The sequence below is a fragment of the Streptomyces sp. NPDC056128 genome, assembly GCF_042263835.1.
In the GTDB taxonomy this organism is placed as follows: domain Bacteria; phylum Actinomycetota; class Actinomycetes; order Streptomycetales; family Streptomycetaceae; genus Streptomyces.
In genome coordinates this window covers 56244-170648 of sequence record NZ_JBHJVQ010000006.1, presented here as the reverse complement: position 1 = coordinate 170648, position 114405 = coordinate 56244, and the positions used below count along the sequence as shown (strand labels likewise).

95 protein-coding genes and 4 pseudogenes (2 of these 99 running past the window's edge) are annotated in these 114405 nt (G+C 72.6%); 47 read left to right on the top strand and 52 right to left on the bottom strand.

The window, feature by feature from the left end:
- Positions 1–660: the 3' portion of an alpha/beta fold hydrolase gene (locus ACFC1X_RS15490; RefSeq protein WP_376353418.1), read on the top strand. Its footprint begins 126 nt before the window's first position; 660 of the gene's 786 nt are visible here — the last part of the coding sequence; its start codon lies beyond the left edge, outside the window; its stop codon occupies positions 658–660.
- Positions 661–667: 7 nt separating this feature from the next.
- Here ACFC1X_RS15490 and ACFC1X_RS15485 read toward each other — a convergent pair whose 3' ends face one another.
- Genes ACFC1X_RS15485 through ACFC1X_RS15470 form a run of 4 tightly spaced genes read right to left on the bottom strand, consistent with a single transcriptional unit; the run spans position 668 to position 4057 of the window.
- Positions 668–1681, bottom strand: a complete 1014-nt coding sequence (locus ACFC1X_RS15485; RefSeq protein WP_376353416.1) for a DUF2891 domain-containing protein — start codon at positions 1679–1681, stop codon at positions 668–670.
- Entirely contained in the window at positions 1681–2331 is a 651-nt protein-coding gene (pcp, locus tag ACFC1X_RS15480) for a pyroglutamyl-peptidase I (RefSeq protein ID WP_376353413.1), read from the bottom strand. The genes ACFC1X_RS15485 and pcp overlap by 1 nt, the downstream gene beginning before the upstream one ends.
- 35 nt (positions 2332–2366) lie before the next feature.
- The gene (locus ACFC1X_RS15475; protein ID WP_355829995.1) at positions 2367–3341 is read right to left on the bottom strand and encodes a DUF979 domain-containing protein; all 975 of its coding nucleotides are present in this window, start codon (positions 3339–3341) and stop codon (positions 2367–2369) included.
- Complete coding sequence (locus ACFC1X_RS15470) at positions 3338–4057, bottom strand: DUF969 domain-containing protein (protein ID WP_376353410.1); 720 nt, start codon at positions 4055–4057, stop codon at positions 3338–3340. The genes ACFC1X_RS15475 and ACFC1X_RS15470 overlap by 4 nt, the downstream gene beginning before the upstream one ends.
- 220 nt (positions 4058–4277) lie before the next feature.
- On the opposite strand from ACFC1X_RS15470, the gene ACFC1X_RS15465 reads away from it, so the two are divergent.
- The 5 genes from ACFC1X_RS15465 (at position 4278) to ACFC1X_RS15445 (ending at position 8263) form a co-directional block, all read left to right on the top strand.
- Positions 4278–5030, top strand: a complete 753-nt coding sequence (locus tag ACFC1X_RS15465; protein ID WP_376353407.1) for a LamB/YcsF family protein — start codon at positions 4278–4280, stop codon at positions 5028–5030.
- On the top strand, positions 5027–5689 hold the full coding sequence (locus tag ACFC1X_RS15460) for an allophanate hydrolase subunit 1 (protein ID WP_376353405.1): 663 nt from the start codon (positions 5027–5029) through the stop codon (positions 5687–5689). The genes ACFC1X_RS15465 and ACFC1X_RS15460 overlap by 4 nt, the downstream gene beginning before the upstream one ends.
- Positions 5686–6543: a biotin-dependent carboxyltransferase family protein gene (locus ACFC1X_RS15455; protein ID WP_376353403.1), complete on the top strand. Its 858-nt coding sequence runs from the start codon at positions 5686–5688 to the stop codon at positions 6541–6543. The genes ACFC1X_RS15460 and ACFC1X_RS15455 overlap by 4 nt, the downstream gene beginning before the upstream one ends.
- A gap of 117 nt (positions 6544–6660) precedes the next feature.
- Positions 6661–7173, top strand: coding sequence for a hypothetical protein (locus tag ACFC1X_RS15450; protein WP_376353400.1), 513 nt, complete (start codon positions 6661–6663; stop codon positions 7171–7173).
- Between the two features lie 31 nt (positions 7174–7204).
- A complete protein-coding gene (locus ACFC1X_RS15445; RefSeq protein ID WP_376353398.1) occupies positions 7205–8263 on the top strand; it encodes an ArsR/SmtB family transcription factor in 1059 nt (352 codons plus the stop codon).
- On the opposite strand, the gene ACFC1X_RS15440 is transcribed toward ACFC1X_RS15445, so the two are convergent.
- The 5 genes from ACFC1X_RS15440 to ACFC1X_RS15420 all read right to left on the bottom strand — a co-directional run bounded on the left by ACFC1X_RS15440 (position 8200) and on the right by ACFC1X_RS15420 (position 14167).
- Positions 8200–9480 (bottom strand): hypothetical protein, encoded by a 1281-nt coding sequence (locus ACFC1X_RS15440; protein WP_376353396.1) that lies wholly within the window; start codon positions 9478–9480, stop codon positions 8200–8202. The two genes, ACFC1X_RS15445 and ACFC1X_RS15440, sit on opposite strands and share 64 nt — an antisense overlap.
- Entirely contained in the window at positions 9474–10856 is a 1383-nt protein-coding gene (locus ACFC1X_RS15435; RefSeq protein WP_376353393.1) for an N-acetylmuramoyl-L-alanine amidase, read from the bottom strand. The genes ACFC1X_RS15440 and ACFC1X_RS15435 overlap by 7 nt, the downstream gene beginning before the upstream one ends.
- Before the next feature lie 256 nt (positions 10857–11112).
- Complete coding sequence (locus ACFC1X_RS15430) at positions 11113–11628, bottom strand: copper chaperone PCu(A)C (RefSeq protein WP_376353390.1); 516 nt, start codon at positions 11626–11628, stop codon at positions 11113–11115.
- On the bottom strand, positions 11625–13919 hold the full coding sequence (locus tag ACFC1X_RS15425; protein ID WP_376353387.1) for a heavy metal translocating P-type ATPase: 2295 nt from the start codon (positions 13917–13919) through the stop codon (positions 11625–11627). The genes ACFC1X_RS15430 and ACFC1X_RS15425 overlap by 4 nt, the downstream gene beginning before the upstream one ends.
- Positions 13919–14167, bottom strand: a complete 249-nt coding sequence (locus ACFC1X_RS15420; RefSeq protein ID WP_376353384.1) for a hypothetical protein — start codon at positions 14165–14167, stop codon at positions 13919–13921. The genes ACFC1X_RS15425 and ACFC1X_RS15420 overlap by 1 nt, the downstream gene beginning before the upstream one ends.
- 173 nt (positions 14168–14340) lie before the next feature.
- On the opposite strand from ACFC1X_RS15420, the gene ACFC1X_RS15415 reads away from it, so the two are divergent.
- A complete protein-coding gene (locus ACFC1X_RS15415) occupies positions 14341–15444 on the top strand; it encodes an ABC transporter substrate-binding protein (RefSeq protein ID WP_376353382.1) in 1104 nt (367 codons plus the stop codon).
- A 97-nt stretch (positions 15445–15541) separates the two neighbouring features.
- Here ACFC1X_RS15415 and ACFC1X_RS15410 read toward each other — a convergent pair whose 3' ends face one another.
- The 17 genes and pseudogenes from ACFC1X_RS15410 to ACFC1X_RS15330 form a co-directional block, all read right to left on the bottom strand.
- On the bottom strand, positions 15542–16138 hold the full coding sequence (locus ACFC1X_RS15410) for a sigma-70 family RNA polymerase sigma factor (RefSeq protein WP_376353379.1): 597 nt from the start codon (positions 16136–16138) through the stop codon (positions 15542–15544).
- Between the two features lie 149 nt (positions 16139–16287).
- On the bottom strand, positions 16288–17091 hold the full coding sequence (locus ACFC1X_RS15405; RefSeq protein ID WP_376353376.1) for a hypothetical protein: 804 nt from the start codon (positions 17089–17091) through the stop codon (positions 16288–16290).
- 72 nt (positions 17092–17163) lie between these two features.
- Positions 17164–17976: an ABC transporter ATP-binding protein gene (locus tag ACFC1X_RS15400; RefSeq protein WP_376353373.1), complete on the bottom strand. Its 813-nt coding sequence runs from the start codon at positions 17974–17976 to the stop codon at positions 17164–17166.
- Between the two features lie 28 nt (positions 17977–18004).
- Positions 18005–18970, bottom strand: a complete 966-nt coding sequence (locus tag ACFC1X_RS15395; protein WP_376353371.1) for a FecCD family ABC transporter permease — start codon at positions 18968–18970, stop codon at positions 18005–18007.
- A 56-nt stretch (positions 18971–19026) separates the two neighbouring features.
- Positions 19027–20064, bottom strand: a complete 1038-nt coding sequence (locus tag ACFC1X_RS15390) for an ABC transporter substrate-binding protein (protein ID WP_376353369.1) — start codon at positions 20062–20064, stop codon at positions 19027–19029.
- 98 nt (positions 20065–20162) lie between these two features.
- Positions 20163–24518 (bottom strand): amino acid adenylation domain-containing protein, encoded by a 4356-nt coding sequence (locus tag ACFC1X_RS15385; RefSeq protein WP_376353367.1) that lies wholly within the window; start codon positions 24516–24518, stop codon positions 20163–20165.
- Positions 24505–24762, bottom strand: coding sequence for a phosphopantetheine-binding protein (locus ACFC1X_RS15380; protein ID WP_376353364.1), 258 nt, complete (start codon positions 24760–24762; stop codon positions 24505–24507). Before ACFC1X_RS15380 ends, ACFC1X_RS15385 begins: the two co-directional genes overlap by 14 nt.
- A 31-nt stretch (positions 24763–24793) precedes the next feature.
- Entirely contained in the window at positions 24794–26353 is a 1560-nt protein-coding gene (locus ACFC1X_RS15375) for a long-chain-fatty-acid--CoA ligase (RefSeq protein ID WP_376353788.1), read from the bottom strand.
- A 5-nt stretch (positions 26354–26358) separates the two neighbouring features.
- Positions 26359–26928, bottom strand: coding sequence for an FcoT family thioesterase (locus ACFC1X_RS15370; protein ID WP_376353361.1), 570 nt, complete (start codon positions 26926–26928; stop codon positions 26359–26361).
- On the bottom strand, positions 26925–27815 hold the full coding sequence (locus ACFC1X_RS15365; RefSeq protein ID WP_376353358.1) for a TauD/TfdA dioxygenase family protein: 891 nt from the start codon (positions 27813–27815) through the stop codon (positions 26925–26927). The genes ACFC1X_RS15370 and ACFC1X_RS15365 overlap by 4 nt, the downstream gene beginning before the upstream one ends.
- Before the next feature lie 55 nt (positions 27816–27870).
- Positions 27871–28122 carry an acyl carrier protein gene (locus ACFC1X_RS15360; RefSeq protein WP_376353355.1) on the bottom strand — a complete coding sequence of 84 codons (252 nt, stop codon included), beginning with the start codon at positions 28120–28122 and terminating at the stop codon, positions 27871–27873.
- Positions 28119–29174: a beta-ketoacyl-ACP synthase III gene (locus tag ACFC1X_RS15355; protein WP_376353352.1), complete on the bottom strand. Its 1056-nt coding sequence runs from the start codon at positions 29172–29174 to the stop codon at positions 28119–28121. The genes ACFC1X_RS15360 and ACFC1X_RS15355 overlap by 4 nt, the downstream gene beginning before the upstream one ends.
- 75 nt (positions 29175–29249) lie before the next feature.
- Positions 29250–30620 (bottom strand): MFS transporter, encoded by a 1371-nt coding sequence (locus tag ACFC1X_RS15350; protein ID WP_376353349.1) that lies wholly within the window; start codon positions 30618–30620, stop codon positions 29250–29252.
- Between the two features lie 20 nt (positions 30621–30640).
- On the bottom strand, positions 30641–31165 hold the full coding sequence (locus ACFC1X_RS15345) for an aspartyl/asparaginyl beta-hydroxylase domain-containing protein (RefSeq protein WP_376353346.1): 525 nt from the start codon (positions 31163–31165) through the stop codon (positions 30641–30643).
- Positions 31166–31560: 395 nt separating this feature from the next.
- A pseudogene (locus tag ACFC1X_RS15340) lies at positions 31561–32184 on the bottom strand (sigma-70 family RNA polymerase sigma factor); the annotation flags it as partial.
- Positions 32185–32265: 81 nt separating this feature from the next.
- Positions 32266–33009 carry a hypothetical protein gene (locus tag ACFC1X_RS15335; RefSeq protein WP_376353343.1) on the bottom strand — a complete coding sequence of 248 codons (744 nt, stop codon included), beginning with the start codon at positions 33007–33009 and terminating at the stop codon, positions 32266–32268.
- 116 nt (positions 33010–33125) lie between these two features.
- Complete coding sequence (locus ACFC1X_RS15330; protein WP_376353341.1) at positions 33126–33689, bottom strand: TetR/AcrR family transcriptional regulator; 564 nt, start codon at positions 33687–33689, stop codon at positions 33126–33128.
- 106 nt (positions 33690–33795) lie between these two features.
- On the opposite strand from ACFC1X_RS15330, the gene ACFC1X_RS15325 reads away from it, so the two are divergent.
- The 3 genes from ACFC1X_RS15325 (at position 33796) to ACFC1X_RS15315 (ending at position 36654) form a co-directional block, all read left to right on the top strand.
- On the top strand, positions 33796–34704 hold the full coding sequence (locus ACFC1X_RS15325) for an NmrA/HSCARG family protein (RefSeq protein WP_376353339.1): 909 nt from the start codon (positions 33796–33798) through the stop codon (positions 34702–34704).
- 92 nt (positions 34705–34796) lie between these two features.
- Entirely contained in the window at positions 34797–35243 is a 447-nt protein-coding gene (locus tag ACFC1X_RS15320) for a MarR family winged helix-turn-helix transcriptional regulator (protein ID WP_376353336.1), read from the top strand.
- Positions 35244–35307: 64 nt separating this feature from the next.
- Complete coding sequence (locus ACFC1X_RS15315; RefSeq protein WP_376353785.1) at positions 35308–36654, top strand: MFS transporter; 1347 nt, start codon at positions 35308–35310, stop codon at positions 36652–36654.
- Positions 36655–36677: 23 nt separating this feature from the next.
- Here ACFC1X_RS15315 and ACFC1X_RS15310 read toward each other — a convergent pair whose 3' ends face one another.
- The 4 genes from ACFC1X_RS15310 to ACFC1X_RS15295 all read right to left on the bottom strand — a co-directional run bounded on the left by ACFC1X_RS15310 (position 36678) and on the right by ACFC1X_RS15295 (position 39192).
- Entirely contained in the window at positions 36678–36989 is a 312-nt protein-coding gene (locus ACFC1X_RS15310) for a hypothetical protein (protein WP_376353334.1), read from the bottom strand.
- Entirely contained in the window at positions 36986–37171 is a 186-nt protein-coding gene (locus ACFC1X_RS15305) for a hypothetical protein (RefSeq protein ID WP_376353331.1), read from the bottom strand. The genes ACFC1X_RS15310 and ACFC1X_RS15305 overlap by 4 nt, the downstream gene beginning before the upstream one ends.
- Positions 37172–37322: 151 nt before the next feature.
- On the bottom strand, positions 37323–38303 hold the full coding sequence (locus ACFC1X_RS15300; RefSeq protein WP_376353330.1) for an MASE1 domain-containing protein: 981 nt from the start codon (positions 38301–38303) through the stop codon (positions 37323–37325).
- A gap of 58 nt (positions 38304–38361) precedes the next feature.
- Complete coding sequence (locus tag ACFC1X_RS15295; RefSeq protein ID WP_376353327.1) at positions 38362–39192, bottom strand: PP2C family protein-serine/threonine phosphatase; 831 nt, start codon at positions 39190–39192, stop codon at positions 38362–38364.
- A 247-nt stretch (positions 39193–39439) separates the two neighbouring features.
- Here ACFC1X_RS15295 and ACFC1X_RS15290 point away from each other — a divergent pair, with 247 nt between their 5' ends.
- The 8 genes from ACFC1X_RS15290 to ACFC1X_RS15255 all read left to right on the top strand — a co-directional run bounded on the left by ACFC1X_RS15290 (position 39440) and on the right by ACFC1X_RS15255 (position 49778).
- The gene (locus ACFC1X_RS15290; protein WP_376353325.1) at positions 39440–40339 is read left to right on the top strand and encodes an NAD-dependent protein deacetylase; all 900 of its coding nucleotides are present in this window, start codon (positions 39440–39442) and stop codon (positions 40337–40339) included.
- Between the two features lie 124 nt (positions 40340–40463).
- Positions 40464–41753 (top strand): ABC transporter substrate-binding protein, encoded by a 1290-nt coding sequence (locus tag ACFC1X_RS15285; protein ID WP_376353322.1) that lies wholly within the window; start codon positions 40464–40466, stop codon positions 41751–41753.
- Between the two features lie 49 nt (positions 41754–41802).
- A complete protein-coding gene (locus ACFC1X_RS15280; RefSeq protein WP_376353319.1) occupies positions 41803–42747 on the top strand; it encodes a carbohydrate ABC transporter permease in 945 nt (314 codons plus the stop codon).
- A 14-nt stretch (positions 42748–42761) separates the two neighbouring features.
- Positions 42762–43589 carry a carbohydrate ABC transporter permease gene (locus ACFC1X_RS15275; RefSeq protein WP_376353318.1) on the top strand — a complete coding sequence of 276 codons (828 nt, stop codon included), beginning with the start codon at positions 42762–42764 and terminating at the stop codon, positions 43587–43589.
- Positions 43586–44659, top strand: a complete 1074-nt coding sequence (locus ACFC1X_RS15270; protein ID WP_376353316.1) for a LacI family DNA-binding transcriptional regulator — start codon at positions 43586–43588, stop codon at positions 44657–44659. Before ACFC1X_RS15275 ends, ACFC1X_RS15270 begins: the two co-directional genes overlap by 4 nt.
- 62 nt (positions 44660–44721) lie before the next feature.
- Positions 44722–46656, top strand: coding sequence for a cellulase family glycosylhydrolase (locus ACFC1X_RS15265; protein ID WP_376353313.1), 1935 nt, complete (start codon positions 44722–44724; stop codon positions 46654–46656).
- Entirely contained in the window at positions 46653–48941 is a 2289-nt protein-coding gene (locus tag ACFC1X_RS15260; protein ID WP_376353311.1) for a glycoside hydrolase family 3 N-terminal domain-containing protein, read from the top strand. Before ACFC1X_RS15265 ends, ACFC1X_RS15260 begins: the two co-directional genes overlap by 4 nt.
- A gap of 15 nt (positions 48942–48956) precedes the next feature.
- Positions 48957–49778: a siderophore-interacting protein gene (locus ACFC1X_RS15255; RefSeq protein WP_376353308.1), complete on the top strand. Its 822-nt coding sequence runs from the start codon at positions 48957–48959 to the stop codon at positions 49776–49778.
- A 6-nt stretch (positions 49779–49784) separates the two neighbouring features.
- Here ACFC1X_RS15255 and ACFC1X_RS15250 read toward each other — a convergent pair whose 3' ends face one another.
- Positions 49785–50294 carry a CGNR zinc finger domain-containing protein gene (locus ACFC1X_RS15250; protein ID WP_376353305.1) on the bottom strand — a complete coding sequence of 170 codons (510 nt, stop codon included), beginning with the start codon at positions 50292–50294 and terminating at the stop codon, positions 49785–49787.
- Positions 50295–50433: 139 nt separating this feature from the next.
- On the opposite strand from ACFC1X_RS15250, the gene ACFC1X_RS15245 reads away from it, so the two are divergent.
- Complete coding sequence (locus ACFC1X_RS15245) at positions 50434–51312, top strand: alpha/beta fold hydrolase (RefSeq protein WP_376353302.1); 879 nt, start codon at positions 50434–50436, stop codon at positions 51310–51312.
- Positions 51313–51335: 23 nt separating this feature from the next.
- On the opposite strand, the gene ACFC1X_RS15240 is transcribed toward ACFC1X_RS15245, so the two are convergent.
- A complete protein-coding gene (locus ACFC1X_RS15240) occupies positions 51336–52268 on the bottom strand; it encodes a ketopantoate reductase family protein (RefSeq protein WP_376353299.1) in 933 nt (310 codons plus the stop codon).
- Between the two features lie 50 nt (positions 52269–52318).
- Here ACFC1X_RS15240 and ACFC1X_RS15235 point away from each other — a divergent pair, with 50 nt between their 5' ends.
- The gene (locus ACFC1X_RS15235; RefSeq protein WP_376353296.1) at positions 52319–52936 is read left to right on the top strand and encodes a CGNR zinc finger domain-containing protein; all 618 of its coding nucleotides are present in this window, start codon (positions 52319–52321) and stop codon (positions 52934–52936) included.
- A 19-nt stretch (positions 52937–52955) separates the two neighbouring features.
- Here ACFC1X_RS15235 and ACFC1X_RS15230 read toward each other — a convergent pair whose 3' ends face one another.
- Positions 52956–53786, bottom strand: a complete 831-nt coding sequence (locus ACFC1X_RS15230) for an alpha/beta fold hydrolase (protein ID WP_376353293.1) — start codon at positions 53784–53786, stop codon at positions 52956–52958.
- Positions 53787–53966: 180 nt separating this feature from the next.
- On the opposite strand from ACFC1X_RS15230, the gene ACFC1X_RS15225 reads away from it, so the two are divergent.
- Positions 53967–54797: an alpha/beta fold hydrolase gene (locus ACFC1X_RS15225; RefSeq protein ID WP_376353290.1), complete on the top strand. Its 831-nt coding sequence runs from the start codon at positions 53967–53969 to the stop codon at positions 54795–54797.
- A gap of 19 nt (positions 54798–54816) precedes the next feature.
- Positions 54817–55686: a helix-turn-helix domain-containing protein gene (locus tag ACFC1X_RS15220; protein WP_376353782.1), complete on the top strand. Its 870-nt coding sequence runs from the start codon at positions 54817–54819 to the stop codon at positions 55684–55686.
- On the opposite strand, the gene ACFC1X_RS15215 is transcribed toward ACFC1X_RS15220, so the two are convergent.
- The gene (locus ACFC1X_RS15215) at positions 55673–56926 is read right to left on the bottom strand and encodes a sulfite oxidase (protein ID WP_376353288.1); all 1254 of its coding nucleotides are present in this window, start codon (positions 56924–56926) and stop codon (positions 55673–55675) included. The two genes, ACFC1X_RS15220 and ACFC1X_RS15215, sit on opposite strands and share 14 nt — an antisense overlap.
- Positions 56927–57261: 335 nt before the next feature.
- Between ACFC1X_RS15215 and ACFC1X_RS15210 the strand changes: the two genes are divergently transcribed.
- Genes ACFC1X_RS15210 through ACFC1X_RS15200 form a run of 3 tightly spaced genes read left to right on the top strand, consistent with a single transcriptional unit; the run spans position 57262 to position 59047 of the window.
- The gene (locus tag ACFC1X_RS15210) at positions 57262–58338 is read left to right on the top strand and encodes a P1 family peptidase (protein ID WP_376353285.1); all 1077 of its coding nucleotides are present in this window, start codon (positions 57262–57264) and stop codon (positions 58336–58338) included.
- Between the two features lie 32 nt (positions 58339–58370).
- Positions 58371–58664 (top strand): ArsR/SmtB family transcription factor, encoded by a 294-nt coding sequence (locus ACFC1X_RS15205; RefSeq protein WP_376353282.1) that lies wholly within the window; start codon positions 58371–58373, stop codon positions 58662–58664.
- A complete protein-coding gene (locus ACFC1X_RS15200) occupies positions 58661–59047 on the top strand; it encodes a VOC family protein (RefSeq protein WP_376353780.1) in 387 nt (128 codons plus the stop codon). Before ACFC1X_RS15205 ends, ACFC1X_RS15200 begins: the two co-directional genes overlap by 4 nt.
- A 9-nt stretch (positions 59048–59056) precedes the next feature.
- On the opposite strand, the gene ACFC1X_RS15195 is transcribed toward ACFC1X_RS15200, so the two are convergent.
- Complete coding sequence (locus tag ACFC1X_RS15195) at positions 59057–60145, bottom strand: ferritin-like protein (RefSeq protein ID WP_376353279.1); 1089 nt, start codon at positions 60143–60145, stop codon at positions 59057–59059.
- A gap of 244 nt (positions 60146–60389) precedes the next feature.
- Positions 60390–61058 (bottom strand): annotated as a pseudogene (locus ACFC1X_RS15190) (MFS transporter); the annotation flags it as partial.
- 5 nt (positions 61059–61063) lie between these two features.
- Here ACFC1X_RS15190 and ACFC1X_RS15185 point away from each other — a divergent pair.
- The 3 genes and pseudogenes from ACFC1X_RS15185 to ACFC1X_RS15175 form a co-directional block, all read left to right on the top strand.
- Positions 61064–61177, top strand: a pseudogene (locus tag ACFC1X_RS15185) (transcriptional regulator); the annotation flags it as partial.
- Between the two features lie 248 nt (positions 61178–61425).
- Entirely contained in the window at positions 61426–61944 is a 519-nt protein-coding gene (locus tag ACFC1X_RS15180; RefSeq protein ID WP_376353276.1) for a lytic polysaccharide monooxygenase auxiliary activity family 9 protein, read from the top strand.
- Positions 61945–62054: 110 nt separating this feature from the next.
- Entirely contained in the window at positions 62055–62801 is a 747-nt protein-coding gene (locus tag ACFC1X_RS15175; RefSeq protein WP_376353273.1) for a chitinase, read from the top strand.
- A gap of 114 nt (positions 62802–62915) precedes the next feature.
- Here ACFC1X_RS15175 and ACFC1X_RS15170 read toward each other — a convergent pair whose 3' ends face one another.
- Positions 62916–64139 (bottom strand): FAD-dependent monooxygenase, encoded by a 1224-nt coding sequence (locus ACFC1X_RS15170; protein ID WP_376353271.1) that lies wholly within the window; start codon positions 64137–64139, stop codon positions 62916–62918.
- 171 nt (positions 64140–64310) lie between these two features.
- On the opposite strand from ACFC1X_RS15170, the gene ACFC1X_RS15165 reads away from it, so the two are divergent.
- Positions 64311–64829 carry a MarR family winged helix-turn-helix transcriptional regulator gene (locus tag ACFC1X_RS15165; RefSeq protein ID WP_376353268.1) on the top strand — a complete coding sequence of 173 codons (519 nt, stop codon included), beginning with the start codon at positions 64311–64313 and terminating at the stop codon, positions 64827–64829.
- Positions 64830–64854: 25 nt separating this feature from the next.
- Here the strand turns inward: ACFC1X_RS15165 and ACFC1X_RS15160 are convergent, their stop codons facing one another.
- Positions 64855–65574 carry a DinB family protein gene (locus tag ACFC1X_RS15160; protein ID WP_376353266.1) on the bottom strand — a complete coding sequence of 240 codons (720 nt, stop codon included), beginning with the start codon at positions 65572–65574 and terminating at the stop codon, positions 64855–64857.
- Positions 65575–65813: 239 nt separating this feature from the next.
- On the opposite strand from ACFC1X_RS15160, the gene ACFC1X_RS15155 reads away from it, so the two are divergent.
- The gene (locus tag ACFC1X_RS15155; protein ID WP_376353264.1) at positions 65814–69101 is read left to right on the top strand and encodes a family 78 glycoside hydrolase catalytic domain; all 3288 of its coding nucleotides are present in this window, start codon (positions 65814–65816) and stop codon (positions 69099–69101) included.
- Here ACFC1X_RS15155 and ACFC1X_RS15150 read toward each other — a convergent pair.
- Positions 69085–70671, bottom strand: a complete 1587-nt coding sequence (locus tag ACFC1X_RS15150; RefSeq protein ID WP_376353261.1) for an amidohydrolase — start codon at positions 70669–70671, stop codon at positions 69085–69087. The two genes, ACFC1X_RS15155 and ACFC1X_RS15150, sit on opposite strands and share 17 nt — an antisense overlap.
- A gap of 92 nt (positions 70672–70763) precedes the next feature.
- Between ACFC1X_RS15150 and ACFC1X_RS15145 the strand changes: the two genes are divergently transcribed.
- On the top strand, positions 70764–71855 hold the full coding sequence (locus ACFC1X_RS15145; protein WP_376353258.1) for an alpha/beta hydrolase-fold protein: 1092 nt from the start codon (positions 70764–70766) through the stop codon (positions 71853–71855).
- Here the strand turns inward: ACFC1X_RS15145 and ACFC1X_RS15140 are convergent.
- Positions 71852–73090 carry a glucuronyl hydrolase gene (locus tag ACFC1X_RS15140; RefSeq protein WP_376353256.1) on the bottom strand — a complete coding sequence of 413 codons (1239 nt, stop codon included), beginning with the start codon at positions 73088–73090 and terminating at the stop codon, positions 71852–71854. The two genes, ACFC1X_RS15145 and ACFC1X_RS15140, sit on opposite strands and share 4 nt — an antisense overlap.
- 230 nt (positions 73091–73320) lie before the next feature.
- Between ACFC1X_RS15140 and ACFC1X_RS15135 the strand changes: the two genes are divergently transcribed.
- Entirely contained in the window at positions 73321–75027 is a 1707-nt protein-coding gene (locus ACFC1X_RS15135; RefSeq protein ID WP_376353253.1) for a glycosyl hydrolase family 28-related protein, read from the top strand.
- A 60-nt stretch (positions 75028–75087) separates the two neighbouring features.
- Here the strand turns inward: ACFC1X_RS15135 and ACFC1X_RS15130 are convergent, their stop codons facing one another.
- From ACFC1X_RS15130 to ACFC1X_RS15090, 9 genes are all read right to left on the bottom strand, one after another.
- Entirely contained in the window at positions 75088–75165 is a 78-nt protein-coding gene (locus tag ACFC1X_RS15130) for a 50S ribosomal protein bL37 (RefSeq protein WP_370443954.1), read from the bottom strand.
- Positions 75166–75321: 156 nt separating this feature from the next.
- Positions 75322–77022 carry an ABC transporter ATP-binding protein gene (locus tag ACFC1X_RS15125; protein WP_376353250.1) on the bottom strand — a complete coding sequence of 567 codons (1701 nt, stop codon included), beginning with the start codon at positions 77020–77022 and terminating at the stop codon, positions 75322–75324.
- On the bottom strand, positions 77009–87958 hold the full coding sequence (locus tag ACFC1X_RS15120; protein WP_376353247.1) for an amino acid adenylation domain-containing protein: 10950 nt from the start codon (positions 87956–87958) through the stop codon (positions 77009–77011). The genes ACFC1X_RS15125 and ACFC1X_RS15120 overlap by 14 nt, the downstream gene beginning before the upstream one ends.
- A 70-nt stretch (positions 87959–88028) precedes the next feature.
- Positions 88029–89816 carry an ABC transporter ATP-binding protein gene (locus tag ACFC1X_RS15115; RefSeq protein ID WP_376353244.1) on the bottom strand — a complete coding sequence of 596 codons (1788 nt, stop codon included), beginning with the start codon at positions 89814–89816 and terminating at the stop codon, positions 88029–88031.
- 2 nt (positions 89817–89818) lie between these two features.
- The gene (locus tag ACFC1X_RS15110; RefSeq protein ID WP_376353241.1) at positions 89819–90874 is read right to left on the bottom strand and encodes an iron-siderophore ABC transporter substrate-binding protein; all 1056 of its coding nucleotides are present in this window, start codon (positions 90872–90874) and stop codon (positions 89819–89821) included.
- An 87-nt stretch (positions 90875–90961) separates the two neighbouring features.
- A complete protein-coding gene (locus tag ACFC1X_RS15105) occupies positions 90962–91825 on the bottom strand; it encodes an ABC transporter ATP-binding protein (protein ID WP_376353238.1) in 864 nt (287 codons plus the stop codon).
- Positions 91826–91864: 39 nt separating this feature from the next.
- Positions 91865–92953 carry a FecCD family ABC transporter permease gene (locus ACFC1X_RS15100; protein ID WP_376353235.1) on the bottom strand — a complete coding sequence of 363 codons (1089 nt, stop codon included), beginning with the start codon at positions 92951–92953 and terminating at the stop codon, positions 91865–91867.
- An 11-nt stretch (positions 92954–92964) separates the two neighbouring features.
- Entirely contained in the window at positions 92965–94023 is a 1059-nt protein-coding gene (locus ACFC1X_RS15095) for a FecCD family ABC transporter permease (RefSeq protein WP_376353233.1), read from the bottom strand.
- 11 nt (positions 94024–94034) lie between these two features.
- Positions 94035–95390, bottom strand: a complete 1356-nt coding sequence (locus tag ACFC1X_RS15090; protein WP_376353230.1) for a lysine N(6)-hydroxylase/L-ornithine N(5)-oxygenase family protein — start codon at positions 95388–95390, stop codon at positions 94035–94037.
- A gap of 181 nt (positions 95391–95571) precedes the next feature.
- On the opposite strand from ACFC1X_RS15090, the gene ACFC1X_RS15085 reads away from it, so the two are divergent.
- Entirely contained in the window at positions 95572–96519 is a 948-nt protein-coding gene (locus ACFC1X_RS15085; protein WP_376353227.1) for a methionyl-tRNA formyltransferase, read from the top strand.
- Between the two features lie 74 nt (positions 96520–96593).
- Here ACFC1X_RS15085 and ACFC1X_RS15080 read toward each other — a convergent pair whose 3' ends face one another.
- Positions 96594–96833, bottom strand: a complete 240-nt coding sequence (locus ACFC1X_RS15080; RefSeq protein ID WP_125492057.1) for a DUF5302 domain-containing protein — start codon at positions 96831–96833, stop codon at positions 96594–96596.
- A 39-nt stretch (positions 96834–96872) separates the two neighbouring features.
- Complete coding sequence (locus tag ACFC1X_RS15075; protein ID WP_376353225.1) at positions 96873–98738, bottom strand: CocE/NonD family hydrolase; 1866 nt, start codon at positions 98736–98738, stop codon at positions 96873–96875.
- Positions 98739–98906: 168 nt separating this feature from the next.
- Here ACFC1X_RS15075 and ACFC1X_RS15070 point away from each other — a divergent pair, with 168 nt between their 5' ends.
- From ACFC1X_RS15070 to nadE, 5 genes are all read left to right on the top strand, one after another.
- Positions 98907–99641: an N-acyl homoserine lactonase family protein gene (locus tag ACFC1X_RS15070; protein ID WP_376353222.1), complete on the top strand. Its 735-nt coding sequence runs from the start codon at positions 98907–98909 to the stop codon at positions 99639–99641.
- A gap of 62 nt (positions 99642–99703) precedes the next feature.
- Positions 99704–100138: a PGPGW domain-containing protein gene (locus tag ACFC1X_RS15065; protein WP_376353776.1), complete on the top strand. Its 435-nt coding sequence runs from the start codon at positions 99704–99706 to the stop codon at positions 100136–100138.
- A gap of 72 nt (positions 100139–100210) precedes the next feature.
- Positions 100211–101146, top strand: coding sequence for an alpha/beta hydrolase family protein (locus ACFC1X_RS15060; protein WP_376353219.1), 936 nt, complete (start codon positions 100211–100213; stop codon positions 101144–101146).
- A 177-nt stretch (positions 101147–101323) separates the two neighbouring features.
- Positions 101324–104332: a family 16 glycoside hydrolase gene (locus tag ACFC1X_RS15055; protein WP_376353216.1), complete on the top strand. Its 3009-nt coding sequence runs from the start codon at positions 101324–101326 to the stop codon at positions 104330–104332.
- 115 nt (positions 104333–104447) lie between these two features.
- Complete coding sequence (nadE, locus tag ACFC1X_RS15050) at positions 104448–105278, top strand: ammonia-dependent NAD(+) synthetase (protein WP_376353213.1); 831 nt, start codon at positions 104448–104450, stop codon at positions 105276–105278.
- A gap of 10 nt (positions 105279–105288) precedes the next feature.
- On the opposite strand, the pseudogene ACFC1X_RS15045 reads toward nadE, so the two are convergent.
- Positions 105289–105745 (bottom strand): annotated as a pseudogene (locus tag ACFC1X_RS15045) (short-chain dehydrogenase); the annotation flags it as partial.
- Between the two features lie 71 nt (positions 105746–105816).
- On the opposite strand from ACFC1X_RS15045, the gene ACFC1X_RS15040 reads away from it, so the two are divergent.
- The 9 genes from ACFC1X_RS15040 to ACFC1X_RS15000 form a co-directional block, all read left to right on the top strand.
- Positions 105817–106434: a TetR family transcriptional regulator gene (locus ACFC1X_RS15040; protein ID WP_376353210.1), complete on the top strand. Its 618-nt coding sequence runs from the start codon at positions 105817–105819 to the stop codon at positions 106432–106434.
- A 143-nt stretch (positions 106435–106577) separates the two neighbouring features.
- The gene (locus ACFC1X_RS15035; RefSeq protein ID WP_376353207.1) at positions 106578–107423 is read left to right on the top strand and encodes an MIP/aquaporin family protein; all 846 of its coding nucleotides are present in this window, start codon (positions 106578–106580) and stop codon (positions 107421–107423) included.
- Between the two features lie 25 nt (positions 107424–107448).
- Positions 107449–108972 (top strand): glycerol kinase GlpK, encoded by a 1524-nt coding sequence (gene glpK, locus ACFC1X_RS15030; RefSeq protein WP_234957867.1) that lies wholly within the window; start codon positions 107449–107451, stop codon positions 108970–108972.
- 69 nt (positions 108973–109041) lie between these two features.
- On the top strand, positions 109042–110148 hold the full coding sequence (locus ACFC1X_RS15025; RefSeq protein WP_376353203.1) for an AI-2E family transporter: 1107 nt from the start codon (positions 109042–109044) through the stop codon (positions 110146–110148).
- 84 nt (positions 110149–110232) lie between these two features.
- Positions 110233–110886 carry a maleylpyruvate isomerase N-terminal domain-containing protein gene (locus ACFC1X_RS15020; RefSeq protein ID WP_376353200.1) on the top strand — a complete coding sequence of 218 codons (654 nt, stop codon included), beginning with the start codon at positions 110233–110235 and terminating at the stop codon, positions 110884–110886.
- 165 nt (positions 110887–111051) lie between these two features.
- Entirely contained in the window at positions 111052–111702 is a 651-nt protein-coding gene (locus ACFC1X_RS15015; protein WP_376353197.1) for an ankyrin repeat domain-containing protein, read from the top strand.
- A complete protein-coding gene (locus ACFC1X_RS15010; RefSeq protein WP_376353194.1) occupies positions 111699–112874 on the top strand; it encodes a YncE family protein in 1176 nt (391 codons plus the stop codon). Before ACFC1X_RS15015 ends, ACFC1X_RS15010 begins: the two co-directional genes overlap by 4 nt.
- 150 nt (positions 112875–113024) lie before the next feature.
- Entirely contained in the window at positions 113025–114290 is a 1266-nt protein-coding gene (locus ACFC1X_RS15005; protein WP_376353191.1) for a hypothetical protein, read from the top strand.
- Positions 114291–114300: 10 nt separating this feature from the next.
- Positions 114301–114405, top strand: the 5' portion of a protein-coding gene (locus tag ACFC1X_RS15000) for a TetR/AcrR family transcriptional regulator (protein WP_376353188.1). It continues 471 nt past the right edge of the window; only the first 105 of its 576 coding nucleotides appear in the window; the start codon lies at positions 114301–114303; its stop codon lies beyond the right edge, outside the window.

Here is a 114405-nt window from a genome sequence, read left to right as displayed (position 1 = left end):
CTCGCCGCCGCGTACCGTGCCCTGCTGCCCGAGCGGCGCGCGCACGGGCACACCCCCGACGTCGACGGGCCGCTGACGTACCAGGACATGGCCGACGACACGGTGGCGTTCCTGGAGACGGTGGTGGATGCGCCCGCGCACCTGGTCGGCTGGAGCGACGGGGCCGTCGTCGAGCTGCTCGTCGCCCTCGCCCGGCCGGACCTGGTGCGCCGGGTCGTGCTGATCGGGGCCAACTTCCGGCCCGCCGGAGAGTGCTTCGTCGAGCCGGGCATGCTCGACGCGATGACGCCCGACAGCCCGGACATGGCGTTCTTCCGCGAGATGTACGAGGCCGTGTCGCCGGACGGTGCGGACCACTGGCCGGTGGTGGCGCTGAAGGTGATCGACATGTGGCGCACCCAGCCGACCCTCACCACACGTGAGCTGGGCCGGGTCACCGCGCCCACCCTGGTCGTGGCCGGCGACGACGACCTGATGACGCTGGAGCACACGACCGCCCTGTACCGCGCGCTGCCCGACGCGCGGCTGGCCGTGCTGCCCGGCGCCTCCCACCTGGTGCCGCTGGAGAAACCGGCCCTGGTCAACGGGCTGGTCCTGGACCACCTCGGGCAGGAGGCGGCGGTCGAGACGATGATGCCGATCCGCCGCCGGAGCGGGTGACCCGCCGTCAGAACCGGGCGACCGGATCGAGGGCCAGGGCGGCGAACGTGGCCAGCCAGTGGTCGGTGGTGAAGTCGCCGCGCTCCACCGCCGGCATGCCCGCCGCGAGGTGTGCCTCCGCCGCCGCGTCCAGGCGGGCGCGGACCGGGCCGTCGGGCAGGGCGTCCGCGAGGGCGCGCAGCGCGGCCGCGCGGCTGAGCGTCAGTCCGAGCAGGTGGCCGATCTGCGGGTCGGCGTGGTCGGAGACCACCGGCACCTCCAGCGGCGGGCAGGGCGCACCGGAGGCGAGCGCGGGCAGGAGGCGGTCCAGCCATGCCGCGAACCGGTCCGGCGGGAGCACCCTGCGCATCGCGTCGGCCTCGGTCAGCGCCGGGGACAGGAAGTCCTGCCCGGACGGTTCCCATTGCGCGGGCGCGTCGTGGTCGTCGGCGAACCAGGTGAGCAGACGTTCCCGGACGGCCCGGTCGGTCTCGGCGGACAGTTCCCCCGAGTCGAGCGCGAGGCTCAGGGCGAACGCGCTGTTGGGGTGGTTGCCGTGGCGTACGGGATAGGTGGCCTTGGGCAGCCAGCCGGCCAGCAGCTCGTCGACCGCGGTGACGGCGGGGGCCAGTGCCTCGGCCCAGCGGGTGCCCGCCGCTCCGCCGTGGGCGCGGCACTCGGCGGCCAGGGCGAGCAGCCACGCCCAGCCGTAGGGCCGCTCGAAGGAGGGGTGGTCGCGGAGATAGGTCGCCTCGACGGCCAGGTTGTCCGGAGTGAGGTGGCGGTCCAGGGCGTCGAGGGCCGGTGCGGTGTCCGGCAGTTCGGGGGTGCCGCCGTGGCGGCGGAGCAGTCGGACGAGCAGCCAGTGCATGTGTACCGACGAGTGCCAGTCGTAGGCGCCGTAGAAGGCGGGGTGCAGGGAGCTGGGCGCGGGGTTCTCCCGCGCGGAAGTGATCAGGTGGGCCGGGAAGTTGGGGTACTCGCGGGTGATGTTGGCCAGGGCGATCCTGGCGAACGGGGCCGCGTGGGCGCCGAGCGGCATCAGTGGGTGGCTCCTTCGGTGACTTTCAGGTCGTGCTCGGCCGGGGTGCGGGCGGCGGTGGCCAGCAGGGCGCGCAGACCGTGGGCGACGGTGGCGGGCGGCAGGGAGGGGGCGGTGCCGTCGGCGACCTGTTCCGGCGCCCAGGGCACGTGCGCGAATCCGCCCCTTACGTGCGGGAACTCGGTGGCTATGAGGTGGCCGAGGCCGTAGGCCACGTGGTTGCAGACGAAGGTGCCGGCCGTGTTGGAGACGGCGGCCGGGACGCCCTCCTCGCGCATCGCGGCGACGCACGCCTTGACGGGAAGGGTGGAGAAGTAGGCGGCGGGGCCGTCCGGGACCACCGGTTCGTCGATGGGCTGTGCGCCGGCGTTGTCGGGGATGCGGGCGTCGTCGACGTTGATGCCGACGCGTTCGACGGTGACGCCGGGGCGGCCGCCCGCCTGGCCCAGGCAGAGCACCAGGTCGGGGCCTGCCGCCCGGACGGCGTCGCGCAGGGCGTCGAGGGACTCGCCGAAGACGCAGGGCAGTTCGGCGGCGGTGACGGTGAGCCCGGCGGGCGGTTCGGCGGCCACCAGGGACGCCGCCTGCCAGGACGGGTTCACGCGTGCGCCGCCGAAGGGGGCGAAGCCGGTGATGAGGACGCGGGTCATGGGCGTTCCTTGCCGTACGGGTCGGATGGCCGGGATCAGAAGGCGAAGAGCGCCATGATGACGGTGCAGCAGCCGAGCAGGGCGATGCCCGTCGGCAGCTGTGCCTTGATCGGGCCGTACTGGTCTTTCAGTTCGAGCAGTGTGGCCGGGACGATGTTGAAGTTCGCGGCCATCGGGGTGCACAGGGTGCCGGCGAACCCGGCCAGCATGCCGATGGCGAGGACGGCCGGCTCGTTGCCGTGCATCTGCTGGATCAGTACGGGCCAGCCGATCGCCGCCGTCATGACGGGGAACGCGGCGAACGCGTTGCCCATGATGACGGTGAACAGGAACATGCCCACGCAGTAGGCGATGACGGCGAGGTACTTGGAGTCCTCCGGAAGGACCTTGTTCATGATGTCGCCGACCTGATCGCCGACCCCGGCGACGGCGAAGATCGAGCCCAGCACGGCCAGCAGCTGGGGCAGCAGCAGGGCGGAGCCCATCGCCTCCAGCATGGAGCGGCCGGAGTGGACCGGGACGGACAGCTTCTTCTCGCCGGTGACCAGCATGCCGACGACGAGCGCGACGACGCAGCCGAGGCCGAGTCCCAGGAGGGTGGCCTTGCCGGTCTCGAACAGGCCGGACTCGTCCAGCACGGAGGCGCAGACGATGGCGACGAGCGGGATGGTCAGCGCCGGGACGAAGATCTTGTTGCCGAGCCGGGCGGCGGAGGCCTCGCGCTGCTCACCGGTGGTGGTGACCGGGACGCCCTTGCCGAGGAAGTTGAAGCCGGCGAGCACGATCAGGGCGAGGACCGCGACGCCGAGCGGTTCGGCGGGCAGGGTCCAGTCGCCGTTCTTCGCGGTGGCGTTGGCGACGCCGGTGCCGTAGGGAAAGGTGAGGCCGAGCAGTCCCCAGAACGCGGCGGACGTCCACCGCTTGGGGTTGCTGCGGTCGGCGGCCATCTGCACGGCCATGACGACGAAGACGAGACCTATCAGCCAGTAGAGCCATTCGACCTTGATCACTTGTCGGCCCCCTCGGGAAGCGGCAGGTCGTGTTCGGCGGCGGCGACCGCCATCTCGCGCTCCAACTGCCGGTCCATCAGCAGCAGCCGGGCACCGTGGATGACGAAGGCGCAGACGGCGAGCGGGATCGCCCACAGGGCCAGCTGGGTCGGTTCGATGTCCTGGTGGTACGTCGAGTTCACGAAGCCGGTGATCAGGAGGATCGAGCCGATCGCGATGAAGCAGTCCTCGCCGAAGAAGACACCCACGGTGTCGGCCGACGCCGAGTAGGAGCGCACCTTCTCGCGCCACCGCTCGGGCAGTTTGGCCCCCGTGGAGCGTTCGGCGGCGGCCTCGGCCATGGGCGCGACCAGGGGCCGCACGGTCTGGGCGGGGCCGCCGATGCTGTTGAGCCCGAACGCCGCGGTGACCTGCCGGACCAGCAGGTAGACGGTGAGGAACCGGCCGGCGCTGAGCCTGCCCAGGCGTCCGATGAGGTTACGGGCCTGTTCGCGCAGGCCGTAGCGCTCCAGCAGGCCGATCACCGGAAGCACGATGGCGTAGACGGTGACCGAGCGGCTGTCGGCGAAGGACCGGCCGAAGGCCGCGAGGACCTCCAGAGGGTCCATTTTGCCGAGCAGCCCGGTGACGATACCGGCGACGCCCACCACGAGGACGGGGTTGCGGCGCGTGACGAATCCGAGGATCACCACGACCACACCGAGGAGAACGATCATTCGGTGGCCTTCTTCAGGCATGAGGGGGCGGGGCAGCACGGATCCGGAGCTTTCGGGGCCGTGGCTTCAGCGGTCCCCGGACCATAGCTCCAGATACGTGGCAGATGCACGGACACTAGCGATCGTTCAACGATCTAACAAGAGGTGGATTCTTTCCGTCCGCCCGGACGGCGCCATCGGCGTCTTGTCGGATCGTTCAACGATCGTCTACTTTCGGCGTGTGATCGACCTCAACGCAGACCTCGGCGAGGGCTTCGGCCGCTGGACCCTCACCGACGACGACGCCCTGCTCTCCGTCGTCACCAGCGCCAACGTCGCCTGCGGCTTCCACGCGGGCGACCCCTCCGTGATGCGGCGCGTCTGCGCCCTCGCCGCCGAGCGCGGGGTCCGGATCGGGGCGCAGGTGTCCTACCGCGACCTGGCAGGCTTCGGACGGCGCGCCATGGACGTACCGGCGGGCGAGCTGGCGGCCGAGGTGGCCTACCAGATCGGCACGCTCAGGGTGTTCGCCGAGGCCGCCGGGTCCGAGGTGGCGTACGTGAAGCCGCACGGCGCGCTCTACAACCGCACCGTCCACGACGCCGAGCAGGCCCGTGCCGTCGTGGCGGGGGTTCGGCTGGCGGGCGGCGCGCTGCCCGTGCTGGGTCTGCCGGACTCGCGGCTGCTCGACGCCGCCGGGGAGGCAGGGCTCTCCGGTGTCCCGGAGGCCTTCGCGGACCGCGCCTACACCGGGCGGGGCACCCTCGTCCCCCGCGGCGAGGCGGACTCCGTGGTGACCGACGCGGACGCGGTGGTCGGCCGCGCGCTGGGGTTCGCGGTGCGGGGCGAGGTCGAGGCGGTGGACGGCACGACCGTCGCGGTCGCCGCCCGTTCGCTGTGCGTGCACGGCGACACCTCAGGCGCGGCCCGGATCGCGGCGCGGGTGCGCGAGGCACTGGAAGCGGCCGGGGTCGGCATCGGGGCGTTCGCATGACGGGCGCCCGGGCCCGCTCGGCCCGCCCCGCCGGGCGCCGCGCGCTCCTCGTCGAACTGCCCGACGCCGAACACACCGCGGCCTTCCACGCCGAAGTGCTGCGCCGGCGCGCCGCCGGGACCCTGCCGCCGGTGACGGAGGTGGTGCCGGGGGCGCGGACCGTGCTGCTCGACGGGGTGCCGGACCCGGAGGCGCTGGCCCGCGAGGTCACCGGGTGGGAGGTACCGCCGGTCCCCGACGACGAAGGGGACGTGGTGGAGGTTCCCGTGCGCTACGACGGTCCGGACCTGGCCGACGTGGCGGCCCTGTGGGGGGTCGCTCCCGACGAGGTCGCCGCCCGCCACTCCTCCCAGACCTACCTTGTCGCGTTCTGCGGGTTCGCACCCGGCTTCGGCTATCTCACCGGCCTGCCCCCTCGCCTCCATGTCCCCCGCAGGGCCACACCGAGGACCCGCGTACCGGCCGGCGCGGTCGCGTTGGCCGGCCCCTACAGCGCGGTGTACCCGCGCTCCACGCCGGGCGGCTGGCAGCTGATCGGCACCATGCCGGACCCGCGGCCGCTGTGGGATCCGGCGCGTGAGCGGGCGGCGCTCCTCACGCCGGGGACCCGGGTGCGATTTGTCACAGCGGACGGCGCCTCGACGGAGGCAGCCGCATGACGGCCAAGTTCACCACCGTGCGCGCCGGGGCGCTCACCACCGTGCAGGACGCGGGCCGGCCCGGCCACGCCCACCTCGGCGTGCCACGCTCCGGAGCACTGGACGCGCCCGCGATGCGCCTCGCCAACCGGCTGCTGGGCAACGATCCGGACGCCGCCGTCCTGGAGACCACGCTGACCGGGTGCGCCCTGCGGCCCGACCGCGGCGTCACCGTGGTCGTCGGCGGTGCGCCCTGCCCCGTGACCGTCGACGGGCGACCCGCCGCCTGGGGCGCTCCGGTGCGGGTGCCGGCGGGCGCGGTCCTGGACGTGGGGGCGGCCACCACGGGGGTCAGGTCGTACGTGGCCGTCGCCGGGGGCATCGCCGCCGACGCCGTCCTCGGCAGCCGCTCGACCGACCTCCTGTCGGGGCTGGGGCCACTCCCCCTGCGGGACGGCGACGTCCTCCCGGTGGGCACGCCCGCACGAACGGTGCCGTCTCCCGTGACCGCCGCCTGGCCCGGTCCGCCCGCCGTCCTGGTGCTGCCGGTACGTCTGGGCCCCCGCGCCGACTGGTTCTCCCCGGCCGCCCTGCGCACCCTCGTGTCGGCCGCCTACCGCGTCTCGCCGCACAGCAACCGCATCGGCCTGCGCACGGAGGGGCCGCCGCTGGAACGCGCCGCGACCGGCGAACTGCCCAGCGAGGGCATGGTTCTGGGCGCCGTTCAGGTCCCCCCGGACGGGCGCCCCGTGATCTTCCTGCACGACCATCCGACGACAGGGGGTTACCCGGTAGTCGCGGTCGTCGCGGAACGCGCTCTCGCGGCGGCGGCGCAGGCCGCGGCCGGAACCCCGGTGCGTTTCACGCTCGGCTGACGGCTTCCCGCCGCCGACGCCCTATGGCGTACGCGCGTAGACCTCGGGCACCATCGTGCTGCACCGCATGCTCAACCACCCCACAGGAAGCATGACGTTCTGCATGGAGGTTCCATCATGAGGTCTCCAACCACGCGTGTCCGCGCGGTCGTCACGGCGCTCGCCCTGGTGGCCGCACCGGGCGCGGTCGTCGTCGCCGGCGCCGGCGACGCCTTCGCGGCCACGAAGATCAGTCACGCCACCGCCACGTCGATGTTCCGCGACGTCGGCATCACCTGGTCGTCCTCCGGCAACTGCTCCAACCGGAACAACGGCACGTGTACGTCGTTCGACCAGCTCAACCGAGCCACCGCGCAGGGCGCGCAGACCCTCAAGCGGGCCAGCGGGTGCGCGCTGAACATCACCGGCGGTACCGAGACCGGGCACGCCTCCGGCACCTACTCGCACTGGAACGGCTACAAGCTCGACTTCAGCAAGTACACCTGTGTCGGCAACTACATCAAGAACACCTTCACCTACATCGGCGTGCGCGGCGACGGCGCTCCGCAGTGGCGGTCCGGTTCGGGCAACGTCTACGCCGACGAGGGCAACCACTGGGACGTCACCTACTACAACTGTGGCGGCTGCTGAGCCGTGACCGCGGTCGGCAGGGGGAGGCGCAGTGCTTCACGTGGACTTCGACGAGGGCGCGTTGGCCCGGATGGGCGTGGCCCGGGGTGCCGACCCGTTGTGGGAGACGGTGCTGAGCCTCCACCTGCTGCAGAACAACCAGGAGCCCCTGGCCTACGATCCCTGGCGCCGCGAGGTGCGCGGCGCCCTGCACCGTGGTGGACTCGCCGACGACGTACGGGCGTTGATGCGGCTGTGCCCGCCCACCGGGTACTTCCCGGACTTCCTGACGCCCGGTCGCGGTGACCTGGACCTGGCGGAGGGCGTGGACCGGGTGCGTTCGACGCCCCGGAGCAGACTCGTCGCCGAACTCACCCGGCTCTGCGCGGACCTGCGCGGCCCGGTGCCGCGCAGTGTGCGGTGGGTGGCCTCCGGGGACGCGACCGCGCTGCGCTGGCTGGGCGGCACGCTGCGCCGCTACCACGCCGTGGCCGTGGCACCGTACCTGCCCGTGATCCGTGCCCGGGCCGGGGAGGACCGCGCCCGGCGTGCCGAGGCGGCGCTGAGCGGTGGCGCCGAGGCCCTGCTCGCGAGCTACACGGAGCTGCCGGGCTGGCGGCAGGACGGCACCCGGCTCGCCGCCCCCTACCCCGAACCCCGGTCGCTCAGGCTGGGCGGGCGCCCGCTGACGCTGGTGCCCGCCTTCTTCTGCGTACGGACCCCGCTGGCCCTGGTGGACGAGTCGCTGCCGCCGGTGCTGGTGCACCCGCTGCGCCCGCCGCCGGGCTGGCTGCCGCGCCTGCGCGCCGGTGCGGCGAGACCGTCCGTCGCCCAGCTGACCGGGCCGTCGCGGGCCCGGATGCTGGAGTCGCTGGAGACACCGATGACCACGACGTCCCTCGCCGCGGCGCTGTGCCTGGCACCGTCCACGGCGAGCCGCCACGCCGCCGTACTGCGTGAGGCGGGGCTGGTGGCGACCCGCCGCGAGGGCAACCGGGTACTGCACCGGCGTACCGCGCTGGGGTCGGCGCTGCTGGACGGGGCCGTTCAGCAGGTGGGCACGCCGGGGAGCCAGGAGTCGGCGACGTCGATGAAGATGTTGGAGACGTAGCCGCCGTAGTCGGGCAGGTAGGACCAGGCGTCGTTGCTGTAGCCGTCGTAGTTCACCAGCTCGCCGTGCACCTGGCAGCGGACCCGGACGGTCGTCGGTCCGGGCAGGCTCGCCACCCGGGTGGAGCCGGTCGTCGCCTGCTGACGGATGCTCACGTCGGTGCCCCAGGTCGGGAACGACGTGGTGTCGCCGCCGGCGTCGGTCCACAGGTAGGTGACGGTCACCCAGCCGTTGTCGTTGAGGCCCACGTTGTAGAAGGTGCCGTCGGCCAGGTCGATGCCGGCCGGGTTGGCGACCTGCCGGCCGAACTCGTCGCGGCCGCCGTTGTAGCCGTCCTCGTACGCCGCCTGTGCCTCGGGCAGGCCGCGCGGCAGGTCCTTCCACTGCTCGCGCTGCGTGGAGGGGTTCCAGTGGTCGTCGTGCGTGTTCCACGGGCCGACGTCCCACACGGGCGCCGTCTCGCAGCGGACGGGACCGCACACCTGCACCGAGTATTGTCCGCTGCCCTTGGGCGACAGGGCCCTTCGGGAGGGGAGCGCCACGAAGTGGTCGTTCTCCTTGATGACGTGGCCGTTGGCCGTGGTGTGGCCGACCAGGCCCTCGCGGGTGGCGTAGACGCGGGCGGAGAAGGCGGCGGCCGTCGGCGTGGACCCGGCGGAGACGCTGCCCGTGTCGTCCGCCGTCAGGGTTAGGGCCCGCACGGCGGCCGTGGCCTCGCCCTCGGCGTTCCACAGGGTGAGCCGGGCCTGGACGTCGACGACGTCGCGCGGCAGTCGCGCCGGGCTGCCGGCCGCCGCCCGCCGCCACTCGGTCCAGGTGCCGTCGGCCGCCCGTCCGCGCACGTCGACCTCGACGTCCGCCGCCTCGGGCACGGTCGCGTCGAGGTCCACGCCGACCCGGTCCACCGGCCGTTCCACGTGGTGGGTCTCCAGGACGGCGGAGGCGTAGCCGCGGTCCCGGTCCAGGGAGGCGGGGCTGACCGAACCGTCCCGCACCCGCAGGGCGCCCTCGCCGTACCGGACGTTGACGTCGTCGCCGCCGGCCGGGGACAGGTCGGGGCGCCAGGACTCCGAGGCGGGCGGGGAGGCGCCGTCGGCGGCCGGGGCCGGGGCCGCGGCCAGTGCCGTGCCGGCGAGGGCGAGCAGGCACACGGTGCCGGTCAGGACACGCGTGGGACGCGGTCCGCGGCGCGGGCGCGGGGTGGGAGGGGTCAGCATGTGGGCACTCCTGGGAGCCAGGCGTCGTCGACGTCGATGAAGATGTTGGACACGTAGCCGCCGTAGTCCGGCAGGTACGACCAGGCATCGTTGCTGTAGCCGTCGTACTCGACGAGGCCGCCGTGGACCTGGCAGGCCACGCGGACGGAGGTCGGTCCGGGCAGACTCGCCACCCGGGCGGAGTCGGTCGACGGCTGCTGACGGACGCTCACGTCCGTGCCCCAGGTCGGGAACGGGGTGCCCGTGCCGCCGTCGTCGCCGCGGACCAGGCTCATGTAGTAGGCCCAGTCCCAGTGCGGGCCGGGGTCGGTGTGGTCGTTGCCGGGCACCTCGCTGTGGCCGACGATGTGCGCGCGGTCCCGGGGGATGCCGTACTTGTCGGTGAGGTGACGGGTCAGTGCAGCCGACGAGCGGTACATGGCGTCCGTGAACCAGGCGGGGTCGCTGACGTACCCCTCGTGTTCCACGCCCACGGAGTAGGGGTTGGCCGAGCGCGCGTGCCAGGCGGTGTCGCCCTCGCGGACGCTCTGGGTGATCTGGCCGTCGGAGGACCGCACCACGTAGTGCGCGCTGACCTTCGCCGACGGGTTCTGGAACCAGCTGATGGAGCCCGCGTAGGAGCCCTGCGTGACATGGACGACCACCGTGGTGATCGCCGAGTTGCGGCCCGCGTTGTAGTTGCCGGAGTACGCCGGGTTCCAGAGGGCCGGCGGGTAGTCGGCGGACGCGCTCGCCCCGGCGCCGGTGTCGGTGTCGGTCCCGGCGTACTTTCCGCGCTGGGGCCGGACCTCGCGCGGGGCGACGGTGACCTGCTCGCCGCCGTCCACGTGGGTCCGGACGCCGTCGCCGAGGGAGTCGTAGACGGCGTCGGCGTACAGGCGCGCGGCGGCGTCGCTTCCGGAGGCTCCGTAGCGGGCGGCGACCGGGTACCAGGCGCCGAGGCGGTCCCGGTCCGCGGCGTCGAGACCGGCCTCGTCGGCCAGGGCGCGCAGCACGGCGGCGCCGCCGTGGATGTTGGCGTCCGTGTCGCGTTTCAGGTCGGCGACGCTCTCGCCGGTGAGGCGCGCGGCCTGTTCCAGGGTGTGCCGTTCCGGGTTGCTGACCAGGTGCATCATGCCGTAGCCGTTGTCCTGGCTGGGCAGGCCGTCGTGGCCGTCCAGGCGGGTCTCGCCGTAGCCGACGGCGACCAGCAGGTCCCGGGGGACGTCGTAGGCGGCGGCCGCCCGTTCGAACGCCTGGTTGACGGAGGTGCCGGGTGCGTTCGGCGCGGGTGCGGCGGCGGCCGGGGACGGCTGGCCGGTGAGGGTCAGGGCCGCCGCGACGACCGCGGCGCACAGGGCGGTTCTCGCGCGTCCGACGGGGAGTGAGGAGGACATGTGGGGGTGCTCCGCTCTCTCCGGTGCCCACGAGGTGTGGGGGCGGTTCGCGTGCGGCCGGGAGTCTCCTGGGGGCGGCCCGGCGGTGGCCGCGCGGGCACCGGGGGTGCGCGGCCGGCCGGTCTCGCGAACGGGCCCACGAGGGACGGGAGTTCGCGCGCACCGGCCGTCGCATGATGGATCGTTCGACTTGTCGTGAGCAAGTCATTGCAGCGTGAGCGAAAGACCGCTCGCCAGTCCTGCCCGCGCTCCCCCGTCATTCCGCGCCGGGACGGACGACCACCGCGACGGCCTCGATCCGGCCGCTGTGTTCGAAGCGCAGGGTGAACGGCACCAGGTCTCCGTCCCGCCAGCCCTCCTTCGCCGGGACGGTCACGTCGCTGGTGTGCGGCGACATGTCGAGGGCGGTGCCCGCGGGGACCGGCAGCGCGTCCGTGACCTGGCGGTACGCGGCTCCGGCGGGCGTCATGCGGTGCCTGCTGAGGGTGATGTCCCCGGTGACCTCGGGGGAGGTCACCTCGACCAGGCGGTCCCGCGCGCCCCCGCCGTTGCCGATCCTGAAGAACGCGGCGGTCTCGGGGATTCCCGGCGAGGGCAGGTAGAGCCGGGCGTCGGTGACCTCGATGCGGGGTGGGCTGCCTGCCTGGCCGTACACGGTCCAGACCGAGAGGGCGCCGAGCGCCAGCACGGCGGCGCAGAGCGGGGCGAGGGCGGCCGAGGCGGTGTCGGTGAGCCGACGGCGGGTGCGTGTCCAGGCGTGCGGTGTCGTCACGGTGTCCTCCGGGGGCGGGACGACGCGGGCCGGCGCGCCGCCGGTGCGGGCTGCCAGGCGCGCAGGCGCAGGCTGTTGGCGACCACGAGCACGGAGCTGACCGACATCGCGGCCGCCGCGAGCATCGGGTTGAGCAGGCCGACCATGGCCAGGGGCACGGTCACGGCGTTGTAGCCGAACGCCCACAGGAGATTGACGCGGATCGTGCGCAGGGTGCCGCGGGCGAGGCGGACCGCGTCCGCCAGGGCGCCGATGTCGCCGCGCACCAGGGTGACGTCGGCGGCGCCGATCGCCACGTCGGTGCCGGTGCCCATGGCAATGCCCAGATCGGCGCCGGCCAGCGCGGCGGCATCGTTGACGCCGTCACCGACGACGGCGACCCGGCAGCCCCGCTCCCGCAGTTCGCGGACGAGGCGGGCCTTGTCCTCGGGGGTCCGGCGGGCGTGCACCTCCTCGATGCGGAGGTCGGCGGCGACGGCCCAGGCCGGGGCCTCCCCGTCCCCGGTGGCCAGGACCGGCCGTACGCCGAGGCGTCGCAGCCGGTCCACGGCCTGGTAACTCCCCGCCCTCAGCACGTCCCCGACCTCGATCAGCGCCTCGGTGACACCGTCGACGCGGACGACCACGGGTGTGCGGGCGGCCGTCCCGGAGGCCGCCAGCGCCTCGTCCAGCGGCACGGGCAACGCGTCGTCGGGAGCGAGTACTTCGACCAGTGCGCCGTCCACCTCGCCGCGCACTCCGCGGCCCGGCAGCGCGCGGAAGCCGGTCACCTCCGGCAGTGTCTCACCGGCCGCGTGCCGCCGGGCGTGGGCGGTGACGGCGCGTCCCAGTGGATGCTCGGAGCCTTGCTCGACCGCGCCCGCCAGCCGCACCAGCGCCGCCTCGCCGAGTCCTCCCGGCACGGCCGTGACCCGGGCGACGCTCATGTGCCCGGTGGTGAGGGTGCCGGTCTTGTCGAGCACCACGGTGTCGATGTGCTGCAGGCCCTCCAACGCCCGCGGCCCGCCGACCAGGACACCGAGCTGTGCTCCGCGGCCCGTCGCCGCCATCAGCGCGGTGGGGGTGGCCAGTCCGAGGGCGCAGGGACACGCGACCACGAGCACGGCCACGCTCGCGGTGACCGCCGCCTGCGCGTCGGCTCCGGCCCCCAGCCAGAAGCCGAGGGCCGTCGCGGCCAGCGCCAGGACGACCGGTACGAAGACACCCGCGACCTTGTCGGCGAGGCGCTGCGCATGCGCCTTCCCGGCCTGGGCCTCGGTCACCAGGCGGGTGATGCGGGCCAGTTGGGTGTCGGCGCCCACCGCGGTCGCCCGCACCAGGAAGAGCCCTCCGACGTTGACGGCTCCGCCGGTCACCTCATCGCCGGGGCCGACTTCGGCCGGTTCGCTCTCGCCGGTGACCAGCGAGAGGTCGAGGGCCGAACTGCCCTCGGTGACCGTGCCGTCGGTGGCCACGCGTTCCCCGGGCCGTACGACGAAGACCTGGCCCACCCGGAGGTCCTCGATCGGCAGGAGGCGTTCGCCCGACCCGTCCCGGACGGCCACCTCCTTCGCGGCCAGCCGCGCCAGCGAACGCAGGGCCGCACCCGTGCCGCGCCGTGCCCTTGCCTCCAGATATCGGCCGGCCAGCACGAACAGGGGTACGCCGACCGCCGCTTCGAGGTAGATGTGGGCCACGCCGTCGGAGGCGCCCGGGACGAGGGTGAAGGGCATCCGCATCCCGGGGTCGCCGGCGCCGCCGAGGAAGAGCGCGTAGGAGGACCAGGCGAAGGAGGCCGCGACTCCCAGCGAGACCAGCGTGTCCATGGTGGCCGCGGAGTGCCTCAGCCCGCGGGCGGCCCTCAGGTGGAAGGGCAGGGCACCCCAGACGGCGACGGGCGCGGTGAGCACGAAGCACAGCCACTGCCAGTTCCGGAACTGGAGGGCGGGCACCATGGACAGGAGCAGGACCGGCGCCGCGAGCAGGGCCGTGACCACCAGTCGGGTGCGCTCGGTCCCGGCGTCGTCGTCCGCCCCGTACTCAGTCTCGTCGTTTCTGCCACGGCGGTGTTCCTGGGGTGGCTCGGGCAGCGCGGCCGTGTAACCGGCGCGCTCGACCGCCCCGACCAGCTGCTCCGGCAGCACGTCCGGTGGATGGTGTACGCGGGCCCGTCCGGTGGCCAGGTTCACGGTGGCCGTGACCCCTTCGAGACCGGCCAGCTTCCTCTCCACCCGTCGCACGCAGGCCGCGCACGTCATACCGCCGACGGCGATGTCGGTCACGACCTCGACGGAGACCGGTTCGGTGGCCATCAGTGTCCGTGTCCCCCGCCCATGTCCATGTCGTCCGTGCCCCCCTTGTCGCCGTCCCCGCTGTCGCTGCCCGTCGTTCCGGGACCGTGCATGCCGGGTGCGACCGGGCCGACGCTCCTGCCCACTCCGTAGGACACCGCGAACACCAGCACCAGCAGCACCAGGAACCCGCACAGCGCGGGCGGGGGCAGGTAACTGCGCCACGAGGCGGTCGGTGGACTGGATGCGGGGTGCCGGCTCTGCGCCATGTGTCCCATCTCCCGATCACGTCGTACGGCTTCCGCCTGATCGGGCCGTACCGGTAAAGGAGTCGGGACGATCCGCCTCCGGGTTCCGGACGGGACGCGTGAATATTCGTTTGCCCGCCGGACGGGGCGACGGATGCAATGACCGGCATGATCAACCGAGGAGACGTCGTCGCGTGAACACGCCATCCGAAGCAGCGCGAGCCGGCGGGTCGACCGTGCGGATCGGCGCGCTCGTTCCGCTGACCCGGCCCGGCTGGGTCGAGGCGGGCCGCCACCTGCTCGCCGGACTCGAACTGGCCGTGCACGAGGTCAACGACAGCGGCGGGATCGCGGGCAGCCCGCTGGAGCTGGTGGTCCGGGACACCGCGGCGGATCCGCGGAAGGCCGCGGCGGCCGTGGACGAGCTGGCCGGCCTCGGCGTGACCGCCCTGGTGGGTGAGTACCACAGCGTCGTCGCCCGTGCCGCCGCCTCCGCGGCCGACGCCCTCGGCGTGCCGTACCTCTGCTCGTCCGCGGTGCTCGACACGCTCACCGAAGGGCCCACGGACCGGGTGGCGCGGCTCGCGCCGGCGCAGTCCCACGGGTGGCGCATCTACGGGGACTTCCTGCTCGGCGCGGGCCACCGCCGTGTCGCCGTGGCGACCCAGCCGAGCGTGTACTGGGCATCCGGGACTCGCCTCCTGCGGGAGCATCTGGCTCCGCGCGGCGGCAGCGTCACCGAGTTCGACATGGGCGCGCTCACCCCCGCGGCCCTGTGCGACGCGCTCGCCGACCACGGCGCGACGGCCCTTCTCCTCCTGCTCGGCCACCCGGATCCGGCCGTCCCCGTCGTCAGGGCCGTGCGCCGCGACCCGCGACTGGCCGGGCTGACGATCGGTGCCCCGGCCGGGCAGCCGGAGTTCGCCGAATGGGCCGGGGCGCTGGGCGCCGACGGTGCCGGGGTTCCGTTCCTGCGCTACCTGCCCGAGCGGTTCGGCCCGCTCGGCGCACGGGTCGAGGCGGCCCTTCGCGCACGGCTGGACGAGGCGCCCTCCTTCGTCGCCTTCGAGGGCTACGACACGGTCGCCGTTCTCGCCGACGTGCTGCGCAGGGACGGTACCGATCCGGCGGACATCACCGCGTCCTGGTCCCGGGTCGACGTCGAAGGCACCCGAGGGCGGATCCGGTTCACCCGCACGCCCGGTATCGGCGTCTGGCAGTGGGCCTGGCCGCCGGTCCAGGTCGTGGACCGGGATCCGGCGCGCCCCGACCGCTTCCGCGTCCTGCACACCGGCTGAGCCCGCACGGAGCCGACCGGCCCCACGCGTGACGGCACCCCCGTGAACGAGGCGCCGTCACGCCACCGGTGGTGCCTTCAGACCTCCGGTGGTCCGGTCAGGCGACGGCGGTACCGGACGGGCGGTGCGCCTCGGGCTCGTCCGCCAGCCACTCGGCCATGGTCAGCCGGGCGCGTGACACGCGGGAGCGGACGGTACCGACCGGGCACCGGCTCGCCTCCGCGGCCTGTGCGTAGGGCAGTCCCAGCAACTGGGTCAGCACGAACGCCTGACGCCGGTCGCCCGGCAGCGCATCGACCAGTTCCATGAGGGCGATGCCCTCGTCGAAGCCCGGCAGGCCGGTCGGCTGGGCGCGTTCGACGGCGCCCTGCCAGTCGTCGGTGTCCGCCGTGCGGGGCCGGCAGGCGGCGCGGCGCAGACTGTCGGCGACCGCGCGACGGGCGATCGACAAGAGCCAGACGCGCGCCGAGGAGCGGCCCTCGAACCGGGGCAGCGCCGTGAGCGCGCGCAGGAACGTGTCCTGGGTGAGGTCGTCGGCCGCCTGCGCGTCACCGGCGAGGTACGCGACATATCGGCGTACGTCGCGCTGGAGGGCGCCGACGAAGCGGTCGACCGCCTCGCTGTCGCCGCCGGCCGCGGCGAGCGCCCAGGCGGTGACCGTCTCGTCGGTCACCGCGGGCAGGTCAGGGGTCATGTCCCTGGGTCCTTCCTCGGGATCCCGTACGACGGGGCCGAGGAGGCCCGGGGGCCGTCGGCCGCCGTACGGGTGGGGAGATCCGTCCGCGCTCAGCGCGCGCACGGGAGACCGCCGGCGCGCGGTTCGCGGCGGCGGTGATCCGGCTGTCAGACGACAGCGATCGCCCCGGGAGGCCCCCGGGTGGTGACGGAGTGGTCGAGCAGGAGGTGCTGGAGCCGTCGGCACGGCCGCGGGCGCGGGCGGAGTGCGGGCGGGGCCGACAGGGGCAGGAGCACCGCGAGGACGAGCCGCAGCGGCACGAACGTGCGGTCGGCGCAGGCCCGCAGGAGCGCGAAGGCCGCCTGCTCGCCCTGGGCCAGCCACAGGCCGCACAGGACGGCGGCCAGCAGGTGGGCGGCGAGCATGCCCCAGGAGGCGGTGCCCGTCATCCCGTGCAGGCCCGCCATTCCGTGCAGGCCCGTCATTCCGGCCGTCTCGTGCAGGCCGGATCCGGCGTGCAAGCCGTGTCCCATGGCCGTCGCCGTACCGGCCGCGTCCGGCGCGGACGGGATGTGGCCCTGCCCGATCAGACCGGCCTGTGCGGCGATGTCGTAGGCCCTCGCGGCCTGGGCCGGTGTGGGGTTCTCACCGCAGAGCAGGTAGCGGGCCCACGCCTGGACGGACTCGGCATCGTGCGTTCCCGCGCCCGAGGACGGACCGGACTGCACGAGGGTGAAGCAGGCGTGCAGACAGGTCTGTACGCCGACGGTGAGGGCGGCGACGGTACGGCCGCCGCGCTCACGGGCGGCGAGCGCCCAACCGACGACGCCGACGGCGGATGCCGCGAGCGGCAGAACCCACCAGGGCAGTCCGGTACCGGACATGAGGACGTGTCCCACGGCGGCGAGCACCACACAGACGGCCGCGAACATCGCGGCCCGCACGATGCGCAGAACCCCGCCGGCAGACATGACGCCTCATCCTGGCACCCGGCGGCCGGGACGGGGCGTCCGGGGTGACGAAGGCGGAAGGCAGCGCACGCCTCAGGTGCCCGGCGACGAAAAGGTGTGCGCCGCCTCGCCGTCCGCGAGGGGCCGCGCCTCGTAGGTGACGCGGATGACACCGTCCGCGTGCCGCTCCGTGGTCCCGCGCACGCCGAACACCTCGGCGAGGGTCTTCGGGGTCAGGACGTCCAGGACGGGTCCGGCCGCCACCACTGCTCCCTCGTGCAGGACGACCAGGTGGTCGCAGAGCCGGGCGGCGAGGTCGAGGTCGTGGAGGACGGCGAGGGTGGTGATCCCGGTGGCGCGGATCAGGTCCAGCAGGGCGAACCGGGCCCGGATGTCGAGGTGGTTGGTCAGTTCGTCCAGGACCAGCAGGCGCGGACGCTGGGCGAGCGCCCTTGCCAGCAGGACGCGTTGGCGCTCGCCACCGGAAAGGGAGGCGAAGTCCCGTTCCGCGTACGGGCGTACGCCGCAGAGGTCGACGGCGTCGGCCACGGCCTGATGGTCCTCGGCGCCGTCGCGCCCCAGCAGGCCGTGGTGCGGGGCCCGCCCCAGGGCGACGATCTCCGTGACCGTCAGGCCCGTGGTGTTGCCGGTGGTGTCCTGGAGGACGGCCGCAGTGCGGCGCGCGGCATCGCGGGCGGACAGCGACCAGACGTCGTCGCCGCCGACCCTGACGACGCCGCCCGCCGGGCGGAGCGACCGGTAGACGGCGCGCAGCAGGGTCGACTTGCCGCTGCCGTTGGGTCCGACCAGGCCGACGATGTCTCCGTCGTCGGCGTCGAGGCCGACGCCCCGCAGCACGGGGTTGTGGTCGAGGGTGATGTGGAGGTGGTCCACGGTCAGTCGCATGAGTCGGTGCGGGCCCTTTCGGTCCGGTTCAGTCCAGGCCCTTGTTGTGGCGCAGCAGCCAGAGGAAGAAGGGGGCGCCGAGCAGGGCGGTGAGGATGCCCAGGGGAATCTCGTTGGGACGGTTGAGGGTGCGGGAGAGGAGGTCTACGAGGACCAGGTAGACGGCGCCCAGCAGAGCGGTCAGGGACAGCAGGCGGCGGTGGTCGGCGCCGAGGGTGAGGCGGACCAGGTGCGGGATCATCAGGCCGACGAAGCCGATGCTGCCCGCCGCGGCGATCACCGTTCCGGTGAGCAGGGCGCACAGGACGAGCAGCACGGCCCGGAGCCGGTTGACGTCGACGCCCAGCGCGGCGGCCGACTCGTCCCCGGCCAGCAGGACGTTGAGCCGCCGGCCGAGGAGGGCCAGCGACGCCGTGGTCAGGAGCACCACGACGGTCACCGCAGGCAGCTGGTCCCACTGGGCGCCGGCGACGCTGCCGAGCATCCAGAACATGACGGTCCGCAGTTCGGTCGGGGTCGCCCGGAGCTGCACGAAGCTGGTCGCCGACAGGAAGACGTAGCCCACCGCGACGCCCGCCAGCACCAGCCGGGTCGGCGCCAGCCGTCCCCGGCGTCGGCCGAGGGCGAAGACCAGGGCGCCCGCCGCCACCGCTCCGAGGAAGGCCGCGGCCGGAACGCCGAGCCCGGCGAGGGCCGCTCCCCCGCCCAGGGTGATCACCAGGACGGCGCCGAGTGTGGCTCCGTAGGAGAAGCCCAGGACGACGGGGTCGGCGAGCGGGTTGGACACCACCGTCTGGAGCACGGCGCCGGACACGGCCAGGCCCGCGCCGACCAGGGCGGCGAGGACCACCCGGGGCGTGCGGAAGTTCCACACGATCTGGTCGAGCGCCGGGTCGGAGGGTGCGGCCCCCGCGCCGGTGGTGTGGTGGAGGACGATGCTCCAGACGTCACCGAGGGGGACGTTGACCGCGCCGACACTGACAGCCACGATCATCGTGGCGGTCAGCGCGACGGGCAGGACGACGAACGACAGGGTGACGCCAGTCCGGTTCAGAACGCGTCGGGGTGCAGCATCTCGGCGATCTTCCGGACGGCCAGGTCGTTGCTGGGGCCGAGGTACATCGAGTCGGACAGCGTCACGTACGTGTTGTTCCTGGCGGCCGACCACTGGGGGAACTCCTTGAGCAGTTTCTTGGCGTAGGCAGCCGGGTTCGGGTCGTTGTAGCCGATCACCACGAGGGCGTCGACGTCGGTGGCGGCCACCTTCTCCTTGCTCAGGTCGGCGAAGGAGGTGCTGGAGGCCGACTCGAAGGCGTTGGAGCCGCCCGCCTCGGCGAGGATGTCGTTGTAGATGCCCTTGGCGACCACGGAGCTGAAGTCGTTGCCGCCCATGGACATGTTGGAGAAGAGGACCATGACCTTCGGCTTCTTCTCCCCCGCGACCTTGGCGGAGGTCTCCGCGATGTTCTTCTCGGAGGCCGCGACGAGCTTCTCGGCCCGGTCCGTCACGCCGAAGACCTTGCCCATGTCGCGCAGCAGCCGGTAGCTGTCCTCGATGGTCATCTTCGAGGTGTCCTGGTCGCAGCCCTGCGGTGAGACGTAGGTGGCCGCGCCGACCTGTCGCAACTGGTCCCGGGTGGCGAAGCCGTTCTTCTCGTCGAAGCCGTACGCGGTGGTGGACAGCACCAGGTCCGGGCGCAGGCCGAGCATCGCCTCCCGGGGTATGTCGTGGGCGTCGTTGCGTTCGACGTCACCGGTGGGCAGCGCCGCGACGGCGGCGGCGCGGCCGTTGACCTCGGAGCCGCCGTAGGACTGCTGGTTGGCGACGATCCTGTCCTCCAGGCCGAGGGCGAGGAGGGTGGAGACCTCGGCGACCGAGGCGCCGTTCATGACGACCACCCGTTCGGGGGCCTTCTTGAAGGTCTGACCGGTCCCGCAGTTCTGGAGGGTCACCGGGTAGCCGCCCTTGGCCGCCGCTGCCTCGGTCGTGCCCTCGCCCGCGGTGTCGTCGGTGGAGGCGCCGCAGGCCGCGGTGAGCAGACAGAGGGCTGCGGCCAGGGCGGCCGCGGCCGGCCGGTTCATCGACATGGGTGCTCCTTGCGTGCGTACCCGGTCCGCGGGTGGACTGCCGGGCTGGTGGGCTCTGTTGCAGTAGTCGTGGGGCGACGGCGGTGGGTTCCCCCCGATCACGGGCTGTCGGCGGGGGTCGGGGAGCGGACTCCGTGTCGATGCTCCGGGGCCGGTGCGGGCAGCAGGCCGGCGGTCACGCAGTGGTCCAGGTACCGGAACACCAGGTCCCGGCCGACGGGCGGGCAGACGATGCCGCTGTCCGCGAGGCCGCGTCGGACGTTGTCGGCGTGCACGTGTCCGAGCCGGAGGTCGAGACCGCCCGCCCGCCCGCTCCCCTGGGCGTCGAAGAAGGCGAGGGTGGTGGCCGCGACTCCCGGCGAGACGGGGAGCCGGGCCCGCCAGTCCGCCAAGGTCAGGCGGCGCAGCGGATAGCCGTACTCCTCCACCCAGTCGTAGAGGTCGCCGAGGCGGACCCGGGGTGTGGTCGCGTAGTGGAAGACGGGCCCGGCGGCGGCCGGGGGTGCGACGAGGCAGAGGTGCACGAGGGCCCGGGCGACGAAGTCCACGGGTGTCCAGATCTCGTCCTCGAAGAGTTCGGGGACGATCCCGGCCGGGATCCCGGCCCGCAACACCCCCCACAGGAAGTCCTGTTCGTTGACGTGTCCGGTGCTCGCGGGTCCGACGACCCGGCCCAGGCGGTGCACGGTCACGGGCAGTCCGCGCTCCGCCGCCTGTTCCAGCAGCCGTTCGGAGGCCCACTTGGACTGCTGGTATCCGTAACGCAGCCCTTCGTGGGCGGCCAGGAACGCCTCCGTAACCTCGGCGCTGAGGACGGCGGGCGGTGCGACGGACAGGGTGGAGACGTAGTGCAGGGGCGTGCCGTGGGCCGCGGACATCAGCAGGAGTTGGCGGGTGGACTCGGTGTTGGCGGCGCGCAGGGTGCCGTACTCGCGCAAGATGCTGACGGTGGCCCCGTTGTGGAAGATCGCGTCGCAGGTGGCGGCCAGTCCGTCGAAGGCTTCCGGGGTGAGGCCGAGGCGGGGCAGGGCGAGGTCCGCGGGGAGCGCGGTGACGCGGCGCCGCTGTTCGGGGGTGGGTGTGATGCCGTGCCGGTCCAGGGCGGCGCGGATCCGCGCGGCGGCCTCGTCCACGTCACGTGCCCTGACCGTGCAGATCAGGTCCGCCCGGGTGGAGTCCAGCAGCTCCGCCAGCAGATGGGCGCCGACGAAACCCGTGGCGCCGGTGAGCAGGATCCGCTCCGGAACGCCGGGGCGACGGCGAGCGCCCGGGCGTACGGCGGGGTCGAGTACGGCGTCGCGCAGGAGGCCCGTCGGGAGCGCGGAAGCGGGAGCCGGTCTGGTCTCCTCGCCGAGGAAGCGGGCCAGTTCGGCGGCGGTGGGGTACTGGAAGAGCCGGCCGACCCGCACCTCGCGGCCGAGTACGGTGCCCAGTCGGTTGGCGGCCTGGATGACCTGGAGGGACTGCGCGCCGAGGTCGAACACGTCGTCGTCCGCGGTGATGGTGCCGACGCCCAGGATCCGCTGCCAGACGCCGGTGATGGTCCGCTCCAGCGGACCGGTGCCGTCGGGATCCGGCGTGCTGGACGGCGAATTCGGGTCGGCCGCCAAGACCGTTCTGTCGATCTTTCCGGAGTCCGTCCGTGGCAGCCGGTCGAGGAACCGGAGTTCGGAGGGGATCAGGGCGGCGGGAAGCCGTCGGCGGACGTGGTCGCGTATCTCGGCGGCGGAAGGGACGGGAGCCTCCCTGACCAGGTGGGCGATCAGGCGCCGGCCGCCGTCGGGGAGGGTCTGTCCCACGACTGCGGCCTCGCGGATCCGGGAGTGGGCCAGCAGGGCGTTCTCCACCTCGGCCGGATGCACCCGATGGCCACTGATCTTGAACTCGGCGTCCGCCCTGCCGAGGAACCGCAACTGCCCGTCCCCGCCGATGCGTACGAGGTCACCGGTGCGGTAGGCGCGCGGCCGGCCGGGGACCTGGGCCAGCGGACCGAAGCGGGCGTTGTCGGGGAGGCGGTCGCCGCGGTAACCCTCGGCGAGGTGGTCGCCGAGGAGATACAACTCGCCCTCGACCACTGCCGCCCGGGTGCCGGGCAGGGGACGGCCGATGGGTACGTCACCGGGGGCGAGTGTCTCGTCGTACAGGTCCGCCACGGTGGCGACCACGGTCGCCTCGGTGGGGCCGTAGGTGTTGAGCAGCGCGGCCCGGGTGCCGACGGCCTCGCGCCACCGGGTCACCCGCTCGGGCAGTGCCGCCTCGCCGCCGATGAGGACGGTCCGCACGCTCCCGGGCAGGGTGGCGCCGCCGGCCACGGCGTGGGCGACTTCGTGCCAGTAGGCGGTGGGCAGGTCCAGGACTGTCACCCGGCGGCGGGCGCAGTCCGCCAGGAAGCCCCGCACCGACTCGGTCATGTCGTCGGTACGGACGACCAGGGTGGCACCGGCGCACAGGGTGACGAAGATTTCCTCGACGCTCGTGTCGAAGTGTAGGGGGGCGAACTGGAGGACGCGGTCGTCGGGGCGTATCCCGTAGCAGTGCAGTGCTCCGGCGACGAAGTGCGCGAGCGCGCGGTGGGCGATCTCGACGCCCTTCGGACGTCCGGTGGAGCCCGAGGTGTGCAGGACGTAGGCGAGGTCGGCCGACGCCGGGGGTGGACTCTCGTACGGCTCGTCGTCCGGCCGGTCGAGTACGGGGAGTTGGAGGAGGGGGACGTGCCCGAAGGCGTCGCGGTGAGCGTCGGTCGTCAGGACGAGCGCGGGGGTGGTGTCGGCCAGGAGGCGGGCCGTGCGGTCGGCGGGGGCCGACGGGTCCAGGGGGCAGTAGGCGGCACCCGACAGCAGTACTCCGAGGACGGCGGCGACGGCTTCGGGGCCGCGGGGCAGGGCCACGGCCACCAGGTCGCCGCGGCCGACGCCCCGGGCGGACAGGCGCCGGGCGATGGTCCGTGCGGTGCCGTACAGCTGGGCGTAGGTGACGCGTTCACCGGCGTGTTCCACGGCGACTGCCGTGCCCCGGCAGGCGGCGTGGTCCGCGATGAGGCTCAATACCGGACGGGCCGGGACGGGCAGCGGGCCACCGTCCAGGACGACGGCGGGGGCGGAGGCTCCTGCGGACAGGGCATCGGGACGACCGACCGCGAGTTCGCGCAGGGGTGTGCCGGGGGCCGCGGTCGCCTCGTCGAGCAGGGCGAGCACGCCGTGCAGCAGGGTCTCCGTGTCGCTGCTCTCGTAGAGGTCGGGGTTGGCGTCCAGGGCGACGCGCAGGCCGGTGCCGTCGCCGCGGTCGTAGACGTTGAGGGCCAGATCGTCGACGGGCCCGGCGGACACGTTGTGCACGGAGCTGCGGTGGCCGGCGAACCGGAGGTCGTACTGGAACGGCATGATGTTCACGCCGGGCCCCGACAGTCGGCGTCGGCCCCCGACCAGCCGCAGATCCCGGCGCAACCGTTCGTAGCGGTAGCGCTGGTGGGGCAGCCCGGCCCGCAGTTCCCGCGACACGCGGGCCGCGAGGTCGCGCAGGCTGTCACCGGGGTCGACCGGCACCCGCAGGGGCAGGATGTTGCGGACCATGGCGGGGACGCGCAGGGACACGGATCCCAGGCGGCCCATCGCCGGCAGGCTCAGGACGATCTCCGCCGCTCCGGTGACGCGGTGCAGGTGGGCGGCGGTGACCGCGAGCACGATCTCCGACCAGGTCGACGACAGGTCCCGGGCCACCTCGCGGAGGCTCGCCGCGCGGTCCGGACCCAGGTCCGCGACGTGGCGGTGGACGGTGCGGGACGGCAGGGCCGGGCGGCCGGCGGGACTGGCCACGGGCGGCCGGTCGGCGTACCGGCCTCTCCAGTAGGCGCCGTCCTCGGTGTGGCGGGCGGACGTGCGGTAGGCGTGTTCCTCGGTGCGTACCGACTCCAGGGTGCCGAAGCCGCTCGCGGGGACGGACTCACCGGAGACGAGGACGGTGTACACCTCGGCGACGCGGCGGGCCACAAGGGAGAGTCCGAACCCGTCGAGGGCGATGTGGTGGACGCGGTGGTACCAGAGGTACTCGGCCTCGCCGGTGCGCAGCAGGGCGTGGCCGAAGATGGGGCCGCGGGCGAGGTCGACGGGGCGGGCCAGGTCCTGGTCCATCCAGGTGAGCGCGGCCGCGAGTGGGCGGGGCTCGGCGGTGAGGTCGGCGATGTGGGTCCGCCAGTCGCCGGCCGGGGTGTCGACCTGCCAGGGGCGACCCTCGCTGTCCGGCACGAAGGTGGCGTTCAGGGCCTCGGTCTCGGCCACGACGAGGTGGAGTGCCGTGTCGAAGACGGCGGTGTCCACGGGGCCGTGAACGCGCACGTACTCGGCGGTGTTGTAGGCGGGACTGCCGGTGTCGAGCTGCTGTCCGGCCCAGATGCCCTCCTGCGCGGCCAGCAGCCTGTGCCGCCGCCCGGCTCCCGTACGGCTCTCAGGTGTCGGCACGGGTGGCTCCCGTCCGGCGTCCGGCCAGCAGGTGCCACCACTCGCGGAAGGTGGTGCGTTCGGCGAGGTCGACGAAGCCGATGTCCGCTCCGGCCGCCTGCCATCGTTCGAGCAGGGTGACGATGCGCAGGGAGTCCAGGCCCGATTCCAACGGGCCGTCGTCGAGGTCGACTTCGCCGGGCGGGAGGAACAGGAACTCCGCCAGGTCGGCGCGGAAGGTGTCCAGGGTGAGGGGTTCGGGCATGGGTTCTCTCTCGGTGGCTCGGCGTCGGCGGTCAGTTGACCTTGCGCGCGGACGCGCCCCAGAAGCGGTCACGGAGTTCGCGCCGCAGGATCTTGCCGCTGGGGTTGCGGGGGACGTGGTCGGTGAACTCGTAGGCCGCGGGCAGCTTGAAGGCGGCGAGCCGCGTGACGAGGAAGGTGTGGAGGTCGCGGGCGGTGGGTTCGTGTCCTTCGACGGGGACGACGAAGGCGTGGACGCGCTCGCCCCAGCGTTCGTCGGGGGCTCCGACGACGACGGCCTCGGCGACCTGGGGGTGGTGTTCCAGGGCGTTCTCGATCTCCGCCGGGTAGACGTTCTCCCCGGCCACCAGGACGGCGTCCTTGATGCGGTCGTGGATGAAGACGTAGCCGTCCTCGTCGGCGTATCCGGCGTCGCCCGTGTGGATCCAGCCGTCCACCAGGGTCTCGGCCGTCCTGCCCGGCAGCCCCCAGTACTCGACCATCCTGGCCGGGGTGTGCAGGCAGATCTCGCCGACGGCTCCCGGGGGCAGTTCGCGGCCCTGGGTGTCGATCACCTTGCAGCGCACGCCGGGATAGGGGCGTCCGGCCGCCCGCATCAGGGGGCTGCCCGGTACGTGGGCGGCCGGGGGCAGGCAGACGGCGGTGTTGCCGGTCTCGGTGAGCCCGTAGATCTGGGCGAATGCGCAGTCCAGGACGGCGAGGCTCTCCTCCAGCAGACTCTCGGAGATCGGGGAGCCGCCGTACACCGTCTTGCGCAGCGTGGTGAAGTCGCCCGCGTGGACGCCGGGTTCGGCGAGCATCATGCGGAGCATCGCGGGGACGACGCAGGCCGTCGTGACGCCGAGCGTGCGGATGAGGTCGACGGCCTGTCGCGCGGCGAAGGCTCGCAGGACGACGACAGTGGTCCCGGCGTTGAAGTTCTGCGTGGCCCACCACAGGCCGCCGATGTGGAAGCCGGGGATACCGACGAGGGCGATGTCACCCGCCCGCCAGTCGATCCAGTCCAGTCCCGCGCTGTTCAGGGCGGAGCGGATGGCGAAGAAGCTGCGGTGGGCGAGGACCACGCCCTTGGGCAGGCCCGTGGTGCCGCTGGTGTAGAGCTGGGCGACCGGGGTGTCGGCGGTGGCCTCGAAGCCGGTGTCGGTGTCGGGGTGGCCCGCGCGCCATGACTCCGGTTCGCCGAGCCGGAGGACCGTCGCGGGTGGCGGGGTGGGCATGCCGTCGACGACCGGTGCGAACTCGTCCTCCAGGAACAGGAGACGGGTGTGGGAGTCCTGGAGGATGTGGCTCACCTCGGGTGCGGTGAGCCGCCAGTTGACGGGCACCAGGACGGTCCCGGTCTTGGCGCAGGCGAAGAGGATCACGTAGTAGTGCTCGGACTCCCGGCCCAGGTAGGCGACCCGGTCACCGCCGGCCAGTCCGGCTGCCAGGAGCGCGTGGGCGACCCGGTTGCTCTCCCGGTGCAACTGCTCGTAGGTGAGGGTGCGGCCCTCGCAGTGGATGGCGGGTGTGGTGGGCTGCCGGTGCGCGTGGTGACCGGTGGTCCGGGCGAGGGTCCGCGGCTCGGGGTGGTCGAGCCGGTCGGTGCGCATGGTCGTCATCGGTCGCTCACCTCGGGTCCCGGGAGATTGACGAACGCCAGGGCCACCTCGCCGTCGCACCGGCCGCCCGCCGCGTCCCAGTAGCGGTACGAGGTCTCGACGAGCAGGAAGGGGCTGCCGTTGCCCGGCGTGCGGTGTGTGACGGAGTGGATGTCCATCCGTCCGGAGAACGCGCGGGGGTCGAGAGGGCGGCGGAACGTGCCGGTGAGGCGGGCGATGAGGATGTCCGGGAGCCGGCGGCACCAGAAGTCGTCCAGGGTCCAGTCCTTCAGACCGTCGAGCAGTCCCTCCTTGATGGCCTTGGCGACCAGGTAATACATCATCTGGTTGTAGGCGATGTTCGCCTCGACGGAGTTCAGGTGGCCGGTGTCGTCGATGTAGCAGGACTCGCCGATCGCGAACTCGGCTCGCACGAAGGTGGTTTCGGCTTCCGTGCCGACGTGGGCGGTTCTCAGGTACCTGGAGTGGTCCTTGTAGGGGGCCAGGACGCGGGCCAGGAGGGCATCGTCGGTGGCGAACGAGCCGTCGGCGGGGGCTTCGGTGGAGGCTTTGGCAGGGGCGGTCATGAGGTGTGGCTCCCGCCGTGCAGCATGTGCGTGTCGTGGACGGTGACGCGGTGAGACACGGTGGGTTCGGGTGTGGTGGTGTGACGAGCCCGGTGGATGAGGCTGCGGTTGTCCCAGACGAGGAGGTCACCCTTCTCGAAGCTCTGGAGATGGATGTTCTCGTGCCCGAAGGTCTCGTCGAGTTGGCCGGTGGCCTCGAACAGCCGCTTGAGCAGCTCGTCGTCCAGCGGTTCGCCGTCCGCGTTCTCGATCCCGACGGTGAAGCCCTCGCTGACGTAGAGGACGGTCTCGCCGGTGAGGGGGTGGGTGAAGGTGGTCGGCCGGAGTACGGCGGGGGTCCTGGCCTCGATCTCCTCGATGATCTCGGAGATCGGGCGGTAGACGTCGTGCGGGCGGATCTTGAAGTACTTGCGCACCGAGTGCCGGCAGCGGGTGTCCTCGACCTCCTTCCGCAGTTCGGCGGGCAGCTTCTCCCACGCGCGGCCCATGTCGATGAAGTACGTCCCCCGGTTCTGCTCGGGGACGACCTGGGGGTTGATGAGGGTGATGCCGAACGGGTCGGGCATGAACTGGTAGTCCGCGTGCCAGAACTTGCCGGTCTTCGGTACGCCTATCTGCTTGCCGTTCTCCGGGACGTTGGACGAGACGAACACCTCGGGCACCTCGGGGTGCCGGTACATCGGCTCGTAGTACGTCTCCGGGCGCCCCAGCCGCTCGCCGAGCGCGAGGAACTGCCGGGGGGACAGGTCCTGGTCCTTCAGGACGGCGATCTTCTTGGTGTAGACGGCCTGCTTGAGCCGGTCGATGTCGGCCTCGGAGGCGGTGGTGTGGTCGAAGTCCTCCACGGTCGCGCCGAGAAGCGCGCCGGGCTGGTCGGTGATGTGCATCTGGGGTGCCTTTCCTCTGGGGAGTCGTGGCTCGGTGGCCCGGAGTGGGGTCGCCTCAGCCCGTACGTCGGCCGTTCCGCCGGGCGTCGATGAGGTCCGCGGTGCCGCGCAGCGTGAGCGTGGGGCGCAGCTCGCTGTCGTGGACGGTGACGCCGAGGTGGCGCTCGATGCGGATGCTGATGTCGACCATGGTCAGCGAGTCGACGTCGAGTTCCGCGAAGGTCGTCCCGGGCGTGAACCGGTCCGCGGGGACCTCGTGCAGGTTCCGGACGATCTCGACCAGCCGGTCGTAGGTGGGGTTGCTCATGGCGGGCCTTCTTCTGGGTAGGGGTGTGCCGGCGCGGCGAGCCGGGGCCAGGTCAGGACGGAGGAGCCCCAGGTGAGGCCGCCGCCGAAGGCGGTGAGCAGGAGTCGGTCGCCTGGCCGTATCCGGTGCCCGGCGGCGGCGTCGGTCAGGGCCAGCGGGATGGAGGCGGCGCCGGTGTTGCCGACGGTGTCCACGTTGGCCACGCACCGTTCCCGGGGCAGGCCCAGGTCTTCGGCGACGGCGTGCAGGATGCGCAGGTTCGCCTGATGGGGGACGAAGTGGTCGACGTCGTCGGTCTGCCAGCCGGCCCGGGTGAGGGCGGTGCGCGCCGAGGCAGCCATGCGCAGCACGGCGTGGCGGTAGACCTCGCTGCCGCGCATCGCGAAGTGCGTCTCCGCGCGGGCGGTTTTGCCCTTCGCGAAGGGCAGCCTGGAGCCCCCGGCGGCGACTGTGATCAGTTCCTCGTTGGCGCCGTCGCTGCCGAGGTCGAAGTCGCCCAGCGCGCCCGGTTCACCGGAGTGTCCGGCGCGCAGCACCACGGCTCCCGCGCCGTCGCCGAAGATGACGGCGTTGGCCCGGTCCAGCGGGTCGACGATGGTGGAGTACGTGTCGGCGCCGATGAGCAGGACCCGGGTGGCGGTCCGGGAGGCGATCAGGCCGGCGGCGGTGGCGAGCCCGTAGACGAACCCGGTGCAGACGGCGTGCACGTCGAAGGCCGCCACCCCGCCGAGTCCGAGCCGTGCGGCCACCACGGGTGCGGTGGCCGGGCAGGGGCGGTCGGGGGTCGTGGTGGCGACGATCACCGCGTCCACGGAGTCCGTCCCGGCGGATGCCAGGGCGAGCCGGCCGGCGTCGACCGCGAGGTCGGAGGTGGCCTGGCCGGGGGCGACGACACGGCGGCTGCGGATGCCGGTGCGGGTGCGGATCCACTGGTCGTCCGTGTCCAGCCGCTCGGCGAGTTCGGCGTTGGTGACCACACGGGACGGCACCCGTCCGGCCAGTCCGCACAGGACCGCCACCGGTGGGGGCGGGCCGGGAACGCTGCTGGGCACGGCTGATCTCCTGGGGTGGACGGTTCTGGAGGCGGAAAGGCGGCAGGGACGAAGTGACGGAGGGAACGCGGTGGTTCACGGGACGGTGACGGTTCTGCGCGCGGCCGACACCAGCAGCGCTCCGCAGCCGAGTCCCGCCGCGACGGCGAACACGGCGGTGCGTATGCCAGTCAGCAGGGCGTCCTCCTGCGTTCCCTGACCGCTGCCGCCCGCGAGCGCCACCAGCAGGGCGAGGCCCACCGCGGCGCCCACCTGGAGGGTGGTGGAGGCGAGTCCGGACGCCACGCCCTGGTCACCGGCGGGTACTCCGGAACCGGCGGCGATCCACATGCCGGTCCAGGCGGCTCCCTGCCCGAGGCTCAGCAGCAGGATTCCGGGCAGCAGCAGCGCGTACGACCCGTCGGTGCCGAGCGCGAGACCGAGGACCGTCGCCCCCGCCGCGCCCAGTGCCATGCCGGACGCGAGCGTCCGGCGCACGCCCACGACGGCGACGGCGCGCTCTCCCGCCTTCGTGCCGATCGCGGTGACCACGGCGGGGACGAGGAACGCCAGCCCGGTGCCGAACGCTCCATAGCCCCGGACGGTCTGGAAGTACAGGGTCAGGAAGTACGGCAGGGAGCTGAAGGTCGCGCTGTAGAGAGCCGTCGTCGCCATCGCGGCGAGGAGGGCGCGGTGCCTGAAGAGTCTGGCCGGCACCAGCGGGTCGCGCGAACGGGCCTCCACCACGGCGAACAGGGTCAGCAGCAGGGCGGAGAGCGCCGCGATCAGCACGGTCGAGGGGCTGGTCCAGCCCTCCTGGGGAGCGTGGACCAGCAGGAGGACCAGGAGGGTGACGCCCCCGGTCGCCGTGAGCGCGCCCGTCACGTCCAGGCGCCGGGCACCGCCGGGTTGACCGTCCGCCGGGAACAGCGTCCACCCGGCCCAGGCGAGGGCCGCGGCCACGGGCACGTTGACGAGGAAGACCGACGGCCAGCCGAACGCCTCCACCAGCACTCCTCCCAGCAGCGATCCGAAGCACAGGCCGCCCGCGCCGGCCGCTCCCCAGACCGCCAAGGCCCGGTTGCGGGCGGGGCCTTCGGCGTAGATGGTGTTGATCAGGGACAGCGTCGCGGGGAACAGCAGCGCGCCTCCCATCCCCTGCACCGCACGGACCGCGACGAGCACTCCCGCCGACTCCGACAGGGCCCCCACGAGTGAGGAACCGGCGTAGAGCAGTGCCGCCGCGGAGAACGTCCGCCGCCGGCCGAGCAGGTCCGCCGTCCGTCCGCCCAGGAGCAGCAGGCCGCCGGTCGCGACGACGTAGGCGCTCACCACCCACTGGAGGTCGTGGTCGGAGAAGCCGAGGTCTTTTCCCATATCGGGCAGGGCGACGTAGACGATGTTGTAGTCGAGCGCGATGACCAATTGGGCGAAGGCCAGGACGAGCAGGGAAAGCCGCTCACGCATGCGCCGGTCTCCGGTCCCGTTCACCCCGATTCCATCAGGCGGCGGATTTCCGTGATGAGGGCGACCAGTGCGTGGCGCTCCGGAATGGTCGTCTCCGGGTGCCACAGATCCATGAGCAGACAAGTGCGGGGGCGGTCCCCCTCGTTTCGCGCCGTGTGCTCGAAGGAATAGTCGAAGAGCAGGCATGTGCCCTCTTCCCACGAGCGGGTCTCACCGGCCACGGTGATACTGCACCCGTCGGGAATATCCACCGCGAGATGCAAATTGATGCTGAAGTTCCACAGATCGCAGTGCGGGGCGATGACCGCGCCCGGCAGCAGCGTCGAGAAGTGGCACTCCAGGAGCGGGCAGATGACGCCCGTCTCGACGGCTGTGTCCTTCAACGCCTGGTAGGCGGTGGGCACCACGGCCGCCGACTCCTCGACCAGCCGCCCTCCCCGGTACAGGTGGAGGGCCTGCCAGTCCTTCTGGGTGGTGAGGTAGTGCTCGTAGTCGAAGAACGCCTCACGGCGCCCGTGCCAAGCGGAGTTGAGTTCCTCCTTCACCCCCGGATGGGCGGATTCCAGTGCTCTGACGACGGGTGCGATCTCGGGGTATGCGTGGGGATCGTGCCACGGCGTGCGGGAGAGACCGGGAAGAATCCACTTGGCCCCTCGCTGGAGGGGGTGCCTGGATTCCCCTCCCCCGGGCTCCAGCATCTCTTCCACGCGGCGGATCGATTCCGCACCGTACTGTGCGCGCACCGCCGCGAAGGCGTCCGTTATCTCCGGGGTCACCTTTTTCCCTCCCGGCCGCTGTCGCCGCCCTTGAATCTCCGTGCCGTCACACCAGTAGTCGGGCGGGTGGGGGAATCGGTTCCCGCCATATTCGGAGATTCGGTTTCGGGCTCGGTTTCGACGTTGGCTTCGGCTTCGGCATTGGCTTGGGGCTCGGCTTCGACATTGGCTTCGGCGTCGGCCAGCAGGCCGGTCAGCGTCGCGCGGGCGCGGGCCACGCGCGAGCGGACCGTCCCGACGGGGCAGCCGCTCATCGCGGCCACGTCCGCGTAGGGCAGGCCCGCGAGTTGGGTGAGGACGAACGCCCTGCGGCGGTCCGCGGGCAGCGTCTGGAGGAGATCGGCCAGCGCTATCCCGTCGTCGAAGCCGGGCAGGTCTCTCTTCTGGGCGCGCTCGGCCACCGCCTTCCAGTCCTCCGTGTCGCAGAGGCGTGGTCTCGCGGCGGCGTACCGGTGGCTGTCGATCACCGCACGGCGGGCGATGGACAGCAGCCACACCCGTGCCGAGGAGCGGCCTTCGAAACGGTGCAGGCTTCCGAGCGCCCGCACGAAGGTGTCCTGGGCCAGGTCGTCGGCGAGTTGGGGATCGGAGCAGAGCCACGCCACGTAGCGCACGACATCCTGGTGAAGGGCGCGAACGAACTGGTCGACGGCCACCGGATCGCCTCCCCGGGCGGCGAGCGCCCATGCGGTCACCGCCTCGTCGGACGAGATCGACGTCCCGAACGCGGCGCGCCGGGCGGGTTCTTGAAGCGGTAAGGACGGGCGTGGCAGGGCAGGGGTGATCACTCGAGGTCCTTCGCGGTTCGTCCGGGCGGCTCCGGAATGGGTGGGCCGGTCGTACGAGCGGCTGTCGTACGACTGGCTGTCTCACACGACAGCGAAGCCGGACGGAGGCCCACGGGAGGTGATCGGGTCGACGAGGACCAGGCGGTTCGGCGTCCGGTTCGCACCGCGCGCATGCCGGACCAGGGGGTGGCTCAGCACGGCGGTGGAGGTGCCGCGCGGCAGACGCAACGGCACGGCCAGCCATCCGGCGACGGCCCGGAGCAGGTCGAACGCGGCGCGCTCTCCGTGGGCCAGCCAGAGTCCGCACAGTAGCGCGGCGAGGGTGTGGGCGGCCCACATGCCGAACGACGACGAGCCACTCATGTCGTGGCCCGCGCCCGCCATCTCCATGGGCCCGGAGCCCAGATGCACGTGAGCGGAGCCCAAGTGCCCATGGCTGGAGCCCATGTTCATGTGGCCGGCGCCCATGTTCATGTGGCCGACACCCATGTCCATCTGCGCCATGCCCCCGCCGCCAGGCGCAGGCACCGGCACCGACACCGGCGCGGACGGCGTCGGTATCGCCGCGAACGCGCAGTGCAGCACCGTCTGCGCGGCGACCGAGAGCGCGACGACCGCGGGCAGTCCCCGCTCACGATCGGCCACGCACCAGGCCGCGCCCGCCGTGCCACCCAGTCCGGCTCCCGCCGCCCACCAGGGCACGGCGGCCCCGGACATCAGGCTGTGTCCGAGGGCGGCGAGCAGCACGCAGACGGCGGCGAACAGCACAGCCCGTACGAAACGCGCGCACCGCATGCCGCCCTCGGGCGCACGGATCCGCGTCACCCGAGGAAGCGTTCGTGCGCCAACCGTCACGGTGCAGTAGTCGGAGACGTCCACCGGCGGGTTCCCGCCACATCAAGTGGCGTGGGCCACACTCGGGACGGCTCCGGACACCCCCGTCATCTCGTGGGGCTGAGGCCCTCCACGGTCAGGCCGAGCAGGCGGCGCGCCTCGGCCGCGGGGTCGGCGTGGTGCTCCGTGGCCAGGGCGATGCCGGTGACCAGCGTGAGCAGGTCGGTGGGGGTCACGCCCGGCGACACCACGCCCTCCGCCGCGGCGCGCCGCAGCAGCGGCTCGACCGCTCCGCCGAGCTTCGCCGCACAGGCGTTCACATGCTCCGGCTCGACGAGCCTGTCCTGCGCCAGCGCGTCGGCCATGCCCCGCGCGGAGGCGGCGTACTCGGTGAGGGCGCGCAGCCAGTCCAGGAGCGCGGTGCGGGCGTCCTCCGCCTCGGCCGCCTCGACGGCACAGACCCGCAGGGCCTCGATCCGCTCGGCGAACACCGCCTCCAGCAGCGCGCGGCGGCCGGGAAAGTGCCGGCGCACCGTCGCCGAGCCGACGCCGGCGATGCGGGCGATGCGTTCCAGGGACGCGTCGGCGCCGTGTGCGGCGACCTCCTGCTCGGCCACGGCCAGGATCCGCGCGTAGTTGCGCCGTGCGTCCGCGCGCTGGTGATCAGGCATGGCGTCCTCTCGCATTGCTAAATGGCGGGCCCCTCCGTATCGTACCGGGAAGTTAAGTGGCGGGCCCCGCCACTTAGCTGCCGACGAGCCCTACCCGGAGGACACCATGACCACAGATCCCGCACCCGTCCTGGTCACCGGCGCGACCGGCCGACAGGGCGGCGCCACCGCCCGCGCCCTGCTGAAGTCGGGGGTACCGGTCAGGGCGCTGGTCCGCGACCCCTCGACCGACCGGGCGGCGGCGGTCGCGGCACTCGGCGCCGAACTGGTCGTCGGAGACCTGGACGACCTCGACTCCCTGACCCGCGCCGCCGAGGGCGCCCGCGCCGTCTTCTCGGTCCAGATGCCCGACCTCGACGGAGCCGCCTTCGCGGGCGAGGTCGCGCAGGCCACCCGGCTGATCGAGGGCGCCAGGGCGGCCGGGGTGCCCCAGTTCATCCACACGTCGGTCTCCGGCGCCGGGCAGCACACGAGTTGGGTGCAGGGGCGATGGGCCGCGATGGAGCCCTACTACACGGCGAAGGCCGGGATCCAGGACCGCGTCCGCGAGGCCGGCTTCGCCCACTGGACGCTCCTCAAGCCGAGCTTCTTCATGGAGAACTTCCTCCCCGCCGAGGCCATCGTGTTCCCGCGCGGCCTGGAGGGCGGCCTGGTGAGCCTGCTCAAGCCCTCGACCCGGCTGTCCCTGGTCGCCGTCGACGACATCGGCTCGGCCGCTGCCGCCGTCGTGGCCGAGCCCGAGCGTTTCGACGGCGTGGAACTGGAGCTGGCGAGCGACCACCTGACCATGACGGAGATCGCCGGCGTCCTCTCCCGCCACCTCGGCACGACGGTCGCCGCGCCCGACATGAGCGAGGAGGAGGCGGTCGCCGCCGGCATGCCCGACATGGGGTTCGGACAGTCGTCCCTCAACGAGTTCCCGCAGCCCGCGCGCCCCGAGTTCGCGCGGAAGCTGGGCCTGTCCGTCACGTCCTTCGAATCGTGGGTACGGCAGCACATGCCGAGCGCGTTCTGACACCGGAGCGGCGTCCGGGAGAAGCCGGACCGGGCCACTCATTTATACAGGTTTATCTGTACAGCTGAGACTGTGGAAGTTAACCTGTGCGCATGAGCGAGAACCAGTACCTGTCGCCGTCGGCGGTCGAGGCGTCCCGCGAGGTCCGCGCGGTCATCAGACGTCTGCGGCGCCGCATCCTGAAGGCGTCCGAGGCGGAGGACATCACCGTGGGCCAGGCGACCCTCCTCGCGCGGCTGTCCGACCGCGGCGGGGTCACAGCCAGCGAACTCGCCGCCGGCGAAGGGGTGCGGCACCAGTCGATGACGGCGACCATCGCTCCGCTCGCCGCCCTGGGACTGGTGGAGCGGCGGCCCGACCCGGACGACGGGCGGCGCCTGCTGATCACGCTGACCGCCGAGGGCCGGCGCCGGGTCGAAGAGGACCGGCAGGCCCGCAAGGAGTGGCTCGCCGGCCAGTTGCAGGACAGGTGCACGGAGGAAGAGCGCCGGGCGGTGATCGCGGCCATGGCCGTCCTGGAGCGGCTCACCCGTGACTGAGCCGACGGCGGGCCGGACGCGCGACGAGGACCGGCCCGGCTTCAACCGGCGGCTGCTGCCGCCGATGCTGCTGGGTTCGGTCCTCAACCCGATCAACTCGACGATCATCGCCGTCGCCCTCGTCCCCATCGGCAGCGCCCTCGGAGCGCCGGCCTCGCAGACCGCCTGGCTGGTCTCCGCGCTCTACCTGGCCACCTCGCTCGGACAGCCGGTCGTGGGCCGGCTCATCGACCTCTTCGGTCCGCGCAGACTCTTCCTTCTCAGCACCGGCCTCGTCGGCGTCGCCGGGGTCGTCGGCGCCCTGGCACCGAACATCGGCGTACTGATCGCCGCTCGGGTCATGCTCGGCTTCGGCACCTGCGCCGGCTATCCCGCGGCGATGGCACTGCTGCGCGCCGAGGCCGAGCGCACCGGGCGGGACAGTCCCGGCGGGGTGCTGACCGCCCTGGCGGTCGCCAACCAGACCATCGCCGTCGTCGGCCCGCTACTGGGCGGTCTACTGATCGCCGCCGGTGGCTGGCGCACCACGTTCGCGCTGAACGTGCCCCTGGCCGTCGCCGCGGTGGTACTGGGGATGCTGCGCCTGCCCAAGCCGGCCGACGGCGCCGGGCCCCCGCGGCACGGACGGACGGCCGCGCAGCTCGACCTGCCCGGCATGGCGCTGTTCGCCGCGACGCTCGTCTCACTGCTGCTCTTCCTGATGAACCTGCACCTGCGCGACTGGTACCTGTTGGCGATCACCGTCGCCGCGGGTGCGGCCTTCGCGGCACGGGAGCTGCGGGCCGCCACCCCCTTCATCGATCTGCGCGTCCTGGGCGGCAACACCCCGCTGCTGGCCACGTACGGGCGCGCGCTCGTCGCCTACGTCGTCGCGTACGCCTTCCTCTACGGCTTCACCCAGTGGACGGAGGAGGGCTTCGGGCTGTCGCCCTTCCATGCCGGGCTGGCGCAGATCCCGATGTTCCTGCTGGCGATCGGCGTCTCGGTCGTCTCGGGGCGCAGCCGGAGTGTGCGCGGGAAGCTGCTGCTCGGCGCGGCGGGACAGATCGTCGCCTGCGTGCTGATCCTCACGCTCACGGCCGAGAGCCCGCTGTGGATGCTGCTCCTGGTCGCCCTGGTCTTCGGCGTCCCGCAGGGGCTCAACAACCTGGCCTTGCAGAACTCCGTCTACTTCCAGGCCGATCCCGAGCGCACGGCGTCCTCCGCCGGTCTGCTGCGGACCTTCGCGTACGTCGGCTCCATGATCGCCTCTTCCGCGAGCGCGGCGGCCTTCGGGCACCACGCGGACACCGGCGGCATGCACACGCTGGCCTGGGTCATGCTCGGCGCCGGGGTGGTGTATCTCCTGCTGACCGTCTTCGACCGCACTCTGGGCCGCGGGACGGCCCCGGACACCCGGGCGGCGACGTAGCCCGCGGGTCCGGGCCCGGCGCCCTACAGGTCGAGCACGGCGCGGAGGGCGTTGTCGACGAGGGTCTGCCGCTCGGGGCCGATGTTGCCGTGCAGCATGGCGGTCTCGAACCGGGACGCCGAGAGCTGGAGCAGGTTGACGGCCACGGCCGAGGCGTCCACCGGTGCGTCCAGCCGGACACTCATCGCCGTGTCGGGGTGGGCGGCCGGGGCGTGCAGCACCAGGGCGACCACCGCTCCGTACGCCTCCGCGAGTCCGTCGAGGCTGACGACGAGCACCGTGCGCTCGCCCTTGCCGGTGTCGACGTCGAAGACGTCGCCCTTGCGGATCGTCACAGGGCGTCGCCCTCGCCGTCGAGGGCGAGCGGCTGGATCGCGGCCAGCTTCCGGCCGGCGTCGAGGGTCATCTGCCGGCGCACGGCTCTGAGGATGTAGTCGTTCAGCGACGGGGCGTCGGCGGCGGCGTCGCGCAGCTGCTTGTCCATGGCGTCGGGGATGCGCAAGGTGATGGCACTCATGACACCAAATATAGTGGCAGCCTTCTCCGCGGCCCAGCCTCCGGGGCAGACGTACTGGACCACAGGGGCGACGGCGAACCGACGGTCTTCGACGCCGCAACATCGACGACTACGACTTCTGACCAGCGGCGGGCGCGACCCGTCGCCGCGCTCAGCGGACGTCCCCGCCAGGTGCTCCCGGGTTCTGGGAGCCCCCGGCGTTCAGGTGCTGCAAGGCCTCGACCAGCTCCTTGCAGGCCCGTTCCACCGACCGCCGGGTGTTGAGCTGCTCGCTGATCACCGCGGACAGCAGGAGCGCGGTGAGCCCCAGCGTGCCGTTGAACGCCTGGAGTCTCATCAACGTCTCGATGTCACTGAGCCTGCCGAAGGCGCCGACCTCCTCGCGGGCCACGACGGTGGCCATCACCGAGGCGAACAGGGCGCACGGTATGCCGCCCGCCAGCTGGAAGCGCAGCACGGACAGGATCAGCAGGGGGTAGACCAGGAAGAGCACGCTGACCGAGCTGTACATGATCAGCGGGACCAGTACGCAGACGACGACGGTGAGCCCCACGGCCTCGGTCCACCGGGCGGACGGCGGCGGCAGCCGGGCACGGTGCAGGAGGAGCAGCAGCGGCGTGACGAGTACGACGCCCATCGCGTCACCGACCCACCACGCCAGCCAGACGAGCCAGAGGTCGCTCGACGGCAGCTTGTCCGCCAGGACGAGCATCCCGACGCCCAACGCCGAGCTGATCAGCATGGCCGTCAGCGCGCCCAGGAAGACGAGCGTCAGTCCGTCGCGCAGGCGGCTCAGGCTCACGCGGAAACCCACCGCCCGCAGCATCAGGTAGGAGCAGACGGGGGCCGCGGTGTTGCCGGCCACGATCCCGGCGGCCGCGAACCCGGGCCGTCCGAGGGAGACGATGACAAGCAGCGCTCCGAGCGCGATGCCGGGCACGCACCGTGGTCCGAAGAGCAGCAGACAGGCCACCGCGAGGCCGGTGGGCGGCCAGATGGGCGTGACGATCGCCCCGTCGGCGGTCAGCTGCTGCGACAGGCCCAGTCGTCCCGCCGCGTAGTAGAAACCTGCGACGAGCAGCGTCTCGCAGAGGAGGACGACCGGTCGCGGCCATGCACGGATATCCACCACAGAGCCATCAGACACCGGCCCCGCCCGGTCAGCGAGGTGAGAGGTGCCCCGTCCCGCCCTACGGCGTAACGGCGGGTCCGCCATGGCCGACAACGAGTACGGCGGCGTCGTCCTCGTGTCCGATCAGCTCGGCGTTCTTGAGTATGGCGGCCGCGAGGGACTGCGCCTCCATGCCGGCGACGGCCGCGAGGCCCGCCAGCCGCACCACCCTGTCGAGCCCGTCGTCGATGCTGAGGGAGGGCCCCTCCACGACGCCGTCCGTGACCAGGACGAGCACTCCGCCCGCGGCGAGCCGGTACCGGGTCACCGGAAACTCGGCCCCCTCCAGGACGCCCAGCGGCGGCCCACCCTCGTCGTGGCAGACCTCGGCCCTGCCGTCCGCGGTGGCCCGGACACAGGGGATGTGGCCGGCCCGCGCGCTCTCCAGGACGCCGGTGGCCGGGTCGAAGCGGATGAACGTGCAGGTGGCGAAGAGGTCCTTGTTCAGGGACAGGACGAGGTCGTTGGTCCAGGCGAGCAGGTCGCCCGGCTCGCTCGTCACGGAGGCGAGCGCCCGCAGGCCCACGCGGACCTGGCCCATGAAGGCCGCCGCGTCGATGGCATGGCCCTGCACGTCACCGACGGACAGCCCGACCCGGCCGTCGGGCAGCTCGAAGGCGTCGTACCAGTCGCCGCCCACGTTGAGTCCGGCGTACGCGGGCGCGTAGCAGGCGGCCAGATGGAAGCCGGGGACCGTGGGCAGGTCGGCGGGCAGCATGTCGCGTTGCAAGGCGATCGCGAGCTCCACCTGCGACCTGCGCAGCTCGGCCAGCTCCCGGGCCTGAGTGGTCAGCGACGCCAGCCGGGCCAACAGCTCTTCACCGTCAGGTGCGGGACGCTTGCGAAACATCGACCACTCCCGAACCAGAACACCTCCGTACGGGCATCAGCCACCCGCGGGCCTGGCCAGTGCAAGTGTGTCACCCGGCCCGGGGAAGGGCATGTCGGAGGGGGCGCGGGTCGCTGAGCGCGGTCCCCCACCCTAGGAGCGTGTTCCCGCACCCCCCGACCACCCCGCCCCACTCCCCCACGCCCAAGGCAAACGCCGGACACGCCCCGGCGCCCGCAAGGGCGCCCGGTTTCCGTACCCTTGCCGCATGCGTATGCGGCCCACTCTGAGCTGGACCCCGGGGGCGGACCTGCCGCCGGGCACGACGGATCTGGAGCCCGTTGCCGACGCGCTGGGCGCCGGTGGGGTGGTGGTGCTCAGCGGGGCCGGGATCTCTACGGAGTCGGGGATTCCCGACTACCGGGGCGAGGGTGGCAGTCTGAGCCGGCACACGCCGATGACGTACCAGGACTTCACCGGCAGCGCGGCGGCCCGGCGTCGCTACTGGGCCCGCAGTCACCTCGGCTGGCGTACCTTCGGCCGGGCGCGGCCCAACGCCGGGCACCGGTCCGTGGCCGCGTTCGGGGACAGGGGCCTGCTCGCCGGGGTGATCACCCAGAACGTCGACGGTCTGCACCAGGCCGCCGGCAGCGAGGACGTCGTCGAACTGCACGGCAGCCTGGACCGCGTCGTCTGCCTCACCTGCGGCGCGTTCAGCCCGCGCCGCGAACTCGCCCGGCGGCTGGAGGCGGCCAACCCGGGCTTCGAGCCGGTAGCCGCCGGGATCAATCCGGACGGCGACGCCGACCTCACCGACGACCAGGTCGGGGACTTCCGAGTGGTGCCCTGCGCGGTCTGCGGCGGCATCCTCAAACCGGACGTGGTGTTCTTCGGCGAGGCCGTCCCGCCCGCGCGCGTGGAGCTCTGCCGCGAACTGGTCCGGGGTGCCACCTCTCTGCTGGTCCTGGGCTCCTCGCTGACGGTGATGTCGGGGCTGCGGTTCGTCCGCCAGGCGGCCCGCGCCGGGACGCCGGTGCTGATCGTCAACCGGGACCCGACCCGCGGCGACCGGGAGGCCGTCGTACGGGTCGCGCTCCCGCTGGGCGCGGCCCTCACCACCGTGGCCGGCCGGCTCGGCATCGCCGCCGACGACACCGCGACGGCCTGACCGGACCCGTCGAAGTCCCCCACGTCACCCCCTTGACCTCGGTCCCTTCACTCCATAAGGTCCTCGCACCTCACGAGGTACATCGATTAACCAATCGTTAACCGCTTGGTTGGAGACCCCCGCTGTGCGCTCATCGCTGACTCGGCGCGACCTGCTCGCCGCCGGTTCCGGCCTGGCTGCGGCCGTTGCCCTGCCCGCTCTGTCCGGCTGTTCGTCGTTGGCGTCGGCGGACTCCGATCCGGACACCCTCGTCGTCCACACCCAGCTCGGCACGACCGCGCCGGGCTCCCCCACCTACCTCGCGGCCGTCGACCGCTTCCGCGAGGAGAACCCGGGGCTGAAGGTCAAGAACCTCGTCAACGGGGACGACCTCGGCCAGGTGTACGAGACCTCCCGGCTGGCCCGCAAGGAGGCCGACGTCGTGATGGTCAACCTCTACGACAAGACGCTGGCCTGGACGGACGTCGGCGCGACCGTCGACGTCCGCCCCTACCTGGACGACTGGGGGCTGCGCGACCGGGTGCTGCCCGCCGCCCTGGCCGACTGGACCGACGACGAGGGCCGGGTCAGGGCGTTCCCCTACTTCGCCACGAACTGGCCCGTCGCCTACAACCGCGCCCTGCTCGACCGGGCCGGCGTCGACGAGATCCCCACCACGGGGGACGCGTTGATCGCCGCGGCCCGCAAGCTCCGCGCCAAGGGCGTCGCCCCCGTGACCGTGGGCGGCAACGACTGGACCGGGCAGAAGCTGATGGCGCAGATCATCCAGACGTTCCTGTCGCAGGAGGAAGCCCGGCACGTCTACTCCACCGGCGACTTCGGCGGCCGCGGCGCCCGCCGGGGCATCGAGTACTTCACGCATCTGCGCGACGCCGGCGTCTTCGCGGACAAGGCGCAGGGGCTCACGTCCGACTCGATGACCACGCAGTTCAACACCGAGGAGGCGGCGATCCAGTCGGCGATGTCCTCGGCGCTCGCCAAGGTGCCGGAGAAGGTGGCGCTCCACACCGAGGTGGGCGGCTGGCCCCTGGCCGACGGCGCGGCGCACGAGGGTCCGACCGTCATCCGCGCCTACACCCTCATCGGTTTCTGGATCAGCCCCAACGGCGTCCGCAAGATCGAGCAGGTCGAGAAGTTCCTGCGGTTCATGTACCGGCCCGAGACGGTGGCCCGGTTCGTGACGGAGAGCGGCCGGGACATGGCCCTGCGCACGGACGCCGTCAGTACGGACTTCCCCCTCGTGGGGGCGGCCCAGCGGCTCGGTTCCGAGGTGAGCCAGGTCCTCCTCCCCGACGTGTACGTGCCGCCCGCCGCGGCGCAGCCGCTGATCACCGCGACCAGCACGTCCTTCACCCGGGGCACCAGCGCGGCCCGGGTGCGCGCCGCCCTCGAGTCCGCGTACCGGTCCGCATGAACCGCCCGGTCCCCCTCGTATCCGCCCCCCGTACTCCGGGAGTCACCGCATGACGACGCTCACGACGACGCCGGACGGCAGCGCGGCCCGTCGGTCCGCACCCCCGCCCTCCCCCGCCTCCGCTCCGCGCGGGCAACGGCGGCAGGGCGGCACCGTCCTCGCGGTCCCCGCACTCGCGTGGTACCTCGTGTTCATGGTCGGGCCGCTGCTCGCCATCTTCGTGATCGCGGCCCTGCACTGGCCGGGCATGCTCCAGCCGGTGTCCTTCGCGGGCCTCGACAACGTCCGGGTGGTCCTGGACGACCCGGTGTTCTGGGACGCGGTCCGCAACACGGTCGTACAACTGGCCGTCGCCCTGCCCGTGATGATCGTGTGCGCGTACATGCTGGGGTACTACGTCGCCCAACGGCCGCCCGGGCACCGCGTCCTCCGGTACCTGCTCTTCATCCCGGGGCTGATCTCGACGCCCGCGAAGGCGATGGTCTTCTACGCCGCGCTGTCTCCGGACGGCCTGTTCAACGGGGCGTTGACGGGCATCGGCCTGGGTTCGCTCACCGACGCCTGGCTGGCCTCGCCCTCGACGGCGCTGGCGTGTCTGATCGCCCTGGACATCTGGAGCGGCATCGGCTTCACCGCCGTACTGTTCGCGGCCCGGCTGGGCAGTGTGCCGGACGAACTCGGCGAGGCCGCGCAGCTGGACGGGGCGGGGCACTGGCGGACGATGTGGTCGGTGCACTTCCCGGTGATCCGCGACTACGTGGGCGTGGTGACGATGCTCCAGTTCCTGTGGACGCTGTTCGGCTCGGCGCAGCACGTGCTGCTGCTGACGCAGGGCGGTCCGGGGACGTCGTCCACCACCCTGTCGTTTCTCGTCTACCAGAAGGCGTTCATCGCCGCCGACCTCGGCTACAGCCAGACGGTGGGCGTCCTGCTCTTCCTCGCCGGCCTCGTCGGGCTGCTGACGATCCGCCGCGTCTTCCGCCAGAACTACTGATCGGAGCAGCACTCATGAAGCTCGGCAAGCGCTGGCTCCCGGCCCACGTCCTGGTGTGGACGTACGCGGTGCTGCTCGTCGTCCCGCTGTACTACTTCCTCGCCTCGGCGTTCAAGTCGAACGAGGAGATCTTCGCCCACCCCTTCGCCCCGCCCACCTCGCTGGGCCTGGACAACTTCCGGACCGCGTTCGACAGCGCCGACCTGGGGCTCGCGGTGGTCAACTCGGCGCTGGTGACGGTGTTCTCGCTGGCGCTGACGCTGCTGCTGGCGATCCCGGCCGCGTTCGCCCTGGCCCGTTCGACCGGGCGGCTGGCGGGGCTGGTGGAGAAGGTCTTCTCGCTGGGCTTCCTGATCCCGACCTTCGCCGCGCTCTTCCCCACCTTCCTGCTGGCGGCGGCCACCGGGCTGTTCCACACCCGGATCTTCATGGTGCTCTTCCTGCCGGCGACGGCGCTGCCGCTGTCGGTGGTGATCCTGGTGCAGTTCATGCGCACCATCCCGCCGGAGATGGAGGAGGCCGCCCGGCTGGACGGGGCGTCGACCTTCGCGGTGCTGCGCCACGTCTACACGCCGATGTGCCTGCCGGGCATCGCCACGGTGCTGCTGCTGAACTTCCTGACGTTCTGGAACGAGTACCTGTACTCGCTGGTCATCATCGGCCCGGACCCGGCGCAGCGCACGGTCCAGGTGGCGCTGCCCACGCTCAAGTCGATCACCGGCACGGACTACGGCGTCCTGACGGCGGGCACGGTGCTGACCCTGGTGCCGGTGTGGTTCGTCTACACGGTGCTCCAGAAGCGCATGCAGCAGGCCCTGGTCAGCGGGGCGGTGAAGGCGTGAGCGTGTCCAGGGAGCGGCCGGGCCGACGGCCGACGATCAAGGAGGTCGCCGCCGCGGCCGGCGTGTCGACCGCCGCCGTCTCGCAGGCGTTCAACAACAAGGGCCGGCTCTCCGAGGCGACCCGCCGCCGCATCCTCGACGCCGCGCTGGAGCTGGGGTGGAGCCCCAACGCCCCGGCGGCGGCGCTGCGCAACGCCCGTACCCGAAGCCTGGCCCTGGTGGTCCGGCGCCCCACCGACGTGCTGGGCTCCGACCCGCACTTCAGCGAGCTGATCACTGGTATAGAGGGCGAGCTGGCGCCGCGCGCCTACGGTCTGCTGCTGCACCTGGTGAGCGGTCACCGTGAGGAGTACGCGCTCTACGAACGGCTCGCGGCCGAGGGCCGGGTGGACGGGGCCGTGCTCACCGACGCCCGCGACGAGGACGCCCGTCCCGCCCTGCTGGCCCGGCTGGGGCTGCCCGCGGTGCTGCTGGGCGCGCCGGACGGCACGGCCGTGGTGCCGCGGGTCGGCCTGCGGGACCAGGGGGCGGGGATCGCCGAGGCCGTCGCGCATCTGCTGGCGCTCGGCCACCGGCGTATCGCCTACGTCAGCGGGCCACCGGAGCTGCAGCACACCCGGGTGCGCCGGGCCGCCTTCGAGGACGCCCTGCGCGAGGCCGGGCTGCGTCCCTTCGCGGTCCTGCCGACCGACTTCAGCGAGCGGCACGCCGTCGGAGCCACCGAGGCGCTGCTCGCGGCGGACGACCGGCCCACCGCGCTGGTGTACGCGAACGACTCGATGGCGGTGTGCGGCATCGGCACCGCGCAGCGCGCCGGGCTGGCCGTCCCCCGGGACGTGTCCGTGGTCGGCTACGACAACCTGCCGCTCGGCAGCTGGCTCCACCCCCGGCTGACCACGGTCGACCAGCAGGTGCAGCGGGTCGGCGCGGCAGCCGCCCGCATGCTGCTGGCCCTGTGCGGTGAGCCGGTCGAGGAGACCGGCCTGGACGGGCGGCCGCGGCTGGTCGTCCGTGAGTCCACGGGCCCCGCCCCGCCCGGGGACGGCGCCTCGGGTCAGGACCCCGGCTGACCTCACGGCCGCGCCGCACCCGCGGCCACGCACCACCCGAACCCCACCACGCGAGAAGGACCATGCGACGCGACAGCGCCCAGCTCACCCACCAGCCCGCCGTCCTGCCCTGGCTCGGCGCCAACTTCTGGTCCCGCACCGGCGGTCCGCTGATGTGGCGCAACTACGACCCGAAGACCGTCCGCGAGGAACTGCGCGTTCTGGGCGACCACGGCCTGAACATGACCCGGTCGTTCTTCTACTGGCCGGACTTCCACCCGGAGCCGGACCGCGTCGACGACGAACTGTGCGCGCGGTTCGAGGACTTCCTCGACGCCCACCTCGAAGCGGGCATGGGGACGGTGCCGACGTTCATCGTCGGCCACATGTCCGGTGAGAACTGGGACCCGGCCTGGCGCGGCAACCGCGACCTGTACGAGGACGTGTGGATGGTCGGCCGCCAGGCGTGGTTCGTCTCCCGCATGGCGCGCCGCTTCAAGGACCACCCGGCGGTCACGGGCTGGCTGATCACCAACGAGATGCCCGGCTACGGTCGGATCTACCAGGTGGACCCGCCGTCGGCCGACGTGGTGACCGCCTGGGCCCAGGCCATGTGCAACGCGGTGCGCGCGACCGGCGCGACGCAGCCGGTGTCGCTGGGCGACGGGGCGTGGGGCATCGAGGTCACCGGCCGCGACAACGGCTTCTCGCTGCGGGAGACCGCCGAGTACGTCGACTTCGTGGGCCCGCACGTGTACCGCTCCGACACCGACCGGCCGCGGCAGCACTACCGCGCGGCCTTCGAGTGCGAGCTGGCCGCGGTGACCGGGCAGCCCGTGGTGCTGGAGGAGTTCGGGCTGTCCACCGACACCGTCTCGGCCGCCAACGCGGGCCATTTCTACCGCCAGACCCTGCACAACTCGCTGCTGGGCGGCGCCACCGGCTGGATCGCGTGGAACAACACCGACTACGACGACCTGTGGGACCAGTCCCCCTACGACCACCACCCCTTCGAGATGCACTTCGGCATCACCGACTCCACGGGCGCGCCCAAGGAACCGCTGCGGGAGCTGGCCGCCTTCGCCGACGTGCTGAAGGCCGTGGACTTCCCGAACTGCGCCCGGACGGAGGCCGACGCCGCGCTGGTGGTGCCCGCCTTCCTGGAACGCGGCTACCCGTACAGCCGCCCCGCCGACCGGCCGCTCATCTTCACGTCCCTGCACCAGGGTTACGTCACCGCGCGCGCCGCCGACCTCCCCGTCGCCCTCACCCGCGAGGCCGACGGGCTGCCCGGCGAGGCGTCGCTCTACCTGCTGCCCGCGACCCGGCAGCTCACCACCCGCACCCGCCGGGAGCTGGCCCGCCGGGCCGCCGACGGCGCCACCGTGTACCTGTCGTTCTGCTCCGGCGAGCACCCGGGCACGCGCGGCCCCTGGTTCGACGACCTGGACGGGCTCTTCGGAGTGGAGCTGCAGTTGTCCTACGGCGTCGCCGAGCCGATCGAGGACGACGTGCTGGAGATGACGTTCACCGAGGACTTCGGCGGCCTGCGCGCCGGAGAGGTGCTGCGCTTCCCGGTCGCGGGCAACGAGGACAGTCGCGCCTATCTGCCCGTGGTGCCGCGGGCGGGCCGGGTCGTCGCCGTGGACGCGCACGGCCGGCCCGCGCTGGTCGTGCACGAGACCGGCACGGGCCGTACCGTGCTGGCCACCTATCCGCTGGAGCACATGGCGGCCCGGACGGCGCGCGTCAACCCGGACGTCACACACCGGCTGTACGCCGCGCTGGCGCGGGTGTCGGGCGCGCGGCGGCCCGTCACGGTGGCCGATCCGCACGTCTCGGCGGACGTCGTCGCGCACGCGGACGGCCGCCGCTTCGTCTGGCTGGTCAGTCAGAGCGACGGGCCGCTGGTGGTCCGTCCGGAGACCGACGGGAAGCTGCACGGCCTGGCCGACGGCGGACCCGTGGAGGACGTACGGATCGACGCGTACGGCGTCGCCGTCCTGGAGCTGCGATGACCGTCCCCCGCTATCGCGACCCGGCGGCGCCGGTGCCGGAACGCGTCCGCGACCTGCTGGACCGCATGACCCTGCCGGAGAAGGTGGGCCAGCTCAACCAGCGCATGTACGGCTGGCACGCCTACGAGCGCGGCCCGGACGGTCACCGCCTCACGGACGCGTTCCGCGAGGAGGTCGCCGCCTTCGACGGCATGGGCGCGCTGTACGGACTCCAGCGGGCGGACGCCTGGTCCGGCGTCCGCTTCGAGGACGGCCTGGACGCCCGGGACGGCGCCCTGACGGCGGCGGCCGTGCAGCGGCACGTCAGGGACAACACCCGGCTGGGCATTCCCGTCCTGCTGGTGGAGGAGATGCCGCACGGCCACCAGGCGCTGGACGGCACGGTGCTGCCGGTCAACCTGGCGGCCGGCGCCACCTGGGATCCGGAGCTGTACGCGGAGGCGGTGGCCGGCGCGGGCGCCGAACTGCGGGCCCGGGGCGCGCACGTCGCCCTGGTGTCCGCGCTGGACCTCGTACGTGATCCGCGCTGGGGGCGCAGCGAGGAGTGCTTCGCCGAGGACCCGTACCTCGCGGCACGGATGACCGAGGCCCTGGTCGAGGGTGCGCGGCGGGCGGGTGTCACCGTGGTCCTGAAGCACTTCGCCGGCCAGGGCGCCACGGTCGGCGGGCGCAACAGCGCGGCGACGGAGCTGGGCCACCGCGAGCTGCACGAGATCCACCTCGCGGCGGCCCGGGCCGGTGTGGCTGCGGGCGCGGCCGGGGTGATGGCCGCCTACAACGAGTTCGACGGCGTGCCGTGTGTGGCCAACCGGTATCTGCTGACCGAACTGCTGCGCGACGAGTGGGGCTTCGACGGTGTCGTGATGGCGGACGGCACGGCGATCGACCGGCTGGTGCGGCTGACGGGTGACCCCGCGTCGGCCGCGGCCCGGGCCTTGGACGCCGGCTGCGACCTGGGTCTGTGGGACGACTGCTTCCCCCGGCTGGGCGAGGCCGTGGAGCGGGGGCTGGTGTCCGAGGGGGTATTGGACGCCGCGGTGGCGCGGGTGCTGACGCTGAAGTTCCGCCTCGGTCTGTTCGAGCGGCCGGGGCCCGCGGACCGGCCCGGGAGCCCCGGCCGGCCGGACCTCGGCGGCTTGGGCGAGCGGATCGCCCGTGCCTCGGTGACGCTGCTCGCGCACGAGGGCGGGGTCCTGCCGCTGTCCCGGGCCGCGCGGCGGATCGCGGTGCTCGGGCCCAACGCGGATTCCGTCGCCCAGCAGATCGGCGACTACACGGCACCGCAGCGGCCCGGTGACGGCGTCACCGTCCTGGACGGCATCCGTGCCGCCGTCACGCCCGGCACCGAAGTGGGGTACGCCCGTGGGTGCGAGCTGGTGGGGGACGACCTGTCGCGGGTGCCCGAGGCCGTGACACTGGCCGCCGGCTCCGACGTCGCCGTGCTGGTGCTGGGCGGTTCCAGTGCCCGGACCGCCGACACCGCCTTCGAGGAGAACGGGGCGGCCGTCACCGGGGCGGGAGCACCGTCCGGCATGACGTGCGGTGAGGGCGTCGACCTGGCGGACCTGACCCTGCCGCCTGCGCAGCGGGCCCTGCTGGCGGCGGTGTCGGCGACCGGGACGCCGGTCGTGGTGGTGCTGGTGCAGGGCCGGCCGCACGCCCTGCCCGAGGTCGACGCACCCGTCTCGGCGGTGCTGAGCACCTGGTATCCGGGACCGCGGGGCGGGCGTGCCGTGGCCGAGGTGCTGTTCGGCGACGTCGAGCCGCGCGGGCGGCTGCCGGTGTCCGTGCCCCGCTCGGCCGCCCAACTGCCCGTCTTCTACAACGGCAAGGACCACCGCTACCGGGGCTACGTCGACCAGAGCGCGACGCCCCGCCACGCCTTCGGGCACGGACTGTCGTACACGAGCGTCGAGTACGGAGCGCCGCGCCTGTCGCGGGCCCGGGTCCCCGTGGACGCGCCCCGCCTGACCTGCCGGGTCGCCGTCCGCAACACCGGGCCGCGGCCGGCCGACGAGACCGTGCAGCTCTACCTGCGCCGGGTGTCGGGAGGCACGTCCTGGCCGCGCGTGCGCGAGCTGCGGGGATTCGTCCGCCTGCGCCTCGCGCCGGGCGAGCGGGCCGACGCGGTCTTCGAAGTGGACGCCGCCACGCTGGCGTCCGTGGGGCGCGACCTGCGCCTTGCCGTCGAGCAGGGGGTCGTCGAGCTGGAGACGGGACCGGCGTCCGACCGCACCCAGGGGGCGCGTCTGGAGATCACCGACTCGGAATCGAACGCAACTTAGGCTAGCCTTCCCTTCATGGCGAAGGTTCGTCGGCTCACGCCCCAGCAGCCCGAGATGTTCCGCGCCCGCGTGGTGCGGACCGAGCGGGTCACCCCGTCCATGCAGCGCGTCACGGTCACCGGACCGGGACTCGGCGACTTCCCGTGGATGGGGTACGACCACTGGTTCCGCCTCTTCCTCCAACTCCCCCACCAACGCACCCTCCGCCTACCGGAGTTCACCGGCGCCCAGTGGTGGCAGCCGTACCTGGCCATCCCCGAGGCCGAACGGCCGCACTGCGCCAACTACTCCGTGGCCGACTTCCGCCGCGAGAGCGCGGAGATGGACATCGACTTCGTCGTCCACCGCGGGCCCACGGGTGAGATCGAGGGCCGGGCCGCGATCTGGGCCTGCGCCGCCCGGCCCGGCGACGCGCTCGCCGTGCTCGACCAGGGGATCCTCTTCGACTGCCCGGGGGACGCCTCCGAGGTCACCATCGCGGCCGACGAGACCGGCCTCCCGGCCACCGCGGGCATCCTGCGCTCCCTCCCCGGCGACGCGGTGGGCCGGCTCATCCAGGAGATCCCCACCGCGGCCGACCGGCGCGAGCTGGACGCCCCGCCCGGCGTGACCGTCACCTGGGTCGTGCGCGAGGACGGCGCCTCCGTCCCCGGCGTCGCCGCCCTGGGCGCACTGCGCCGGGTCACCCGCGCCGAGGCCACGGGGTACGCCTTCGTCGTCGGCGAGTCGACGCTGGCCACCGAGGGACGCAGGCACCTGCACCGCCTCGGCCTGCCGAAGGAACGCATCACGTTCTCGGGCTTCTGGAAGCACGAGAAGGCGCGGGCCGCGGCCTGAGGCGGTTCAGGACTGGGCGTCCTTGACCCGCTGGTAGTGGCGCCGGGCCTTCATGCGGTTCCCGCACTCGGCCATGGAGCACCAGCGGGCGCTGTTGGGCTTGCTCCGGTCCAGCAGGAAGAGCCGGCACTCGGGATTCCCGCACGGCTTGAGCCGCCCCGGCTTCGCCTCGTCAAGATGCGCCCAGGCCAGCACGGACTCCACCGCGAGACGCCGAGCCTCGCTCACCTGGAGGGACCACTCCAGCCTTCCGTCCCTGATGTCGGGCTTGCTGCCGACCCCCTCCAGGAACTCCCGCAGGGACTCCGGCGCGCGCTCACCCCGGACGACACCCTGAAGCACGTCCCGCGCCTCGGCGAGGAAGGCGATCTCCTCGCGCGTCCCGGTCCCGCCGTGGTCGCGCACCCAGGCGCGGGCCTCGTCGGGCGCACCCAGGGCGTCGTGCACGGCACCCTCCACGACGGGCGTCGTGTTGAGCAGCTCCAGGAGCCTCTCCTCGGCCGCCCTGTCGATCATCACATCCACCGTCTAACCCCTCTTCGCGGACTGACAGGTTACAGCCGCCCACAGATTCTAACCCCTTATACGCGCTTGACAGGTTAGACCCGGAGTGGTCCACTGAAGCTAACCACTTAAAGCCATCAAAGGGGTTACGATGAATACCACCGTCCATCACCGCACCGCCACCATCGACGGCCTGGACGTCTTCTACCGCGAGGCCGGGGACCCGCAGTCGCCCGCCGTCGTGCTGCTCCACGGCTTCCCGACCAGCTCCCGGATGTTCCGGAACCTGATCCCGAAGCTCGCGGACGGCTACCACGTCATCGCTCCGGACATGATCGGCTTCGGGCACTCGGCCATGCCCCGAGTCGACGAGTTCGACTACAGCTTCGACTCCCTCACCGACGTGACCGTCGGGCTGCTGGACCACCTCGGCGTCGACCGGTTCGCGGTGTACGTGCAGGACTACGGGGCGCCCGTCGCCTGGCGGATCGCCACCCGGTCACCGCGGCGCATCTCCGCGATCATCACGCAGAACGGCAACGCGTACACCGACGGTTTCGTCAAGACGTTCTGGGACGGACTGTTCGCCTACACCGACCACCCGACCCCCGAGACCGAGGCCCCGGTCCGTGCGGCACTGTCACTCGAGATGATCCGGTGGCAGTACGTGAACGGGGTGACGGACCCGACCGTCGTCAGCCCGGACAACTGGACCGTCGACCAGGCCCTGCTCGACCGACCGGGCAACGACGACATCCAGCTCACGCTGTTCCGCGACTATCCGACCAACGTCACCCTCTACCCCCGGCTCCAGCAGTACTTCCGCGACTCCCAGGTGCCGCTGCTGGCCGTCTGGGGCGCGAACGACGAGATCTTCGGACCCGACGGAGCCCGCGCCTTCCAGCGCGATCTGCCGGACGCCGAGATCCACCTCCTCGACACCGGGCACTTCGCCCTGGAGAGCCATCTGGAGGAGATCACCGGCCACATCCGCGACTTCCTCACCCGCGTCACCCGCGTCACCCGCTGACCGGCGCCCGCCGCGCCAGGACCTCACGAGTGGCCGGCCGGGCGCCCCATGACGTAGGGCGCCAGGATGTCGGCCACCGTGCGGTTGCGCGGGACCGGGATGCCGAGACGGTCGGCGAGGTCCGCCACTCCCCCGCTGAGCCAGGGCAGTTCCAGGCGGTTGCCCTGCTCCAGGTCGTGGTGCATGGAGGAGGTCATGTCCGCGGGAAGCGTGTCGCAGAAGTCGAGCCGGTCGTCGGCGAACCCGCTGTCCAGCCGCACGCCGGACGCCTGGGCCACGGCCACCGTCTCGGCCATCACCTCGCGCAGCAGGCGGCGGCTCTCCTCGTGGGCCCGCACGACCCCGATGGGCCGGCGGACGGCCGCCGTGGTCGCCGACAGGCCGACCAGGAAGACGAACTTCTCCCAGACGACCCGCTCGATGTCGTCGCTCGTCTCCGCGTCGATCCCGGCGTCGCGGAACGTGGCGAGTACGGCGTCGCTGATCGCCTCCTGACCGTCGTGGTAGGGGCCGAGCACGATCCTCTGCAACGTGCCGTTGTGGACCACGACCCCGGGCTCCTGGATGAACGCGGAGATGAAGCAGACACCGCCCAGGACCTGTTCGTCCGTCAGCCGGCCACGGAGGATGTCGTCCTTGTGCACCCCGTTCTGGAGGGACAGCACCGGCGCCATGTGCGCCGCCGACGACCGCAGTTGTTCGGCGACGTCCTCGGTGTCCCAGAGCTTGACGGCGACCAGGACCACGTCGACGGGGCCGAGTTCGGAGATGCTCGCGACCACCGAGGCGGGCGCCGCCCGGAACTCGCCCAGCGGACTGCGCACGACCAGTCCCGACCGGCGTATCGCTTCGAGGTGGGCGCCGCGGGCCACGAAGGTCACCTCGTTCCCGGCGGCGGCCAGCCGCGCTCCGAAGTACCCACCGACGCCGCCTGCCCCGATCACCGCGATGCGCATGAATCCGCCCCACTCCCCTTGGTAACCATTCGAACGGTTACTATCAAACCATGGACGGTGAGCAGCGGGACACGCCGCGTCGCAGGGTCACCGCGCGCCTCCGGGAGCTGCGTTTCGACGCGGGAGCCCTCTCCCTGAACCTCGTGGCGACAGTGGGCCGCAGGCCCGGCGTCCCGGTCGAGCGGATGGGGGACGCGGCACACCTCGACGCCTGGTGCCGCGGCGTGGGAGTGGTGCCGGCGGACGGACAGGATCCGGAGGAGATGCTGCGCTCGCTGCACGCCCTGCGCGCGGCGGCGTACGACATCGCCTCCTCCGCGCTCGACGGCCACCGGCCCCGGCCCGGGTCGGTGGACCTGGTCAATCGACTGGCCCGGACCGAACCGCCGGTGCCGCGACTGGAACCGGCGGCCGACGGCGGCTGGGCCCCGAAGGGCGGCCGGGCGCTCACCCGGGAAGCACTGCTGTCGTTGGTCGCCCGGGACCTGATCGACCTCGTGACGGACGAGGCCCGAAGCTCCCGCCTCACCGCATGCGCTTCCGAGGCGTGCCGGATGCTGTTCCTCGACTCCGGCGGCGGCAGGCCGCGCAAGTGGTGCTCCATGCGGCGCTGCGGCAACCAGGCCAAGGCGGCCGGCCACCGGTCGAGGACCGACGGTCCCCGGTGAGCCCTCCGCTAAGACTTCGCTATGACTGCACGAAAGCCAGGAGGTCGGGGTTGACGACCTCCGCGTGGGTCGAGTGCATGCCGTGCGGGAATCCCTCGTACGACTTGAGGGTGCCGTGCTTGAGGAGTTCGGCGGACAGCGGCCCCGCGTCGGCGTAGGGCACGACCTGGTCGTCCGTGCCGTGCGCGACGAGGACGGGGACGTCGATCCGCTCGAGGTCCTCGGTGAAGTCGGTCTCGGAGAACGCCTTGATGCACTCGTAGTGGGCGTTGGCCGCGCCCCTCATCCCCTGGCGCCACCAGTTGTCGATGAGGCCCTGCGACACCTTCGCGCCCTCCCGGTTGAAGCCGTAGAAGGGCCCGGACGGCACCTCGATGTAGAACTGCGCGCGATTGGCGGCGAGGGCGGCGCGGAACTCGTCGAAGACCTCGATCGGCGTGCCGCCGGGATTGGACTCGGACTTGACCATGATCGGGGGCACGGCGCTGAGGAGTACGGCCTTCGCGACCCGGCCCGGCTTGGCACGCGCCACGTAGTGCGCGACCTCGCCGCCGCCGGTCGAATGCCCGATGTGCACGGCGTCCTTCAGGTCGAGCGCGTCGGTCACGGCCGCCACGTCGGCGGCGTAGGTGTCCATGTCGTGGCCGGTCGACGGCTGGCTGGAACGCCCGTGACCGCGCCGGTCGTGGGCGATCACGCGGTAGCCGTGCGAGAGGAAGAACAACATCTGGTTGTCCCAGTCGTCCCCGCTGAGCGGCCAGCCGTGGTGGAACACGATCGGCTGCGCGTCGCGCGGGCCCCAGTCCTTGTAGAAGATGGTCGTGCCGTCCGAGGTGGTGACCGTGCCCATTGCTGATCCTTCCGCGTCCCGGGCAGGAGAGAGTGCTGGACCCTGGCCGGGGCCGGAGGCCGTGGCCGAGTCCGTCTCCGCAACCCTACGTCGATGTCGGACATGCCACATTTTCACCCGTAATGATGAGCCGACATTCGTACAAGACTCGCGACCGGCGCCGACCGCACCATCGCAGGCATGAAGGAGAACGGCACCCACCTCTCGCACGGCCTGCACGTGGTGCGCGACGGCCTCCCGCAGGCGCCGCCACTGCTGCTCGTCCACGGCACCGGAGCCTCGGGCGCGTCCTGGGGCCCCGTCATTCCCGCACTCGCCGCCCGCCATCACGTCGTCCGGGTCGACCTCCCGGGCTGCGGCCAGTCCCCGCCCGCCCAGTCGTACGACGTGCCCGCGCAGGCGGATCGCGTCGCGGCGCTCCTCGACGACCTGGGGCTTCGCTCCGTGACCGTGGCCGGGCACTCCAGCGGCGGCTACGTCGCGACGGCGCTCGCCGAGCGGCGCCCCGATCTCGTGGGGGCCGTCGCGCTGGTCAGTACCGGTCCGGACATGGACGCGTTCCGCACGCAGCCCCTGGTCCTCCGCCTGCTGCTGGGCCCGCCGTTCGGCCCTCTCCTGTGGTCGCGCCGCACGGACGCGATGATCCGCAAGGGGATCGGCGCGACGGCCGCCCGCCCCGTGGACGTCCCGGACGAGATGATCGGCGATCTGCGGAACACCTCGTACCGGGCGTTCCGGACGTTGTCGCGCCGGAACATCGCCTACCTCACCGAGCGCACCGTGCCCGAGCGCCTCGCGGCGCTCCGCCTCCCGGTGCTGGCGGTCTTCGGCGACGCCGACCCCCGTTGGGAACCGTCGTCGGCGCACCGGTACGGCACGTTGCCGGACACACGGGTCGAGATGCTGCCGGGGGTGGGGCACCTTCCCCCGCTCGAAGCGCCCGGGGCGACCGCCGAACTGCTGCTGCGTTTCGCGGCGAGGTCCGCAGGCACTCCGCCCGTCGCCCACTGAGACCTAGACTGGTCCCGTGATGCCGTCAGCCGCGCCACCCGACTGGACGAGCGTGGACATCGCCGTCCCGCTCCCGTCGGTCCGGCTGCCGGGCATCAGCATGGCCGGCTTTCGGCAGCCCGTCCCCTCCTTCACGGACATCGCGATGGTCGCGCACCCGTGCGTCACCCTGCTCATCGACCTGAGCGAGGGCGAGGGCATCCAGTACGGCGCCCACGGCCGGCACGGTCACGGCAGCTTCGTCGCCGGTCTCCTACCGGGCGAGCTGCGGGTGTCGGGACGAGTGGGCGAGTGCCTCCAGATCCGGCTGGAGCCTGCCGTGGCGACCGCTGTGCTGGGCTGGTCGACCGACCTCAGCGGGCGGGTCGAGTCCTTCGCGGACGTCTGGGGCCGGGACGCGGAACGGGTAGAGGAGGAACTGCGCGCCGCGGGGTCGTGGGACGAACGGTTCGCCGTCGCGGCGGGAATGCTGTACCGCCGGATGGCTCACCGGCGTCCGGTCGACCCGGAGGTCGCCCACACCTGGCGGCGGACGCTCACCGGCCGGGGGCGCGTACGGGTCGACGGCCTGGCCGGCGAGGTCGGTTGGAGCCGCAAGCACCTGTCGGCGCGTTTCACGGCCCAACTCGGCATCACGCCCAAGCGGGCCGCACGTCTCGTCCGCTTCGACCACGCCGCCCACCTCCTCGCGGCGGGCCGCGCCCCGGCCGCCGCGGCCGCGGAGAGCGGCTACGCCGACCAGCCTCACCTACACCGCGAGGTGCGGGCGTTCACCGGTCTCACCCCCACCGCCCTGGCCGCCGCACCGTGGCTGGCGATCGACGACGTCGCCTGGCCCGGCTCGTCACCGCGCCGGTCCGCCCCGCGTGCGGGTGTCACACGGCGTTGACCGGGTGCCGCACGACCGCGTCGAAGAGGTAGCCCTGCGTGTTGTGGACGGTCGCGTCGGGCTGGGTCCGGCCCGCGCTGTCCGTCGCCCGCGCCAGCAAGGTGTACGGGCCCGGCGTCGCCGGGCGCCAGCGGGTGGACCAGCGGACCCAGCCGTCGCGCCGGGGCGCGTCGTGGAGCCGGGCCCTGTTCCAGGTGCCGCCTCCGTCGGTGCTGACGTCCACGCGGACGACTCCGCCCGCGCCGGACCAGGAGCGGCCGGTGAGCCGGTGGGTGACCCCGGTCGCCAGGTTCGCCCGCGCGTCCAGCTCCCAGGCGCTCTTGACCGTCTGCCGGGTGAGCGGCGCGGTCCCCCCGTCCGGGTACGCGTCGCCGAACAGGCGGTAGAAGTCGGTGTTCCAGGGCGAGTACAGCGGCTCGGCGGAGACCTCGATGTCGCCGACCCACTTGATGGACGCGATGCCGATCCAGGACGGGACGAGGACGCGCACGGGGTGTCCGTGGTCGGGCGGCAGTGGTTCGCCGTTCATCTCGTAGGCGAGCAGGACGTCGTCGAGCGCCTTGGACAGCGGGAGCGGGCGTCGGACCCGCCCGAGGTCGGCGCCGTCGGCGGTGACGTAGTCGGCGTCGAGGCCGCGCGGCATCACGTCCACGGCCCGGCGGCTCAGCCCCGCGCGCCTCAGGACGTCGGCCAGGCGGACCCCGCGCCAGCGGGCGACACCGATGGCGCCGAGGGTCCAGGACGTCCCGCTGACGGTCTGGCCCTGCTGACCGGTGAAGAGGCTGCGCCCGTTGCCCGCGCACTCCACGAACGCGCTGTGGGTGACGGACGGCAGTCTCCTCAGGTCGGCCAGGGAGAAGTCGACGGTGCGGTCGCGGGTGAGGCCGTCGCCGTGGACGGTGAGGGCCCAGTCGGCCGCCGAAAGGACGGGGGTCGAGGTGTGGTTGCGGACGAAGAAGCGGTCGTTGGGCGTGTGGTAGCCGGTCCCCGCGAGTGCGGCGAACCGTGTCTCGGCGTTCGTGCCGCGGACGGTGAACAGGTCCTCGGGCAGGGGCTTGACGATGCCGGGAGCCGTTGCCGCGCGGGCGGGTGTGCCCAGGGCCACGGGTGCGGCACCGGTGACTCCGGCAGCGGCGAGGAGCCGGAGCATGTCACGCCGGGAGACACCGTCGGCCCGGGCCTCGCCGGCCAGCCACTGGCGCAGTCTGCGGCGGTCGTAGGCGGATTCGTGGGTACGCATGACGGCCTGCCTTTCGCAGGGAGGGCGCGGGCGGTCCCCGCGCGGAGAGAAGAAGGTGCCCGCCCGCGAGGCGGGCGGGGAGACGGCCGTACCGGTCCCGTGGACGCGGCGGCGAACCAGCCCCGTCCCGGGGGAACTACGCGGTGAGGATCAACAACAGCCGTGGAGCACGAGCACGCGGAACCGCGGGGCGGCGAGGCGGCGTGAGCTGCGGATCATGGCGACATCGTACGGAAGGGAAGCACTCGTGGGCGCCGGTATCGGGAAGTCGCGGGAAAACAACGCCGACTTCGCTTCTCGTCCGGCGCCTCCTCGGCGACGTAACGTCCGGCCGTATGGAATCCTCCTCCGCCCCTTCCCGGCCCCGGGCGCGTGACCTCGGTGTCGTCATCGGGTCCGGCGCCCCCGGGCCCCGCAACGCCATCACCGACGTGCCGGGCGTCCGCGTCGGGCACACCACCGTGCGGCGGCCGCCCGACATCCACAGCGGAGTCACCGCCGTCGTGCCCGACCTGGTCGGACCCCGGTCCCCGCTGCCGGCCGGGGTGTTCAGCGGCAACGGCTACGGCAAGCTCATCGGCACCACCCAGCTCACCGAACTGGGCGCGCTGGAGACCCCGGTCCTGCTCACCTCCACCCTGTCGGCCTTCCGGGTGGCGGACGCGCTGGCCGGCTGGATGCTGCGGCGGCCCGGATGCGAGGAGGTGCGCAGTCTCAACCCCGTGGTGGGCGAGTGCAACGACGGCTTCCTGTCCGACATCCGGGCACGTCCCGTCCACGAGGAACATGTGCGCGCCGCCCTGGACAGCGCCGCGGGCGGGTCCGTGGCCGAGGGGTGCGTCGGCGCCGGAACCGGCACCGTGGCGCTGGGTTTCAAGGCGGGCGTCGGCACCGCCTCGCGCACTCCGGAAGCGGGAGACCGGCACCGCACGGTGGGCGTCCTCGTGCAGGCGAACTTCGGCGGCACGCTCCGGGTACTCGGCCGGACCCTCACCCCACGGTCCCTGGGCGTCGTCGGGGCGGACAGTGCGGGGCCGGTCGCGGACGCGGGTTCCTGCATGATCGTGGTGGCCACCGACGCGCCGCTCGACGCCCGGCAGCTCACCCGGGTCGCCCGGCGCGCGGTGTTCGCGCTGGCACGCACCGGCGCGGCGTACAGCCACGGCAGCGGTGACTACGCCGTCGCCTTCGCCACCCGCCCGGGCGGCGGCGCCCCGGTGGCCGACGCCGACCTGAACCCGCTGTTCGAGGCGGTGCTCGACGCCGTCGAGGAGGCGGTGCTCAACTCCCTGCTGGCAGCGACCACGACCACCGGCCTCGACGGCCGAACGGCCCCCGCGCTCCCGGCGGAGTCCCTGGTCCGCGCCCTCTCCGCTCCTCCGGCGCACGGCCCTTACGACGGTCGAGGTTGATAGGCAAGTCGATACTTGCCTATGGTGGGGTCATGACGCAGGATGTGTTCAAGGCACTGGCCGACCCCACCCGTCGACGCATCCTCGACGAACTGGCGGAACGGGACGGCCAGAGCCTGTTCGAGATATGCGCCCGCCTGACCACCAAGCACGGCCTCGGCCTGTCCCGGCAGGCGGTCAGCCAGCATCTGGCCGTGCTGGAAGCGGCGGGCCTGGTCATCCCGAGGCGTGAGGGCCGCTACAAGTTCCACGACCTCGACACCGAACCCCTGGAGCGCATCGTGACCCGATGGCTCAGACCCGACGCACCGGAGAGCAGCCCATGAAAATCCACCTCACCAGCGTGTTCGTAGACGACCAGGAGAACGCCCTGCGCTTCTACACCGATGTTCTGGGCTTCGTGAAGAAGCACGACGTCCCCATGGGCACGGACCGGTGGCTGACCGTGGTCTCACCGGAGGCCCCCGACGGCACCGAGCTTCTGCTGGAGCCCTCCGGTCACCCCGCGGTGCGGCCCTACAAGGAGGCGCTGGCCCACGACGGCATCCCGGCCGCCTCCTTCGCCGTGGACGACGTGCCGGCGGAGTTCGACCGGCTGCGCGGGCTCGGGGTGCGCTTCACCCAGGAGCCGCTGGAGATGGGGGCCATCACCACCGCGGTGCTGGACGACACCTGCGGCAACCTGATCCAGATCATGCACAACAAGTAGCGGAGCGGCTCACGTCCCCGGTGGGCGGAACTGGGGGCCGTAGTTGCCCCCGCCGTCCGGAAGGGCGGTCTCCATCAGCCTCAGCGCGGGTGCTTCCATCGCGCCCATGCCGCGGACGGCCGAGCGCAGGGTGCGCGGGTCGCCGTCGGTCCACGCCGCGTCCAGGGTGCTCAGGACCTTGGCGTAGGTGGTGTCGAACTGGTCGAGCAGGCCCTGGACCGCGGTGGACGCGCCGGACCAGCCGCCCGCCGGGACGCGGGCCATGGGGCGTGTGGCGGGGAAGGGGACGGGGGCGCCGGTGAACTGCCAGCCGTCCTCCGTCTCGCGCAGCTGCCGCCCGTGGTAGATCTCGCCGAAGGCGTAGTAGTGGGCGGGGTGGTCGTCGCCGAAGGCGACCGCCGGGGAACTGGCGGTGCCCTCGCCCTGCTCCTTGATGATCTCGATCGAGCGCTCGACGCCGTCGAGGTCGGTCACGGGTTCCATGACGTCGTTGCCGATGCGCTCGGAGAGCTGCCCCCGTGCCGTCAGTTCGGGCGCCGCCGCCTTGAACGCGCCCAGCAGGGCGTCGTAGAAGTCACCGATGCTGGGCGCGTCCTCCACGTGCCGGGCGAGCGGCACGTCGGGGGCCTCGATCGCCATCATCACGTCGTGCACGTAGGGGCGGGTGAGGCCGGACAGGTAGACGTTCACCTCGGCGCGCACCCCGCCGGGGAGCGGTCCGGGATAGGCGAGCGCCGCCTCCGCGATGCGTGGCCGGCCGCCGACGGCCACCAGCAGGTTGCAGACCACGCCCATGTGGTACATCTCGTCGGCGAGGATGCGCCGGATCAGCCGTGCCGCCTGGCTCGAACGGTCCTCGATGGACCACCAGCCGCACAAGTAGGGCGGGATGGTGGCGAGTTCGAGCGCGACGGCCACCTGCAGGGACTCCTTGAGCCACTCGACGTCGCGGCCGTCCTTGGGGACGGCGAGCAGCGCCGCCACGGACGGGCAGGGGCCCGTGGTGGCCGGGCAGCCGGCCACCGGGACGGGAGCGGCCACCGCGACCGGAGTGGCCGCCGTCACGGGGACGGCGGCCGTCAGAGCGGCCGACGCCATGAAGGTCCTCCGCCCGAACGGGGCCCGTGCCCCCGACGATTCCGCGCGCACATCTGTCACCCGCTGCTCCCTCGCATGTGAACCGCGCCTCGGACCGAGGCGTCCGGTTTCCTCCGACGGCTGGCGAAACTAGCAGCGCGGACGCCGTTTGCCCGGCGCGCGCCGCCGAGTGCGGCATCCCCCACCCGGTCGGCCGTATCGGTGGCGTGCCCGGCCAGGGCGGGGACCCCCGGTGGGCTCGGGGTCAGGAACCGGTGGTCGCGTCGGCCGGTTCCGGCCCGTCCGCCGGGGCGGGGCCGGGGTGTCGCGGGCCCCGGGCGAGGACGTGGAGGAAGAGAACCGCCATGACGGCGACGCCCGCCCACATGGCCTGTTGCCAGCCGTCGACGAACGACTCCCGGGCCGCGTCCGCCAGCGACCGCGTGTGCGGCCCCGCCCGGTGCGCGGCGTCGAGCGCGTTGGCGACCCCTTCGCGCGCGGTGTCCGCGGTCGCGCCGGGGACGCCGTCGAGCCGGGCGTCGATGGCGTTGCGGTAGCCGGCGGAGAGCAGTGCCCCGAGGAGGGCGACGCCGAGCGCGGTGCCGAACTCGCGGGTGACGTCGTTGAGCGCGGACGCGACGCCCTGGTGCTCGCGCGGGAGGGCGCCGGTGATGGCCTCCGTGGAGGGTGTCATCGCGAGGCCCATGCCGACGCCCATGGCGAGCATGCCGGGCAGGACGGACAGGTAGCCGCCGTCGACGGAGACGACGCCGGCCATCAGCGCCAGCCCGGCACCCGCCAGGAGGATTCCGGAGGCCATGGCCGCCCGCGGCCCGACCCTCGCGGCCAGCCGGGGAGCGAGTCCTGAGGCCGCCATCATCAGTACGGCCATCGGCATCAGCGCCAGGGTGGACAGCAGACCCGACCAGCCGAGACGGCCTGCTCCCGCACAGCATCGGCGCCGAGGGCGGGCCCTGCGAGATCCTCGGCATCTTCGACCGAGACGCCCGACGCGGCCACCAGCCCGGCGAGACGGAGCCTCCCGCACGGTGATCGTGGACCCCACGCAACACTCTTGACACGCTCACGTCGACCGCTTGTATGGTCTAGTCCAACAGAACTCGCCGCTCCGTTTGCGGAGTTGACCCCTGCCCGGGGCCACACTCCCCGCGAGGACGGCGAGCGCGCGTCACCTTCGCGCCTCTTGGCCCCACCCACGAGAGGCCGTACTCGGCGTGCGCGGTCACCCCCACATACGACCGCGCGTCGCCCTGGAACGGCCTGATGTGAAGGAGTTCCGCATGCACGCACGTAGGAAGACCGCTGCGCTGATCGGCGCGGCCCTCGCTCCCGTCGTCGCCGTCAGCCTCCCCGCCTCCTCGGCGAGCGCACACGGCTACATCTCCGATCCGCCCAGCCGCCAGGCCCAGTGTGCCGCCGGCACGGTGTCCTGCGGTGACATCAAGTACGAGCCGCAGAGCGTCGAAGGGCCCAAGGGCCTGACCAGTTGCAGCGGCGGCAACAGCCGCTTCTCGGAGCTGGACGACGACAGCAAGGGCTGGGCCGTCACCCCGGTGTCGAAGAACACCACGTTCTCCTGGAAGCTCACCGCGCAGCACAACACCAGCACCTGGGAGTACTACGTCGGCGGGCAGCGGATCGCACTGTTCGACGACGGCGGCGCCAAGCCGGGCGCGGTGGTGAACCACCAGGTCGACTTCGGCGGCCTCTCCGGCCAGCAGAAGGTGCTCGCCGTGTGGAACGTCGCCGACACGTCCAACGCGTTCTACGCCTGCATCGACGTCAACGTCGGCGGCTGACGGACCGGTTGGAGCAGTCCGGGAGCGGTCGCACTCCCCCGGGAGCCGCGACCGCTCCCCTCCTCCCGCCCCTCCGCGCCGTTCCCCCCACCGAGCAGGAGTCGATAACCGTGCAGCACCGCAAACTCGCACTGCTGGCCGCCACCGGCGCGGCCGCCGCCCTGTGCAGCCTGACCCTGGCGCCGTCGGCCCTCGCCCAGAAGTCCGACGCCCCCACGTCCGACGCACGGGCCGCCGCCGAATTCGTGGTCAGCGAGGCCCAGTTCAACCAGATGTTCCCGAACAGGAACTCCTTCTACACCTACAGCGGACTCACCGCCGCGCTCAGCGCCTACCCGGGCTTCACCAACACGGGCAGTGACACGGTGAGGAAGCAGGAGGCCGCCGCCTTCCTCGCCAACGTCAGCCACGAGACCGGCGGGTTGCAGTACGTGGTCGAGCAGAACGAGGCCAACTACCCCCACTACTGCGACGCCAACCAGCCGTACGGCTGCCCGGCCGGCACCGACAAGTACTACGGACGCGGTCCCGTCCAGCTCAGCTGGAACTTCAACTACAAGGCCGCCGGGGACGCCCTGGGCATCGACCTGCTCAACAACCCCGACCTGGTGCAGAACGACGCGGCCGTGGCCTGGAAGACCGGCCTCTGGTACTGGAACACGCAGAGCGGGCCCGGAACCATGACACCGCACGACGCCATGGTCAACGGCGCGGGATTCGGCGAGACCATCCGCGCCATCAACGGCAGCCTGGAGTGCGACGGGGGCAACCCCGGTCAGGTCCAGAGCCGGATCGACAACTACCAGCGCTTCGCGCAGGCCCTCGGCGTCGAACCCGGCAGCAACCTCAGCTGCTAGCCGACGCCACCGACCCCTCGCGATCACCGGCACCGCCGATCGCGAGGGGTCCCGCGCGTCGGCATGAAGCGCACGCACACTCGGGACAGCCCCGCGCCGACGGCGGCCTCCTCCTCAAGCGGCCTGCGGATAGTCGGGCAGCACCAACGACGAGTGCGCCGCGCGCCCTTCAGCAGCACTCATCGTCGCCAGCGCCCTCGACGCCGCCTCCGGATCGCGCACCAAGTTGTTGCGAGCCTCCAGTTGCTCGCGCGTCGTGGGCGTGACCATCGTGCCGCCGGTCGTGGCCAGTGCCTGGTTGCGCTCGGCGAACGGCCGCATCCTGCGCTCGTAGGCCGCGAAGGCCTCGGTGTGGTCCGCGTGCGCGGCCAGCTCGCCGGCCAGGACGTACGCGCCGACCAGTGCGACGCTCGACCCCTGACCGGACATGAACGAGGTGGCGTGCGCGGCGTCACCGGCCAGCACGACCCGCCCGTGGGACCAGGTGCGCATGTGGATCTGGCTCACGATGTCGAAGAACAGGTCGTCGGCCCCGCGCATCGCCTCCACCAGACGCGGCAGGTGCCAGACCTGCTCGGTGAAGCGTGCCGCCACCAGGTCCCGCTGGGCCTCGGGGTCGCGGAACGCCTCGAAGGGCGGGGTGTCACGGACGAAGGTGAGGAAGCCGTGCACCCGGTCGGACGGCTCGTAGGCGTACAGGACCGCACCGCGCCCCGGGGCGTTCCAGAGTTCGGACTCGTGCGCGAGGCCGAACTCGTTGGGCAGGGTGAAGCCCGCGGAGACGTGCCCGAGGTAGCGGTGGAAGGGCTCCTCGGGGCCGAAGACCAGCCGACGGGTGTTCGAGTGCAGTCCGTCCGCACCGACCACGAGGTCGAAGGTGCGGCGCGCGCCGCTGTCGAGGACGACGTGCACCGCGTCGCCGGCGTCGTCCAGCGTCGCGATCGAGTCGCCGAAGAGGAACTCGACCCGGTCCCGCAGCGGGGCGTAGAGCGCGTCGGCCAGGTCACCGCGCCGGACTTCGAGGTCGAGGCCGGCCTCTCCGCCGGTCACCTGCTCGGGCTGCAACGAGCCGACCCTCTCCCCCGCCGGGTCCACGAAGGTGATGCGCTCGCTGTTGACGTGCGCCTCGCGCAGCCGCGGCAGCAGGCCCATGCGGTCCGCGACCTCGCGGGCGGTGCCGCGTACGTCGATCGCGTACCCGCCTCCGCGTACGGCGGCGGCCTTCTCGACGACGGTCACCTCGAAGCCGTACCGGTCGAGCCAGTACGCGAGCGCCGGGCCCGCGATACTGGCTCCGGAGATCAGTACGCGACGAGCGGGACGGGACGTGTGGTTCATGGCTTCTCACCTTTCCGCCGGGGTCTGCCCCGGGACGAAGGAGGTACGCGCCGCACGGGCAGAAAAGATACGTACCTCAGGTATCTTTATGGAGGCCATACGGCACCCCTTCAGGCACCGGCCAGTCCCCACGATATAGATACCTAACTCAGGTATGCAAATGGAGATGTCATGACCCCCGACTCCGCCGGGCCGCCCTCGCCCGAGGACACGCACGCGGACCTGCTCGCCGTGCTGCCCCGGCTCACCCAGCTCAGCGCCGCCTTCACCAAGGGACGGCTCGCCGATCGCGCCACCGAGGCGGCCGGCCTGGCCCTGGACCGCCCCGCCATGGGCGTGCTGCTGGCCCTCCGCACGGCCGACGGGCCGCTGCGGATCGGCGAGATCGCCGACCGGATGCAGGTGGTGGGCCCGCACGTCACCCGTCAGGTCCAGGCCCTGGAGAAACGCGGCCTCGTACGACGGGTCGCCGACCCGCACGACCGCCGCGCGAGCCTCATCGAGCCGACCGAGCCCGGCACGGATGCGGCCAACCGGTACGTGACCTCGCTGCTGAGCTGGTTCGCCGAGGCGCTGGCCGACTGGCCGCGTCAGGACCGCGAGGACCTGACCCGCCTCCTCACCCGGCTCGTCGACGACGTGACGGCACGACTGGCCCGGTTCGACGCGGAGGAGGGCGAGGCCGGCTGACCGACGACGCCCGGGGCGAGCACCTCTAACCGGAGAGGGTGGCGCGCAGCCGCCACAGGTCGCGGAGGACCGCGATCTCCGACATGTGGTGGATGAATTCGAGGTTGGCGCCCGCCACCACGCCGATGTAGGGGTCGTCCGGGTCGGAACCGTACGGGTACTGCGAGAAGCCGACCGTGTCGAGTTGCTCGTCGGTGACGGTGGCGACGTCGGCGCGCCAGCGGTCGATCAGCGACCAGAAGCGGGCGAGCGCCACGTCGGCGGACGGTGAGAAGTCGACCAGTTGCCTCGGGTCCTGCCGGCGTTCGCCGAAGGTCCACTCCCACTGGCCCGCGAAGCAGGAGTGCAGGTGTCCGAGCCGCCAGGCGAGGGTGGTGAACGGCGCCTCGTCCGGGGGCGGTTCACCGGTGTGGGCGAGCACCTGCTCGACGCGCTCGACGCTCACGCTCCAGTCCACGGCGATCTTGGCCACCGACATGCCGCCGGCGGCCTGCCGCGCCACCTCGGCGTACTCGTTGGCCGGGATGTCCGGGGCACCCTTGTCCAGCACCCACTCGCCCGCCCCGTACGCCCGGGGCGTCGCCGCCTCGGACCTGCGCCGGATCGACCAGCAGCCGCGCACCGGCTCCCACAGGTACTCCTCGTCGCCGAGCCCCGCCAGCCGCACCTGGGCCATCTCCCTGGCCTGGTCGAACTGGTCGAGCAGCAACCCCAACCGGTCGGTGCGCGCACCCTCGGTCTCCATGTCCGGCTCCCCTCGTGGTACCCCGCACCCTCACGGCGTCCAGGCGGAGGCTAACGAGTCGCCACCCGGGGCGCGACCGGATTTCGGCGCCCTCGGCGGCCCACGGAGGCCCGTGGAGTCCCACGGGACGATGACTGTCACATCCCTTGAAGCGGCCCACTGGGCGTGCATAGGATCGTGAAGACAGGGATTGAAACGATTCAAGCACCCAACTCCCCTTGAGCCGAAGGTGGATCGTCATGACCCAGGGCTGGAACCGCAGAGTCTTCCTGCGCGGCACCGCGGCGACCGCGGGAGCCGGAGTCACCGCGCTCTCCACCGGCGGCCTCGCGGCGGCGGCCGGAGACGGGACGGACCAGGGGCGGCAGGACGACGACCCCGGACTGCGCGTCGTCCGCACCACCGTCGAGTACGCCGAGAACCTGCTCGGCACCGACGTCGAACGCCCCCGCCTGTCCTGGGAACTGGCCGCCCCCGGCCGGGGCGCCCGGCAGAGCGCGTACCACATCCGGGTCACCCGGGACTCCGGTGGACGCGACCCGCGAGCGCGCACGGTCTGGGACTCGGGCAAGGTCGCCTCCGACCGCGGCGTCGGCGTCCCCTACGGCGGGCCCGCGATGCTCCCCCGTACCCGCTACCACTGGCAGGTCCGTGTCTGGGACGCCGCGGGGCGCCGCTCGCGATGGAGCGAGAGCCGCTGGTGGGAGACGTCGCTGCCCGAGGACGGGCGGCGGGCGCGCTGGATCGGCGCACAGGAGCCGCCCGCGCCGCCCTCGCTCGAAGGCGCCTCGTGGATCTGGTCTCCGGGCGCGACCTCCTCGGACGCCCCGGAGGGTGCCCGCCGGTTCCGTGCCACGCTCGACCTGCCGGAAGGGTCGGTGGTGAAGCGGGCCGTGGTCACCGCCACGGCCGACGACGACTTCACCCTCTACCTGCAGGGCCGCGAGGTGCTGCACGCCTCCGTGCAGACCGACGGCTGGCGCACCGGCCGTACGGCGGACGTCACGGAGCTGACACGCTCCGCCGGGAACGGGATCGTCGTCGCCGCGCTGGCCACCAACCGGCCGGGGGCCAGCGTGAACCCGGGCGGGCTCCTCGTCCGGCTGGTCGTGGAGACCGAGGACGGGCGTACGCACGAACTCGGCTCCGGAGACGGCTGGCGGACCACCGAGGAGGCCCAAGAGGGCTGGGAGCGGCCCGAGTTCGACGACGCCGGCTGGGAGCGGGCCGCCGTTCTCGCCTCCTACGGCCAGGGGCCCTGGGGAAGCGGCGTCACCGTCAGTACGCCCGAGCAGCCCGCCCCGCTGCTGCGCCGCTCCTTCGCCGTGCGCGGGCGGGTGGCCCGCGCCCGCCTGCACATCAGCGGACTCGCCTACTACGAGGCGGAGATCAACGGCCGCCGCGTCGGCGACCAGGTCCTCGACCCCGGGTTCACCGACTACGAGGAGACCGTGCTCTACGCCGTCCACGACGTGACGGAGCTGCTCCGGCGCGGCGAGAACGTGATCGGCGTCGCGCTGGGGCGCGGCTTCTACGGCATGACGACCCCGAACGTCTGGAACTGGCACCGCGCTCCCTGGCACGGTGAGCCCCGGCTGCTCGCGCAGTTGGAGATCGACCATCCGGACGGGACCCGCACCACCGTCGCCTCCGACGGCGAGTGGCGCATCAGCGAGGGGCCGACCCTGTCCAACTCCCTCTACGCCGGGGAGACGTACGACGCCCGGCGGGCGCCGGCCGGCTGGACCCGGCCCGGGTTCGACGACTCGGGGTGGCGGCGCGCCGGTGTGCGGGAGGCTCCGGGCGGCACCCTGCGCGCGCAGCCGCACGATCCGATCGAGATCATCGACACCGTGCGCCCGGACGCCATCAGCGAACCGCGCCCCGGGGTGTACCTGGTCGACATGGGGCGCACGATGGCCGGCTGGACCCGGCTGACGGTGCGCGGCGCCGCCGAGGGCGCGGTGATCCGGCTGGTCCATGGCGAGAAGCTCAAGGACGACGGCAGCGTGCACGCCGAGACCGGGCACGTTCCCGGACGCTTCCAGACCGACGAGTACGTGAGCGCGGGCCGGGACGTGGAGGTGTGGGAGCCCGGCTTCTCCTACAAGGGCTTCCGCTATGTCGAGGTGCACGGCCTGCCCGCCCGGCCGGACCCGGGGGACGTGCTGGGGCGCCTGGTGCACTCCCGCGTCGACGAGGTCGGCTCCTTCTCGTGTTCCGAGCCGTTCTACGAGTGGCTGGACCGGGCCATGCGGCGCACCGTGCTGAACAACCTGCACGGCATACCCACCGACACCCCGATGTTCGAGAAGAACGGCTGGACCGGGGACGCCCAGCTCGGCACGCCCGTCATGACGTACGCCTTCGGGATGCAGCGCTTCCTGTCGAAGTGGCTGGGCGATCTCGCGGACAGCCAGACCGGCGAGGGACAGCTGCCGGTGATCGTGCCGAGCGGGGGCTGGGGCTACGGGGACCTCGGGCCCTCCCCGGAGTGGACGACCGTGTACCCCTTCGTGGTGCGGGAGTTGTACCGGGTGTACGGGGACGATCGGGCGGCCCGGGACCACTGGACGGCCCTGACCCGCTACCTGGACTGGGAACTGGCCCGGCTGCGGGACGGCCTGGCCGTCACCGCGCTCGGCGACTACCTGGCACCCGGGTACGGCGGCAACCCGCCCGAGGACACCCGGCTCACCGCCACGGCCTACCTGTACCGGGCGCTGCTGCACACCGCCGAGCTGGGCGAGGAGCTGTCCGGTCTCCCGGGAGACAACGATGTCCCCGCCCGGTACCGGGCCGCCGCCGCGGCGCTTAGGGACGCGTTCAACGAGGCGTTCCTCGGGCCGGAGGGGCACTACCGCACGGACAAGGACCCGGGGTACCGGCAGACCTCCAACGCGATCCCGCTGGCCTTCGGGATGGTCCCGCCGGGCGCCCGGGCCACGGTCCTGGAGAGCCTGGTGGCCGACATCGAGGAGCGCGGGGGCCACCTCAACACCGGGGCCCTGGGTACCAGCGTGCTGCTGCGGGTGCTGTGCGCCCACGGCCGTGCGGACGTCGCGCACACCGTGGCCACCCGGCGCACCTACCCGAGCTGGGGGTACTGGCACGACCACGGCGCCGACACCATGTGGGAGATGTGGCCGCTGGACTCCCGCTCCCGCGACCACTACTTCCAGGGCACCGTCGCCCAGTGGCTGTACGAGAACGTGGCCGGGCTGCGGCCGGGCGACGCGGGGTACCGCACGTTCAGCGTGCGGCCCGACGCCCGTACGGGCGTGGACTGGGCGCGTACCTCGATCCGTACCGTGCGCGGGGAGGCGGCCGTGGCCTGGTCGGCGGTCGAGGGCAGGCTCCGGCTGACGGTGCGGGTGCCCGTGGGGTCGGAGGCGGAGGTGCACGTCCCGGTGGCCGAGGGGGTGCGCGCGTCGGCGCCCGGCGGGGCGGAGTTCCTGCGGTCCGTGCCCGGCTTCGACATCCATCGCGTCGGGCACGGCACCTGGGAGTTCACGGGGACGGCGTGACCCCGGCCGCGGTCGGACGGCCGTCGATGTAGGTGGCCACCACCTCGATGTCGCCGATGCGCGAGGTGTCGACGCGCCTCGGGTCGTCGCCGAGCACGGCCAGGTCGGCGCGCTTGCCCGGGGTGAGGCTGCCCAGGTCGTCCTCCCAGTGGCAGGCGTGGGCGCCGGCGACCGTGTAGGCGTGCAGGGCCTCGTCGACGGTGATGCCCTCAGCGGGGCCGATCCGCCGGCCCGACAGGGAGGCGCGTTCGACCATGAACTGGACGGCGCGCAGCGGGGATCCGTCGGTGACGGGGCGGTCGGAGCTGCCCACCAGCGGGATGCCGTGGTCCAGGAACGCCCTGCCCCGGTAGAGCCACGGGGCGCGTTCCGCACCCATGATCGCGGCGTAGTCGTCGCCGAAGTAGCGCAGGAAGTTGGGCTGGACGACCGCGGTGACGCCGAGCCGGGCGAAGCACGGGAGCTGGTCGGGGCGGATCAGTCCGGCGTGCTCGACGCGGTGCCGGGCGCCCGGCCGCGGGCGGAGGGTCTGCGCCCGTTCCAGCGCGTCCAGGGCGACGTCGGCCGCGCGGTCGCCGATCGCGTGGACGGCGAGCTGCCAGCCGGCGAGGTGTCCGTCGACGATCGTGTCGGCGAGCACGTCGGGATCGTCCTGCAACTGGCCCGCGTGGTCGAGCCCTTCGTACGGACTGCTGAGCGCGGCGGTCCTGGCCATCATGCCGCCGTCGGTGAACACCTTCAGCGCGCCCACGGAGAGCCGGCAGTCGCCGAAGCCGGTGCGCAGTCCGAGGTCGAGGGCCCGGGGAATGCCGTCGGTCTCGTGGGCGTCGACGGGGTGCAGCCGGTCCGCCGACACCATGAGCTGCACCCGCAGCGGCAGCAGGCCCCGGTCCCGGGCGAGTTGATAGGCGCCCAGCTCGACCGGGCTGTGGCCCAGGAGGGTGCCGCCGATGCCCGCTTCGGCGCAGGCGGTGACGCCCTCGGTGAGGCAGGTGCGGGCGGCGCGTCCGATCGCCTCGGCCAGCTCGTCCTGGGCGTGCGGCAGGCGCAGGGCGCGGGCGGCGCCCATCGCGCCCTCGGCGAGGAAGCCGTTGTCGTGCGGGGTGCCGGCGGGGAGCAGGTCGAGAACGGCGGAGTTGACGGCGCAGCCGTGCCCGGAGTCGTGCATCACGTAGAGCTTGTGTCCGTGGCTGACCCGGTCCAGTTCGGCGGCGGTCAGGTGACGGCCGAGGGCCCGCTGGTCGTAGCCGGCGATGCTCACCCAGGAGCCGGGAGCGCCCTTGCGGGTGACGGCCTCCTCGACCACCGCGAGGGCGTCCTCGATCCGCGTGAGCCCGGCGATGCTCGGGGTGCTCTGCTTGAACCCGGTCCAGGCGAGGTGCACATGGGCGTCGATGAAACCCGGCAGTACGGTGGCGCCCTGGAGGTCGACGACTTCGCGGGCGGGCAGGGAGGTCACGGCCTCGCCCAGGCCGACGATCCGGCCCCGCCAGATGCCCAGATCGTGGGCGACGGGGTGGTCCGGGTCCATGGTGAGGAAGCGCGCGTTCGTCAGTCTGGTGCAGAGCATCGGGGGTCGGAACCTCCTGAGGCGTTAGGTTAGGCTCGCCTAATGGATGGCGAGCTTAGCCGTCCCATTTTCCGCTCCACAAGGAGACGTTCATGAGGCTGGTGGGGGAAGAGACCTTCGCCGCGTACGGGCTCTCCGGCGCGCCCGGCACCGACGCCTTCTGGGCCGGAGCGCGGACTCCCCCGTCGATGGCCGACGGCGACGGCTGGACGACCCTGTTCCTGCGGCGCGGCGGGGAGGCGGCGAGCATCGGCTTCGAGAGCTGGTCGGACCCGGTGCCGTTGCGCAGGTGGGGGGTCACGGACTGCTGGTACGCCGAGGTCCGCATGCCGGCGCGGCTGCGCGTGACGTACCAGTTCCTCGTGGGCGACGAGGCGTACGCGGACCCGTGCAATCCGGTGGGCGCGGGCGGCGAGCGGTCCATCGCCGCGACGCCGGACGCCCCGCCCCAGCCGCACTGGCCCGTGGTCGGCGCCGACGACGTCCTGCCCCTCCCCCGCACCCGGCTGCGCTGGACCAGCGAACGCCTCGGTGGGCGGCGCACCGTTCGGGTCCATGAGGTGGGCGGGGGCGGGCCGGTGGTCCTGCTGCTCGACGGGGACGACTGGCTGTATCTGCATCCGGCGGCGGCCGCGTTCGACTCGGCGGTCACGAGCGGCGAGATGCCGCCGGTCACGCTGGTGTTCCTGCCGGCCAAGGACCGGCAGGCCGAGTTCGGGTGCCGGCCCGCGCTGTGGGAGGCGGTCCGGGACGAACTGCTGCCCCTGGTGGCGGAGAGCGCCGTGCACGCCGACCCGGACCGGCTGGTGGTCGCGGGCCAGAGCCTCGGCGGACTGAGCGCGCTGTACGCCGCGCTGGAGTTCCCGGACCTGGTGTCCCGGGTGGCCTGCCAGTCGCCGTCGTTCTGGTGGACGCCGGACGCCGCGCACCTGCCGGACCCGCTGGGCGGCCCGGTCGGCGGCACCGTCGCGGCGCGCCTGCGCAGCGGTCCGAACCTGTCCGGTCTCCGGATCGCGTTCGACGTGGGGGAACACGAGACGCGGATGCTCCCCCACTGCGCCCTGGTGGAGACCTTGACCGAACAGGCCGGTGCGACGGTGCTCGTCTCCCGCTCGGCCTCGGACCACGACCGCGCGGGCTGGCGGCACGCCCTGCTCCGGGACGTGGCCTGGGCGCTCGCCTAGGACCGGCCGACGGTCGAGAGGTCGAGCGCGCGGTCGGCGTCGCGCGGGCGGAGGACGCGCATGATGCCCTCCAGCAGGTAGTAGTCGGCGTAGGGGAGGGATATCTCGACGCCGTCCTCGGCCGGCCGGTTGCGCGTGCAGCGGGCGACCACCGCCTCCGCCCGCGTCGACCGCCGCGTGAGACAGGTCCGGGCCAGCGCGGTGAGCAGCCGCAGGGCCGTCTCGCGGTACTCCCGCCTGCCGGTGGCCGCGGCGAGGTCGAGCAGACCGCAGGCCATGACCGCACCGGCCGAGGCGTCCTTGACGTCGTACGGCTGCTGCGGCGCCCGGTAGTCCCACACGGGGACGTGGTCCTCGGTCAGGGCGCCCGTCGCGAAGTCGGCCAGGCCGCGGGCGGTGGTCAGGAAGGCGCGGTCGCCGGTCCTGCGGTACATCGTGGTGAAGCCGTAGATGCCCCAGGCCTGGCCGCGCGCCCAGCACGACGTGGGGCTGTACCCCTGCACGGTGCCGGGGCCGACGGGCGCGCCGCTGTCCGGGTCGAAGTCGTAGACGTGCGGGGTGGATCCGTCGGGGCGGGGGAAGACCCGCTGCGTGGTCCTGGCGTGCTCGGTGGCGATGTCCAGGTACTTCCCGTCCCCCGTCTCCCGGCTCGCGAAGGCCAGCAGGTCGAGGTTCATCATGGTGTCGATGATGACCCGGCCCGCGTTGCCGGGGTCGGAGAGCGCGCCCCACGCGCGGATGAAGCGGCCACGCGGGTTGTACCGCTGGATGAGGGAGTCGGCCGCCCTGACCGCACCGTCCTTCCAGGCGGCGTCGCCCGTCAGGCGCCAGGCCGTGACCCACGACGGGTAGAACAGGAAGCCCAGATCGTGGGTGGAGGTGTCGTACCGGCGCGGTGCGAGTCCCCGCGCCGAGTCGAGGGCCAGGGTGCGGAAGTCCTCGTCGCCGCTGTGGAGATACGCCATCCAGAGCGTCCCGGGCCAGAACCCGCCCACCCAGTCGCCGTTCTTGGAGTAGACCCACTTCTCGAACTTCGTCCCCACCGGGAAGTCGCTCACCCCCGGCGCGACGACGCGGAGCTTCGCGACGGCGTAGTCCGCCGCGTCCCGCAGGACGCGGTCGGTGGCCGGCGCGGGCGCCCCGGTGTCGACGGCGGCCGCGGTCTGCTGTGACAGGGCGTGAACGCCCACGACGCCGGTTGCCGAGGCCAGCACGGCTCGACGGGAAACACTCATGGGTGGTCGTCCTCCAACTGGGCGACAGGACCTGGGAGTTGTCCGAGCGTGGCACACGGCACCATGGGTGTACACCCTTGGGTGTCGTTCCTGTACGTGAACGGAAGTGATCACTCAGGGATCCTGCGGGCGGTCTTTCCGACTCGACATCGACGTGCCATGCTCCCCGGAACTCCACCGCGCACGTGATTCACATACATGTCTGACGGAGCAACGGAGAAGGGGCGGGTATGTCTCACGACAAGAGCCGCGGCAGCGCGGACGGTTGCGCCGGTCCGGTCACCAGACGGGGTCTGCTCGGCGGTGCCGTGGTCATGGCCACCGGTGCCGTGGCCGGGGCACCGGCGGCCCTCGCCGCGGCTGGGGCGCCGCCCGGGGTGGTGCCGCCCCTGTGGCGTGAGTTCGCCCGGTCTCCCTTCACGCACCCCCAGATCCCTTTCGTCGGCCGGGCCGGCTGTCTCGGCGGGGCCGCACGGCTCCCCCGGCGCCCCGTGGTGGCCGACGTCCGCGACTTCGGTGCGGTGGCGGACGGCAGGACCGACTGCGCCCCCGCGATCAATCGCGCCCTCGCCGTCGCCGGGCGGGCCGGCGGCGGCACCGTCACCCTGCCGCCCGGCACCCTCCGCATCGACGGCCTGATCCGCGTCGGCCACTCGAACGTCGTGCTGCGCGGTGCCGGAAGCGACCGGACGACGCTGCGCGCCACCAAGCACCTCACCGAACTCGTCGGCGCCTACGGGTCCCGGTACGGCGGCGACAAGTCCTCCTGGTCCTGGGCGGGCGGCCTGATCTGGCTGGCCCCCGAGGCCCGCTGGAACTCCCTCGCCGACGCCATCAGGGCGAAGGAGTGGCCGTTCGAGGGCTGGACCGGCAACCGGCGCGACGAGTGGCGCACGCTGACCACCGTCACCCCCGCCCGACGGGGGTCCTGGACGGTCCGGGTGAGCGACCCCTCACGGCTCCGTCCCGGCGACCTCGTCCTGCTGCGCCTCGCCGACGACGCGGACCACACCCTGCTCGCGCACATGGCGGGCGGCGGCCCGGGCGCCGAGTCCTACTCCTGGGGCGACAAGACGAAGCTGACGTCGTACGTGCCCTACGAGTGGCCGGTCCGCCTGACGGACGTACGCGGCCGGCGGGTCACCCTGGAGCGCCCGCTGCCGCTCGACCTCCGCCCCGAGTGGGATCCCCGGCTGACGACCCACGTAGGGGAGTTGACCGGCGCGGGGGTCGAAGGGCTGACCCTGGAGGCCCCTGACGTTCCCCAGCAGCCGCACCTGCTGGACCCCGGGTACAACGGCGTCGTGCTCCAGTGCGCCTACGACTGCCGGGTGGACGACGTGACCGTGCGCCACGTCGACAACGGGTTCGGACTGGTCGCCGCCTCGGCCTGCACCCTGAGCCGCACTAAGGTGGCCGGGCGCGGTTCCCACCACCCGTACTTCTGCCGCGAGGGGTCCCACGACAACCTGATCGAGGACTTCACCGTCGAGGAACGCACCACGCCCGCCCCCGCCGCCACCCAGTTGCACGGCATCAACGTGGAGGGGCTCTCCTCGCACAACGTCTGGTCACGCGGTGTGATGGAGATGGGCACCTTCGACAGTCACCGCGGCATGCCCTTCGCGAACGTGCGCACCGACATCACCGTGGACAACAACGGCCGGCACGGCGGCGACGCGAGCGCGGGCCCACTCTTCGGGGCCCGTTTCGCCCACTGGAACATCAGGGTGACGAACGGCCGGGCCGGTCTGATGAGGATCGACGGTCTGGCTCCCTGGTCCGCCACCGTCGGGATCAACGAGGTGCGCGAGTTCGACCAGATCGACGTCCCCGACTTCGCCGGGGACCTGCACGCGCGTCTGGAGTTGTACGGCACGCCCGACGCCGTACGCCCGCGGAACCTGTACGAGGCTCAGCGCTGGCTGGAGCAGTAGGCCCCCGGACACGCGTCGGGTGGGTGGCGTTCGCCACCCACCCGATACGACGGGACGTCCTCAGCTCTGCGGACGGCTACCGTGGTTGGCGCCGTTCTTGCGGCGGGCCTTCTTCTTGCGACGTCGCTTCGAGGACATCGAAACCTCCTTGCTACTCACTTTTGACACGCTGTGCACCGGATTGTCGGCTCCGGTGATCACAGGACCCCTTTCCCGTCCGCGCCACGGCAAACATCCTGAACGGGTGTATCGGGAGACACATGTGCGAGACCGCCGAGGCACCTGGCCAGTGGGTCAGCGGGTCACCGCCAGGCGGTACTCCTCGTCGGTGGCGAGGAGGTTGCGGTGCGTGTCCTCGGCCGTGATGACGCCCTCGTCGAGGACGAGGACGCGGTCGGCGGCGTCCAGGAGGGCGGGGCTGCTGGTGATCACCAGGGTGGTGCGGCCCCGGCGCAGCTTGGCCACGTTGCGGGCGATGAGCTGTTCGGTGACCGCGTCGACGGCCGTCGTCGGGTCGCGCAGGACGAGGACGTCGGTGTCGGCGGCGAGGGCGCGGGCCAGGGAGAGCCGCTGACGCTGTCCTCCGGAGAGGTTGGCGCCGCGGTCGCGGACGGCGTAGTCGAGCCCTTCGCGGTGCAGGGCGACGACGTCGGTCAGCATCGACGCCTCGACCGCTTCGGGGATGGTCCGCCCGGTGCCCGACGGGTCGATGTTGGTGCGGAGGGTGCCCGCGAAGATCTCCGCGTCGTACGGGTTGACCAGCAGATGCTCGCGGACCGCCTCGACCGGGAGGTCGGCCAGGTCGCGTCCGCCGAGCCGCACGCTCCCGTCGTACCCGTCGGGCGGGACGTGCAGCGCCAGGACCGAGGCCAGGTCGGCGGCGGCGCGCGGCTGGTAGGCGGCGATCGCGACGAACTCGCCGGGGCCCACCCGGAACCGCACCTTGCGCAGCGTCCCGTGCCGTACGCAGTCGACCTCCAGGTCCGCGCCCGCGGCCGGGCGGCCGGTGCCCGGTGTCGTCACCGGCGGCGCGGTCAGCACCAGCGCCATCCGCTCGGCAGAGGCCCGGGCGATCATCACGTACTTCGGCATCTCCGAGAACAGCCTCAGCGGCTCCATGATGAACTGCGCGAGCCCCACGGCCATCACGAGTTCGCCGATGTTGATCCGTCCGGCGAAGGCCAGCCAGCCCGCCGTCAGGGTCACCGCGGCGGCGAGCACCGCGTTGAGGCCCAGCGCCGTGCCCGCGTAGACGCCGTTGACCCGGGCGACGGTGATGGACTGGTGCTTCGCCTCCGTGCTGACCCTCCGGTACGAACGGAAGGCCGCGTGGTTGCCGCCGAAGCCGTGCAGCGGACGGAGCCCGATGATCAGGTCGGCGACCTTGGCGCCCGCCCGGGCCACCCGGGCCTGCTGTTCACGGGTGCTGGAGCCGATCCGCCTGGACATGACGCTCAGGACCGACAGGATCGCGGCGGTCCCCACGATCACCAGCAGGCCGAGCCGGATGTCGGCGAGGCCCAGCGCGACCGCCGCGATCAGCACCGCGACCAGCGAGCTGATCAGCAGCGGCACCACCTCGATGATGTCGGCGGTCTGGTCGGCGTCCTCGGTGGCGATGGTCAGCACCTCGCCGGACTTGAGGTCGATGTCCTGGGCCACGGGCTGGAGTCCGCGACCCGCGACCCGCACCCGCCAGCGGTGCGCCTCGGTCGTGTTGGCCTTCTGGAGCACCCGCATCCCGAACCGCCACGACAGCGACACAGTCGTGATGATCACGGCCAGCGCGCCGATGGAGACACCGAGCGAGCCGGGACTCCGGTCCCGCATGGTGTGTTCGACGATCAGTCCGAGCGCGATGGGAAAGGCGGTCTCGGCGGCCTGGTAGAGGCCCATGAGGAGGGTGCCCCAGGCCATGGCGCCGAGGTTGCGCCGCAGGGCGGTGCGCAGGATCTTGGACCCCTGGCGGGTCCGCTGCTTGTCAGGATTCTTCATCGAGATGGCGGGCAATCGCTTCCGGGGTTCGCAGGGTGAACAGATCGCGGATCGTGATCACTGGACCGTACTCCCGGCGGAGCAGTCCGGTCAGCCGTACGGCAAGCATGGAGTGCCCGCCGAGGGCCACGAAGTCGCTGACCGCGCTCACCTCGTCGTCGTCCAGGTCCAGTGCCTCGGCGAAGAACTCGCACACGGTGGTCTCGGTCTCCGTCTCCGGGCCGCGCTCCCCCGCCGTGGTCAGCGCGCCCAGCGGCTTGGCCTCGGGCAGCGCCTTGGTGTCGGCCTTCCCGTTCACGGTCAGCGGGATGGCGTCGACCCGCGCGTAGTGCGTGGGGCGCAGGAAGTCCGGCAGCCCGGCACCGACCTCGGCCGAGACCGCCGCCAGGTCGGCGCCGTCCAGCACGAGGTAGGCGGCCAGCCGGTGGGCGCCGTCGACCTGCGGGTCGGGCTGGGCGACGGCGGCGACGAACCGCACCGCCGGGTGCGCGGCGAACACGGCCTCGACCTCGCCGAGTTCGACCCGGTGGCCGCGGATCTTGACCTGCTGGTCGGTGCGGCCGAGGTACATCAGGTTGCCGTCGGGGCGGCGCAGCACGAGGTCGCCGGTGCGGTACATGCGTGCGCCGGGGATGCCGAAGGGGCAGGCGACGAAGCGGTGCGCGGTCTGTGCGGGCTGCCCGAGATAGCCGCGCGCGATGCCGATGCCGGACACGTACAGCTCCCCGGGGACGCCGTCGGGCAGCGGTCGCAGCCACGGGTCCAGGACGTACACGTCCGTGTTGTCGATGGCGACCCCGACGACCGGGTCCTGGCATTCGAAGGTGCCGACGCCGAGGGTGTTGATGGTGTACTCGGTGGGTCCGTACAGGTTGTAGCCCACGGTCCCCTCGGTCTCGGCGAGCCGCTGCCACAGGGCCGGGGTGACGGCCTCGCCGCCCAGCAGCACCAGCGCGGGCCGGCGGGCCGGGTCGTCGAGCAGTCCCTCGGCGACCAGCTGCTGCGCGTAGGTCGGGGTCACGTTGATGACGTCGATGCCGTGCCGGAGGCAGTACTCGACCAGGCGGGGCGCGTCACGGCGCAGTTCCTCGTCGCAGATGTGCACCTCGTGGCCGTCGGCCAGCCACAGCAGTTCCTCCCACGACATGTCGAAGGCGAACGACACGGTGTGGGCGATCCGGAAGGTCCGGTGGCCGTGCTCCGCCAGTACCGGTTCGAAGATCCGACGCTGGTGGTTGACCAGCATGTTGGTCAGCCCCGCGTACTCGGTCACCACCCCCTTGGGCCTCCCGGTCGATCCGGAGGTGTAGATCGTGTACGCGGGGTGCCGCAGCCGGTGCGGATCGTCCGGCGCGAAGGTGCGGTACGGCTCGGCCTCGGGCAGCGGGCGGTCCAGCTCGATCAGGTCACCGGTCAGCCGGGGCGAGACCGCGCTCACGGTGAGGGTGACGTCCGGGCGGGCGTCCGCCACGATCGCGGCGATCCGCTCGTCGGGATGGTCCAGCTCCAGCGGCACGTAGGCGGCGCCGACGCGCAGTACGGCGAACAGGGCCACGATGGAGTCGAGCGAGCGCGGGACCGCGATGGCCACGTTCGTCTCGGGTCCGATGCCGCGCCCGGCGAGGACGCCCGCCACCGCGCGGCTGCGGTCGCGGAGTTCCGCGAAGGTCATGGTGGAGCCGTCGGCGACGACCGCCACCCGACGCGGGTCGTGGTCCGCCGCCCGGTCGAACCGGTCGACGACGGTGTCGGTGCCGACGTCGGTGCGTTCGACGGGGCGGGGCTCGGAGCCCAGGCCGCGCAGCGCGCCCACCGGGCCGGTGGACCGGGCCAGGTCGTCCAGGACGCGCAGGTAGTCGTCGAGCAGGTGCCGGGCGTTCGCGGTGTCGTGGTCGCGGTACTCCAGCTTGACGGTGAGCCGGTCGCCGGGGGTGACGACCCAGGTGAACGGGTAGTGGGTGGAGTCGTCGGCGCGCACGGAGGTGATGCCGTGCCGGGCGTTCATCTCGGCGAAGGCGTCCATGTCGAGGAAGTTCTGGAGCACGAACAGGTTGTCGAAGAGGGTGTCGTGGCCGCCGGCCCGCTGGATCTCGCCCAACCCCAGGTGTTCGTGCTCCATGGCCTCGACCCTGGCCGTCTGGACCGCCGTGAGGTAGTCGCGGACCGTGTCGTGCGGCCGGGCCCGGGTCCAGGTGGGCACGGTGTTGAGCAGCACGCCCACGATGTCGGCGAGCCCCTCGCCGTCGCGGCCGGAGACGGTCACGCCGAACACGGCGTCGGTGCGGCCGGTCCGGGCGGCCAGGAGCTGGCCGAACGCGCCGGTGAGGACGGAGTTCAGCGTGACCCCGTGCGTCCTGGCCGCCTCCCGCAGCAGTTCCGACTCTTCGGCACCCAGGGTGTGGACGAGTGCGCGCGGCAGGTCGTCCGAGAGGGCCGGGGCCGGTCCGGCCAGCAGGGTCGGGCCGGGGAGCCCGGCCAGGTGCTCCGCCCAGAAGCGCTCGGAGACGGCGGGGTCCTTGGCGGCGAGCGCCCGCACGTGGTCCTCGAAGCCCGGCGTGGCCGGGACCGCGACGGGGGGCGTGCCCGCGAGGACGGCCTGGTAGGCGTCGAAGAGGTCCCGCAGCACGATCTCGCGCGACCAGCCGTCCCACAGCAGCAGGTGGTAGCTGAGCAGCAGACCGTCACGGTCGTCGGGCAGGCGCACCACGGTCAGCCGGATCAGCGGTGGTTCACCCGGGTCGAATCCCGTGTCCCGGTCGGCCAGCCGCAGGGCCTCGACCTCCGCCTCCGTGGCCGCGTCCACGGTGCGGACGCCGACCCGCCGTCCGGCGGCGAGGACCTGGACGGGGTCGCCGTCGTCGTCCGTGGCGAAGCCCGCGCCCACGACCGGGTGCCGGGCGATCACGAAGGCCATCGCCTCGGCCAACGCGTCGGTGTCCAGGCGCCGTTCGAAGGTGAAGTAGCTCTGGGCGACGTAGTGCCCGGTCGAGCCGGCCATCTGGGCCTGGAAGAACAGGCCACGCTGGAGGGGGGTGACCGGCGCGGTGCGCTCGGCGGTCCCGGCGGCGTCCGCGATCTGTTCGAGTGCCGTCAGCCAGTGCCCGGTGAGCGTGTCGGGGACGCCCTCGGCGAGGGTGAACTCCGCGTGCAGGGCGCCGGTGGCCGCGTCGGTCCACGCGTTCACCTCGACGGCGTACGGGCTGCGACCGTCCTCGCCGGTCAGGCGCGGCGCCTGGGATTCGCCCCCACGGCCCAGGTAGTTGAACAGCACCTGCGGGTGGGTGTCGAAGAGCGGGGCCGTCTGCGGGTTGAGGTACCTGAGCCGGCCGTAGGCGGCGTGCGCGTCCTCGTCGGGCTGCCGTTCGGTGAGCTCGTGTGCGGCGGCGACGGGGTCGGTGTGCGGGGTGAGCCGTACCGGCGCGATGGCGGTGAACCAGCCGACGGTGCGGGTGTAGTCGTGGTGGGCGAGGGCCGGGACGCGGCCGTGCCGCTCCAGGTCGATCGCCAGGTCGGTGGGTGACGCCTGGACTCGGGTGAGTGCTGTGCGCAGCGCGCCGCACAGCAGCTCGGTGAGACCGAGGCCGAGTGCGGCGGGCGCGGTACGCGTCAGGCGTTCGCTCACCTCGGGCGCGAGGACGGCCGTGGTCTCGCGCAGCCCGGTGGCCGGGGGCAGGGGCATGGGGGCGGCGAGTGTGGTGAGCCAGTGGTCCAGGTCGTCGACGGCGGTGGCGGTCCGGTACGTCAGTGCTTCGGCGTACTCGGCGTAGGAGGTGGTCGGCGGTGCCACGGGCGTCCCGCGCAGGGCGTCGGCCAGGTCGTCCAGCAGGATCAGCCAGGACACCGCGTCGACGGCAAGGTGGTGCACGACGACGACCAGGGTGCGGCTCGTCTCCAGCCAGGTGAACGCGACGACCTCGCCCGACTCGGGGTCGAGTCGGCCGGCGGCCAGGTCGGCGGCGGCCGTCGCGTCGGTCCCGTCCGTGCGGACGACCGTCACCTCGCGGTCGGGCTCCGTGGTCAGGGACCACACGCCGTGCTGGACGCGCAGGCGCAGCCGGAGCGCCGGGTGCGCGCTCACGACGGCCTGGGCGGCGCGTCGCACGTCGGCGAGGCCGGCTTCCTCGGGGGCGATGAGGGTCCTGGCCTGGGCGAACCCGGCGAGCGGGCCCCCCAGTTGGCGTTGGCGCAGGATGATCGGCGTGAGGGGCAGCGGGCCGTCCTCGCGGCGGGTGGGTGCGGGGGTCTCGGTGTGTGGGGCGCCGGTGGTGCCGAGGCGGTCGGCCAGGGCGCGCGGTGTCCTCAGCAGGAACACGTCGCGCGGGGTGAGCGGCAGGCCGAGTGCCCTGGCGCGGTTGATCACGGTGATGGCGACGATGCTGTCGCCGCCGGCGGTGAAGAAGTCGGTGTCGGCGTCCACCGTCGCGCCGGGCAGCGTCTCGGTGAAGATGCCTACGAGGGGGCCGAGGGCGTCGGCACTCTGCGGGTCCCCCGCTGCCGGGTCCCGGGGCCGGAGGGCGCTGGTCGTGCCCGCCGACGGCACCGTGTCCCGGTACGTCTCCGCGGCGCGCGCGGTCAGGGCCCCGCGGTCCAGTTTGCCGTTGACCGTCAGCGGGAGCGCGTCCACGGGCAGCACCCGGCCCGGCACCATGTGCGCGGGCAGCTTCGCCGCCAGGAGGGCGGTGAGGTCGTCGGGCACCCGGCCCACGACATGGGCCACCAGGTGGTCGCCGGTGTCCGCCACCGTGACGGCCGCGTCCACCACCCCGTCGAGGTCCCGGAGCGCGGACTCCACCTCGCCGGGCTCGATGCGGAACCCCTTGAGCTGCACCTGGTCGTCGGCGCGGCCCGCGAACTCCAGCTCGCCGTCGAGCGTGCGGCGGGCGAGGTCGCCCGTGTGGTACATGCGGGAGCCGTCACCGGCGAACGGGTCGGCCACGAAACGCCCGGCGGTGAGCCCCGGGCGGCCCAGGTAGCCCAGGGACACCTGGTCGCCGGCGACGTAGATCGCGCCCACCCGCCCCGGCGGTACCGGCCGGAGCCGGTCGTCGAGCAGGTGGGTGACCAGGCCGGGGATCGGGCCGCCGATGGGGCTGGCGTCGTCGCCGGGGCCGAAGTCCGCGTCGGTCAGGACCCGGTGGGTGACGTGGACCGTGGTCTCGGTGATGCCGTACATGTTGACCAGCTCGGGCGAGGCGGTGCCGTGCCGGTCGACCCAGCCGCGCAGGCGTCCGAGGTCCAGCGGTTCGCCGCCGAAGATGATCCGGCGCAGTGCGGGGAGCGGGTGACCGGCGTGCCGGTCGGCCTCGGCGAACTGGTGGAACGCCGACGGCGTCTGGTTGAGCACGGTCACCTCGCGCTCGCGGACCAGCCGGTGGAAGTCGACCGGGGAACGGGTCAGCGCGTAGTCGGGCACCAGCAGTTCGGCGCCGTGGGTCAGCGCGCCCCACAGTTCCCAGACCGCGAAGTCGAAGGAGAAGGAGTGGAACTGGACCCACACGTCGTGCGGGCCGAACTCCATCGCGGGCCGCGTGTGGGCGAGCAGGGTCACCACGGCGGCGTGCGGGACGACGACGCCCTTGGGCCGGCCCGTCGAGCCGGACGTGTAGATGACGTAGGCGGGGTCGCGCCAGTCGGCCTCGGGACCCGGCTCGGTGCCGGCCGGTGCGGGCAGCTCCTCCCCCTGTACGAGCACCCGGGCCGTGACGCCCGCGCGGTCCAGCAGCCGGGTGAAGCGGTCGCGCTGCTCCGGGGTCACGAGGACGACCTGCGGCGCGGCGTCGGCCAGGACGTACTCCAGTCGCTCGTCCGGGTAGGCCAGGTCCAGCGGCACGTACGCTCCGCCCGCGCCGACCACCGCGACCAGGGCGACGACCTGCTCGACGGAGCGCGGAACGGCGACGGCGACGCGACCGCCCGGTGCCACACCGGCCGCGCGCAGGACTGCGGCGAATTCGTCCTTGGCGTGCGCCAGTTCGCCGTAGGTCAGGGAGCGCGTGGTGCCGTCGAGGGCGCACTGGGTGACGGCGGTGGCGGCGGGGTCGCGGCGTGCGGCGGCGTCGAAGAGCCCGCCCAGGGTGGCCGGGGCGACCGGTTCGACGCGCCGGGACTCCTCCGTGGCGAGGTGGCCGACCGGGGTGTCCGGGCGGGTGAGCAGGCCGGTGAGGGTGCGGGTGAAGGTGTGCAGGATGCGTCGGGCCCTGGGTTCGCGCAGCAGCTCACCGTCGTGGATGAGGTTGAAGCGCGGTCGGCCGTCGGGGGTGCGTTCCACCACCAGTGTCAGGGGGTAGTGCGGGGCGCCCTCGTTCACGATGCCGGTGATGACCAGCGTGTCGCCGGGGCGCCGCAGGTCCGCGGTGTCGGTCGCGACGTCGAACACCACGAGGGTGTCGAAGAGGGGGCCGGCGCCGGTCCGCCGGGTGATCCCGGCGAGGGGGACGTGCTGGTGCGGCAGGACCGCGCTCTGGTGCTCCCGGACGGCGGCGAGCAGGTCGCGTGCGGTCGTGGTGGCGGTCCACCGGGCGCGCAGGGGGATGGTGTTGATGAAGAGGCCGACCATGTCCTCGATGCCGGGCACGTCGGCGTCGCGCCCGGAGACCGTCGAGCCGAACACGACGTCGTCGCGGCCCAGGATGGAGCCCAGGGTCAGGGCCCAGGCGCCGTGCACGGCGACGCTGAGCGGCACGCCGGCCGCGCGGGCGGCGGCCTCGACGTCGATCTCCGGCACCGCGGTGGTGTCCGCGAAGCGGTCGGAGGGGGTGTGGCCCTCGGCGACCAGGGAGGGGCCGGGCAGTCCGGCGAGCTGCTCGCGCCAGACCCGGTCGCTCTCCTCGTCGTCGCGTGCGGCGAGGCGCCGCACGTGGTCGCGGAAGCCGCCGAGCGGGTGGACGGTGCCCGGCGCGTGGTACTCGGCGAGGAGGGTGCGCAGCATGGGCGGCACCGACCAGCCGTCGGCGATGATGTGGTGCACCGTCTGCACCAGGACGTGCCGACGGTCGTCCGTGCGGACGAGGGTGTACCGCGTCAGCGGGCCGGTGGCCAGGTCGAACCCGGCGCGGCGGTCGCGTTCGGCGTGCTCGCGGATCTCGTCGTCGGTGATGCCGGGGCGGTCGAGCACGGTGAAGGGCGCTTGGACGCCGTTCTCCAGGACGGAGACCACCCGGCCGTCGTCGAGGGCCACGAACCGCGCGGTCAGGTTCGGGTACAGGGTGAGCAGGCGGGTGGCCGCCGCGGCGAGCCGGTCGGTGTCGACCTCGCCGTCCAGGGTGAGCAGTTGCTGCTCGACGTAGCTGCCCGTCGCGTCGTCGTCGTAGACGGAGTGGAAGTACAGGCCCTCCTGCAAGGGGGTCAGCGGGAGGATATCCCGCAGCGCGGGTCCGTCCAGGGTGTCGACGTCGGCCTGGGTGAGTGCCAGTGGGCGGAAGTCGCTGGGTGTGTGGCCGCCCCGGTCGAGCGCGGCCAGGCCGTTCAGGGCGTCCAGGTAGTAGCCGCCGAGGGTGGTGATGTCGTCGTCGGTGAACATGCCGTCGGGCCAGGAGACGGTGGTGACGAGCTGGTACGCGCCGTCCGTGCCGGGTTCGGCGACGGCGTTGAACTCCAGGGAGCGCGGCAGGCGCATGCGCGGGTCGCGCTTCTCGCCCAGCTGTTCCGTGGTGCGCGCGAGTTGCCAGTCGCCGGAGCCCCCGGCTTCGAAGCGGCCGAGGTAGTTGAAGAGCACCTGGGGTGCCGGTGCGTCGAAGGAGACTCCGGCCAGGTGGCGGAGGGCGCCGTAGGAGACGCCGTTGTCGGGTACGCGCGCGAGGTCTTCCTTCACCGCCTTGAGCGCGGTGGCCAGGTACGCGGGTGCGGTGAGGTCGGGGGCGGTGCCGGGGTCCACGGTGACCGGGAAGAGAGTGGTGAACCAGCCGACGGTCCGGGAGAGTTCGGGCTCGAAGCCGGCGGACGGGGCGACGAAGCGTCCCTCGCGGCCGTGGCCCTCCAGCTCGATGTGCGCGAAGGTCTGGGCCTGGCCGAGGTCGCGGCGCCACCGGGCGAGGGCGACGGCGACTGCGCTCAGCAGGACGTCGTTGACGCCCGCGTGGAACCTGGCGGGTGTCTCGCCGAGGACGGCGGCGGTGGCACCCGCGTCGAGCGACAGGGTGCGTACGCGTTCCCTCGCCACGGTGTCGGTCGCGGCCAGGGCGCGGCCGCCCAACGGTGCGTCCGGGCCCGGCAGCGGGCGCCGGAAGGGGGCGCTGTCGGCGTCGAATGCGGCGCGCTCCAGCAGCTGGGTCCAGCGCCGGAACGACGTCCCCTCGGGGGCCAGTTCGACGGGTGCGCCCGAGGAGAACTGCCGCCAGGCCGTGGCCAGGTCCTCCATGAGCACCCGCCAGGACACACCGTCGATCACGACGTGGTGGACGACCACGACCAACTGCCGTGCCGCGCGCCGCCAGACGGCGCTCAGCATGGCGCCGGAGTCGGGGTCCAGTACCTCGGTGGCGAGGGTGACGCAAGCGTCTAGGGGCCGGTCGCTCTGCTGCCAGAGGGCCGCGGCCGGGGCCGCGTCGGGGATGTCGAAGCCCCAGCGGTCGCCGCGCACCAGCCGGGCGCGGAGCATGGGGTGCCGGCCGGTCACGGCGGTGAGGATCGCGTCGAGGGCGTCCGCGCCGAGGTCGGCCGGGGTGTTCAGCACGACCGACTGCACGAAGCCGTCGATGGCGTCCGTGGTCTCGCCGAGCCACTGCACGACGGGGGATCCCACGACGGTGCCGGTCGGGACGTCGCGGTGGTCCACGACCGTGGTGTCATCGCGGCTCGCCACGGCGGCCAGCGCTCCCACGGTGCTGTGGGTGAAGATCTGCCGGGCCGTGACGTAGAGGCCCGCCTCGCGCAGCGAGCCGAGCAGGGAGATCGCCAGGATGCTGTCCCCGCCGAGCTGGAAGAAGTCCTGGTCGACGCCGACCTCGTCCAGTCGCAGGAGCGCCGCGACCGCCGCGCACACCGCCCGCTCGTTCTCGGTGGTGGGCGGCGTGAACGCGGCGGCGTCGGTCACGGGCTCCGGCAGCGCGTGGCGGTCGATCTTGCCGTTGGCGGTGAGCGGGAACCCGGTCGTCACGACGACGTGGGTGGGCACCATGTACTCCACCATGTGCGCGCCGGCCCACGCCTTGACGTCGTCGGCACGGAGGTTCTCGTGGCCGGCGGCGGGGATGACGTAGCCCACGAGGTAGGTGCCGCCCGCGGCGTTCTTCTTGGCGACGACGCAGGTGTGGCGCACCCCGGGGTGTTCCGCGAGGCCGATCTCGACGTCCTCGATCTCCAGGCGCATGCCGCGGATCTTGACCTGGTTGTCGGCGCGGCCGAGGAAGTCCAGCGAGCCGTCGGGGGCGAAGCGCGCGAGGTCTCCGGTCCGGTAGAGCCTGGACCCGTCGTTGGCGAAGGGGTTGGCCACGAACCGGGACGCGGTCAGGCCGGGCGCGCCCACGTACCCGCGCCCCAGGAGGAAGCCGCCGACGTACAGTTCGCCGCCGACGCCGACCGGGACCGGGCGCAGTTCGTCGTCGAGGACGTACAGCTGGGTGTTGGGGTTGGCCTTTCCGATGGACGTCGACAGGCGTTCCGCCGCGCCCCGGTAGACGACGTGGGAGACTCCGATGGTCGTCTCCGCCGGGCCGTAGCCGTGGTAGAGGGGGATGTCGAGCCGGGTGCGGAAGCGTTCGTACAGCTCGGGTGTCAGCACCTCGCCGCCGCACCACACGTGGCGCAGGCTGTCGAGTCGTCCGGAGTCGCCCGCCATCTCCAGCAGGACGTCCAGCATGGACGAGACGAGGTAGGTGAAGGTGACGCGCTGTTCGGCGATGACGCCGAGCAGGTGGTGGGGGTCGCGTTCGCCGCCCGGGCGCAGGACCACGAGCCGGCCGCCGCGGACCAGCGGCAGGAAGATCTCGTTGACGGAGATGTCGAAGGACAGCGGCGCCTTGAACAGCGACACGTCGTCGGGGCCGAAGCCCAGAATGTCCTGCGCCTGCCACAGCAGCCGTTCGCTGATCGCCTCGTGGCGGATCATGGCGCCCTTGGGCCGTCCGGTCGATCCGGAGGTGAAGATGACGTAGGCGAGGGCGTCGCCCCGGACGGCGGTTTCCGGCGCCTCGGCGGGGTGGGACCCGTAGCGCCAGTCGCCGAGGTCGACGGCCAGGGCCTCCGGTTCGTCCGGGGTGTGTGCGCCGGTGGCGTTGAGCTGTACGACGACCCCGGCGTCCTCGATGACGACGGCCCGGCGCTCGGCCGGCCAGTGCGGATCGAGCGGTACGAACGCGCAGCCCGCCCGGAGCACGCCGAGCAGCCCGACGACCATGTCGGCGGAGCGCTCCAGGGAGATGCCCACGGCGTGTTCCGCGGTCAGCCCGCGCCCGGTCAGCCGGTGGGCCAGCTGGGCCGACATCGCCGCCGCCTGACGGTAGGTCAGTGAGCGGTGCTCGTCGACCACGGCGACGGCGTCCGGTCTGGTGCGCGCCTGGGCCAGGAACATCTCCACGAGCGTGGGACGCGCCCGGTCGACGCCGGTGTCGTTCCACTCGGCCAGGCTCGCCAGCCGGGCCGCCGGGCCGGAGGGGCCGATGGTGCCGAGGGGCCGGTCCGGGAAGTCGGCCAGGTCGTCGAGCGCGAGCTGCGCGTCGTCCGGCACGACGCCGTCCGGGAGGGTGATGCTCCGGCCGTCCGCCGCGACCACCCAACCGCCGGGCGTCGCCCCGCCGTTGGCGACCCAGCCGAGCACGTCGCCGAAGAGGGTGCCCGCGGTGAGGTCGAGTCCGGCGGGGCTCCGGCCCGTCGCCCAGTACGACAGCCCGATGGCGCACGCCGCGGCGATGGTGCGGTCGGCGAAGTCCCCGGTACGCCTGCGGATGTCGGTCAGGTGCCTGGGAGAAAGCAGTACGAGACGAGCGGTCGGTTCCATCATCGAAGACTCCACGCCCTTCCAAGGAATGAAGGCAGGCTAACCTAACTAAGGCTTGCCTAACCACCCTTGTCTAACTACCCTCTCGCCACGCCTGCCACAGCCGCGCGTACCGGCCGCCCAGCGCCACCAGTTCCTCGTGCGTCCCCTCCTCCACGACCCGCCCGGCGTCCAGGACGGCGATGCGGTCCGCCGCCATCGCCTGGGTGAGCCGGTGCGCCACGAACAGCGTGGTCCGGCCGGCGCACGCGGCGAGCACGGCACGTTCCAGCTCGGCGGCGCCCTCGCTGCCCGCCTCCGCCGTGGACTCGTCCAGCACCACCACGGGCGAGCGGCTCAACACCAGCCGGGCGAGGGCGACCTGGGCGACCTTGGTGACGTCGAGGCGCTCGCCGCCCTCCCCCACCAGGGTGTCCAGTCCCTCGGGCAGGGTGTCGACCCACCTGTCGGCGCCCACCGTCCGCAGGGCGTCGGTGAGTTCGGCGTCGGTGGCCTCCGGTGCGGCCAGCCGCAGGTCGTCGGCGAGCGGCCCGGAGAACACGTGTGTCTCCTGGGTGAGGATGGTCACCAGGGACCGCGCCCCAGCCTCGTCCAGTCCGGCCAGGTCGGTCGGCCCGACGCGCACCGACCCGGCCTGCGGTGCCCCGATGCCCGCGATCAGCGCGGCCAGCGTCGTCTTCCCCGCGCCGGTGGCGCCGACCAGGGCGAGCGAACCACCGGCGGGGATCGTCAGATCGACGTCCCTGAGGACCGGCTCCTCGGCGCCCGGGTAGGTGAACGTCAGCCCCTCCACCCGCACCGGGTGGGCCCCAGCCGCCGCGGGCCCGGCGGAGGCGTCGCCCACCAGCCGGTCCTCGGCGTCCTCGCCCAGCACCCCGACCAGCCGGGTCAGGCTCGCACCCGACTTCTGCGCCTCGTCGAAGGTGAACATGATGGCGCCCAGCGGCGTGAACAGCCGGTGGAAGAGCAGCGGGGCCGCCGACACCTCGCCGAGCGTGGCGGCGTCGGCCTCCAGCAGGGCGTACCCGACCACGAGAATGAGCGTCAGGCCGATGAACTCGGCGCGGTTCTCCCGGCCGACGAACCGTCCGAAGAACCGGAACACCTCGATCCCGAGATCGCGCACCCGCCACGACTCACGGGTGACCTGCTCGCGGAAGGCGTCCTCCAGCCGGTACGCCCGTACCGTGTCGATCCCGTTGAGACCACTGATCAGGGCCTGGGCGCGGTCGGCCTGGGCCACCCGCTGCCGCTGGTAGAGCGGGGCGGAGCGCGGGAGGTACCAGCGCAGGGCGAGCGCGTACGCGGGCAGCGCGCCGGCGCCCGCGAGACCGAGCCGCCAGTCCAGGCCGAACATGCCGGCCGTGGCGATGACGACCAGCACCCCCGCCGAGAAGACCGTGGGGACGGCCGTACGGATGCCCTTGGAGAGGACGGCCACGTCGTCGCCGACGCGGGACAGCACGTCGCCGCGGCCGACCTGCTCGACACGGGCGCTGGGCATGGCCAGCACCGCGCGGACGGCGCCCTCCCGCAGCCGTGCGAGCAGGTCGGCGCCGAGCCGCCCGATCAGGTACGTCGACACCGCGGTGGCGGCCGCGCCGAGCAGCGCGGCCGCCACCATCACGGCGCCGATCGTGACCAGGACCGAGCGCGACTCGCCGCCGACCACCGCGTCGACCACCTGGCCGAGCAGCAGTACCGGGAGTACCTGGAGGGCCGCTCCGGCCACCGTGGTGAGTGCCGTGGCGAGGGTCAGCCACGGCACCTCACGGCAGTGCGCCCCGACCCAGCGGGTGGCTTCGCGTCCGGTCGCCGTACGCAGGGCGGCCGGGGCGACCCGGGTGTCTGTGGCGCTCACACCTACCCGGCCGACTTGACGAGTTCGTCGACCGCGTACGGCATCGACAGCAGGGTGCCCTGGGAGATGGCCGCGCCGACCGCCGGGCCCTCGCTGTCCAGCAGGTAGGTCACCTTGCCGTTCTTGACGGCGTCGAGGTTGGTGAAGAGCTTGAACTTCTTCAACGCGTCCTGGTCCGCCTTGTCGTTGATGACGAAGATGCGGTCGACGTCGACCAGGTCGACGCGTTCGGGCGAGAGCGTGGTGTAGAAGTCGCCGCCGGCGATCTCGTCGATCTTGGTCTGGTACTTGTAGCCGATGCCGGTCACCAGCCGTCCGCGCACGTCGGTGGAGGTGAACGGGGCCACCGAGTCCTTGTACCAGGAGAGCGCGACGGCGGTCTGGTCCGCGAACTCGGGGTGCGCCTTCTTGGCCGCGTCGAGCTTGCCCTGGATGTCGGCGACCATCTTCTCGCCCTCCTCGGCCTTGCCGAGGGCCTTGGCGATGTGCAGGGCGTTGTCCTGCCACGGAGCGCTGAACGGCTCCTTCTCCGCCTTGGTGCGTCCCACGGTCGGCGCGATCTTGGAGAGCTTGTCGTAGGCGGCCTGGTCGACCTCGGAGTACACCGCGACGATCAGGTCGGGGCGCAGTGCGGCGATCTCCTCGAAGTTGGGGCCGGTGTCACCGTTCTTCATGACGACCTCGGGCTTGGCGTCGCCCCACTTCTCCTTCACCCACGGCCACTGGGTGTTGATGTCGGGGCTCTGACCGGCCGGGTTCGGGTACTGGTCGACCATGCCGACGGGCTTGATGCCGAAGGCCAGGACGGTCTGGTCGTCCGTGTAGCCGACGGTGACGACCCGCTCGGGCGCCTCGGCGACCTTCGTGGTTCCGAACGCGTGCTCCACGGTGACGGGGAACGCGCCGGCGCCGGCGGTCGTCTTGTCGCCGGCCGCGCTGTCCGACGAGTCGTCCGAGTCGGATCCGCACCCCGCGAGGAGGCCGACGCCGAGCGCGGCGGCGGACAGTGCCGCCGCCAGTCGTCGCCAGGGCGTCATACGCGTCGTTCTGAGGAGCATCCGGAGATCCCTTGCTGTCGCGCCGTCCACTGCGCCCCGTTCTGAGGGCAGCAAACCTTATCGCGCCCGAGTGAGGTTAGCCTACCCTCACTGCGACAACTCTGGGGAAACCGGATCGAGTTCCGCGTGGGTCCGCCCGATGGGCACGATGAGGGGCCGGTCCCCCACGGGGTCGTCGATCACCTTGGCGCGCAGCCCGAAGGCCTCGTGCAGCAGCTCGGCGGTGATGACCTCGCGCGGATGCCCCTGGGCCAGGATCGCCCCGTCCCGCATCACGACCAGGTTGTCGCTGTAGCGGGTGGCGAGGTTGAGGTCGTGCAGCACCATGACCACGGTGCACCCGGACTCGTGCAGGTCGTCCACCAGGTCGAGCACGTCGATCGCGTGCGCCAGGTCCAGATAGGTGGTCGGCTCGTCCAGGAGCAGCAGGTCGGTGCCCTGGGCCAGGGTCATGGAGATCCAGACACGCTGGCGCTGCCCGCCGGAGAGCGAGTCGACCGGACGGTCGGCGAGGTCGGACACCCCGGTCATGGCCAGGGCGCGGCCCACCACGTCGGCGTCGTCCGACGACCACTGCCGGAGCCAGCTCTGGTGCGGGTGGCGGCCCCTGGCGACCAGGTCGGACACGGTCAGGCCCTCCGGCGCGACCGGTGCCTGCGGCAGCAGTCCGAGCTTCTTGGCGACGTCCCGGGTCCTGAGCCCCGCGATGTCCTCGCCGTCGAGCACGACCGTGCCGCTGGTCGGCTTCAGCAGCCGGGACAGGGTCCGCAACAGGGTCGACTTGCCGCAGCCGTTGGGGCCGATGATGGTGGTGATCACCCCGGGCGGGATCGCCACGTCGAGCCCGTCGATGACCGGCCGGGCCCCGTACCCGACCGCCACTCCCCTGGCGGCCAGCCGCGTGGCGCCGTCGACTGCCGTCCCGGCCCCGGTGATGGACTCAACGGCCACAAGACCCCCCTCGTATAGGCTCGCCTTACTTTGTACCAGCTATCGGCGGTTCGCCCGCACCAGCAGGTAGACGAGGAAGGGCCCGCCGATCGCCGCGGTGACCACACCGACGGGCAGCGACACCGGCAGCGCCGTGCGCGCGACCAGGTCCGATCCGGTCAGCAGCAGGGCTCCCACCATGCCGGAGGCCACCAGCGGCGGCGTCGGGCATCTCGCCAGCCGCATCGCCACCTGGGGCGCCACCAACGCCACGAACGGCACCGGTCCGGCCGCGCTCACGGCCACGCCGGCCAGCAGCACCGCGCACAGCAGCAGGACCGCGCGCACCGCCCCGTAGCGGACGCCGAGGCCCGCGGCGATCTCGTCACCGAAGTGCATCGGCTTGAACTGGAAGGCGGCGCACGCCACGACCGCCAGGAGCACGAGCGTGCACCAGAGCGCCACCCGCACCTCGTCCCAGGACCGGTTGTCCAGCGAACCCACCAGCCACGCCTGGGCCCGGGCCACGTCCCTGATGTCGGCGGTGACCAGCAGCCAGGTCGTGATCGCCTGCATGACGGCGGTCACCGAGATGCCGATGAGGATGAGCCGGAAGCCGTCGATCCCGCGGCGCCACGCCAGGAAGTACACCAGCAGGCCGGTCCCGAGCCCGCCCGCGAGCGCCGCCGCCGACAGACCCACGGAGTCGACGACAGCCGTCGCGGCACCGCCCGACACCGTCACCAGGAACACCGCCACCGCGCCCGCGCCGCTGGTGATGCCGAGGACGTCCGGGCTGGCCAGCGGGTTGCGCGCGATGGACTGGGTGAGGGCGCCGGACACCCCGAGCGCGATGCCCACCACAAGTCCGGCCAGCGCGCGGGGCATCCGCAGGTCCAGGATGACGAACTCGTCGACCTGCTCGCCCCGGCCGACGATGGTGGCGAGGACCCGGGGCAGCCCGATGGGGAAGTCCCCGACGCCGATGGACAGGCAGAACACCAGGAAGGCCGCGGCCGCCAGCAGCAGCGTGACGCCCGCGGTCCAGGGCCGCCACACGAACGACACACCGCCGAGCCGCACTCCCGGCGCCACCGACGCGCTCACGTCCGCCCCACCCGGCCGCACGTCCCTCCCGTCTGCCTTCACGTCCGCCCCGCTCACGTGTTCTTGAACTTTCCGCGCCACACCAGTACGGCGAAGAACGGCGCCCCCAGCAACGAGACGACGACCCCGGCGTCCAGCTCCCCCGGCCGCACCACCAGGCGCCCCACGATGTCGCAGACCAGCAGCACCACCGCGCCGAGCAGACCGGCGTACGGCACCAGCCAGCGGTAGTCCGGCCCGGTGAGGTACCGCGCGACATGGGCCACCATGAGCCCGAGGAAGGCGATGGGGCCGCAGGCCGCGGTGGCCGCGCCCGCCAGGAGGGTGATGGCGACGATGCCGGCCGTCCGGCTCCGCGCGACGTTCACCCCGAGCCCGCGCGCCACGTCCTCGCCGAGGTTGAGGAGGTTGACGGCGGGCAGCGTGGTGAGCGCGAGCAGCAGCCCGGCGGCGATGAACGCGGACACCGGCCCGATGACGTCGAACCCGACGCCGGCCAGCGAGCCCGCGTTCCAGAAGCGCAGCGCGTTCAGCGAGGCCTTGTCCGTCAGGGAGACCGCCGTGGTCATCGCCGCGAGGAAGACCGCGATCCCCTGGCCGGCCAGGGCGAGCGTCAGCGGGTTGCCCGCCCCCCGGCCGATGCTCGACAGCCCGAACACCACGGCACCGGCGAGCCCGGCGCCGAGGAACGCGAGCCAGACGTACAGGAACGGGTCGGTCAGGCCGAGCAGGGCGATCCCCGACACCACGGCGAACGAGGCGCCGGCGTTGATCCCCAGCAGCCCGGTGTCGGCGATCGGGTTGCGGGTGTACCCCTGGATCAGCGCCCCGGCGGCCCCGAGGGCGATGCCCGCCACGACCGCGAGGACCGTGCGGGGCACCCGCACGGTCCGCACGATGAGCCTGATCTCGGTGAGCCGCTGGTCGGCCTCGGGCGCGGCCGTCAGCCCGTGCCAGACCTCGGCGGGGGTCAACGCCCGCGCGCCGACGGCCAACGAGGCCGCCGCCGCGAGCACGAGCAGCACCGCGAGTACGCCCAAACCGGCAACCCGTCTGCGACGGGCCTCCGTCGTGCCCCCGGGCGCGGGGCGCTCAACCGCAGTCGTGGTCATGGCGACGTACACTAACGCGCGCTGCCGCCGGCTCCGTCGGCGATGGTCCGGGCCTCGTCGGAGGCGGACTTCAGGCTCCGGTCGACCAGCGACTCCAGGATCTCGCCCACCCTGATCGCGGTGTTGGAGAGCAGCGACGACGTGATGCCGTGCGTGTGCTCCGTACCGCCCTGGAGGTAGATGCCGCAGCGCAGTGCGGGGTCGGTGGTGACGCGATAGTCGCGCTCGACGCGCACCAGGCCCTCGTCGTCACGCAGGCAGCGGTCCGCGACCTCGCCGAGCAGCCCGAGGGGGTCGGCCGGGAGGTAGCCGGTGGCGAAGACCACGACGTCCGCGTCGAGGAGCGTCTCCTCGCCGGTGACCAGGGAGGTCACGGTGGCACGGACCCGGTCGGAGGTCTCCTTGACGTCGGTGAGCCGGGAGACGTTGAGGAAGCGCAGCCGCTCGGTGCCGAGGACCTTCTCCCGGTACATCTGCCGGTACAGGTCGTCGATCAGGTCGATGTCCACCACCGAGTAGTTGGTGTTGCCGTGGTAGTCCATCAGCCGGCGTTTCACGCTGCCGGGCGCGGCGAAGTAGTCGTCCACGGCGGCCGGGTCGAAGATCCGGTTGGCGAAGCCGCTGTCGTCGGCGGGACTGTAGCCGTAGCGGGCGAAGACCGCGCACACCTCGGCCCCGGGGAAGCGGCGGTGCAGGTAGGCGACGTTCTCGGCGGCGCTCTGCCCGGCGCCGACGACCACGAACCGGGAGGGTGAGGTGCCCTCCAACGCGTCGACCCGCGCCAGCAGTTCGGAGTTGTGCCAGACCCGGTCGCCGCGCTCGACGCCCTCCGGCATCAGGGGGCGCAGGCCGGTGCCGACGACGAGGTTGCGCGCCCGGTGCACCTCCAGTCCCTGGCCCGAACGGACCGTCACTTCGAGGTGGTCGACGGCTCCGTCCCGCTCCACGGGTGCGACGCCGACCACCTCGTGGCCGTAGGAGACCTGGTCGTCGACCTTGGCGGCGGCCCACTCGAAGTAGTCGTGGAACTCCACGCGCAGCGGGAAGAGGTTCTTGTGGTTGATGAAGTCGATCAGCCGGCCCTTGCTCTGCAGGTAGCAGAGGAAGCTGAACTCGCTGGCCGGGTTCCGCAGTGTCACCAGGTCCTTGAGGAAGGACACCTGCATCGTCGCGTCGTCGATCAGCATGCCGCGGTGCCAGCCGAAGCGCGGCTGCTGCTCGAAGAAGCGGGCGCTGACCGCCTCCTGACTGCCGGCCTGTGCGTTGTGCTCGCGGATCGCGATCGCCATGGCGACATTGGACGGGCCGAAGCCGATGCCAATGAGGTCGTGGACCAGCCTTGCGTCATCAGGAAGAACCTGTGACATGTCACTCCCATTCTGCAGGGACAGCCGGAAACTTAGGTTAGCCTAAGCTAAGGCTTGGAAGCTGTCGATAGGGCGAACCGGAGGGCACGGCGACCAACTGGGGTGTTGCGCACCGACGTTGCACACTAAGGTACGCCTTGCTCAACTTGCCGGGTCAGCCCCTGCCTTGAGGAGGTACCCCATGCGGGTCGTCATGTTCGGTTACCAGACCTGGGGGCACCGGACCCTGCGAGCCCTCCTGGACTCCGAGCACGACGTGGTGTTGGTCGTGACCCATCCCAAGAGCGAGCACGCCTACGAGAAGATCTGGAGCGACTCCGTCGCCGACCTCGCCGAGGAGCACGGCGTCCCGGTGCTGATCCGCAACCGCCCCGACGACGACGAGCTGTTCGAGCGCCTCAAGGACGCGGACCCGGACATCATCGTGGCCAACAACTGGCGGACCTGGATTCCCCCGCGGATCTTCGGGCTCCCCCGTCACGGCACGCTCAACGTGCACGACTCGCTGCTGCCGAAGTACGCCGGGTTCTCCCCGCTGATCTGGGCCCTGCTCAACGGCGAGTCCGAAGTGGGCGTCACCGCGCACATGATGAACGACGAGCTGGACGCCGGCGACATCGTCCGGCAGGAGGCGGTGCCGGTCGGACCGAGGGACACCGCGACCGACCTCTTCCACAAGACGGTCGACCTCATCGCCCCGGTCACCGTGGGCGCCCTGGGCCTCATCGCCGCCGGGCAGACCGAGTTCACCAAGCAGGATCGGTCGCAGGCGAGCTTCTTCCACAAGCGGTCCGCCGAGGACATCCGGATCGACTGGAACTGGCCGGCCCAGGACCTGGAGCGCCTGGTCCGCGCCCAGTCCGAGCCCTACCCCAGCGCCTTCACCTTCCACCGGGGCAGGCGGCTGGAGGTGCTCGCCGCCGTGGTCTCGCAGGGCCGCTACGGCGGAACCCCAGGCCGTGTCTTCTACCGCGAGGGCGACGGCGTGGTGATCGTCGCCGGAGCCGACGCGCGGGCGGGCCGCAGTCACGGCCTGGCCATCACGCGGGTGCGGACGGAGGACGGCCGGGAGCTGTCCGCGGCCGAGTACTTCACCTCGATGGGCGGCTATCTGACCAGCCGCCCGTGACCGGCCTCGCATGACGGACGGGGCCCGACCGTGCTGCCACGGTCGGGCCCCGCCGCGTACGACCGGCCGCGGCCTCAGCCGCTCTTGCGCCGGAACGACCGCTGGCTGGCGGCCGGACCGTGGGTGCCCCGGATCTTCGCCACGTCGGCGTTCGCGGCGAGGGCCGCGGCCTCCGCCTGTTTGCCGCGCTTGCGCTCCAGGGCCTCGCGGAACTTGCCCTTCAGGTCGTACTGACCGTCCTCGTCGGGTGTCAGGGCGGGGCGCTCGTCCTCCGCCGGTTCCGAACCTGCCTGCGATGAAGACTCTTCAGTCATGGTGACCTCCTGGGCTCGGACCATCAGGAGCACAGCTTGTCACGGCCGGCGACCCGGAACCACCGAAAATGTCCCCGGCCCGGCCGGCAGGGTCACCGTGTACTGACTCAGGTACGTGTCCAGGTACGGCGACCGGTCACCGGGGGTGGCGACGTCGTCGGCCGGGTCGTCGAGGGCGAGCCGCAGCCTGGCGTCCCTGACCCGGATCGTCTCGCCGGAGGGGGTGTCGCCCCAGGACCCGGTCTGGACCGACCCGATCTCCACGGCCAGCACGTGCCCCGCGGCCAGGGTCCAGTCGGTGGCCTTCAGGTCGACCGTCAAGCGGCCGGAGTCCACCAGGGAGACCTGTTCGTCGAACATGACGGCCGTGCCGTCCGGAGCGACGTCGTACAGCTTGAGCATGACGTTGCCCTCGCCCTTCGCCTTCAGGGACACCCGAGGGGTGCCGGTGACCCGTACGGACTTCTTCAGCGGCTCGGACCACACGAAGAAGCTGGAGGCGACCTCACCGTCCCGCTGACGCTCCGCCAGCTCCGCGGCCAGTCCTTCCGGGGCCGGGCGCTCGGTGGCGGGGGCGTTCTCCATGTCCCACTGGCCGGTCGGCTGCGGCGGCGCCGCGGGCGCCGGACGCCCCGGTGCGGCCAGCGCCGCTCGGGCGGACGCCCCGCCGTCGTCCACGTAGGAGCCGTCGCCGAGCGGAAGGGTCACCGACCGCTCCGTGACGGGCCAGGTGCGCTGGGCGCGCCAGGCGTCGGTGGAGTCCTCGACGGCGTAGGCCGGGTAACGCACCGACGGCCGGACGCCCTTGAGGTACTGGTCGTAGAACGACAGGGTCTCGTCGTACCAGCCCTCGCGGCCCATCGCCAGGCGGCCGTCACTGGTGCGGTCCCCGCCGCGTACGTGGTCCCACTGGCCGACCCAGCCGCGCTCGGGGCCCCGGTGGTTGTCGAGGTACTCCTCCATCTCCTCGGGCTTGGTGTTGTTCTCGATGAAGCCCTGTGTGACGAACAGCGGGGTGTCGCTGCCCCGCGCCATCCTCGCCAGGTCACGGGAGGTCCAGTGCTCGTCCCGCTGGTCGGATATCCGGTAGCCGGCCGAGTTCTCGGTCAGGCACTCCGGATGGGTCTCCTCGTGCCGCGCGGCCGCCCGGTAGCGTGGATCGTCGTCCGCCATGGGCGCCATGGTGGCGATGGAGTTGTAGGCGTTCGCCGTTCCGGTCACGTTCGGGCGGGGCACACCGTTGGAGTAGATGTACTGGTACATGTCCCACAGCGGCTCCTGGGCGACGACGGCCTTGAGCGCGCGCTGGTCCAGGTTGTTGCCGATGAGGCCGGTGACGGCGTCGTACGACTTGCCGTACATGCCCACCGCGCCGGTGGACCACGGCTGCCGGGACGCCCAGTCGATCGCCGCCCGGACGTCCGCCTGTTCGCCGGGGCCGCCCCAGTCGAGGCAGCCGGTGGAGCCGCCGAAGCCGCGCAGGTCCACCATGACGAAGGCGTAGCCCTGGTCGAACAGGTCGGTGCCCTCGATGAAGTCCTGGAAGCGGGCGGACGGGCCGGTGTGGGTCCAGCCCTCCGGCCCGGTCTGGCCCGCGTGGGCGAAGTACGGGCCGACGGACAGGATCACCGGCACCTTCTCACGCCGTGTCAGCCCCTCGGGCAGCAGGACGTCGGCGTGGAGCCGGGTGCCGGAGCGGTCGGCGGACGGGAAGTAGTGCTGGGTCCAGACCGAGCCCTCCGGGACGCGGTCGTTCTCCTCGTGTGTGACGGGGTCGGCCGTGGTGGCGGCCGGCCGGGCCTCCCCCTCGTGCGCGGCGACGGCGGGGCCGGCGAGACCGGCGGTCAGGGCGAGGGCGGCGACCAGTGCCGAGGCGCTTCGGACGGCGGCGCGACGTGCTCTCACATGCTCCTCCTTGGACGGTGGGTGCAGGTGGTGCAGGTGGTACCGACGGTGCGGGCTGCTGTGCAGGTTTAGCAGTGAAGCTTTCGTACGTCGATGGGGCGTCCAACTCCGGCTCTGCCGTGGGCAGATCCCGCCCGCTTCGCCCACGCGGCCTGTGAGCATGGGCAGATGGCGATGAACACGTCGGTACTCCGTCTTGACCTGGGACATTTCATCCGGCCGGCCGAGGAGACCGGCGGGCCGCGGCCGCGCGTCGAGCCCGTGCTCGCGTACCTGGTGCGGCACGAGCGGGGGCTCCTCCTCTTCGACACCGGGATGGGTGACGCCGACGCCGGGACCGAGGCGCACTACCGGCCCCGGCGGCGTGCGCTGCGGGCGGCGCTGTCGGCGGCGGGAACCGCCCCCGACGAGATCACCCTGGTCGTCAACTGCCACCTGCACTTCGACCACTGCGGCGGGAACCCCCTGCTGGCCGGCCGGCCGATCCTGGTGCAGGCCGTGGAACTGGCCACCGCCCGCGCGGGCGGCCACACCTTCGACGAACTCGTCGACTTTCCCGGCGCCGTGTACGAGGAGCTGACCGGCGAGGCCGAGGTCTGGCCGGGTGTCCGGATCGTCCCGACCCCCGGGCACACCGCGGGGCACCAGTCGCTGGTCGTCGGGCAGGACGACGGCACCGTGATCCTCGCGGGGCAGGCACACGACTTCGCATCGGAGTTCGGCTCCGACCAGCTGGCCCGCGAGGCCGCGCTGCACGGCACGGCACCGCCGCTTCCGGAGTACCGGCCCTGGCTGGACCGGCTCGCCGACTTCGCCCCCCGGCGCGTTCTCTTCGCCCACGACTGCTCGGTATGGGAACCCTCGCGCCCGCCCGGAATCGCCCGCACCGCGAACCCTGCCTAGGGTTGAGGACGCCGACCGAACCGGAGTTCTTGCCGATCGCGATCGCGGGAGAGTGGGGCTACATGGCGCGCGGTGTCGAATCGATCCGGCGGACCGCTCTCGGTGCCGTCGGCGCCGTTCTGCTGGTGATCGGCGTCGCCCTCCTGGTGCTGCCCGGCCCGGGCCTGCTGCTCGTCTTCGCGGGGGTGCTGCTGCTCTCGCGCGCGATCCCGGCGCTGGACCGGTTCGTCGCCCCCGCCCGGACCCGGGCGATGCGCGCCGCCGAAGAGAGCGTCTCCTCCCGCTGGCGGATCGCCGGGGCGGTGCTCGTGGGTCTGTTCCTCCTCGCCGCCGGCGTGGTGTGGGGCCTGTTCCCCGAGCTGCCGTTCTCCGGGTGGGCCACCGGGGCGAGTCTGATCATCTCCGGCTGCGTGCTCTTCGCCCTGCTCGCGTGGAGCCACCGCCGCGTGCAGGCGCAGCGCCGGGAGTCGGAGCCGGCCGCGGACCACACGCGTTGACCAAACGGGACAGTGTTCCGTATATTAAACGGGACACCGTTTCGTTTTCTGCCGCACGAAGGACACCTCACCGTGCACGCCACGCTTCCCACACCCGTGCTCTCCGTCGCCCCGATCACGCTGCCCGCCCCCGGCCGAGCCGTGGACCTCCAGGTCCGGGTCTCCGCGCCCGTCACCGGCAGCGAGCTGCCGGTCGTGCTCCTCTCACACGGACAGGGCCACTCGAACCACCTCTCCTCCCTCAACGGCTACGCACCCCTCGCCCACTACTGGGCGGCACACGGCTTCGTCGTGATCCAGCCGACCCACCTCAGCTCCAGGAGCCTCCGCCTGGACCCCGGCACCCCCGGCGCACCCCTGTTCTGGCGCTCGCGCGCCGAGGACATGACGCGCGTCCTCGATCAGCTCGACGTCCTGGAGGAGGCGGTCCCGCAGCTCTCCGGCCGGCTGGACCGGGACCGGGTCGCCGTGGCCGGGCACTCGATGGGCGGGCACACCGCGAGCCTGCTGCTGGGCGCCCGGCTCACCGATCCGGACGACGGCACGGAGGTGAACCTGACCGAGCCCCGCATCAAGGCGGGCGTCCTGCTGGCCGCGCCCGGCCGGGGCGGCGACGCGCTCAGCGGGTGGGCGGCGGCGAACCTGCCGTTCCTGCTGACCACGGACTTCTCCACGATGACGACGCCCGCGCTCGTGGTCGCCGGCGACAAGGACGACTCGGCCCATCTGACGGTCCGCGGGCCCGAGTGGCACGCCGACCCCTACTCCCTCGCCCCGGGCCCCAAGTCCCTGCTCACCCTCTTCGACGCGGAGCACGGGCTCGGCGGGATCGCCGGGTACGACGTCGCCGAGACCACCGACGAGGACCCCGGGCGGGTGGCCGCGGTACAGCGGCTCACCTGGGCCTACCTGCGCGGCGCGCTGTACGCCGGGGACACGGCCTGGCGGGCGGCGTGCGAGGAGCTGACGGCCGGACCGAGCGCGTTCGCGCGCGTCGAAGCCAAGTAGCTCCCCAACCACGCGGCGAGGCAGCGGACTTCGGGCGCCGAGAACTTTGAACACATCGATGACAAAGTATGGACATGCCAAGCGGAAGTCTCCTACCTTTGCGGCGGAACCACCGTCCTGCCGCTCATGACCGGAGCGATTTCCGGCACGGTCCGGTCCCCACCCACTGGAGGACCAATGCCCCCACGGCTGTTCTCGCGCGCCCGAAGACACCTCATCCTCCTGCTGGCGTCAGCAGTGTCCGTCGGCGGCGTCCTGGCGGCCCCGGCCTCCTCCGCGGCCCCGGCGGACATCCCGCCGCAGGAACCCGGGGTCACCATGCGGGTGTTCGACGTCCAGACGCCCCTGAACGAGCTGTGCACCCTCAAACCGGGCCAGACCCCCAACCACGACAAGCTGATGCCGACGGTCGACTGGTCCAGTACGGCCGACTTCGGCGGCATCGCCGACAACTTCGTGACGGAGGCGTCCGGTTACCTGGTCGCCCCGCGCGACGGCACGTACGCGTTCCGGCTCGTCAGCGACGACGGCTCCCGGCTCACGCTGGACGGCGCCACGGTGATCGACCACGACGGTCTGCACGGCGCGGAGCCGAAGGACGGCACGGTCGAACTCACCGCCGGAGCGCACCCGCTGCGCGTCGAGCACTTCGACCGGGGCGGCGGCCAGCAGCTGCAACTGTCCTGGATGCCGCCGGGCGAGAGCGGCTTCAGCGTCGTCCCGCGGGAGGCGCTGACCACCGACGCCGGGGTCGTCCGGGTGACGGCGCCGGGCCGCAAGGAGTGCGAGGCGGGCACCGACACCCCCGGCGACGGCCTCCCGCTGAACTCGGTACGCCCCGACCTCACCCTCACCGACCTGCGCCCCGACGGATTCGAGCCGCAGGTCAGCGGCATGGACTGGCTGCCCGACGGACGTCTCGCGATCAGCACCTGGGGCGGCACCGACAACGTTGCCGGTGAGGTGTACGTCCTCGACAACGTCACGGGCGCGACCAGCCGCGACAAGGTCACCGTCAAGAAGGTGGCCGAGGGGCTGCGCGAGCCGATGGGCATCAAGTACGTCGACGGCGCGCTCTACGTGTCGCAGAAGCACGAACTCACCCGGCTGGTCGACGAGGACGGCGACGAGGTGACCGACGAGTACCGCACGGTCGCCACCTGGCCGTACGGCGGCAACTTCCACGAGTTCGCCTTCGGGCTGCTCTACCGCGACGGGTACTTCTACGTGAACCTCTCCGTCGCCATCGACCTCGGCGGCGCGACCACCACCCCGCAGCCCGCGCCGGGCCGCGGAACGACGTACAAGATCAGCAAGAAGACCGGGAAGATCAGCCCGGTCGCGGGCGGGCTGCGCACGCCCAACGGCATCGGCTGGGGCCCCGGCGGCGACCTCTTCGCCACCGACAACCAGGGCGGATGGCTCCCGTCCTCGAAGCTCGTCCACGTCAAGCAGGACCGCTTCTTCAACCACTACACCAAGCCGGCGGGCCCCTTCGAGAAGTCCCCGGTCACCGAGCCGGTGCTGTGGCTGCCGCAGAACGAGATCGGCAACTCGCCCTCCACGCCGCTGTACGTCAGCAAGGGCGTCTTCCGCGGTCAGATGCTGATCGGCGACGTCACCTACGGCGGCCTCCAGCGCGCCTACCTGGAGAAGGTGAAGGGCCAGTACCAGGGCGCCGTCTTCCGCTACACCCAGGGCCTGGAGGCCGGGGTCAACCGGATCTCCCTCGGCCCCGACGGCGCGGTCTACGCCGGCGGGCTGGGCGCGGACGGCAACTGGGGACAGGAGGGCAAGCTGAAGTTCGGTCTGCAGAAGCTGACGCCGAACGGCGGCAACACCTTCGACATCCAGAAGATGCGGGCCGTACCGGGCGGCTTCGACCTCACGTACACCCAGCCGGTCTCCGAGGAGACCGCCGCGGAACTCGCCGACCGCTACCAGGTCGAGCAGTGGGGCTACACGCCGACCGCCGACTACGGCGGCCCGAAGATCGCCGAGGAGGAGCTGGCCGTGCGTTCGGCGACCCTCTCCGGCGACGGGCGGACCGTGCGGCTGCGGCTGGACGGCCTCGAGCCGGACCGCGTGGTGCACGTGCGCTCCCCTCGGCCCTTCAGCTCGGAGTCCGGTGAGACGTTGTGGAGCACCGAGGCCTGGTACACGCTCAACGAGATGCCCGGCAAGCAGCCCCCGCCGGCCACCCTGTACGAGGCCGAGGAGGCGCGCCTGACGGGCAAGGCCGGCATCAACACCGACCACACCGGCTACTCCGGCAGCGGGTTCGTCGACCGCTACGCCACCGAGGGCGAGGTCGCCACGACGTTCGACGTCACCGTCCCGAAGTCGGGCACCTACGACGTCGGCCTGCGCTACTCCAACGGCCCGAACCCCTTCGAGGGCACCAAGTCGCTGTCCCTGTACGCCAACGGAAAGAAGGTGCGGCAGACGCCGCTCCCCTCCACCGGGGACTGGGACACCTGGTCCACGCGCACCGAACGGCTGAAGCTGCGCAAGGGCCACAACACGGTGTCCTACCGGTACGACGCCGGGGACACCGGCCACGTCAACCTCGACCTGGTGACCGTGCACCCGCGGGGCGCCCGCGTCGCCCTGTTCGACGGCACCGCGGCCTCGCAGGAGCAGTGGCAGCACACGGACGGGCGACGGGTGGCCTGGCCGCTCGCCGAGGAGAAGTCCATGGAGGTGTGCTGCGGTGACATCCGCACCAAGGACGCCTACCAGGACTTCAAGCTGCACGTGGAGTTCCGCGTCCCCCTGCTGCCGCCCGACGTGACCGGCCAGGACCGCGGCAACAGCGGCATCTTCCTCCAGGACCGCTACGAGCTGCAGATCCTCGACTCCTACGGTGACACCACCCTGGACACCAACGAGGCAGGTGCGATCTATCTCAAGAAGGCGCCCGACACCAACGCGGCCGCGGCCCCGGAGACCTGGCAGACGTACGACATCGTCTTCCGTGCCGCCCGCTTCGACGACAGCGGCCGCAAGACCGCCGACGCGCGGGTGACGGTGGTCTGGAACGGCGAGAAGGTCCACGACGACATCGTTCTGGACGGGCCCACCGCCTCCGGGCGGGCCGAGACACCGGCGGCCGGGGCGATCCGGTTGCAGGACCACGGGAACAAGGTCCGTTTCCGGAACATCCGGGTGGAACCGCTCAGCTGACCGGCGAGCGTGCGGGGCGGCCCCTGACGGCCGCCCCGCATCTCCCGCTCCGGGTCGGAAGGTGTCGCTCGGTAGGGTGAGTGGCCGAGGCCCTGCACATCGAACAAGGAGCGGCATGAGCGAGCCGGCGTCCATCGCCCTGCAACTGGAGATCGCCCGGGAGCTCGAGGTCGAGGAGACCTTCGACGCCGACCGGGAGATCGAACGCCGGGTGGCCTTCCTGGCCGACCGGCTGACCTCCACCGGACTGCGGTCCCTCGTGCTCGGCATCAGCGGAGGTGTCGACTCCACCACCGCGGGCCGGCTGTGCCAGCTCGCCGTGGAGCGGGCCCGGGCCGCGGGTCACGAGGCGCGCTTCTACGCGATGCGGCTGCCGCACGGCGTCCAGGCCGACGAGCACCACGCCCAGCTCGCCCTCTCCTTCATCCAGGCCGACCAGGTGCTGACCGTCGACGTCCGGCCCGCGAGCGACGCGGCGCTCGACGCCCTGATCGCGGCCGACGTGGCGTTCCGCGACGACCACCACCAGGACTTCGTGCACGGGAACATCAAGGCCCGGCAGCGCATGATCGCCCAGTACGCGGTGGCCGGGGCGCACCAGGGCCTGGTCGTCGGCACCGACCACGCGGCCGAGGCGGTCTCCGGTTTCTTCACCAAGTTCGGTGACGGCGCCGCCGACGTGGTGCCGCTGACCGGTCTCACCAAGCGCCGTGTGCGTGCCCTGGCGGAACGGCTGGGGGCGCCCGCCGAGCTGGTGGGCAAGGTGCCGACCGCCGACCTGGAGTCCCTCGACCCCGGCAAGGCCGACGAGGACGCCCTCGGGGTCACCTACGAGGAGATCGACGACTTCCTGGAGGGCAAGCCGGTCAAGGACGAGACCTTCCAGAAGATCGTCACCCGCTACCGGCAGACCGACCACAAGCGCAGGCTGCCGATCGCGCCGTGAGCGGCCGGTCTCAGACGGCCGTGGACGAGAGCGGGTACCGGACGTCGGTCAGCCGCTCCGACAGGTCCCACAGCCGGCGGCCGGTGGCTTCGTCGTCCGCCGCCGGCGACAGCCGTACCCGGGTCGGCCCGCCCCGCAGCTCGCCCGGGCCGTCCGGGCCCAGGAAATCGCCGCTCAGCGCGCCCGGGTCGGTCGCCGCGTACAGCTGCGGGAGGGCGCCCCGCTCGGCGGACTGGGGGGTGCGCGAGGACGCTGCGCACCGGGCTGCCGGCCCTGGCCAGTCGCCGGTGCAGTTCCCGTCCGAAGACGGCGTTCGCGAACTTCGACCGGTTGTAGAACGCCATGGGTGAGTAGTGGCGTTCACCGGTGAGGTCGTCGAGGAAGAGGCGCCCCTGCCGGTGGTTGGCGGACGTCACCGTCACCACGCGGGGGTCCCGCGCTCCGGCCAGCAGGTCGATCAGCAGGCCGTGCCGTTGATGGCACCGAGTGTCAACAGAGTGACTTGGTGCCATGCGAGGCATGGAGTTACGATGAGCCGGTGAACACTCGCCCCGAAGCCAGCCTGGCCCAGCGCAAGCGTCAACTCGTCTCGGACGAACTGACCGAGGCGGCGCTGCAACTGCTGGCCTCGAAGGGGTTCGACGCGGTCACCATCGACGAGATCGCGAGCACCGCGGGAGTGTCCAAGCGGACGTTCTTCCGGTACTTCGCGTCCAAGGAGGACGTGGTCGTTCAGTTCCTGACCGACATGGGCGCCGGTATCCACCGGGAGCTGGCCGACCGCCCCACTACGGAACGGCCTTCCCTGGCGCTGCGGAACGCCCTTTCGGCCCCCATCGCCGCCTGCGCGGATCACTCGGACAGAGCACTGCGGGTGGTCCAGCTGATTCTGCGCACCCCGGCCCTGCACGCCCGCTTCCTGGCGCGGCAGGGACAGTGGCGCGAGGAGCTGACGGCGGAGCTGGCCCGCCGCCCGGGCCCCGCCCCGGACGTCGACCTCTATCCCCAACTGGCCGCGGGGATGGCGCTGACCGCGTTCAACACCGTGCTGCACCGCTGGAGCGACAGCGACGGCACCGAGGACCCCGTGGCACTGACCGAGCGGGCCTTCGCCGTCATCGCCCCGGCGCTCGACGCCGTCCGCCCGGAGGCGTGAGAGGAAACGCACGGCGCCCGCGTACGAGGTGACCGCTCGTCACGCTTGTCCTTTATGTGCGGTTTGCCGGAAGCGACCTTAGTCTGTGCGAGGAAAGGCTCGAACAGTCGACAGCCGGTCACGCCGGCGGAAGGCGAGCTTCCATGGCTGAGCGGCTCAAAAGATCCGGCCTGATCGGTGAACTGTCGGCCGAATTCGCCGGCACGATGATTCTGATCCTCTTCGGCTGCGGCGTGGTGGCCCAAGTGGTCGCGGGCGGGGCCCTCACGGACCCCGCGGGCGGCCTCGGAGACCACGACAGCATCAGTTGGGCGTGGGGGCTCGGCGTCACCCTGGGCGTCTACGTGGCGGCGCGCCTGAGCGGGGCCCACATCAACCCGGCGGTGACCCTCGCCCTCGCCACGTTCAAGGGCTTCCCCTGGCGCAAGGTGCTCCCGTACGCGCTGGCCCAGACGGCGGGCGCCTTCGTGGCGGCCCTCATCGTCCGCTGGAACTACAGCGAGGCACTGGCGAAGGCCGACCCCGGACACACCATCAAGACGCAGACCGTGTTCTCCACCCTTCCCGCCAACGGCAACCCGGCGCTCCCGGTGCACGAGTGGGGCGCGTTCCGCGACCAGGTCATCGGCACCGCCATCCTGCTGCTGCTGATCCTGGCCGTCACGGACATGATGAACACCCCGCCGGGCGCGAACCTCGGCGCCTTCATCATCGGCCTGATCGTGGTCGCGATCGGCATGGCCTACGGCACCAACGCCGGCTACGCCATCAACCCGGCCCGTGACTTCGGCCCCCGGCTGGCCAGCTTCCTCACCGGGTACGGGGGCGCGTGGCGAGATCAGTACGGAAATCTCTACTTCTGGGTGCCGATCCTCGGTCCGCTGATCGGAGCCGTGCTCGGCGCCGGTCTGTACAAGGTGTTCGTCGGCCGGTTCCTGCCGACCGCCGAGCCCGAACCGCCGGGGCGTGTCCCGGCATCAGAAGGCTGACACCGGCCGGAGAGGCGGCACAACCATGGCGGACTTCATCGGCGCGGTGGACCAGGGGACCACCAGCACCCGATTCATGATCTTCGACCACGGCGGCAACGAGGTCGCGAAGCACCAGCTGGAGCACGAACAGATCCTCCCGCGTTCCGGGTGGGTGGAGCACGACCCGGTGGAGATCTGGGAGCGCACCAACTCGGTGATGCAGAACGCCCTGCGCAACGGCGGCCTGTCGGGCAGCGACCTGGCGGCCATCGGCATCACCAACCAGCGGGAGACCACGGTGGTCTGGGACCCGCGCACCGGCCGCCCCTACTACAACGCCATCGTGTGGCAGGACACCCGCACCGACGCCATCGCGGCGAACCTGGAGCGCTCGGGCCGCGGCGACGTCATCCGCCGCAAGGCCGGGCTGCCCCCGGCGACGTACTTCTCCGGCGGGAAGATCCAGTGGATCCTGGAGAACGTCGACGGCGTCCGCGAGGCGGCCGAACAGGGGCACGCCGTGTTCGGCAACACGGACTGCTGGGTGCTGTGGAACCTGACCGGCGGTCCCGACGGCGGCATCCACGCCACCGACGTGACCAACGCGAGCCGCACCATGCTGATGAACCTGGAGACGCTCGACTGGGACGACGAACTGCTGGGCTTCTTCGGCATCCCGCGGAGCATGCTGCCCACCATCAACCCCTCCTCGCACCGGGAGGCGTACGGCACCACCCGCACCTCCCGGCCGCTGCGCGCCGCCGTGCCCATCACCGGCGTCCTCGGCGACCAGCACGCGGCGACCGTCGGGCAGGTCTGCTTCTCGCCCGGCGAGGCTAAGAACACCTACGGCACCGGCAACTTCCTGGTCCTCAACACCGGCACGGAACTGGTCCGTTCGGAGCACGGCCTGCTCACCACGGTGGCCTACCAGTTCGGCGACAGCCCGGCGGTCTACGCGCTGGAGGGGTCCATCGCGGTGACGGGTTCGGCGGTGCAGTGGCTGCGCGACCAGATGAAGATCATCAAGACCGCGGCCGAGAGCGAGGAACTGGCCCGTACCGTCGAGGACAACGGCGGGATGTACTTCGTCCCCGCCTTCTCGGGCCTGTTCGCCCCGTACTGGCGCTCCGACGCCCGGGGCGCGATCGTCGGGCTCGCCCGGTACAACGACAACGCGCACCTGGCGCGGGCGACGCTGGAGGCCATCTGCTACCAGAGCCGCGACGTCGTCGTGGCCATGGAGCAGGACTCCGGCGTCCACCTGGACGTGCTCAGGGTCGACGGCGGTGTCACCGCCAACGACCTCTGCATGCAGATCCAGGCCGACGTCCTCGGCGTCCCGGTCAGCCGCCCGGTCGTCGCGGAGACCACCGCGCTCGGCGCGGCCTACGCGGCGGGGCTCGCGACGGGCTTCTGGCGGGACACCGACGAACTGCGCACGCACTGGGCGGAGTCGAGGCGCTGGGAGCCCCAGTGGTCCGAGGAGCGGCGCGCGGAGGGGTACGCCGGCTGGAAGATGGCGGTGGAGCGCACCCTCGACTGGGTCAAGGTGCCCGAGAGCTGAGCACGGCGCGGGTTCGGGCGGAGACCCTCACGCCCGGGGACGACGGGGCTTGCCCATAGGGTGACCCCCATGTCTGCCAGATTGAGTTCCGCGAGGACCCGCGCCGCGCTGCGCACCGGCGCCCGCGTCTCTGCCGAGTTGCTGCTCATACTCGTCATGCTCGCGGTGGCCCTGTGGCTCCTCGGCCGCATGTGGTCGGTCGTGTGGCCCCTGATAGTCGGTCTGCTCCTGACCACGCTGACCTGGCCCGCGGCCCGTTTCCTGCGCCGGCACGGCTGGCGCCCCGCGCTCGCCGCGGCGACGGTCACGGTCGGGTTCCTGCTCGCCGTCCTCGGCATCGTGGCGCTGATCGCGGTGCCGATGTCGTCCCAGACCGGGGAGTTGACCGACGGTGTGGTCGAGGGGATCGAGCGGCTGCGCGAGTGGGCCGCCGGTCCGCCGCTGAACATCGGCGACGACCAGATCACGGGTGCGCTCGACTCGGCCATGGCCCGCCTCCAGGACAGTGTCGGCAGTGTGGTGACCGCGGTGACCACGGGGGTGAGTGCCGTGGTCAACGGTCTGATCACCGCGGTACTGGGCCTCTTCCTGATGTTCTTCTTCCTCAAGGACGGACCGCGGTTCCTGCCGTGGCTCACCCGTCAGCTGCCCGGCCGCCTGGCCACCGACGTCCCGGCCGTGGCCCTGCGCGCCTGGGAGACCCTGGGTTCCTTCGTCCGCTCGCAGGCACTGGTGGGCCTGCTCGACGCGGTCTTCATCGGCCTCGGGCTGTGGATCCTGGGTGTGCCCCTGGTACTGCCGCTGGCGGTGCTGACGTTCGCGTCCGCGTTCGTGCCCATCGTGGGCGCCCTGTTCGCGGGCTTCGTCGCGGTGCTCATCGCGCTGGTGTCCAACGGGCTGACGGACGCGCTGCTCGTGCTGGCGATCATCGTCGTCGTACAGCAGCTGGAGGGCAACGTGTTCCAGCCCATCATCCAGAGCCGCGGCCTCGGTCTGCACGCGGCGGTGATCCTGCTGGCGGTGACGCTGGGCGGCAGCCTGGCCGGGATCGTGGGCAGTCTGCTCGCCGTGCCGATCGCGGCGCTGATCGCGGTGGTCTGGAACTACGTGCGCGAGCAGCTCGCCGAACCACCGGAGGAAACCGCTCAGGCCCCGACGGCGCCCGCGGGGGCCTGACCGGCGGGGCGTGCAGCGGCGGGCTGGCAGCGGCGGGCGGGAAACCGGTCGCCGCCGCGGCACGGGTGCTGTTGGCTTGCGGCCATGGATCTCTTCACCAGCTCATGGGCGGCACTGCGCACCGCCGTCGCCGAGCTCGCCGACGAGGACTTCGCACGGCCGTCCGGCTGCACCGGCTGGCTCGTCCGGGACCTGGTGTGCCACCTCGTCATCGACGCCCAGGACGTCCTGATCACCCTGGCCACCCCGGCCTCGGCGGAGCCGACCCGGTCCGCGACGACCTACTGGAACGTCGTCGAGACCCCCACGGGCGACGACCCGCTGGACGCGCTGACCGTCCGGCTGGCCGCCGCCTACCAGGAGCCGTGGCTGCTCAAGTTCCATCTGGACGACGTGGGTTCGGCCGCCGGCCGCGCCGCCGGACTCGCGGACCCCGCCGCCCGCGTGGAGACCCAGGACCACGTGCTCACAGCCGGCGACTACCTCTCGGCGTACGTCCTGGAGTGGACGCTGCACCACCTCGACCTCGTCGCCCACCTCCCGGACGCGGCCGCGCCTCCCGCCGAGGCGCTGGCCGGGGCCCGGGCGCTGCTGGAGCGGATCGTCGGGGAGGAGTTCCCCCGGTCGTTCGGCGACGCGGACGCGCTGCTGGTGGGCACGGGACGGCGCGCCCCGACCGCGGCGGAGACGACGGCGCTGGGCGGGCTCGCCGCGCGGCTCCCCTTCGCGCTGGGCTGAGACGGCACCGGTACCGCGCCCGTCGGCGGACCGGGGTCAACCGATCGGACGACAGGACCGTCCTCCGCCCGGCCACCCGGAAGGATCCGGTACGCCGACCGGCGTGGCCGCCGCGAGGGGCGAAGCTGGGGATACTCGCCCCCGACACCGCGGAGTTGTCCCGTCATGAACGCCACCCCACCCACTCCCGGGGACCTCGGTCTTCCGGCCGCCGTCGTGCGCGGCGACGCCGGTGCCGTCCGCGCCGCACTGCGGGCCGGCGCCGACCTGGAGGCACGGGACGAGCACGGCCGCACCCCGCTCCTCCTGGCCGCCCTCGCCGACCGGGTCGAGATCGCCGGGCTCCTGGTCGCCGCCGGGGCCGACGTCGACGCGCAGGACGCGCGCGAGGACAGCGCGTGGCTGGTCACCGGGGTCACGGGCAGTGTGGCGATGATGCGGGCCCTGCTGCCCGGCGGCCCGGACGTGACGCTGACCAACCGCTTCGGCGGCGTGTCGCTGATCCCGGCCAGTGAACGCGGCCACGTGGCCTATGTGCGGGCGGTGCTCGCCGAGACCGCGATCGACGTCGACCACGTCAACCGGCTCGGCTGGACGGCACTCCTCGAAGCGGTCATCCTCGGCGACGGCGACCGCACCCACCAGGACGTGGTGGCGGCCCTGCTCGCCGCGGGCGCCGACCCTCGGCTGCCGGACGGCGACGGCGTCACCGCGCGTGCCCACGCCGAGCGCAGGGGCTTCGACGCGATGGCGGACCTGCTGCGGCGCGCCGAGACGAGCGGCGCCCTCGGGCACGGGGAAGGCGGGCGGCGGTGAAACGGCGTACCCTCGCGGGCCCCCTGGCCCTGCTGGCCGCCGTCACGGCGACGCTGTCCGGATGCACGACCACCGACGACGGCACGGCGCCGGAGCCGCCGCAGGCACCGGCCTCCTCCCCCCACCGGACGCCGGACCCCGGCACCGGGTCGGCCCGCACCTCCGACGGCACCCTGCTGGTCACGGACTTCGGCGCCGACACCGTCACCTTCGTCGACCCCGGCCGACGGGGCGCGGCGGCCGATCTGGGCTCGGTGCGGGTCGGGACGGCCCCGTACGGGATCGCTCTCGGCGACGACGGCACGGCGTGGGTGGCGACCGCGGAAGGCGTGGCCGCGGTGGACACGCGCACCCGCGAGCGCACCGCCCTGATCCCCTACCGGACCGGCACCGGCCCCGTGACGACCGGCGAGTACCGGGGCGGGGGCATGGGGGTCGCCCTGTCCCCGGACGGCGGCCGCCTCTACGTCGGGGTCAACGTGCCGGGCGGCAACGGCACGTTGGAGGTCGTGGACACCGGGCGGCGGGAGGTGACAGAGTCCGTGCCGGTGGGCCGGCGCCCCTTCGACGTGGACGTGTCGCGCGACGGCCGGCACGTCTACGCGACCAACCACGACTCCTTCGACGTGACCGTGGTCGACACCGGCGACTGGTCGACGCGCCGCGTCGAGGTCGCCCCGTACGGCACGGAGGGCGGCCTCGGCTCCTGGCTCAAGCCCCACTACACCGCCGTACGACCCTCCGACGGGGCGCTGCTGCTGCCGTTCGAGGGCGAGCGGCTGGCCGTGGTCGATCCCGGCACCGGCCGGGTGCGGATCGAGGACATGACCGCCAACACCCACCAGCACGGCGTCGCGGCCGGTCCGGACGGCACGCTCTACGTGGTGGGGACCGGCCCGATCGATCCGTCCGAGGACGACGGACCGTCCCTGACCGTCCGCACGCCCGCCGGGGACGAACGCGTCATCGGTCTGGACGGCCCGCACGAGTCGGTCGCCGTGTCCTCCGACGGCCGCACCGCCTACGTGTCGGGCGGCTTCACCCGCGACGGCTACTGGAACGGCCTGAGCGTCGTCGACACCGACACGGGGCGGGTGACGCGCCTGCCCGTCGGAGAGCGCCCGCTGGGCATCGCGGTCCTCGGGGACGACCGGGCGACCGAACCCCGGTAGCCCACCGGGCTGTCGCGTCGTCGCGCGCCCGGACCACCGCCCCCGGCTCCCGGTTGTACGGCAATCAACGGATTGTCTCCCGGCGGGAGTTGGGCTTGGATCGAGCGTGTGTCCGGTGGGGGCCGGGCACGGATGAATCAGGGGGGATTCATGCGCGGGAAGTTCAGCACGGTCATGGTCGCGGTCACCGCCTCGGCGTGTGCGGCGACGCTCCTGGCGCCCGCGGGTGCCTTCGCGTCGCCCGACGGCCGCCGCACGGCCGGGGACCCGTCCGTCCGGCGGGTGACGGAGGGGGCGAACGGGCCGTCCGTGAGCGCGGACGGGCGGTACGTCGTCTTCGGCTCGTCCGCCGACAACCTGGTGCCGGGCGACACCAACGCACTTCCGGACGTCTTCCTGCACGACCTGCGGACCCACCGCACCACGCGGGTCAGCCTGACCGAGGACGGCGGGCAGGCGGCGTACGGCGGAAGCGCTCCGGTGCTCGGCGCCGACGGCCGGTACGTCGTCTTCCGCTCACGCGCCCTCGTCGCAGGCCGGGATCAGTACGGCTTCTTCCGCCGGGATCTCAGGACCGGGGCGACCGACTGGGTCGGCGGCGTCGGCGATCTGTTCCCCGAGCAGAACGGCACGCTGGTGGGTGCCTCGCTCAGTGCGAACGGGCGATACGTGTCGTTCACCGCACGGGAGACCCGCACCGGCCGTCCGAGCCACCGCACCGCCGTGCGGGACCTGCGTACGGGCGCGCTGACGGTGCTGGAGTCCGGCTGGGCGAGCGAGGCCCACCTCAGCGACGACGGCCGCCGGCTGGTCTACTGGGAGAGCGTGCCCGCGCCGGTCCAGCATCCGCCGAACCGGGTCTTCCTGGTGGACCTGCCGGGCGGCGAGCCCCGGCGGCTGGACGTGGCGGCGGACGGCTCCACCACCACGGCCCGCTCGGGTTACCCGGCGATCAGCGGCAACGGCCGGGTGGCCGCCTTCGTGTCCTGGGCGACCGACCTGGTCCCCGGCGAGGATCCCAACGGCTCGGGGGACGACGTCTTCGTGACCGGCCTGCGCGAGCGGACGGTGCGGCGGCTGCCCGCCCCGGCGGCGCAGGGCGAGAGCAGCAACCCGTCCGTGAGCCGGGACGGACGGTACGTCGTCCTCGGGTTCACGCCCTCCGGCGCCGACCGGGACACGACCCATCTGTACCGGACCGACCTGCGCACGAACCACATCACGTTGGTCGCCGGGACCCCCGACGGAACGCCGGTCGCGGCGACCGCCGGTGAGCGGCCGGCCGACGCCCACGGCCGTACCGTCGTCTTCACGTCCGCCGCCGAGGGCCTGGCGCCCGGCGCCCCCAGCCCGGGCGGTGACGTGTACGTCCGGACCCTGCGCCGACCCGGATTGACCGTGACCGCCGCCCCATAGACTCCGCGGCATGGGTCGATGGGAGCCGAACGCGCGCGGACGGCTGGAGCAGGCGGCGTCGGAGCTGTACGTGGAGCGCGGCTACGAGCGGACCACGGTGGCCGAGATCTCCAGG

Bases quoted from the DNA above. Each gene is read 5' to 3' on its own strand.
- ACFC1X_RS15485 (WP_376353416.1), bottom strand. From the start codon at position 1,681: ATGCCGCTCGGCGCCCACGCGGCCCCGTTCGCCAGGATCGCCCTGGCC.
- pcp (WP_376353413.1), bottom strand. From the start codon at position 2,331: ATGACCCGCGTCCTCATCACCGGCTTCGCCCCCTTCGGCGGCGCACGC.
- ACFC1X_RS15470 (WP_376353410.1), bottom strand. From the start codon at position 4,057: ATGATCGTTCTCCTCGGTGTGGTCGTGGTGATCCTCGGATTCGTCACG.
- ACFC1X_RS15460 (WP_376353405.1), top strand. From the start codon at position 5,027: ATGACGGGCGCCCGGGCCCGCTCGGCCCGCCCCGCCGGGCGCCGCGCG.
- ACFC1X_RS15455 (WP_376353403.1), top strand. From the start codon at position 5,686: ATGACGGCCAAGTTCACCACCGTGCGCGCCGGGGCGCTCACCACCGTG.
- ACFC1X_RS15450 (WP_376353400.1), top strand. From the start codon at position 6,661: ATGAGGTCTCCAACCACGCGTGTCCGCGCGGTCGTCACGGCGCTCGCC.
- ACFC1X_RS15440 (WP_376353396.1), bottom strand. From the start codon at position 9,480: ATGCTGACCCCTCCCACCCCGCGCCCGCGCCGCGGACCGCGTCCCACG.
- ACFC1X_RS15435 (WP_376353393.1), bottom strand. From the start codon at position 10,856: ATGTCCTCCTCACTCCCCGTCGGACGCGCGAGAACCGCCCTGTGCGCC.
- ACFC1X_RS15425 (WP_376353387.1), bottom strand. From the start codon at position 13,919: ATGGCCACCGAACCGGTCTCCGTCGAGGTCGTGACCGACATCGCCGTC.
- ACFC1X_RS15420 (WP_376353384.1), bottom strand. From the start codon at position 14,167: ATGGCGCAGAGCCGGCACCCCGCATCCAGTCCACCGACCGCCTCGTGG.
- ACFC1X_RS15410 (WP_376353379.1), bottom strand. From the start codon at position 16,138: ATGACCCCTGACCTGCCCGCGGTGACCGACGAGACGGTCACCGCCTGG.
- ACFC1X_RS15405 (WP_376353376.1), bottom strand. From the start codon at position 17,091: ATGTCTGCCGGCGGGGTTCTGCGCATCGTGCGGGCCGCGATGTTCGCG.
- ACFC1X_RS15400 (WP_376353373.1), bottom strand. From the start codon at position 17,976: ATGCGACTGACCGTGGACCACCTCCACATCACCCTCGACCACAACCCC.
- ACFC1X_RS15395 (WP_376353371.1), bottom strand. From the start codon at position 18,970: ATGATCGTGGCTGTCAGTGTCGGCGCGGTCAACGTCCCCCTCGGTGAC.
- ACFC1X_RS15390 (WP_376353369.1), bottom strand. From the start codon at position 20,064: ATGTCGATGAACCGGCCGGCCGCGGCCGCCCTGGCCGCAGCCCTCTGT.
- ACFC1X_RS15380 (WP_376353364.1), bottom strand. From the start codon at position 24,762: ATGCCCGAACCCCTCACCCTGGACACCTTCCGCGCCGACCTGGCGGAG.
- ACFC1X_RS15375 (WP_376353788.1), bottom strand. From the start codon at position 26,353: ATGCGCACCGACCGGCTCGACCACCCCGAGCCGCGGACCCTCGCCCGG.
- ACFC1X_RS15370 (WP_376353361.1), bottom strand. From the start codon at position 26,928: ATGACCGCCCCTGCCAAAGCCTCCACCGAAGCCCCCGCCGACGGCTCG.
- ACFC1X_RS15365 (WP_376353358.1), bottom strand. From the start codon at position 27,815: ATGCACATCACCGACCAGCCCGGCGCGCTTCTCGGCGCGACCGTGGAG.
- ACFC1X_RS15360 (WP_376353355.1), bottom strand. From the start codon at position 28,122: ATGAGCAACCCCACCTACGACCGGCTGGTCGAGATCGTCCGGAACCTG.
- ACFC1X_RS15350 (WP_376353349.1), bottom strand. From the start codon at position 30,620: ATGCGTGAGCGGCTTTCCCTGCTCGTCCTGGCCTTCGCCCAATTGGTC.
- ACFC1X_RS15330 (WP_376353341.1), bottom strand. From the start codon at position 33,689: ATGCCTGATCACCAGCGCGCGGACGCACGGCGCAACTACGCGCGGATC.
- ACFC1X_RS15325 (WP_376353339.1), top strand. From the start codon at position 33,796: ATGACCACAGATCCCGCACCCGTCCTGGTCACCGGCGCGACCGGCCGA.
- ACFC1X_RS15320 (WP_376353336.1), top strand. From the start codon at position 34,797: ATGAGCGAGAACCAGTACCTGTCGCCGTCGGCGGTCGAGGCGTCCCGC.
- ACFC1X_RS15315 (WP_376353785.1), top strand. From the start codon at position 35,308: ATGCTGCTGGGTTCGGTCCTCAACCCGATCAACTCGACGATCATCGCC.
- ACFC1X_RS15305 (WP_376353331.1), bottom strand. From the start codon at position 37,171: ATGAGTGCCATCACCTTGCGCATCCCCGACGCCATGGACAAGCAGCTG.
- ACFC1X_RS15295 (WP_376353327.1), bottom strand. From the start codon at position 39,192: ATGTTTCGCAAGCGTCCCGCACCTGACGGTGAAGAGCTGTTGGCCCGG.
- ACFC1X_RS15290 (WP_376353325.1), top strand. From the start codon at position 39,440: ATGCGTATGCGGCCCACTCTGAGCTGGACCCCGGGGGCGGACCTGCCG.
- ACFC1X_RS15280 (WP_376353319.1), top strand. From the start codon at position 41,803: ATGACGACGCTCACGACGACGCCGGACGGCAGCGCGGCCCGTCGGTCC.
- ACFC1X_RS15275 (WP_376353318.1), top strand. From the start codon at position 42,762: ATGAAGCTCGGCAAGCGCTGGCTCCCGGCCCACGTCCTGGTGTGGACG.
- ACFC1X_RS15265 (WP_376353313.1), top strand. From the start codon at position 44,722: ATGCGACGCGACAGCGCCCAGCTCACCCACCAGCCCGCCGTCCTGCCC.
- ACFC1X_RS15260 (WP_376353311.1), top strand. From the start codon at position 46,653: ATGACCGTCCCCCGCTATCGCGACCCGGCGGCGCCGGTGCCGGAACGC.
- ACFC1X_RS15255 (WP_376353308.1), top strand. From the start codon at position 48,957: ATGGCGAAGGTTCGTCGGCTCACGCCCCAGCAGCCCGAGATGTTCCGC.
- ACFC1X_RS15250 (WP_376353305.1), bottom strand. From the start codon at position 50,294: ATGATCGACAGGGCGGCCGAGGAGAGGCTCCTGGAGCTGCTCAACACG.
- ACFC1X_RS15245 (WP_376353302.1), top strand. From the start codon at position 50,434: ATGAATACCACCGTCCATCACCGCACCGCCACCATCGACGGCCTGGAC.
- ACFC1X_RS15240 (WP_376353299.1), bottom strand. From the start codon at position 52,268: ATGCGCATCGCGGTGATCGGGGCAGGCGGCGTCGGTGGGTACTTCGGA.
- ACFC1X_RS15235 (WP_376353296.1), top strand. From the start codon at position 52,319: ATGGACGGTGAGCAGCGGGACACGCCGCGTCGCAGGGTCACCGCGCGC.
- ACFC1X_RS15230 (WP_376353293.1), bottom strand. From the start codon at position 53,786: ATGGGCACGGTCACCACCTCGGACGGCACGACCATCTTCTACAAGGAC.
- ACFC1X_RS15225 (WP_376353290.1), top strand. From the start codon at position 53,967: ATGAAGGAGAACGGCACCCACCTCTCGCACGGCCTGCACGTGGTGCGC.
- ACFC1X_RS15220 (WP_376353782.1), top strand. From the start codon at position 54,817: ATGCCGTCAGCCGCGCCACCCGACTGGACGAGCGTGGACATCGCCGTC.
- ACFC1X_RS15215 (WP_376353288.1), bottom strand. From the start codon at position 56,926: ATGCGTACCCACGAATCCGCCTACGACCGCCGCAGACTGCGCCAGTGG.
- ACFC1X_RS15210 (WP_376353285.1), top strand. From the start codon at position 57,262: ATGGAATCCTCCTCCGCCCCTTCCCGGCCCCGGGCGCGTGACCTCGGT.
- ACFC1X_RS15205 (WP_376353282.1), top strand. From the start codon at position 58,371: ATGACGCAGGATGTGTTCAAGGCACTGGCCGACCCCACCCGTCGACGC.
- ACFC1X_RS15200 (WP_376353780.1), top strand. From the start codon at position 58,661: ATGAAAATCCACCTCACCAGCGTGTTCGTAGACGACCAGGAGAACGCC.
- ACFC1X_RS15195 (WP_376353279.1), bottom strand. From the start codon at position 60,145: ATGGCGTCGGCCGCTCTGACGGCCGCCGTCCCCGTGACGGCGGCCACT.
- ACFC1X_RS15180 (WP_376353276.1), top strand. From the start codon at position 61,426: ATGCACGCACGTAGGAAGACCGCTGCGCTGATCGGCGCGGCCCTCGCT.
- ACFC1X_RS15170 (WP_376353271.1), bottom strand. From the start codon at position 64,139: ATGAACCACACGTCCCGTCCCGCTCGTCGCGTACTGATCTCCGGAGCC.
- ACFC1X_RS15165 (WP_376353268.1), top strand. From the start codon at position 64,311: ATGACCCCCGACTCCGCCGGGCCGCCCTCGCCCGAGGACACGCACGCG.
- ACFC1X_RS15160 (WP_376353266.1), bottom strand. From the start codon at position 65,574: ATGGAGACCGAGGGTGCGCGCACCGACCGGTTGGGGTTGCTGCTCGAC.
- ACFC1X_RS15155 (WP_376353264.1), top strand. From the start codon at position 65,814: ATGACCCAGGGCTGGAACCGCAGAGTCTTCCTGCGCGGCACCGCGGCG.
- ACFC1X_RS15150 (WP_376353261.1), bottom strand. From the start codon at position 70,671: ATGCTCTGCACCAGACTGACGAACGCGCGCTTCCTCACCATGGACCCG.
- ACFC1X_RS15145 (WP_376353258.1), top strand. From the start codon at position 70,764: ATGAGGCTGGTGGGGGAAGAGACCTTCGCCGCGTACGGGCTCTCCGGC.
- ACFC1X_RS15140 (WP_376353256.1), bottom strand. From the start codon at position 73,090: ATGAGTGTTTCCCGTCGAGCCGTGCTGGCCTCGGCAACCGGCGTCGTG.
- ACFC1X_RS15135 (WP_376353253.1), top strand. From the start codon at position 73,321: ATGTCTCACGACAAGAGCCGCGGCAGCGCGGACGGTTGCGCCGGTCCG.
- ACFC1X_RS15130 (WP_370443954.1), bottom strand. From the start codon at position 75,165: ATGTCCTCGAAGCGACGTCGCAAGAAGAAGGCCCGCCGCAAGAACGGC.
- ACFC1X_RS15125 (WP_376353250.1), bottom strand. From the start codon at position 77,022: ATGAAGAATCCTGACAAGCAGCGGACCCGCCAGGGGTCCAAGATCCTG.
- ACFC1X_RS15120 (WP_376353247.1), bottom strand. From the start codon at position 87,958: ATGATGGAACCGACCGCTCGTCTCGTACTGCTTTCTCCCAGGCACCTG.
- ACFC1X_RS15110 (WP_376353241.1), bottom strand. From the start codon at position 90,874: ATGCTCCTCAGAACGACGCGTATGACGCCCTGGCGACGACTGGCGGCG.
- ACFC1X_RS15095 (WP_376353233.1), bottom strand. From the start codon at position 94,023: ATGACCACGACTGCGGTTGAGCGCCCCGCGCCCGGGGGCACGACGGAG.
- ACFC1X_RS15090 (WP_376353230.1), bottom strand. From the start codon at position 95,390: ATGTCACAGGTTCTTCCTGATGACGCAAGGCTGGTCCACGACCTCATT.
- ACFC1X_RS15085 (WP_376353227.1), top strand. From the start codon at position 95,572: ATGCGGGTCGTCATGTTCGGTTACCAGACCTGGGGGCACCGGACCCTG.
- ACFC1X_RS15080 (WP_125492057.1), bottom strand. From the start codon at position 96,833: ATGACTGAAGAGTCTTCATCGCAGGCAGGTTCGGAACCGGCGGAGGAC.
- ACFC1X_RS15070 (WP_376353222.1), top strand. From the start codon at position 98,907: ATGGCGATGAACACGTCGGTACTCCGTCTTGACCTGGGACATTTCATC.
- ACFC1X_RS15065 (WP_376353776.1), top strand. From the start codon at position 99,704: ATGGCGCGCGGTGTCGAATCGATCCGGCGGACCGCTCTCGGTGCCGTC.
- ACFC1X_RS15055 (WP_376353216.1), top strand. From the start codon at position 101,324: ATGCCCCCACGGCTGTTCTCGCGCGCCCGAAGACACCTCATCCTCCTG.
- nadE (WP_376353213.1), top strand. From the start codon at position 104,448: ATGAGCGAGCCGGCGTCCATCGCCCTGCAACTGGAGATCGCCCGGGAG.
- ACFC1X_RS15035 (WP_376353207.1), top strand. From the start codon at position 106,578: ATGGCTGAGCGGCTCAAAAGATCCGGCCTGATCGGTGAACTGTCGGCC.
- glpK (WP_234957867.1), top strand. From the start codon at position 107,449: ATGGCGGACTTCATCGGCGCGGTGGACCAGGGGACCACCAGCACCCGA.
- ACFC1X_RS15025 (WP_376353203.1), top strand. From the start codon at position 109,042: ATGTCTGCCAGATTGAGTTCCGCGAGGACCCGCGCCGCGCTGCGCACC.
- ACFC1X_RS15020 (WP_376353200.1), top strand. From the start codon at position 110,233: ATGGATCTCTTCACCAGCTCATGGGCGGCACTGCGCACCGCCGTCGCC.
- ACFC1X_RS15015 (WP_376353197.1), top strand. From the start codon at position 111,052: ATGAACGCCACCCCACCCACTCCCGGGGACCTCGGTCTTCCGGCCGCC.
- ACFC1X_RS15005 (WP_376353191.1), top strand. From the start codon at position 113,025: ATGCGCGGGAAGTTCAGCACGGTCATGGTCGCGGTCACCGCCTCGGCG.